The organism is Ralstonia mojiangensis (genome assembly GCF_023955645.1).
Classification (GTDB): Bacteria; Pseudomonadota; Gammaproteobacteria; order Burkholderiales; family Burkholderiaceae; genus Ralstonia; species Ralstonia mojiangensis.
On the sequence record NZ_JAMXHU010000001.1, the window covers coordinates 962,518 to 1,076,633 of the forward strand.

Consider the following 114,116-nt stretch of genomic DNA (forward strand, 5'->3'; position numbering starts at 1 on the left):
TGCGCGGTCGACTGCGGCACGGTGGTCAACCCGGGCATCGTTGCGCAGCAGATGGAAAGCGCGGTCATCTTTGGTCTGACAGCGGCGCTATATGGTCGGATCGACATCAAGGCCGGCCAGGTCGTGCAGTCGAACTTCCCAGACTATCCGGCGCTCAAGATGGCTGAGGCGCCCGTCATTGAAACGCACATCGTGCCGAGCACGGCAGAACCCAGCGGCATGGGCGAGGTGGGTGTGCCGCCCATCGCGCCAGCCGTGGCCCACGCCGTGGCGCAGTTGACGGGCAAACCGGTGAGGCAGTTGCCCATCGTCTGATGGTCTGCTGCAGCGGCGTCGAATTCACAACAGCGCATGGCGGATGGCAAACGCTGCCGCCTCCGCGCGATTGGCGCTGTGCGTCTTGCTCAGGATGCTGCTCACGTGGTTTGCCACGGTGTTGGGGCTGACGAACAGCTCACGGGCAATCTGGCGGTTGCCCTTGCCCTGCGCAACCAGGCGGAGCACCTGGGCTTCGCGTCGGCTCAACCCCGCAGGATAGTGCTCCACCGGAGCTGCCTTGATCGACGCTCTGGCGGCCTCGATGCGCGCCAGCAAACTGGCCATCCCGAGCGTTGCCGCCTCGTCTTCTGCAGCGCTCAACAAGGCATCGGCGCGATCGAGATCGCTCGGCTCGCCGCGACGTAAGAGCATCTGCGCAAAGTCCAGCCGCGTGCGCGCGAGCGCCGGCCTTGCACCTTGGCGTTCATTCATCGCCAGGGCGGCCTGAAAATGTTGTTGCGCTTGCGGCCAGTTGCCCATCGTTGTGGCCAATGCGCCCAGGATCGCATCGGCTGCGCCGAATGAGGCGATCGCGGTGCCGAACACCAGGTTGCGCCTACTGAACGGGGCAAGTAGTTGGTACAGTGCCGCCGCCCTGGCGGCATCGCCAAGCGCATGACACACGATGGCCAGATACGTGAGATTGGCTACCCAGACACCATCGCGCGCAATCGTGAGGAAGTCGGCGTTGGCCAGCGTGTCAAACGTCTTGCGTGCTGCTTCCAACTGCCCAAGCTCAGCGCGCATCAAGGCGATGCCCGGCTGCCAGATGCCCATCGCGCTGGTGTGCTCAACGAAATGTTCGACCAGAGGTGCCACTTCGTGCAGCCGGCCCTGTTCGCGGCGCAGCATGAACATCTGTACGCCGTAGACGCCGGCGGCATCCATGCCGGGCATGCGCCGCGCGATCTCGTAAGCGTTGGGGATCAAGCGCTCCGCATCGGCAAAGCGCCCTTCGAACAGCGCATGCATGGCACGCGACATGCTGGCGGTGTAATGGATGAAGGGCTGGCGCAGCGTCTCTCCGCTGCGCTCGTATTCCTCAAGATTCGCTCGCCAGGCAGCCATGTCGCCGAGTTCAAAGTCATCGAAGAAGCGCCACGCGCGTGTTGCGCACATCAGCGTGCGGTCGCCGGCCTGCCGGGCCAGTTCGTAGGCTTCATCCGAGGCGGCGATGCGCTCGGCAATGTGCTCCTGCTGCCAGCGCAGCGACACGGTCGCAACCAGGGTGTCGGCCAGTGTTGCGGGGTCCCCGGCCCGGCGCGCCACTGCGATGGCCTGCTCATGTACCCGGCTTGCTTGTGCCTCCTCGCCGCTGAAGATGAGGGCGCGCGCAAGGGCGCTCAGCAGGCGGGCGCTCATCACGGGCTCGTCGCTGCCCTGGGCTGCGAGGGCCTCGCGCAGGAGTTCGGCCGCGGGGCCCCCGGGCAGTCCCGGCGCCCAACTCGCGGTTTCGAAACCAAGTGCGGCGCAAGCGAGTTCACTTGCGTTGCCATACTCCGCGCTCAGGCGAGCCGCCTCCTTGAACGTCTGCATGGCCTGGAGCCAATCACCGGCATGGCTGTGCGCGGCACCTAGCGCATTCAGCAAGCTGCAGCGTGTCTCGCGCGCCAGGCCGCTGCCAGCATCCATGGCCTGCAGTGCCATCTGGCAGTAGCGTGCCGATTCTTCGTGCGCGAGCTGGCGGTCGGCTCGCCGCGCTGCACGTTGCGCGTAATCCACCGCGAGTGCGGCGTCCCCTCCGGGCAGGGCGGCCCAGTGGTGATAGGCCAGCGCTGGCAGATGCGGCTCGGGGTCGTCGCCGTGAATCATCTCGATGGCACGCGCCAGCTTCAGATGGAGCCGGCTGCGTCGAGGGATGGGAATCTCGTCGTAGAGGGTCTCGCGGAACAAGGCATGGGCAAAGTGATAGTGGCCGGGGTCGCGCAAGGCCTCGACCACACGCGCCTGCAGGGCTTCGTCGATGGCTGCGCTGCAGGTCTCTTCGTCGACGTCGCCGGCCAGCGCGGTTAGCAGACGGAATTCGAATGCGCGGCCGATGACCGCTGCGGCGGTAAGCACCTTATTCGCATTCGCGGACAGACGACTCAAGCGGCGCCCGATGACTTCCTTGATGCCCTCCGGAATGCGCAGTACATGGCCCGTGCTGGCGGACGAATTTTCCTGTGCCAGCAGGCGGGTCATTTCACCCACGAACAAGGGGTTGCCTTCCGTTTGCGCGTGGACCGCATCGACCAGCGAGGGGGCGACGGTCGTGTCATCAGCCAGTTCCATCATGTGCGCTGTTTCCGCATGGGTCAGCCCCCTCAGGCGCAATCGTTCGAAGCGTGGTTGGCGCGCCAGTTCGCCTAGCGTGGCCGACAGCGGGTGCTGTCTCGATAGCTCGACATCACGGTACGTCACGAGGAGAAGAATGCGATTGCTGCACACGTCGGGTGCAAGAAACTCGAGCAGGCGCAGGGACGACGCGTCGGCCCAGTGCAGGTTGTCGAGGATGAGCAGCAGCGGATGCTGTTGTGCTGCGCGCTGCCAGAAAGTGTTTACGGCATCGAAGAGTCGGAAGCGCGCCTGCGCGACTTCGGTACTTGGCGTGGCAACTGCGCGATCACGCACCGGATCGGGCAGCCGATCGGCAAGGTCGGGAACGATTTCCGCGAGCGGCGCTACCCCACAGGCCAATGCCTGGTGGATGCTGTCTTCGTCGTGTGAGGCAATCCAACTTCGTACCAGTTGTTGCCAAGGCCAGTAGGGCGGTGCGCCGGGCTCTTCGTTGCAGCGGCCCCAGAGCACTTGCATGCCGCGTTGCTCGGCCTGTTGGGCAACAATTTCGGCGGTGCGCGTTTTGCCGATGCCGGGTTCCCCCGCCAACGCCGCAATGCCGCCAGTGCCGTCTTGCGCTCGCGCCAGCAGGCGGCCCAGTACCTCGAGCTCACGCTCGCGGCCAACGAAGCGCGCCGTCGCTGGCGCATTGTCGGTGTCGCATGCGCTGTCGCTTCGCGCTGCCGAGTCAGTCGGTAGCGGTATGCCGCAGCCGTCGCAAAACCTCGCGTCGGGCCGGCACAATCGGTGGCAGCGAGCGCAATGCATGGTTGCAGAGCGTCACACGAAGCTCTCCGGACGCACTTGGGTCACCTCGATCACGACGTCAGCAGGCAGGCTTGCCAAGTGTGCCGCCTGTCGGATGGCATCCGCGCTTGGAGCTTCGTAAAGACAATAGGTTTTCTTGCGGTCGGCAGAGAGGAAAGAGAAGACCCAGTTCACACCAACATCTGCATTGATGTGCTGGATGTTCGCAACGCTTGCGGCGCCGATCTCCAATTGTTCCGCAAACTGGCGTTCGATGAGAAACAGCGGCATTTTTCTTCCCTCCTGACGCTTCGACGGGCCGTGCCGCCATTGCGTTTTATTGAAGGCCGAAGATGGGGCAAAACAAATAGTCAGTATTGACTATCCCGGGGCAGACCGGCCGCCACACAAAAATGATCAAGGCAGCGGATAGAACGGACGATGTCCCGCTTCTAGACTTCCATCACTATTCCTCGCGCCTGATTTTCCGCTCTGCAGACACAGCCAGATCGGTCCGGCCACGCTTGCCTAGGAGATCAACATGCTCGAAGACACCACGGTGCAGGCTTTCCGTGCGCAATTGCGGGGGGCGCTCGTCGAACCGGACGATCCGAACTACGACGCGGCACGCCGTGTCTACAACGCGATGATCGACAAGCGGCCGCGCTTCATCGCGCAGTGCTCGGACGTAGCCGACGTGATTGCGTCAGTCAATTTCGCGCGCGACAACGGCTTGCTGCTGGCCGTGCGCGGTGGCGCTCACAATGGCGGCGGTCTGGGCGTGTGTGACGACGGTTTGGTGATTGATCTGGCCCGTCTGCGCGGCATTCGTGTCGATCCTGTTGCCCACACGGTGCGTGCCGAAGGCGGCTGCACATGGGGAGACGTCGATCATGCGACGCACGCATTCGGTCTCGCAACGCCGGCGGGCATCATCAGCACCACCGGGGTTGGCGGGCTAACCCTGGGAGGAGGGATCGGTCATCTGGCACGGCGATTTGGCCTGACGATCGACAATCTGCTGTCGGTCGATATCGTGCTGGCCGACGGCAGCTTCGTCACTGCCAATGCGCATGTCAATGACGACCTGTTTTGGGCGGTGCGCGGTGGCGGTGGCAACTTCGGGGTCGTAACCTCATTCGAGTTCCGCCTGCATGCGGTGAGCAATGTGGTGGCGGGTCCCACGCTGTGGCCGCTTGATAAAGCCGCCGACGTTCTGCGCTGGTATCGCGACTTCCTGCCGAAGGCACCGCCCGAACTCAACGGCTTCTTCGCTTTTCTTACGGTGCCGCCAGCACCACCGTTCCCGCCCGCGCTGCATCTGCAGAAGATGTGCGGCGTTGTATGGTGCTACACGGGCGACCCTGCAGCGGCAGAAGAGGCATTCGCGCCTGTTCGAGCGCAACAGCCCGCGCTGTACGGCGTAGGGGCCATGCCCTATCCGATGTTGCAAACCGCCTTCGATGCTCTCTATCCGCCCGGCCTGCAGTGGTATTGGCGCGCCGACTTCGTCAACGAGCTCCCGGAAGATGCCATTGCACTGCATGTGGAACATGGTTCGAAACTGCCGACCATGCATTCCACGATGCACCTGTATCCCATCGACGCTGCCGTGCATCGCATGGGGCGCAAGGAAACGCCGTTCGCCTACCGTGATTCGAAATGGGCGGCCGTCATCGTGGGCGTTGACCCCGACCCTGGCCAGCGCGAGCGCATCACGAATTGGTGCAAAGGGTACTGGGACGCACTGCATCCCTATTCGGCGGGTGGGGCCTATGTGAATTTCATGATGGACGAGGGCCAGGAGCGGGTGCAGGCCACCTACCGCGACAACTACGCCAGGTTGGCCGCGATTAAGGCCAGATACGATCCGGGCAACCTGTTCCGCGTCAACCAGAACGTGAGACCCGCGTCGTGAGCATGCGCATTTTGATCGGTTGGTTGCAGGAAGCCCATCCTGCAGGAAAGGAGGTGTGAAATGGACAGGAGACTGTGGATCGTCGTCACTGCAATCGTTGCAGCATCAGGTGCAACCGTGACGCATGCGAGCGCCACACGGGATGTGTACACGGATGGCAGCGCCGCCATGGAGGTGCGCACTCCTTACACCGATGGCGGACTGGCCACGAGGTTCGACGTGTATGCGGACGGCGCAAGGGCGGGAAAATTCGATTCCTATACCGAAGGAACGCGTGCACCCACGACGGACGGCGCGCGCTAGGCTATCCACAACACAAAAGCCGCAGGTGTGTGCCTGCGGCTTCTTCTTTGGTGCGATACCGCCCGGCTCAGGCCGCGTCCGGAAACACGGGTTCGCCCAGATTCAGCATCAGCCGATTCGCCCACGCAAAAATGGCCACCGCGTGTATCAGATCGAGAATCTCCGCATCGGTCAGGCCAGCGTCCTTGAGCGGTTTCAGGTCTTCGCTGCGCACTTCGCCCGGGCGCAGTGTCAGGTCGATCGAGAACAGCACGATGGCACGCTCTCGCGCATTCGTGCCTGCAATGTGCGGGTCTTCAAAGACCTGCTTGATCACGTCGTTGCGCTTGGCAAGCTGCTCGAAGCGTTGCGCGTGGACAGACGCGCAATACACGCAGCCGTTCACGCGCGACACGACTGCGCTGGCGAGTTCGCGTTCAGCACGCGACAGGCCGCCCGGCGCATACATGATCGCGTTGAACGCCGCCGAGCGCTGCCGCAGGATCGCGGGCTGGTGAACGAGAAAGCGGTAGTAATCCGATGTTTTCGCCTTCGGGTGGCTTTCTTCCAGCACGGCGATCTGCTCGGGCGTGGCGCGGTCGAGGTCGACCACATCGAGCCACGCTTGCCACTCCAGCGATTCATTGGTGAAGCCGTGGGTGCGGATGATCTCGGTCATGCTGCGGTCTCCGTGGAGGCGGCGGCGCTGCCGGTGCCGGTGGCTTCGCGAAGCGCACGCAAGCCGGCGACGAGCCGCGTCTGATACGACAGAAAAGCGATGAGCTGCGCGAGCGTCACCACGTCGGCCGTGGCGAGGCCCGCTGCGGGCAGGCGCAACAGCGCATCGCGGTCGCCTTCGATGGGGCGCTCGACGAGCGTGCGCGTGAAGGTGAGGATGGCGCGCAGGCGTGCGTCGGTCAGCGTGTCGATATCGCCATGGTCCACCGCTTGCAGTGCAGTTGCGTCGACCGGCGTGTTCGCGAGGTGCGCGTGATAGTGCTCGGCCAGTTCCGGCGCGGGCGTCAGGCGGCAGGCGTACAGCGCCACGAGCAGGCGTTCGCCCAGCGTGAGGCCGGGCAGGGCGGCGTCGAACAGCGCTTCGTAGCTGCCTTGCGTGGCCGTTGCGACTTTTTCGCGGGCGTGGCGCAGCGCATGCGTGGGGCTGCCGTCGCCGAGGTCAGCAATCTGGTCGACCACGTCTTGTGCGGGCGTGAAATCCATGGATGAAAGGCTCCGAGAATCGGGTACGGAGGCGCCGCGCGCAGCCACTGCGCTGGCGAGGAAGCGCCGCACCGCTGCCCACGATTGGGCATCGGCGCGGGCGTTGGCGCGTGGCTCGCCACCGCCGGTGCTGATGCGGCCAGACACCGGGTGCGCATAGACGAGCTGCGTCGTCGGCACGTAAGGGAAGACGATGGCGTGACCCGCGCCTTCGTAATCGAAATGTTGGACGGGGTAGGGGTGGCGTACCTCGGCCAGCTTGCCGGTGACCATGCGCGAGTAATCGCTCGAGGGCCAGGAGCCGTCATCGGTGGCGGAGAGCAGCAACACCGGCCCGCGTGCGCGTTCGATGCGGATACGCGCGCGTGCCACCGCGTCTGCATCTTGCAGTGCCGTGCGGATGGCGCGTTCATGCCGATGCGGCGCGGGACCTTCGTCAAACGGTGCCCAGGTCGCGATGCGGTTGCCTTCCCACAGATGCGGCAGCGGCTGACCGCGATACAACCACGTTGGGCCCTCGCGTCCGATAGCGGGGTCGGCGGCGTTCTGCCCGCTGTGCACGACGGCGCCCGGCACGTAGCCGATCACCGCAGACACCGCTTCAGGAAACGTCGCGCCCAGCAGCAATGCCAATTCCCCGCCGCGCGACTGGCCGCTCACAGCAACGAAGTCGTGCAGCGGGGCCACGCGCGTGCGCAGCCAGGCGAGCGCGCGCTCGAAGTATTCCAGCGGCGTGTTCGAGATGTAGTCCGACAGCCCCGGCGCTTTGAAGTACGCAAGCGCAAAGGCGGCATAACCGTGCGAGGCAAACAGTGCCGCGCGTGGCTCGTTGATGCCGCCGCCCGAGCCGTTGAGGATGAGCACGGCAGGGCGCGGGCCCGGGTGCGCATACGGATCGGGCAGGTAAAGCGTGCCAACAAGACCTTCGTCGCGCACATCGTGGCGCGTCACGCCCGGTGCGGCCAGCCGTTGCACGAAGCTCGCATGGACCGACTCGCCGCTGGCCGTGGCCGTCAGCGTGGTCGTCAACGGCTCCGTGGCTGGCTGCGGAAACACCTCGCGTGCCTTGCCGTCTTCCGGCCGCTGGCTCCACACGATGCCCATCGCGCTGACGCCGGTGTAATCACCGGAGACGGGCGCGTCGCGCGTCAGGTCCACGGTGCCGTGCGCATCGGCAACAAACGCGGCGCGGCTGTGCCACAGCACGCCATTGCCACGACGCGTTTGCGCCACGATGCCCACCTGTGCTCCAGGCGCAAGCCCCGTCACGACGACACTGCGCGATACGTCGATCAGGTCATCCGCCGGCGTCACGCCGATCGCGAACGTTCCCATGGCGCTTACTTGCCGTCCTTGGTGACCATTTGCGCTGCCGTGCGATCGCTCGTCATCGGCGTCACCTTCAGGCCCTTCTTGGCGGCCCATACGTTCTGGTAGTGGTACAGCGGCATCACGCCCACGTCATCCGACACCAGCTTGATCGAGTGGCGCAGGATGGCCGCGCGCTTTTCCACGTTGAATTCTTCCGTGGACGCGTTCAGCGCGTTGTCGACGGCCGCGTTGCTGTAATGGCCCCAGTTGGACGCGCCCAGGCCTTTCTTGGTGTCGACCGTGGCCAGCACGTTGACGAGCGCGTAGCTCGCCTCGCCCGTGCCGTTGCCCCACGCCAGCATGCTCATCGCATATTCATTCTTGTTGGCCCGGCCCGAGTAGACCGACCAGGGCACCACTTCCACGCGTGCCTTTACGCCGATGCGGGTCCAGAACTGTGCCACCGCCTGCGCCGTCTCGGGGCCTTGCGGGTAGCGATCATTCGGCACGTGCATCACCAGGTTGAAGCCTTGCGGAAAGCCTGCATCGGCCAGCAGCTTCTTGGCTTGCGCTGGGTCGTAGGCGATGTCCTTCACATCGGGGTTGTAGCCGTATGTGTCTGACGGCATCCACTGGTTGGCGACGGTGGCGGCGCCTTGCAGGATGCGGTCGACGATTGCCTTGCGGTCGATCGCCAGCGACAGCGCGCGGCGCACGCGCACATCCAGCAGCGGGTTGTTCGGCAGCGGTTTGCCGTCGTTGCCGGTGATGTACTGGTTTTCGCCCTTGCGGAAGCTCGGCTGCAGCAGCATCACGCGCAGGCCGGGGTAGGCAAAGACCTTCACGTTGGGCGACTGGCGCAGGCGCGCAAGGTCCGACACCGACACCTTGTCGATGACATCGACCTCGCCTGAGAGCAGGTTGGCCGTGCGTGCAGCAGCATTGTTGATATAGCGGTAGTTGACCTTCTCCCAGAGCTGCTTGCCGCCCCAGTAGTTGTCGTTGCGCGCCATCACCACGCGATCGCCCGGCACATACGAGACGAACTTGTAGGGGCCCGTGCCCACCACGGCGCGGCCGGCGTTGTAGTCCTCAGTCGACGATTTTTCGCCCACATGCTTGCTGACGATGTGCACGGACGCGAGGTTCAGCGGCAGGTCCGGGTTCGGGATGTTCGTCTTGATGATAAGCGTCAGAGGGTCTTTGGCCGTGACCGATTCCACCGTGCGCAGATAGCCGGCGAACGTTGCCACGCTGCCCGGAACGCTGCGCGCGCGCTGGTACGAGAAGATGACGTCATCCGCCGTGAACGGCTGGCCATCGTGCCATTTCACGTTCGGGCGCAGCTTGAATTCCCACGTCTTCGGGTCCAGCGTCTTCCACGAAAGCGCCAGGCCGGGCTGCAGCTTGTTCCACTTGTTCTCGACCAGCAGATCCCAGAAGTGCACGTCGACGGAGCGGTCGCCTGCGTGATTGTTCAACTGCGGGTCGAGCGACGACAGCGGATCGGCAAAGGCGATGTTCAGCGTCTGCGCGCCGACAGCGCCGGCAGCGGTAAACAGCGCAACAGCAAGCGACGAGGCTAGGAGGCGTTTCACGTGGGTTCCCTTTTCCTGTTTTTGGAATCGTTGGCTTATTGAATGTCGTTCAGGTCGCGTCGTTCAGGTGGCACGCGCTGATGTGGTTGACCGCAATGCCGCGCAGCGTCGGTGTTTCGGTCTTGCAGCGGGGCATGGCGTGCGGGCAGCGCGGGTGGAAATGGCAGCCCGTGGGCGGATGCAGCGGGCTCGGCATCTCGCCCTGAATGGCGGTGAACGTCTTGTGACGGGCTGACAGACGCGGGATCTCCGCGAGCAAGGTTTGCGTGTAAGGATGGTTCGGGCGGCGGAAGACTTCCTCCGCCGTTGCGGATTCCACCACGCGCCCGAGATACATGATCACCACCCGGTCTGAGAGGTGCTCCACCACGCCCAGGTCGTGACTGATGAACAGGTAGGTCAGGTTGAGCTGCTCGCGCAGGTCCATGAACAGGTTCAGAATCTGTGCCTGGATCGACACGTCCAGCGCTGCCACCGCCTCGTCGCAGACGAGCATCGACGGCTGCACCGCCAGGGCACGCGCAATGCCGATGCGCTGCCGCTGGCCGCCGCTGAACTGATGCGGGTAGCGGTCGCGCAGGGCGGGGTCCAGGCCCGCGCGCTGCATCTGCGCAGCCACGTAATCGGCAAAGTGGGCGCGGTCGGTCAGGCCGTGCACGCGGGCCGCTTCGCCAACGATCTCTTCCACGCGCAGGCGCGGGTTGAGGCTCGCATACGGGTCCTGGAAGATCATCTGGATCTTCAGGCGCGCGGCGCGGGCTTCGTCTGCGGAGAGCGCATCGACACCTTTGCCGTCAACGCGTACCTCGCCGTCCGATGGCGGCATCAAGCCGGCGGCAATCCGGCCGAGCGTGGATTTGCCGCAGCCCGATTCGCCGACAAGGCCGACGACTTCACCGGGCTGGATCGCAAGGTCGACACCGTCGACCGCACGAACGATTGCCGGCGGATGTGCCAGGCCGAAGCGTTGCAAGACGCGATCACCCGCGCCGACTTTGCGATCGCCAAAGCGTTTGCTGACCTGCTTGAGTTCGACAAGCGACGTGCTCATGCGACCTCCCGCGAGGAAGCGTGCTGCGCGCCCGGATGGAAACAGCGCACGAGGCGACCAACGATCGGTTGCGTGATCTCCGGGTGGACGCTGCAGACATCGGTGGCACGCGGGCAGCGTGCCGCAAACGCGCAGCCTGCCGGCAGCGACAGCAGGTTCGGTGTCATCCCGGGAATCTGGCGCAGGCGTTGGCCGCGCCGGTTCTCGCTCGGCAGGCTGTCGATCAGGCCCATGGTGTAGGGGTGCAGCGGGGCATCGAGCACCGCATCAACCGGGCCGTGTTCGACGATTCGCCCGGCGTACATCACGGCCACCTCGTCGGCCAGCCCGGCAACGACAGACAGGTCATGCGTGATCCAGATCAGCGCCGTGCCGTGCATGCGCGCGAGCTTCTGCACTTCAGACAAGATCTGCGCCTGGATGGTCACGTCCAGCGCCGTGGTCGGTTCGTCGGCAATGATCAGGTCGGGCCGATGCAGCATCGCAATGGCAATCGCCACGCGCTGGCGCATGCCGCCGGAAAGCTGATGCGGATACGCCCGCAGCCGCTCTTCGGGGCTCGGAATGCCCATCAGGCCGAGCGTGTCGCGCGCATGTTCACGGGCTTGCTTGTGGCTCATGCTGCTGTGCGCGCGCACGGCCTCGATCATCTGGGCATCGATGCGCAGCACGGGGTTGAGCGTCATCATCGGGTCTTGGAAGACCATGGCGATGCGGTTGCCCTGCAGCTTGCGCAGCTCGCGCGGGGCGAGCTTGGTGAGGTCGCGGCCCTGATAGAGGATCTCGCCGCCGACCACGCGGCCGGGCGGGTCCACCAAGCCCATGATCGAGAAGCCGGTAACGGACTTGCCTGAGCCCGATTCGCCCACCAGCCCCAGGATGCGTCCGCGCGCGAGCGAGAACGACACATCGTCCACGGCCGGCAGCACGCCTTCGCGCGTGAAGAAATGCGTGCGCAGGTTGCGGACTTCGAGTGTGGTCGCGTTGCTGGACGCCGTCATCGCTGCGCCCTCGGGTTCAGCACTTCACGCAGGCGGTCGCCCACTAGGTTGATGGCCACCAGCGCCAGCAGCAGCGCGATGCCCGGATAGAAACTGATCCAGTACTGGCCAGACAGCATGTATTGGTATCCGTTGGAAATCAGCAGGCCGAGAGACGGCTCGGTAATCGGCACGCCCAGGCCCAGGAACGACAGCGTGGCTTCCAGCGTGATCGCGCGCGCCACCTGCAGCGTGCCCACGACGATCAGCGGCGGCAGGCAGTTCGGCAGGATGTGCTTGAGCGCGATGCGCCAGCTGGGCAGGGCGAGCGAACGCGCGGCTTCAACGTATTCGCGGCGACGCTCGACGAGGGCCTGGCCGCGCACCGTCCGCGCGTAATACGCCCACTCCAGCAGCACCAGCGTCAGCACGACATTGGTGATGCTCTTGCCGAGATAGGCGAGGATCATCATCGCCACCAGCACCGAGGGGAACGACAGCAGCAGGTCGACCGTGCGCATGATGATGCTGTCGACGCGGCCACCGGCATACGCCGCAATGAGGCCGAGCAGCGTGCCGATCACCGCCGCTACGGCCGCTGAACCGATCCCCACGCCCAGGCTGATGCGCAAGCCATAGAGGATGCCGGAGTAGAGGTCACGCCCCTGGCCATCCGTCCCGAGCCAATACGTGAACGTCCCCAAGCCATTCGGCGAACCTGGCGGCAGACGCGAGTCGAGCACGTCGAGCTGCATCAGGTCGTACGGATTCTGCGGCGTGATCCAGGGTGCGGCCAGCGCAGCCAGAATCAGCACCACGACAACCACCAGGCCGAAGATGGCCGCCTTGGAGGCGAGGAAATCCGACGCCACGCGCCGCCACGGCGATTGCTTGCGCGGGGCGGACACCGCTGTCGCGGTCGTGGATTGCGAAGTCGTATTCATCATGCAGCCTCCGCGCTGTCCGCCGCACGCACGCGCGGGTCCAGCATCCGATACAGGATGTCGACGATCAGGTTGAGCGACACGAACAGGCACACCACGACGATGAGGTAAGACACGATGACCGGCCGGTCCAGTGAGTTGATGCTATCGAGAATGAGCTTGCCCGCGCCGGGCCACGCGAAGATGCTTTCCGTCACCACCGCAAAGGCGATGGTCGAGCCCAACTCCAGGCCCAGCACCGTCACCAGCGGGATCAGCGTATTGCGCAGCACGTGCGCCAGCACCACGCGCAGCGGCGACAGGCCCTTGGCACGCGCGAACTTCACGAAGTCCAGCGGCAGCACCTCGCGCACGCCAGCAGACGTCAGCCGCAGCACCAGCGAGAGCTTGAACAGCGACAGGTTGACCGCCGGCAGCACAAGGTGCCGCAGCCCATCCAGCGTCAGCCACGACCATTCGATGCCGAACAGGCGTGCCGTTTCGCCGCGTCCGCTTGCGGGCAGCCAGCCGAGGCTCACGCTGAACGCCATGATCAGCATCAGCCCCACCCAGAACGTCGGCAGCGAAAAGCCCACCACGCTGCCCGTCATGAGCAGGCGCGACACCGGATGGCGCGGATACAGTCCCGCGAACAGTCCCAGCGGCACGCCGATCACCACCGCGATGATCAGTGCCGAAAACGCCAGCTCCAGCGTGGCCGGCAGGCGCTGCAGGATCAGTTGGATGGCTGGTTCGTTGTAGACGAAGCTCTTGCCCAGATTGCCGTGCAGCGCGCCGTTCAGGAAGGCGAGATATTGCTCCCACAGCGGTTTGTCCAGACCCAGCTCGGCAATGATGCGCGCGCGGTCGATCTGGTCCACGTCCTGGCCGATCAGGATGTCGACCGGGTTGCCGATGGCGTGCAGGCCGATGAAGACGATCACCGTCATCACCAGCACGACCAGCAGCGCCTGGCCGATGCGGCGGATGAGCCAACCTGTCATCGGGCAGCCTCCTGGCCGGAAGTGGCATTCGCTTCCACGCCGGGGGGCGGGGCGGGCGTCCATTCATCGCCGAAGATTTCCGGCTCGGCGTAGGCCTGGATGGCGGCGTAGTGCGCGTCGATGTCTTCCTGGTACAGCAAGCCGGCTATGCCCTGCGCCAAACGCTTCGCGCCTTCGCTGATGGCCGGGATGTCGCCCGAAACGCTGCCGTGCGTGACCGACGCCGGATAGCAGAAGCAATGCACGCGCGACAGGCCGGGCAGCGTGCCGGGCGTTTTCTCGCGAAATTCGAACGCGTGGCCGAGATCGGGCGAATCGGCGAGTTCCGCGTCTTCCTCGCCGGGGCGCGGCGTATAGCGGTCGCGCCATTGGCGGATATGCGGTGCCAGTGCGCTGAACTCGGGGCGCGAGGCCCAATCGGTGCGAAAGCCCGTCGAGAAGATCAGGAAGTCCAGTTGGAATACGCCCTTGGTGGTGGCCACGTGCAGCACGCCGTCGTGCTCGTCGACGCCCAGGATGCCGCAACCCAGGTTGAAGCGCGCATTCGGATGCCGCGACACACGCAGCGTGCTGCCGCGCGGCGGGGGCACCTGCTCGACATTGATGTAATGGCGGATGCGCCATTTCCATGCGTCGGGCAGATGCAGGTGACCATGCACGAGGCCTGGGCTGCCGGCGCCCTTGCCCTTGTTCACGCGCGGCAGGTCGGGGCGGCGGATCAGCATGTCGACGCTGGCGGCACCGGCTTCCAGCGCCGTCGCGGCCGAATCCATCGCGGATGCGCCTGCGCCGATCACGCCCACGCGCTTGCCGGCCAGCGTGCCGTAATCCATCTCGTCGGACGAATGCGCCCACCAGCGGCGCGGCAGCCGGTGCGCAAAGTCCGGCACGGATGCACCGCCGAGCCCGTCACGCCCGGTGGCCAACACCGCGCGGCGCGCAAACACGCGCTGCGTCGGTTGGCCCGGCGCGTCGATCAGCAGTTCAACGGCGCCATCCACGCGCGGGTGGATCGCCTTCACGTGGTGGTCGTTGCGCACGTCGAGCTGGAGCACGCGGCGGTACCAGCGCAGGTAGTCCATCCATTGCAGGCGCGGAATCTTGTCGAGCACCTCCCACGCATCGGTGCCGAACTGCGCTTCAAACCATGCGCGAAACGTCAACGCCGGCAGGCCGAGCGCAGGGCCCGTCAGTTGCTTTGGCGAGCGCAGCGTTTCCATGCGCGCCGTCGTTGCCCACGGGCCTTCGAAGCCGGCGGGCGAGCGGTCGAATATCACCGCGCCGATGCCAAGATGCTTGAGCGCTGCCGCTGCCGCCAGGCCAGCCATGCCGCCGCCGATAACGGCCACATCCAGCACGGGTTGGCCCTCTAACGTGTGTGGCAGCGTCCAGTTTTTCGCGGGGAGTTCAAGCCAGGAGAGGTCCTGGTGCAAACGGGCTTCCAGCGCTGCGAGCCCGGTGACTTGCGGCGCGTTGTCGTGTTGTGCAGCGGTCATGCGGACGCGCCTTCGGTTTCGTTGATGGATTCGCCATACAGCACCTGCAGCATGCTGGCGTGGCGCGCCGGGTCGTGCAGCTTGCAGTCCGGCAGCAGGCGCCGCGCTGCCTGCGCGAGCGCGTCGGTCAGGGAAGTCACCGCCGCCGATGGCCGCTTGGCCTCGGGCGTGATCACGCCAAAGAAGAAGGGGATGTCGGCGTCGATGGGGCGCACGGTCACGCCGTCGATTGGCACGCCGTAGGCCGTCACGGGCTCCAGCAACGCGACGCCCAGGCCCGCACGCACGGCGGCCAGCGCATTCAGCGAGGCATTCGTCTCGATGAGCGAGGCTGGTTCCACGCCAGCCTTCGCTAGCGCTTGGTCCAGACGGCGGCGCAATCGATATGGGTTGTGCATCGTGATGATCCGCTGTCCCGCGCAATCGGCCAACGCCACGCGCTTCCCGGCGGCCAACGGGTCGTGTGTCTGCACGGCGGCCACGCAGGCGGCTTCCCCGATCCAATGCACGGTGACGCCACGATGCTCCAGCGGCAGGCTGCTGAGGCCAAGGTCGGCAGCGCCGGTCAGCACGGCGTGCACAACCTGCTCGGGCGAGGCGCTGCGAATCTGGATGTGCTGCGCGAGTCCGGGCTCATCAGCCAAGGCAGCGGGCAGCAAGCCGGCGGCCAATGCGGACGTCGCTGCCAGGCGCAGCGGGCGTGCCTCGCCGCGCGCGATTTCTTCGGCACGGGTGCGGATCTGCCGTAAGCTGATCAGCGTATGCTCAACGTCTTCGTACAGCAGGAAACCCTGCTCCGTCGGCGAGACGCGCGGCCCCGCGCGTGTGAACAGGGCATAGCCGATTTCCGCTTCCAGATCCTGGATGAGCCGGCTGATGGCGGGTTGCGAGCGTCCCAGCAGCTTGCCCGCTGCGGTGACGCTGCCGGTCGACATGACCGCGGCAAACGCTTCGAGTTGTCGGAGTTCCATCTGCCTGTTTGATCTCAGTCATGCATGTGGTTCATGCATTCTGGTAGAGGCAGTATGCGAATTCCAAATAGTATTTTCTTATGTACTCATGCGTTTTGCGCTGGCAACCGCTATTTCCCGCGGTGCAACCACTGCCGGGGCAGATTGTACGCGGCGCGCATCCGCCTTTATTTGACGAAGGTGCCGTTTGGCCCGATCACCGTCAGCTCGACATAATTCGATCCCTTGCGCAGGTTTGGGCCGTAGCGGACTTCCAAACCGCCCAGGTCGATCGTGCCGGCGGCTTCGAGCCCCGAGACAAAGCTGGCCCGCGTTGGCGACTTGCCCGCGCGCTTGAGCCCTTCGACCAGCACACGCGCGGCAGCATAGCCTTCCATCATGGCGTACGACGGCGCCACGCCGGCAGATTTCGCGCTGGATGCCAGCTCCCGGCCCAGCAACGAAGTTGAACGCACTGGCGACGGCATCACCTGCGAGACCACCACACCGCGCCCCAGCGCCCCGAGCGATTTCGCAAACGCCAGACCGGCGTTGTTGGACAGCGCCGCAATCTGCGTCACCGTGCCTTGCTTGTTGAGCGCCTCGATCATGGCGCGCGCCGTCGTGCCCGGGCAGGCCAGGATCACCGCTTGAGGCGCGAACTTGCCGACATCTGCCGTCGCCTTGGCGATGTCTGGTTTCAGGCGGTCGACGGTGTAGATGCTGTGCGCGTCGGGCGGCAGCTTTTTCGTGGCGTTGCTGAAACCGATCTCGGTGTCTTTGCCGAAGGTGTCGTTCACGTTGACGAGCGCCAGACGGCGCAAGCCCAGCGTGTCGAAGTAATGCACCAGCTCGGCAATCTCTGCCTGGTATTTCGCGCGCACGACGAAAAGCAGCGGGTCAGGCTGATCGAAGAACGTTGAAGCACCGGTGGACGGCGCCACAACTGGCGCGCCCACAGGTCGTGCCTCGGTCATGATCGCTTCGGTATTCGGCGTGCCGCGTGGCAGGAAGAGGGCGAAAACCTGCTTGTCTGCCAGCAGCGTGTGCGCGTGTTTCTTGGAAGCGGCCGCATCAAAGCCGTCGTCTTCCGAAATCAACTCGATCTTGCGTCCATTCACGCCGCCCGCGCGGTTCACGGCATCCAAGTAGAGCTTGGCGCCCTGCGTCATCTCCTTGACCTGCTCGCCGGCGGGGCCGGTGAAGCCCGCCGTTTGGCCGATGACGATCTTGGTGTCGGTGATGCCCGGTTCGGCCATCGTCTGACCAGACGCCAGCAACAACCCACACAGCCCCGCGCATGCAATGGCACCGCGCAAGGCAGCGTTGCGACCTGTCATGTCTCCCCCTTTTTTCTGGGTGATTGTTTTGTCGTATACCGATACGGCAGCGCGCACTGCAACATCGGCCGGACGATGCTAGCCGAGAAGCCCGGCGCCGCTCCCTCCGGATTTCCCTAGGGCTGCAACATTGCCGCAACGCTTCATGCTGGTTCCGTGCAAAAAAAAACCGCCGTACGAGACGGCGGTATGGCTGGAAAACGAAGCGCTGATCAATTGTTCTGCTTCGTGATCTTCGTGCCTTCGATCGACGCGCCGGCCATCAGGCCCGCGTTGGTCAGGTTGAAGCCGATGATCGGTTGCTGTGCGGTGTTGGTATCGACCGCGCCGTTCGCACCGATCTTTGCCAGTGCCACGGTGGCATCCACGCCGGCCGTCCAACCTTGGCTGTTCTGGAATTTCTGCAGCGCTTCGTCCGTCATGAACAGGATGATGAGCGCACGCGACTGCGCGCCAGCCTGGAAGCCCACGGACGCGGAGGCGATGTTGTAGTAGCCCAGCGGACGGCCACCGCCGGTGCGCAGCACGCCTTCGCCGTATTGGCCGCCCACCACAAAGCCGGCGTTCAGCACTGACGGGAACACGAGCACGCCTTTGGCGCGCCCAACCAGCTCACGCGAGCCGTTGGCGGTGGTGTACAGGCGCGACAGGACTGAATCAGCCTGCGAGTTGGTGGTGGCGTGCTTGTTGGTGGACGACATTACGTCCGAGCCCTGAGCATTGGGGCTGGTCGTGGTACAGGCCGCGATCTGGGTACCGAGCAGTGCGACAGCAGCAAGCGCGGCGGCGCGGGTGACGATGGTCTGGCGGCTGATGAGGTTCTTTTTCATGGCGATTGATCTCACTGTCTTTGTTGTTGACGAGGGACGCAGGCACACGCGCATCCCGGCTCTGACTCGGTCCCATGCACGGAGCAAGGGTGTCGACCAAGGTGGAGCAAGCGGCGTGCCCGCCATATCGCATAAGCGCCGGAGCGCTCAATTCCTGACATTAGGCGAGATTTGTGCCCCATGTGGCGCTTTTGCTTCACTGCTTTGTAAAAACGCAAGCCGACTGCAATGCAGGTAGCTTTTTCACGCGCAACAAAAAACCGGCGCGTCAGGCCGGTTCTTTGTGCAAAGGAAGAGGAGGGAAGGGCTGCGCTCAGATCCAGATGATCAACGCTGCCACGCCAATGATCAGGCCGAATTTCACCACGTAATAGACCTTGCGGTTCCACGCCTTGAAGCGGCGGCGGTACTGGCCCATTACCCACACATAGCGGAACAGCTTGTTGATGCCGCCGGTCTGGTCGCCGTCATCGTTGGGGGAGCTGGCGGCGGTCATGACCTTGCGGCCCAGCCATTTGTTGATGCGCTGCGCCCAGCCGAATTTCATCGGGCGTTCGATATCGCAGAAAAGAATCAGCCGATCCTTGTCAGAGGCGTTTTCTGCCCAGTGCAGATACGTTTCGTCAAAGACGACGCCCTGGCCGTCACGCCAGCTGTGGCGCTCGCCGTCGACTTCGATGAAGCAGCGGTCGTCGTTGGGAGTGGACAGGCCAAGGTGATAGCGCAGCGAGCCGGCAAACGGATCACGGTGCGGATTCAGCTTGCCGCCCGGCGGCAGCTCGGCAAACATCGCCGCCTTCACGCTGGGCAGGTCGCGCAGCAGCGCGACGGTCTGCGGGCAGAGCTGTTCGGCTGAGGGGTGATGTGCCTCATACCACTTGAGGTAGAAGCGTTTCCAGCCATTCTTGAAGAACGAGTTGAAACCGGCGTCGTCGTTCTTCTCGGCAGCCTTGATTTTGCGCAGGTTGATAAGCGCGAGACCTTCGTCGCGAATCTGCGGCCACGCGGCCTGCAGCTTTTCCAGATCCGGAAAACGCTCGACCGGCACATACGGCGTCTGCGGCACGCCCGAAAACGCGTACATGAAGCAGTTGACCGGCGCGACCACGGCCGAGTGATCAAACATCTGGCGCCAGAATTTCAGGCGCACCTTGCCGCGAAAGTGCACGTACAGAATGGAGCCCAAATAGAGGGCCACGATAATCCACTTGATCAAGGCGGTTTCCTTGCCGCACGGTGGCGGTCAGCAATTGAGTGCATGCGCTGGCAGCGCAAACCGGCATTTTACCCGTGGCGAGGCCGCGCCGCGTGGGTCGCTGCCAACAGTGCAACGTGGTTTTGTGATGCCACGTTACCGTTTGCGCTGCCTTGGCAATAAAGAACATCTGCGTTGATTTGTCGCGAAATGTGCGTCGCGTTCTACAATTCCGCTTCGCCTGCCAGGCACCATGGCCGAGGGCGATCACCGGAGGGAGCGATGGGCGTCAATAAACGCGACGAAGAATCGAGCGACATGCCGACCACCATTGGCATCGTGCCGAGCAGTGCGGAAGCGCTGGAAGCGTCCATCCGCCGTGCCCAGGAAGCGCTATCTGGGGTGTCTGCTCGACTGGCAAGCCGGCCTGCGCCACCGCGCCCGGACCCGGCGACAGATCGCTTCATTGAAACGGACGACACCATGTCCCCGGCAGAAGCGCGCGCCCTGGCCGAACGTTGCATTGCTGGCGGGGCAACGGAGCCGGCAAGCCTGGCGCGAGCGTTTTCCTCGTTGCTTGGGCAGATCGATGGATTGGAAGCCGACCATGCCGGCCGGCGCCGCGTGCTGCGGCAGTGGATGGTGAGTCAACTCACCTACAAGATGCTGTATCTGCACCACACCGGTCAGGATTCGACCGTGCCGCCGCGTGCGCTGCGCGCTCAGAAAGAGCGGGTGAAGGCGCAGGTTTCGGCCCTGCTGGATGCCGGGCGTTCCTACGCCGATGTGCGCCTGACCGACCTGCGCTTTGCCGAAGATGGCAGCGCCGCCGGTCAGGGCTAGGCGATCAGGCGATCAATCTTCGTCGTCGTCCGGTTCGGAGTCGAGGAATTCGCGGCGGGTGAGCCAGTCGGCGATGGCTTGGTCGCAGGCGTCCTTTAGCTTGGACTTGTTGTCTACCTTGTCGAACAGCGTGAAGTTCATCAACGCCAGGCCCAAGTCGGTGATGTAGAACATCCGCTTGGGGTTGTCGAAGTGGACGATGCGGCCGTCGATGTCGCCTTCGTCTTCCGGCTCGGCCGGTGCGTCTTCGAGTTCGACCACGCGGCAGGTGAAGCGCGGTGTGCGGGTGTGCGTCAGATATTCGAATTCATCGTGCGACACTTCGCCGGACGGTGTGACGGCAATGGCGAAGCCCCAGATAAAGCGCGGGGTCGGCAGATCCGACAGCTCGTCGATTTCATCCATCCTTGTTTCTCCAGTCTGATGACGGCTTGTATTAACGGCGCATTATCGCGCGACCCGTGCTGCACGGAAAGCACAATGCACGTCCGATGTGGTGGGGCGCTGATATGACCGACCAGCGTATGCAGCGCATTCGGGACGGCCTGGCCGCCCGGCTGGCGTTCGACGTTGATGCGCTGATCCCGTGGATTGTTGCCGGACAACGTGTCGGCTGGCTGAGCCGCGAGCGCGCGCCACTGCTTGCGCGCTGGCCGCAGTGGTTCGATGTATCGGCGCAGCGGGTCGATTTGCGGCAGACGCTCGCCAGCGAGGCCGAGCGCACCGCGGCGCTGGCCGAAGTCATCATGCGCCTGGCGGAAGACGGCCACGTGCGCGGCTGGCGCGACGAGCGTTTCGCCGTCAACACCGGCTGGGGCACGCCCGCGCTGGCGCTGATCGAGCGCGCCGCCGCGCGTTTCTTCGGCATCCGCACCTATGCCGCTCACATGAACGGCCTGATCGACGGCGGTGAGGGTGCCGAGCCGGCGCTCTGGCTGGCCCGTCGCGCCCAGACCAAGCCGATCGACCCCGGCATGTGGGACAACCTCGTCGCCGGCGGCATCGGCCATGGCTTCGATGCACGCGGCGCGCTGGAGAAGGAATGCTGGGAAGAGGCGGGCATCGGCGCCGATCTGGCAGCGCAACTGGTGCCGTGCGGCACGCTGGATGTGCTGCGCGAAGTGCCCGAGGGCATCCAGTGCGAAACGCTGTTCGCCTTCGACCTGACGCTGCCGGACAGCTTCATCCCCGCCAATCAGGACGGGGAGGTCGCCGGTCATTTGCGCGCCAGCCCCGACGCGGCGCTTGATATCATGGCGGACTTCGCGATGACGGTCGATGCCACGCTCGTTACCCTCGACGCCCTGGCGCGCCTGAGTTTGCCCCGGGCGCCGTAGCGGTTTGCGTCCGGCAACAATACATAAAACGCTTCATGAGTCACTCCGGTTTCATTCTTACCCTGTCGTGCCCGGACCAACCGGGCATCGTCCACGCCGTGTCGGGCCTGCTTTTCGAGCAGGGCTGCAACATTCTCGATTCGGACCAGTTTGGCGACGAATTCACGGGCCGTTTCTTCATGCGCGTGCATTTTGTTCCGCAGGGCCAGCCGCTGGACCTCGCCATGCTGCGTGACCGCTTCGCGCCTATCGGCGACCGTTTCTCCATGCAGTGGGGCATGTTCGACGCCGCAATCAAGCCGCGCGTGATGATTCTGGTTTCGAAGATCGGCCATTGCCTGAACGACCTGCTGTTCCGTGCCCGCGCCGGCCAACTGCCGATCGAGATTGCGGCCATCGTCTCGAATCACCGCGATTTCTACCAACTGGCTGCGTCGTACGACGTGCCGTTCATGCACCTGCCGTTGCTGCAGGCGACGGACGCGCAGAAGGCCCAGCAGGAAGCCCGCATCTGGGAGATCGCGCAGGAGCAGCAGATCGATCTGGTCGTGCTTGCGCGTTATATGCAGATTCTTTCCGACGGCCTGTGCCGCAAGCTGGAAGGCCGCGCCATCAACATCCACCACTCGTTCCTGCCAAGCTTCAAGGGCGCCAAGCCGTATTACCAGGCGCATGAGCGCGGTGTGAAGCTGATCGGCGCAACGGCCCACTACGTCACGGCCGACTTGGACGAAGGCCCGATCATCGAACAGGAAATCGAGCGCGTCGATCACAGCATGGACCCGGAGCAGCTCACCGCAGTCGGCCGCGACGTGGAATGCGTGGCGCTGGCCCGCGCGGTGAAATGGCATGCGGAACACCGCATTCTGCTCAACGGCCACAAGACCGTCGTCTTCAAGTAATCCAGTCAGAGTAGGGGAGCGCGCGATGCGACAGATCATTCTCGATACCGAAACCACCGGCCTGAATGCCGCCACCGGCGACCGCGTGATCGAAATCGGCTGCGTGGAAATGGTCAACCGCCGCCTGACCGGCCGCAACCTGCATTTCTACATCAACCCCGAGCGTGAGATCGACGCCGGCGCGATGGCCGTGCACGGCATCACCAACGAGTTCGTGGCCGACAAACCGAAGTTCGCCGAGATCGTCAACGAGATCCGCGACTACGTGCAGGGCGCCGAGGCGATCATCCACAACGCCGCGTTCGACTTGGGCTTTCTGGACATGGAATTCCAGCGCCTGGGCTTGCCGGCCTTCCGTGAGCATCTGTCGGGCCATATCGACACGCTGCGCGAAGCGCGCCAGATGTTCCCGGGCAAGCGCAACTCCCTGGACGCGCTATGCGACCGTCTGGGCGTGAGCAACGCGCACCGTACGCTGCACGGTGCATTGCTGGATGCGGAACTGCTGGCTGAGGTCTACCTGGCCATGACGCGCGGCCAGAACACGCTGGTGATCGACATGCTGGAGTCTGGCGAAGGCGCGTCGGCCGAAGCCGTCGCTGTCGATCTGAGCGCGCTGCAACTGCCGGTGCTGCTGGCAACCGAAGCCGAGGCCGAAGCGCATGCCGGCGTGCTCAAGGAAATCGACAAGGCCAGCGGCGACAAGACCGTCTGGACGCGCGAAGCTGTGGAATCTGCGCCGCCGGCTGCCTGATCAAAAAAATGTGCGGCCAGGGTATTTACACGGCTGCGCCTTTTCGCCATAATCTCGTTTTCACCGCATTCGGGTGGTTAGCTCAGCGGTAGAGCACTGCCTTCACACGGCAGGGGTCACAGGTTCAATCCCTGTACCACCCACCAATTTAGCAGCAAGCATTGCCCAGCAATGCCAAGAAACCCGCGATAGCAAAGGCTTCGCGGGTTTTTTGTTGCCCAACGTTGCCAATGCTTCACCATTGACAGCCGGGGGCAAGTGGGGGCAACTTTGGGGGCAACTCAAAGATCGGTGGGGGCAACAGCAGTCGCCCCCGTTTCCGGAGGGTGCCCACATGCCGCTAACCGATACCGTAATCCGAAATGCCAAGCCAGCAGACAAGCCCATACGGCTGTTTGATGGCGGCGGCCTGTACATCGAGGTCTCGCCAGCCGGAGGCAAGTGGTGGCGGTTGAAATACCGCTTCGCCGGTAAGGAAAAGCGGCTCTCCCTTGGCGTCTACCCAGAAGTGGGTTTGAAGGAGGCGCGGGACAGGCGCGAGGAGGCCAAGCAGATGCTGGCCGACGGCATCGATCCATCGGTGGAGCGCCGGGTCCAGAAGGTCGCAGCAGTCGAGCGAGCGGCAAACAGCTTCGAGGCTGTTGCACGCGAATGGCACGCAAGTACGCGCCAGGCTGGGCCAACGCCAAGAAGGTGCTGGCCCGCCTGGAGAACGACGTGTTTCCCTGGCTCGGCGGCCGACCGATCGCCGAAGTGAAAGCTCCTGAGTTGTTGGGCGTAGCCCGCCGCGTCGAATCTCGCGGTGCTCTCGATACCGCGCACCGCGTGCTGCAAACCTGCGGGCAAATCTTCCGGTATGCCGTCGCCACTGGGCGAGCAGAGCGCGACCCCTCGGGCGACCTGCGTGGCGCTTTAGCACGCTGACGTGCTGGCTGGTGTCTGCGAAAAACACCTGCGGTCCTTCGCTGTGAACATCAGAGAGCACCGTCAGACTTCCGTGATGCGGGCTGCGAAAGTCGCAGGATCTCCATCAAGCTGGCACACATGGATGTCTGATCTGAAGGCGCTGGACAACGTGGCGACCATCGCCGGCGAACTGAAGCGGCGCATCCCTATGAGGATTGCTTTTTCTTCGTAACCACTTCCTGCCGTCTAGCTAGGCAGCGGTGCTTCCGGCCGGCGGGCGCAGTCTTTTCTGTAGATGCAAAACCAACCCCATAAGCGGTCAATCGCCCGAGCCATCGTCGATCCGCTTGGGGATGCGTGAAGATCAGCTTTGATAAATGGGGCGCAAGAAATTGAGCTGGATAAGATAACCCGCAAGGGGTGAGCCGATTCGGTGGCGCGGAAGATCGATGTACGGCTATGGAGGCTGCATGACGCACTCTGCTAAAGAAATAAATTCTCTTTGTGATAAATTCGTTGGGTCTATCTTGCGGCAGGATGGTTCAATAGAATTTAATGAGGACAGCGAAAAATATAGACTTATGAGTAACGGGGTAAATTACCCGGATCTATCTTTCGGGGCCATCTGCGCTGCTCTTTCTGGAACCACTCGAACACTACTGCTTCCACGGCTAAACATAGCAGTGAGCAATGATCACAAGTATTTGTGGGCTTGGTGCGGGCAGGTGATATTTAATTACAATATCAACCCTATAATCCCGGCGCATAAAGATCTGAATTTATTTGAACTGTATCTCACCGCATTGCATGCAATGTTGTCAGGTCGGCATGTCATGCATCCTCTGGAGTCTAGTCTAAATATTCACCAGCGGCAGTTGTTGGGGCAATCCACAGAGATCTTGTGCCACCTATCCTTTCCACTCTTGGAGGCTCTTTTGAAGAGGGCTTGTCACCAATATGTTGAGATGGATGGGGGGGTAAAGTGTAAATTTCGTGTTAACGGATGTGCATATTCTCCGGGGGTGGATGGTAATGGATTTCCAAGGGAGTGCAGTAGCATATTCGATTTGCTGACTTTGTATCTTAATAAAGTTAAAAAGCCGGAGGAAACAAAAAAATGGGCTCTTGATAATTAAGAGTCATATTGAAAAAGTATCTGGAAGGCAAAATGGCTTCCGAGTGCTATCTGAGTGGCGTAATGACTCGCTTCACGGTACTCAAACAGCTACAACGACTGGCGCAACAGTTCTAAATATTGCACTACTAACAACTCTTGCGGAAACCAAAGATACTTACCAGCAAAGAGTTGAGGAGACTCTCAGGTCTGTCGAAGCCATGGATCGTCCAGGGACGATCAAGTGTGAGTGCACGTTGTACCCACCTACACCCTGAGTTTGAGTCTCGCCACCCTAGCTATTATCGGGCTCATCTCAATGCCGTTTGGCCCTGATGGCCAGCGTCAGCGGCGTCGACGCGATCTTGCCGCCCAGCACCTTACTGGGCAGCGAGTGGATCTCGGGGAGGCTTACTCCAATGGGGTGTTCGCTTCGGTACCGCGGAGCGGAGCAAATTTTCCCGAGCGGCGTCGTCTGACCTGAAGCAACCATTCCTTGGTCTTAACTTCGATCAACGAGTGACTGATCTTCGATGCCACCGCGATAAGCACCAGCGCCAGGGGAAGAATGACGCGGAGACGGACATGCCAATGGGTATGAGCATATAAGCCGACACCGAGAATGAGAATATGGCACAGATATGTCGAGTACGACCAGTCTCCGAGCGTAGACAGCAGCGAAAGTTTGTCGAACCAATGGTTGTAGCGCAGGAATACAATGGCGACGGCGCCGCAACCTAGTCCAGCGGTGAGGGGATCGTGATCGCCATGGGATGCCTTGAGCAGCCAGAGTGAACATGCGATAAGCACCGCGGCCATTGTGTGGGGTAGGCGTTGGGGCCATCGTTGCTCGAACGCGAGCCCAACCATGACGCCGATGACAAAGTCGAACAGGAACGGGTTCGAGTAAAAAACGAGGATAGTCTGCGACCTCTGTGCGCTCATTTGGGCAAGCCACAGCGCCGTCAGAAGCGCTGGCAGCCTAGCTTTTCCAGGTAGGAAAAGCGAGATGGCGAAAAGGCAGTAGAAAAACATCTCGCAATTCAGGGTCCACCCCACGGTGAGCAGAGGAAACGGGCCGCTTCCAGAGGGGTTCTGCATCGGCAGGAACAGTAGGCTCTTTACGAGCAACTCAGGAGTGAATTGCGTCGCCGGAAGAAACGCTGGATCAATCAGCAGCAAGATCGCTGCGATGGCGGTGAAAAGCCAGTAAGCCGGCACCACCCGAATGGCTCGACGGTACGCGAACTGCAGGGGGGAGACGTCGCGTGCGGAGCTCGACATGTAGATGACAAGCCCACTGACGACGAAAAATAGGTCAACGCCCAGTGCGCCGTACTGGGCGAAGAATTTTCCGATCGGGTTGCTTACTTCATCAGGAGCGAAATACAGCGCCATGACATGGTGTCCCACGACTAGCCAGGCGGCAACGGCACGAAGAACTTGGATCGATCTGAGCATATTCGTATAGGTAACCGCTGGTGCCAATTTCAACAGATGGTGCTCGATGTTTGCGCTGTCGCGATGAACATCACCGCGACGACGAGCAGTACGTATGTGACCAGCCAGCGGCTCAATTCTCCCTCCCCTTATTGGCGGCGCATCCTAGCATGGCCCACCTTGCCGCACCGAACCTTGCAGGCGTAGCTGGCATCACATCTAATCCGGTCGGCATGGATCGATTTACCCGGGCCTTGAGCGTCGCAGCTCGTTCGCCCCAAGTCCGCCGTTGCTAATCTGAGGGGGCGACGCTCGAGATGAGCGATCTACCGGTCGACCTGATCTAGCACATGGCGCGTGCGCGGGATTAGCAGATGCTCACCAGCGCGGGCAGCCGACGAGGTCTCAAAGTCTTGGGTGGTCACGTTGGTCGCCACTGTGCCTTGAGCGCTTTGCCAGAATCTCGTCTATCGGGGTCGGTAGGCAACTGGGGTAGCAGGCTCAGTCTGGGGGCAACTTTGGGGGCAACGTTCCGATAAAAAAATTAGAGATGGCTGTGTATTGTGGTTTTGCGGCAACTGTTTGGTAGCTGTACCACCAAACGAGCGAGAAATCGCTTAAAAGGCCCTCAGGCAAATGCCGAGGGCCTTTTTCTTTTGTCCGCGTTCTCCGTGCGGGCTTTTCCGGCGCGATTCACCGTCGCGCCCGGCACAAACCTCCCTTGGCGCAAAAAAGAGACACCTTTGGTCGATCCGTTTCGGTCTTTCGGCCACGGGCAGTGGGCGCGCGTCGGGGCGACAAAGTTCGTTTTGCCCCATGCTTTGCACAATGCTGTGTTGCGCGCCAAAAAGAAAAGCTGCCGCTACAAGCGTAGGTCTGCTGGTAAGCGCCACGTGCGTTACCACAGTTGGCGAGACACGAAAACGCAGGGATATCCCCCTCCTGGATTCAGCGTGCGCGCGGGAACTCGCACAGATCGGTTACGTACCAACCTGCGAGCGCGGGCAGGTGGCATGGGTACGCTTTCTGCTGTGCTCGGGGTAGCCGATCGTCGTGGTGCATGCGTGTTGATGCATCGTGCAAGGTCCGTTTAGCACTTGATGCTGTCGAGCGCTAACGCAATTGCGACGGTTGTGCACCGTTCCAGGCTCTCAACCGTTCTTGTGATCATCGGTGATTCGTCTACAGTGGAATCAGCAACGCACGCAAGAACTAGCCTGGCTCTCGCTTGTTGGTGTGGAGTAGGGAAGAAATCTACGGGGGAGATATGGATATTTTCCGCCACTACGCAACGCGTTTTGAAGCTCGCAAAGAGGACGAGTACAGCATCCAGGAGTATCTGGATATCTGCAAAAAAGACTCGACCGCCTACGCGACTGCCGCGGAGCGCATGCTCACCGCGATTGGTCAGCCTGAGCTGGTGGACACTCACCACGATCCTCGGCTGTCACGATTGTTCTTCAACAAGGTCATCAAGATCTACCCGGCTTTCCGGGAGTTCTATGGCATGGAAGACACGATCGAACAGATCGTTTCCTTCTTCAAACATGCCGCGCAGGGCCTTGAGGAACGCAAACAGATTCTTTACCTGCTCGGGCCTCCGGGCGGCGGCAAATCCTCGCTTGCCGAGAAGTTGAAGGCGCTGATGGAGCAGATTCCCATCTACGCGCTCAAGGGCTCGCCCATTCACGAGTCCCCGCTCGGGCTGTTCTCGCCCGACGAAGACGGCAAGATTCTGGAGGAAGACTACGGCATCCCGAGGCGCTATCTGAACACGATTGCCTCGCCTTGGGCGGTCAAGCGGCTGCATGAGTTCAATGGCGACATCACGCGTTTCCGCGTGGTGAAGCTGCATCCGTCGGTGCTGTCGCAGATTGCGATTTCCAAGACGGAGCCGGGCGACGAAAACAATCAGGACATTTCGTCTCTGGTGGGCAAGGTCGACATCCGCAAGCTGGAGGACTATCCGCAAGACGATCCCGATGCGTATTCGTATTCGGGCGGGCTGTGCCTGGCCAATCGGGGCTTGCTCGAGTTCGTCGAGATGTTCAAGGCGCCGATCAAGGTGTTGCACCCGCTGTTGACGGCCACGCAGGAAGGCAATTACAAGGGCACGGAGGGCTTTGGCGCGATCCCGTTTGATGGCGTCATCCTGGCGCACTCGAACGAGGCGGAGTGGCAGAGCTTCAAGTCCGATCGCAACAACGAGGCGTTCCTTGATCGCATTTACATCGTCAAGGTGCCGTATTGCCTGCGCGTGTCGGACGAGGTGAAGATCTACGACAAGCTGCTGCGCAACAGCTCGCTGGCGGCGGCGCCGTGCGCGCCGAACACGCTGAAAATGATGGCGCAGTTCGCGGTGCTCACACGCATCAAGGAGCCCGAGAATTCCAACATCTTCTCGAAGATGCGCGTGTACGACGGCGAGAGCCTGAAGGATGTCGACCCGAAGGCAAAGTCGTATCAGGAGTACCGCGACTTTGCCGGCATCGACGAGGGCATGACCGGCTTGTCGACGCGCTTTGCCTTCAAGGTGCTCTCGAAGGTGTTCAACTTCGACGGGACGGAGGTGGCGGCCAATCCGGTGCACTTACTGTATGTGCTCGAGCAGCAGATCGAGCGCGAGCAGTTCCCGCCGGAGACGGAATCCAAGCTGATGTCCTATATCAAGGAATACCTCACGTCGCCGTACGTGGAGTTCATCGGCAAGGAGATTCAGACGTCGTATCTGGAGTCCTATTCGGAGTACGGGCAGAACATCTTCGACCGCTACGTGGTGTTTGCCGACCTCTGGATTCAGGATCAGGAATATCGCGATCCGAACACAGGCGAGATTCTCGATCGCAGCGCATTGAACGATGAGTTGGAGAAGGTGGAAAAACCGGCGGGCATTTCCAACCCGAAGGATTTCCGCAACGAGATCGTCAATTTCGTGCTGCGGGCGCGGGCCAAGAACGGAGGCAAGAACCCCGTCTGGACCAGCTACGAGAAGCTGCGCGCGGTGATCGAGAAGCGGATGTTCTCGACCACAGAGGATCTGCTGCCTGTGATCTCGTTCAATGCCAAGTCGTCGCATGACGACAAGGAGAAGCACGAGAACTTCGTCAACCGCATGGTGGAGAAGGGCTATACCCAGAAGCAGGTGCGCTTGCTGGTGGAGTGGTATCTGCGCGTCAGAAAGTCATCTTAAGGAGGTAAGGAGAGGGCTAGGACACCCAGCGAACTTCCAATCGAGGGCAGTCACATGGGCACGATCATTGATCGGCGGGAGAACGGTGGCGGCAAAAGCACCGTCAACAAGCAACGCTTCATCAAGCGTTACCGAGACCAGATCCGCCGTGCGGTGGCCAAGGCGGTGACCGGTCGCAAGATCATGGACATCGAGCAGAGCGGGCAGGTGTCCATTCCCGTCAAGGACATCTCCGAGCCCATGTTCCACCACGGCTCGGGCGGGCGCCGGGAAGGCGTTCACCCGGGCAACAAAGAGTTCATTCGCGGCGACAGCTTCGACCGGCCGCAGCAGGGCAGCGGCGGCTCCGGTTCGCAAGCCAGCGACTCAGGCGAGGGCGAAGACGATTTCATCTTTACGCTCTCGCGCGAGGACTTCCTCAACTTCTTTTTCGAAGACATGGCGTTGCCCGATCTTGCCAAGCGCAGCCTGGCCAAGATCGCGGAGGTGCGCAAGGTGCGCGCGGGCTTCTCGCTTGACGGCACGCCCTCCAACTTGTCGATTCTGCGGACGATGCGCAGCTCGCTCGGCCGCCGCATTGCATTGTCCAGCCCGTATCAGCGCCGTCTGCATGAGCTGGAAGGCGAGTACAACGAGGAGCTGGAAAACGACGGCCCTTACAGCGTGCGCGCGCAAGAGTTGCTAAAGGAGATGCGGCATCTGCGCTCTTGCCTGGATCGGGTGCCGTTCATCGAAAAGCTCGACCTGCGCTACAACAACCGCGTGCTGCGCAAGCGCCCGCAGGCGCAGGCGGTGATGTTCTGCGTGATGGACGTATCCGGCTCGATGGACGAATCGCGCAAGGACTTGGCCAAGCGTTTCTTCATGCTGCTTTATCTGTTCCTGAAGCGGAACTACGAACGCATCGACGTCGTCTTCATTCGCCACCACACCGTGGCCAAGGAAGTCGATGAGGAGGATTTTTTTCACTCACGTGAATCTGGCGGCACAGTGGTGTCGAGCGCACTCAAATTGATGGCGGAAGTGATTCAGGAGCGCTATTCGCCAAGCCAATGGAACATCTATTGCGCGCAGGCTTCGGATGGCGACAACTGGGCTGGGGACTCGGAGCTGTGCGCCAAGATCCTGCGCGAGTCGATCCTGCCGCTGACGCAGTATTACGCCTATGTTGAGGTGGTCTCCACGGAGCCGCAGAACCTGTGGGAGGAGTATCTTACGTTGAAGGCTGGGCACGAGAACTTCGCGATGCAGCGCATTCTCAAAGCGGACGAAATCTATCCGGTGTTGCACGAGCTGTTTCAGAAGCGCGCCGCCTGATCGCTGATCGGGCAGCAGGAGTTGCGGCCAGCTGGGCACTGCCGCCGCGCAGTGGCAGCGTGTGCCATGGCGAGCACGCCACCTGTGACCCTGTGTGATGGACCAACGGGAACGAGCATGGCCTACCTATCTACGGGCTCGGAATGGACCTTCGAGCTGATCAGGCGCTACGACCAAAGCATCGCCCAGATTGCCGCAGATTTCGGCCTGGACACCTATCCGAACCAGATCGAGATCATCACCGCCGAGCAGATGCTGGATGCCTATGCGTCGTCCGGCCTGCCACTGGGCTACAACCATTGGTCATACGGCAAGCACTTCCTCGCATCAGAGCGCGGCTACCAGCGCGGCCTCATGGGGTTGGCGTACGAGATCGTCATCAACTCGAACCCCTGCATCGCTTATCTGATGGAGGAGAACACGATGCCGATGCAGGCGCTGACCATCGCGCATGCCTGCTACGGCCACAACTCCTTCTTCAAGGGAAACTACCTCTTCCGCACGTGGACGAACGCGGACGCCATCGTCGACTACCTGCTCTTCGCCAAGAACTACGTGGCCGAATGCGAGCAGCGCTACGGCGAGCAGGAGGTGGAACTGCTGCTCGACTCCTGCCACGCGTTGCAGAACTACGGCGTCGATCGATATCGACGGCCGAAGAAGCTGTCGATCAACGAAGAGCAGGCTCGCCAGGCTGAGCGCGAGAAATACCTTGAAGCACAGGTGAACGACCTGTGGCGTACGCTGCCCACGCACCGGGCACGTGCGCTGGCAACCGCAGACGACGTGCCGGAACCTGATCCGCAGTTTCCGCCCGAGCCGGAAGAGAACCTGCTGTACTTCATCGAGAAGAACGCCCCCAAGTTGCAGCCGTGGCAACGAGAAATCGTGCGCATCGTGCGTAAGATCGCGCAGTACTTTTATCCGCAACGCCAGACCAAGGTGATGAACGAAGGCTGGGCAACCTTCTGGCACTACACCATCCTGCACAAGCTGTACGACGAGAAACTCGTCAACGACGCCTTCATGCTCGAGCTGCTCCAGGCGCATACCAACGTGATCTATCAGCCGCCATTCAATAGCCCGTACTACAGCGGCCTGAACCCCTACACGCTCGGCTTTCTGATGTTCCAGGACATCCGGCGCATTTGCGAATCGCCAGAAGAAGAGGATTACCGCTGGGCGCCCGAGATTGCCGGCAGCGATTGGCAGAAGACACTCGATTTCGCCATGCGCAACTTCAAGGACGAGAGCTTCCTGTTGCAATTCCTCTCGCCGCGCGTGATCCGTGAGTTGAAGCTGTTCTCTGTGCTCGATGACGATCGCGACGCCAAGTTGCGCGTCACCGCCATCCACGACGACGATGGCTATCGCAAGATCCGCGAGTTGTTGGCAGGGCAGTACGACCTCTCCAACATTGAGCCCAACATCCAGGTGACCAACGTTGATGTGGGTGGGGACCGCTCATTGACGCTGCGACATTTACAGAGCAGCCGACGCCCGCTTGGGCCGAACTACGAAGAGATGCTGCGGCACGTCGTACGCCTATGGGGCTTTACGTGCCGGCTGGAGGTGGTCTATGAAGACGGGCGACGCGAGATGAAGCACGAGTGCAAGCCTGACTAGCCCACATTCGTTTCCACAAGGCCAGCTTCGCGCTGGCCTTCTTTTTGCCCACTGCTGGTGCGGATGTCGGCCATGCTGCCCGTTGCTTCGCTACATGCCGAAGCGGAAATGACCGCTACGCAGCACGATGTTGTGCGAATCCGTCAGCTTGAACAGCGAACGCGCCATATCTTCAATGGTGCCGCGGTGGCTTTCCATGGCTTGCAGCAGGTCCTCCTGCCGCCATGAGCGGGCGCCGAAATGTTCTTCGAGCGCTTCTGCCGTCACCGCATAACGGGCCGGGACGCCGTCGACGCTTGCCGTGCAGGTGAGCGTGAGGTCCGCAGCGCAATAGCGTGGCGGGCTGGCGTGGAATTCAATGGTTTCCATGGGCGGCCTCCATGAAAAAACGGCGATGCACCGTGCGCCGCCTTCCAATCAGTGTATGGCGCGATTGCGTGAATGCAATGTGGTCGGCTCAGTGTTTTCACCCAGCGGTGAACCCTGGGGCCCGTGACGTCCGAAAAAGGCAGGGGAGGCCACGGGCAGGTGCGTGTCGCGGCGCTACATCGCACACATCTGCAGGCGGACGAGGCTGGCCTTGCAGCGCGAGAGCCAGAGCGCGGCCTCGGTCCGGTTGTTGACGCCAATTTGCCGGAACAGCGCGTACAGATGGTTTTTGATAGTGCCTTCAGCTACGTTGAGCACGCGGCAAATCTGCTTGTTGGATTTGCCCTCTGCAAGCAGTTGCAGCACCTCATGTTGCCGCGGCGTGAGTCGGCGCCAGAGTTCGGCTGGGCTTTCTCCTGAGCTTTGGCGCGGATCGTCCGGAAACAGATTACTGATGGGCGGCAAGTAGACCGCGCCTGAGGTAATGCGCAGCAGGGCTTCGAGCAGAACGTCGGCCGTGGCTTGCCGGTCGACCACGCCGGCCGCGCCAAAGCGCAGCGCATCGCCCACCACGTGCCGGCCGACCGCTTGCACCGTCAGCAGCACGGGCACTTCCGGCAACACCGCTTTCAACTCCGACAGGCGCTGCCGTGCGTCGTCGTCCTGTGCGCTCCATTCCATCACAACGGCGCTGGGTTCGGCTTGCCTGCAAGCCGGTCCGATTTGCTCAACGTAATGTGTATCGATAAACACACCCTGCGCGTCGAGTGCATTCAATACATTGGACACACCTGCCGCAAAAAGCGGCAAGCTATCGATTACCAGAATATTCATCGACCCCTCGTACTTCAGTTAATTATTTTCGGCGAAACCGATTATTTTGTAGGGCGGGATCGATCCGGGTGCATTGAAACGGAAGTTCAGTGCCGAAAGTCACGGGCCGCCTGTCGATACGTTCTGGGCCGCTGTTCCGTGGCCTTGGCTGGGACTTTCGAGGCATCGAACCCCGTAGGAAAAACTCTTACTTTGGATTCGGGCACACAAACCTGTGCGTCCAAATAATTCAATGTGAGGAGTTTTAAATGGACAACGGACTTATCGGGTCGGTTATCAATGCGCTGCCGATCGACAAGATGATCTCTGCGCCGCTGCAGGCCATGATCGCAGCGCAAACCTCAGCGGCAAAATCCTATGCGGATTTTCTGCTGCAGGTGTGTATTCAGAACGGCAAAGCCGTTGCGGTGCAATTTGACTACGACGAAACCATCGTCGACGAGAAGGGCGTGTCGCAAGGCACGATCCAGAAGACGATGCGCATTCCTCTGCTGTGCGCGGTCGTGCATCCGGTGATCGCCATCGAGGAAGGCACGATCGACTTCGAGCTGGAGATTTCGCAGTCGGAGAAATCGTCGTCCAGCACTGAGGCGGAAGGGTCGTTCCAGGCCAAGCTCGGCTGGGGCCCGTTCAGCGTGTCGGTGTCGGGCCGCGCGTCGCATAAGTCGGAGCAGACCCGCAGTACCGACACGCGTGCCAAGTACTCCTTCCACACCCAGGTCAAGCGTCAGAACCCGCCAGAAGCGCTGATGCGCGTGATGGAGTTCTTGACTGACGCGGCAACCAAGCCGGTGGTCGTCAAGGGCAAGGAGAACGACGTCAAGCCGCTGCCGGCCACGCCGACCGACGGCACGATGGTCGGCGAAAAGGTGCCGGCTGGCGGCAACGCGCCGGCCCCGGCCCCGGCAAATCCGTAAGTCGCCACGGCGACGGACGCCGGCCGGCCTCCCCACGGCCGGTGTCCTGATCGGTGCGCGCCTGCCGCGCGCCGCCTATTGATCTGATCGATCCGACCGACCCGACACCATGTTCAATCTCTTCAGCCGCCGCGGGCGTGATGATGACCGTGCGTCGTCAGCGCCCGCCACACCACCTGCGCCGCCCGCCAGCGCGCCACCAGCGCCACCTGTGTCAGCGCAGTCCGCTGGGCCTTCCGATACCGCGCCGTTTCCAGAGACTGCGTCCGATGCGCCTGCGCCGCCGCCAAGTTCGCCGCCGCCGAGCGGTGGGACCGGTGGTGGCAGCAACAGCCACGGTCACCCGGGCTTGAATGGCCTGACGCTCGACGACATCACGCGCGGCATGCAGCACGCCGCAGCCTCCGCCAATCAGATGCTTGCGCAGCAATACACCGCGCTGCTCGATCAGTTTTTCGATGCCGACGACAGCGGCACGCTGGTCGCCCGCGAGGTTGAACTTGCACTCGACAGTCAGCACCGGCTGGCACTGCCGCTGGTCTCGTTGGCGATGCCGCGCGGCATCGCGCTCGATGAAATGACGGTGAACATGACCGTGCGCAGCGACATCGCCGAGGCCCTGCCTTTACACGGTGCGGCCGCCGGCGGCGTTGGCCGGTTCTACGTCTCGCTTGCGCCGCATTCCAAACGGGATACGGGCCGCGACAGCGAGCACATCGACATCGAGATGAAGTTCGCGGCGCTGCAGCCGCCAGAAGCGGTGATGCGGCTGATTGACGAATACACGAATCGGCTAGTGCCAAGGCCCGTGCAGCCGAATGCCGGCGGCTCCGATGGCCGCGACACCACCAGGACGCCCCAGGAGAAGAGTGATGAGCACTGAGCACAACCCGCGCACCACCGGCGAGCGAGGCCTCGCGCTGATCAAGGAGTCGGAAGGACTGCGTCTGTCGACGTATCTGGATGCGGTTGGCAAGCCGACGATCGGCTATGGCCACCTGATTCGTCCCGGCGAGACCTTCAAGGGGCCGATCTCGCAGCAGCAGGCCGAAGCGCTGCTGCGCAAAGACCTTGCCGACACCGAACAAGGCATTGCGAAGGCCGTGCGCGTGTCGATCACGCAGGGTCAGTTCGACGCGCTGGCGTCGTTCGTCTTCAACCTGGGGGCAGGGCGGCTGCGCTCGTCAACGCTGCTGCGCAAGCTCAACGCCGGTGATTACGCCGGCGCGGCCAACCAGTTCCTGCTGTGGGACAAGGCCGGCGGCAAGCCGCTCAAGGGGCTGACGAAGCGTCGTCAGGCCGAACGCAAGTTGTTCCTGTCCTGATTCACCACCACGTTACTTCACCGGAGAAGCTCGCATGCATACCGAACCGATGTCCGTGATTCCCACCACCCGTCCGCGCCGCCTGTATCGCGTGCTGACCTGGCTTGCCGCCGCAGCCGTGGCGATCGGCATGTCCTACGCCCGCGCGGCCGACAACGCCGCGCCAACGTGCGTGGCGGAGGCGCAGCGCATCCGCAGCGAACTCGGAAACCAGGATCTACCGACGTTCAACGATCAAGCCGAGCGCTACTTGGCTGACACGCTGAATCAGCTTTACGCCTACGGCACGCTGCCCAATCGCTACGTGCCCGAGCGCCAGGCCAACTGGGAGCAGGGTGCCAATCGCCCCGTCATGATGCAGAAGCGCAGCATCGGCGGTGATTTATGGGCGCAGACCGGTCTGTTGCAGGCCGATATCGACGATGGTCTTTCCAAGCGCGGCCCGCTGCGGCTGGTTTATGCGCAGGACGGCAAGCCGCAATACGTCACGTCCACCGCCGCAAATGCGCCGCAGATCCCCACGCAGCGTTGCGCGGGCAAGTGAGCGTGCGCCCGGCCGCGTCAGGCTTTCGCCTGGCGCGCCATCTCGACGCCCTTGTTGGCCAGCGCATCGGCGCGCTCGTTGCCGGGGTGGCCGGCATGGCCCTTGACCCAATGCCAGCTCACCTCGTGGCCGGTGACGAGTTCGTCGAGCGTGCGCCAGAGGTCGTCGTTCTTGACGGGTTTCTTGTCGGCCGTCTTCCAGCCGCGGGCTTTCCAGCCGGCCAACCATTCGCTGATGCCCTTCTGCACGTATTGCGAATCGGTGTACACCTGCACCCGGCATGGCCGCTTCAGCGCGCGAAACGCCTCGATCACGGCCATCAGCTCCATGCGGTTATTGGTGGTCAGCGTTTCGCCGCCAAAGAGTTCTTTTTCGTGGCTGCCCGAGACGAGCACGGTGCCCCAGCCGCCGAGGCCGGGGTTACCCTTGCACGCGCCATCGGAATAAACGGTGACTTCCTGCATTGAGAAACGTGGGTGACGTGTGAGTGGAACGGCAGCGCTCAGGCGCCCGATTTGCCGTCTCGCGCCGTGACCGATGGCGCCTTGGTCGAATGCGAGCCCGAAGGTGTTGCGACCGGCGTACCGGCCGGCACCAGCGCCGGCGATTTGCGTGTCTTCCATGCCGGGCCGACCAGACGCATGGTGCGCACGCGCTTGACGGCCTGCAGCATATAGACCGCGCCGAAGATCGGCCACCAGCGGTCGCCGGCCTTTTCCATGAAGGCCGTGCGCTGCAGCCATTTGTCTGAACGATTGGGCGGGCAGTAGCAGCCGAAACGGCCGCGCACGATATCAAATCCAAGCAGCTTGAGCCAGTCTTTCAGGCGGGTGAACGCAATCATCTGGCTCTGGGCCGGCAGAAACGATTCCGTGCCCAGCCGCCGCATACCCTGTCGCATGCCCCACAGGCTCAGCGGGTTGAAGCCGGTGATGACGAGGCGCCCCTCGGGCATCAGCACGCGCGCCACTTCGCGCAGCACCTCGTGCGGGTCATCCGTGAATTCCAGCACGTGGGGCAGCGCGACGAGGTCGATGCTCTGCGAAGCGAAGGGCAGTTCGTCATAGCGGCAGATGACGCGCGGTGTGGCCTGGCGCTGGGGTGTGCTGGCGTCGGGCTCTGCCTCGGCCGCATCGGCGGATTCGGCGGGGTCGCCATCCATCGGGTCGAGCGTTTCAGTGGGGGCTGTCGGGTCAATGTCATCCACCACACGCGCGATCAGCGGGATGCGGTTCTCGCGCAGTGCCCCAAAACCAGGGTGGCCGAGCTGCAGCGCGTGATAGCCGAACATGTCGGCCACCGTGCGATCGAACTGCGCCTGTTCCCAGCGCAGGACATATTGCCCGGGCGGCGAAGCGAGCCAGTGGTGCCAATCTATAATGCGACGATCGTTAGAGGAGTCGGACATGGTCCAGGGTGGTGTGCCGCGTGGTGTAGCGCTTGAGGTGGAGGCGATCGCTGCGTTTACCGACAATTATATTTGGGCACTACACGATGGCCGTGTGGCTGCTGTCGTCGACCCGGGCGACGCGCAACCGGTGCTGCGCTTCCTGAAGGAACGCGGGCTCGCGCTCGGTGCCATTGTAATCACACATCATCATGGCGATCACGTCGGCGGGGTGCGCGAACTGCTGGCTGCGTATCCGGAGAATCCCGAAGGTGCGCCACTGCAGGTCATCGGCCCAGCAGGTGAAGCGATCCCGTGCCGCACGCAGGCGGTGCGTGAAGACGATGTCGTCACGCTTTTGCAGCCGGCCGCCACATTTCGGGTGATCGATGTGCCGGGTCATACCAGCGGCCACGTCGCCTATGTGGGGCACCTTCAGGGTAATGCCGCATCGGCGAGCCTGTTTTGTGGCGATACACTCTTCGCCACCGGTTGCGGCCGGCTTTTTGAGGGCACGCCTGCGCAGATGCGCGCGTCGCTGGCCAAGCTGGCGGCGCTGGCTCCCGATACGCGTGTTTACTGCGCGCATGAATACACTGCATCGAATGTGCGCTTTGCGCGTGCAGTCGAACCTGGCAACGCCGACTTGGCCGCCTGGGAGGACGAGGTAACGGCGTTGCGGGCCGAGGGCCGCTCGACTGTACCCACTACCGTTGGCCATGAGCGCGCGACCAATCCCTTCATGCGATCGGATGACGTCAATGTGACGCAGGCCGTGGCACGCCACGCCGGTATCGACGCCGAAGATCCGGTGGCAGTCTTCGCCGCGTTGCGTCAGTGGAAAAACGATTTCCGTTGAGAATGCTGGGCGCGCGGCGATGCCGCGGCCACATGTGATGCATCCAGCAGGCGCGACGCCGGGTGAACGCGGGTTGACGCGGTCGGATGCGTTTCTTACTATCTGGGGCAATTTTTAGCCCTAACCTCACAGAACTTGATGCGATCCGTGCGACTTCTTGCGGCAACTGTGCTCAGTCTGCTCCTTGCGGCCTGTGCAACGGCCCCCGGGCCGAACGCCGACACAGCCAGCACCAGCGCTTCCACCGCCACCGGCCAAGCCCCTGCGCCGGTCGTCAACGTCGATCAGCAGCCCGTGGCATCCCTGAAAGGGCCGGCCAAGGATCTCTGGGCGCGCATTCGCCAAGGTTTCTCCATGCCCGACCTGCAAAGCTCGGCTGTGGACGATCGTACCGACTGGTATGCGCAGCGCCCAGACGCTTTCCGCCGCATGGTGGATCGCTCCAACCGCTACCTGTATCACATTGTCGAAGAGCTGGAGCGGCGCAATATGCCCACCGAGCTGGCCCTGCTGCCGTTCGTGGAAAGCGCGTTCAACCCGCAGGCTGTGTCTAGCGCCAAGGCCGCCGGAATGTGGCAGTTCATCCCGAGCACCGGCAGAACGTACAACCTCAAGCAGAACGTCTTCCAGGACGAGCGCCGCGATGTGCTTGCCTCGACCGATGCTGCGCTTGACTATCTTTCCAAGCTGCACGACCAGTTTGGCGACTGGCAACTCGCGCTGGCTGCCTATAACTGGGGCGAGGGTGCGGTTGCGCGGGCGATTGCGCGTAATCAGGCAGCCGGCCTGTCGACGGATTACGTCAACCTGAACATGCCCGCCGAGACGCGCATGTACGTGCCCAAGCTCCAGGCGGTGAAGAACATCATTGCTAACCCGGAGCGCTACGGCGTCACGCTGCCAGAGATTCCCAACCATCCGTACTTCGTCACCGTCACAACGTCACGTGATATTGATGTGACGCTGGCCGCCAAGCTGGCCAATCTGCCGATGGATGAGTTCAAGGCGCTGAACCCATCGTTTAACCGGCCGGTGATCCTGGGCGCATCGAACCCACAGATTCTGCTGCCGTACGACAACGCGGAAACGTTCCAATACAACCTCAACACCTATCGTGGCGGCCTTTCCAGCTGGACTGCCGTGACGGTCGGCAATCGCGAGCGCGTGGAAGCGTTGGCGGCGCGGCTGAAGGTGGATCCCGACACCATTCGCGAGATCAATCGCATTCCGAAGGGCATGCGTTTGAAGGCCGGTTCCACCGTGGTGGTGCCGCGCGCCGACGGCGCCCAGGAAAACGCACCCGACATCAGCCCCGAGTTGGCCGAGAACGCCACCATGGCAGTCGAACCCGACATGCCGGATCTCAGAAAGGTGGTGGTGCGCGCAGGCAAGCGTGACACGGTTGCGGGTCTGTCGCGGCGCTACGGCGTGTCCGTTGCCCAGATTCGTGCGTGGAACCAGCTCCCCGGCGACGCCATCCCCAAGGGGCACAGTGTCGTGCTGATGCTGCCGCAAGCGCGCGGTGGCAGCCGTGGTGGGCATGTGCGCGTGATGCGCGTGTCGGCCACGACGGCGCGCGCCACAGCGGCAACCACCCGCGTGCCGACCGCGAAGGTGGCCGGCAAGCCGGTGGTCAAGGCTAAACCGGTGGCAACCTCATCGAGTTCGGCCAAGCGCAAGAAGCGCTGAGGCTGGCAAGAGAAACGGCGTCCTACGGGGCGCCGTTTTGTTTTGGGGCGGCGGTAAGACCTGCGTAAGTTGGCGACCGCAAAGTAGGTGTATCCAAGCACAATCAAGATCGAGCCATCGCACACGATGGCCAGGAGACAACGTCATGCCCATGTCCGCCGCGTATCGCGCGCTGTATCAGCGCTCCATTGACGATCCCACAGGCTTTTGGGGCGAGCAGGCCCAGCGTATCGAGTGGCAAACGCCGTATTCGGCAGTCCTCGACGATTCGCGCCTGCCGTTCGCAAAGTGGTTCGTGGGCGGACGCACCAACCTCTGCCACAACGCCGTCGACAGGCATCTCGCCACGCGTGGTGAGCAAGCGGCGCTGGTGTACGTCTCCACCGAAACCGGCCTGGAGACCACGTACACATATCGCCAACTCCATCGCGAGGTCAACCGCATGGCGGCGAGTCTGCAGGCGCTGGGTGTCAGACGCGGCGATCGCGTGCTGATTTACCTGCCGATGATTCCCGAGGCCGCGTTTGCCATGCTGGCCTGTGCACGCATCGGCGCAATCCACTCGGTGGTGTTCGGTGGTTTCGCATCCAACAGCCTCGCCACGCGCATCGACGACGCTACGCCGCGTGTGATCGTGAGTGCGGATGCTGGCTCGCGAGCGGGCAAGGTGGTCGAATACAAGCCGTTGCTTGACGCGGCGATCGACCTGGCGGCGCACAAGCCTGAACGCGTGCTGCTCATCAATCGCAAACTCGCGCCCATGCAGTACAACCCGCGCGATGTTGATTACGCAACGCTCGCGGCAGAGCACGCGAATGCCGATGTGCCGTGCGAATGGATGGAGTCGAGCGAGCCCTCGTACATCCTCTACACCTCGGGTACGACTGGCAAACCGAAAGGCGTCCAGCGCGACACCGGCGGCTACGCGGTGGCACTGGCGGCTTCGATGCCGCTCATTTTTGGCACGCAGCCTGGCGACACGATGTTCACTGCATCGGATGTCGGCTGGGTGGTCGGGCACAGCTACATCGTTTATGCGCCGCTGCTGGCGGGCCTGACGACGGTCATGTACGAAGGCACGCCAATCCGCCCCGACGGCGCCGTCTGGTGGCGCATCGTTGAGCAATACCGCGTGAACGTGATGTTCACCGCGCCGACCGCCATTCGCGTGCTCAAGAAGCAGGATCCTGCGCTGCTACAGCGGCATGACCTGTCGAGCCTGCGCCGCCTGTTCCTTGCCGGCGAGCCGCTGGACGAGCCCACCGCCAGTTGGATTGGCGAGGCCCTGCACAAGCCCATCGTCGACAACTACTGGCAGACCGAGACCGGCTGGCCGATGTTGGCCATTCCGCAAGGGGTCGAGCCTTCCGAGCAAAAGCTCGGCTCGCCGGGCTTCCCGGTCTACGGCTACAAGCTCGACATCCTGGATGAGGCTACGGGGCAACCATGCGCCCCGGGCGAAAAAGGGCTCCTCGCCGTCGCCGCGCCGCTGCCACCGGGCTGCATGACCACCGTCTGGGGCGACGATGCCCGCTTTCTGAAGACCTACTGGTCGGCGTTTCCTGGGCGGCACATCTATTCGAGCTTCGACTGGGGCGTGCGCGACGAGGAGGGCTACGTCACCATCCTCGGCCGCACCGACGATGTGATCAACGTTGCAGGCCACCGCCTCGGCACGCGCGAGATCGAAGAGAGCCTGTCGTCGCATCCGGCCATCGCCGAGGTGGCGGTGGTGGGCGTAGCAGATCAACTCAAAGGGCAGGTGGCGATGGGATTTGCCATCGTGCGTGACGCCTCGCGCATTTCTGAGGCGGCGGGGCGTTTGGCCCTGGAAGGCGAACTGATGCGCACGGTCGAGGCGCAACTCGGCGCAGTGGCGCGGCCCTCGCGCGTATTCTTTGTCGGGGCCTTGCCCAAGACGCGCTCGGGAAAGCTGCTGCGCCGCGCAATGCAGGCGGTAGCGGAGGGCCGTGATCCGGGTGATCTGACCACCATCGAAGACCCCACGGCACTGGCCCAGGTGCAGGCTGCCATGCGAGGTGAGTAGGGCACTGTAAACGTGACATTCTCGCCCGCTTGGAGCTGGGCGTAAGGGCATGACGGGAGGGCGCCATGCGGGTGGCGCTCGCCGTTAAGTCCTTCCTTTTATTGAGTTTTTTGCGGTGTCCGGGTATACTCGTTGGGTTTGAGTTCAGAAACCCATCACCCTAGCGCCAACCGCTTCCTACCTCCCGCCTACCGCCCCGTCTGCCTCGTTTCTCGGTGATTTCTGGTGAGTTCTGTCCCAGCCCGACTCGCGACGCGCGAACGGCCCGGATTCCGCACAGCCGGAATTCCGCTTCGGCGACAAGGTGATCAGGTCGGCACAGGGTGAATCCAGCAGGAGCTACCCGTGTTGCCGTCTTTCCCGCCCGCCATCCTCGCGCTTGCAGACGGCACGGTCTTTCGTGGCTATTCCATCGGTGCGGCCGGTCATACGATCGGCGAAGTGGTGTTCAACACTGCCATCACCGGCTATCAGGAAATCCTTACCGATCCGAGCTACTCGCGCCAGATCGTCACGCTCACGTATCCGCATATCGGTAACGTTGGCGTGAACCGTGAGGACGTCGAAGCTACGAAAGTCCATGCCGCCGGCCTCATCATCAAGGATCTGCCGATCCTCGCGTCCAATTTCCGCAAGGAACACTCGCTCTCGCATTACCTGAAGGGTGAGAAGGTGGTCGCCATTGCCGGAATCGATACCCGCAAGCTGACTCGGATTCTGCGTGAGAAGGGCGCCCAGAATGGTTGCATTCTCGCCGGCGAAGACAACGTGCAGAAGGCCATCGACCTCGCGCGTTCGTTCCCGGGCCTGTCGGGCATGGATCTGGCCAAGGTCGTATCTGTGACCGAGCCGTATGAGTGGACCCAGACCGAATGGGAGCTGGGTCGCGGCTACGGCAAGCAGGAAGCCCCGAAGTACCACGTGGTCGCGTACGACTTCGGCGTCAAGTTCAACATCCTGCGCATGCTGGCCGAGCGTGGCTGCCGCGTAACGGTGGTGCCGGCGCAAACCAGCGCAGCCGATGTCCTGGCGCATAACCCGGATGGCGTCTTCCTTTCCAACGGCCCCGGCGATCCGGAGCCGTGCGACTACGCGATCGCCGCTGCCAAGGAATTCCTCGAACGCCGCCTGCCGACTTTCGGCATCTGCCTGGGTCATCAGATCATGGGCCTGGCTGTGGGCGCCAAGACGCTCAAGATGAAGACCGGCCACCACGGCGCCAACCACCCGGTCAAGGATCTGCAGGATGGCCGCGTGGTCATCACTTCGCAGAACCACGGCTTTGCAGTGGACCCCGAATCGCTGCCGGCCAATGCGCGCGTGACGCACGTTTCGCTGTTTGACGGCACGCTGCAGGGCTTCGAGCTGACCGACCGCCCGGCGTTCTGTTTCCAGGGTCACCCGGAGGCGTCGCCCGGTCCGCACGACATCGCGTATCTGTTCGACCGCTTCACCGCGGCGATGGACGCAGCCAAGCAGTAAAGCCTACGAGATCGCATCGTCATGAACGCCTTCATGCTCGCCCACTTCGGCATCACCGAGTTCTGGACCTTCCTGCTCGGCACGATCTTCATCGTGCTGCTGCCGGGGCCGAACTCGATGTACGTGCTGTCGGTGGCGGCCCGACGCGGAGTGCGTGCGGGCTACCAGGGCGCGTGCGGCGTGTTTCTGGGCGATGCCATTCTGATGGTGTTGTCGGCAGCGGGCGTGGCTTCGCTGTTGAAGGCGAGTCCGGCGCTGTTCTACGTCGTGAAGTACATCGGGGCGGCGTACCTTGCGTGGATCGGTCTTCAGATGCTGTGTGGCGCGGTGCGCAATTGGCGCGCGCGCAAGGCCGGTGGGTCCGTCGAACAAAACGCGGTCCCGGCCGATGAATCTCATCCCTTCAAGAAGGCGCTGATCATCAGCCTGCTGAACCCGAAGGCGATCCTGTTCTTCATCTCGTTCTTCATCCAGTTCGTCGACCCGCACTACGCGCTGCCGGTGGTGTCGTTCGTCGTGCTGGGGCTGGTCTGCCAGATCTGCAGCTTCCTGTACCTGACCACCATCATCTTCGTGGGCGCGCGGCTGGCCGCGGCGTTCCGCGCGCGACGACGTTTGTCTGCTGGTATGAGCAGCGGCGTCGGCGTCATGTTTATCGGCTTTTCCGCCAAGCTGGCGACGGCCACACTGAATTAATCGAATCGAGCGGGTTATGCCAAAACGTACAGATATCAAAACCATCCTGATCATCGGCGCGGGTCCGATCATCATCGGCCAGGCGTGTGAATTCGATTACTCCGGCGCGCAGGCTTGCAAGGCGCTCCGTGAAGAAGGCTTCAAGGTGGTCCTGGTCAACAGCAACCCGGCCACGATCATGACCGACCCCAACACGGCCGACGTGACCTACATCGAGCCGATCACCTGGGAAGTCGTCGAGCGCATCATCGCCAAGGAACGCCCCGACGCGATCCTACCGACCATGGGCGGCCAGACCGCGCTGAACTGCGCGCTGGACCTGCACCGCCACGGCGTGCTGAAGAAGTACAACGTCGAGCTGATCGGCGCATCGCCCGAGGCCATCGACAAGGCCGAAGACCGCCAGAAGTTCAAGGATGCGATGACCAAGATCGGCCTGGGTTCGGCCAAGTCCGGCATTGCGCATTCGATGGACGAAGCCGTGGCCGTGCAGTCGCAGATCGCCAAGGAAACCGGCACGAGCGGCTACCCGATCGTGATCCGTCCGTCGTTCACGCTGGGTGGCACGGGCGGCGGCATTGCCTACAACCGCGAAGAATTCGAAGAGATCTGCAAGCGCGGTCTCGACCTCTCGCCGACCAACGAGCTGCTGATCGAAGAGTCGTTGCTCGGCTGGAAGGAATACGAGATGGAAGTCGTGCGCGACAAGGCCGACAACTGCATCATCGTCTGCTCGATCGAAAACCTGGACCCGATGGGCATCCACACCGGTGACTCCATCACCGTGGCCCCGGCACAGACGCTGACCGACAAGGAATATCAGATCCTGCGTAACGCCTCGCTGGCCGTGCTGCGCGAGATCGGCGTGGATACCGGCGGCTCGAACGTGCAGTTCTCGATCAATCCGAAGGATGGCCGGATGATCGTGATCGAGATGAACCCGCGTGTGTCGCGCTCCTCCGCGCTGGCTTCCAAGGCCACCGGTTTCCCGATCGCCAAGGTTGCTGCCAAGCTGGCCGTGGGTTACACGCTGGACGAGTTGAAGAACGAGATCACCGGTGGTGCGACCCCGGCGTCGTTCGAGCCGTCGATCGACTACGTGGTCACCAAGGTGCCGCGTTTCGCGTTCGAAAAATTCCCGCAAGCCGACAGCCACTTGACCACGCAGATGAAGTCCGTGGGCGAGGTGATGGCCATGGGCCGGACCTTCCAGGAGTCGTTCCAGAAGGCGCTGCGCGGCTTGGAAGTCGGTGTGGATGGCCTGGACGAAAAGTCCACCGACCGCGACGAGATCATCGAAGAGATCGGCGAAGCCGGTCCGGACCGCATCTGGTACCTGGGTGACGCATTCCGCCTGGGCCTGTCGATCGACGAGGTCTACGCGGAGACGTCCATCGACCCGTGGTTCCTTGCGCAGATCGAAGACATCGTCAAGACCGAAGCGCTGGTCAAGGCCCGCACGCTGGACAGTCTGTCGGCTGCCGAGCTGCGCTTGCTCAAGCAGAAGGGCTTCTCCGACCGCCGCTTGGCCAAGCTGATGAAGACGACCTCCAAGGCCGTGCGCGAGAAGCGTATCGCCGAGAAGGTCCGCCCGGTCTACAAGCGCGTGGACACTTGCGCGGCCGAGTTCGCCACCAACACGGCGTACCTGTACTCGACGTACGAAGCCGAGCACGGCGAGTGCGAAGCCGAGCCGACCAGCAACAAGAAGATCATGGTGCTGGGCGGTGGCCCGAACCGGATCGGCCAAGGCATCGAGTTCGACTATTGCTGCGTGCACGCCGCGCTGGCACTGCGCGAAGACGGGTACGAGACCATCATGGTCAACTGCAACCCGGAAACCGTTTCTACTGACTACGACACGTCCGACCGCCTGTACTTCGAGCCGGTGACGCTGGAAGACGTGCTCGAGATCGTCGACAAGGAAAAGCCGGTCGGCGTGATCGTGCAATACGGTGGCCAGACGCCGTTGAAGCTCGCGCTCGACCTGGAAGCCAACGGCGTGCCCATCATCGGCACGTCGCCGGACATGATCGACGCGGCCGAAGATCGTGAGCGCTTCCAGAAGCTGCTGCACGAGCTGGGCCTGCGCCAGCCGCCCAACCGCACCGCGCGTGCCGAAGACGAGGCGCTGAAGCTGGCCGAAGAAATCGGCTACCCGCTGGTGGTGCGTCCGTCGTACGTGCTGGGTGGCCGCGCGATGGAAATCGTGCATGAGCCGCGTGACCTCGAGCGCTACATGCGCGAGGCCGTGAAGGTCTCGAACGACAGCCCCGTGCTGCTCGACCGCTTCCTGAACGACGCCATCGAGTGCGACGTGGATTGCCTGTCTGACGGCAAGCGCGTGTTCATCGGTGGCGTGATGGAGCACATCGAGCAGGCCGGCGTGCACTCGGGCGACTCGGCTTGCTCGCTGCCGCCGTATTCGCTGTCGCAAGCCACCGTTGATGAACTCAAGCGCCAGACCGCTGCGATGGCCAAGGCGCTGAACGTGGTTGGTCTGATGAACGTGCAGTTCGCGATCCAGCAGAAGGGCGGTGAGGACATCGTCTACGTGCTGGAAGTGAACCCGCGCGCGTCGCGTACCGTGCCGTACGTTTCGAAGGCGACCGGTGTCTCGTTGGCCAAGGTCGCGGCTCGCTGCATGGCCGGTCAGTCGCTGGATTCGCAAGGTATCGAAAAGGAAGTCGTGCCAGCGTACTACAGCGTGAAGGAAGCGGTGTTCCCGTTCAACAAGTTCCCGGGTGTCGACCCGGTGCTTGGACCGGAAATGCGCTCCACCGGCGAGGTGATGGGTGTGGGCAAGACCTTCGGCGAGGCGCTCTTCAAGAGCCAACTCGCCGCCGGTTCGCGCCTGCCCGAGAAGGGCACCGTGCTCATGACGGTCAAGGACAGCGACAAGCCGCAAGCCGTGGAAGTGGCCCGCGCGCTGCATACGCTGGGCTACCCGATCGTGGCGACGCGCGGTACGGCTTCAGCCATTGAAGCCGCCGGCATTCCGGTGCGCGTGGTCAACAAGGTGAAGGACGGCCGTCCGCACATTGTCGACATGATCAAGAACAGCGAGATCGCGCTCGTCTTCACGACTGTCGACGAGACGCGTGCCGCGATTGCCGACTCGCGTTCCATCCGCCAGGCAGCATTGGCCCAGCGCGTGACGTACTACACGACCATCGCCGGCGCTCGCGCCGCGGTGGAAGGTCTGAAACACATGCAACACCTCGACGTGTACGACCTGCAGGGTCTGCACGCCACCCTGTAAGCCCATCCTCAGCAGGGCCCGCGACGCGGCATAGCGTCGCGGCGAGCCCGCCGGAGAGGAGCAGTTGCCGCCTCCGGACGGTTCGCCTAAACTAGAGCCTCCGTGTCAAAACAACGACAGCCGCCGTCGGGCGGGTGTGCGCTACGCGCCCTCCCGCTTCGCAGCGGCTGATTTTTTTGTGATTCCGAATTACTTACGATGAGCACCATTCCGATTACCAAGCGCGGTGCCGAGATGCTGAAAGAGGAGCTTCAACGTCTGAAGACCAAGGAGCGTCCGGCCGTCGTCAACGCCATCGCCGAGGCACGCGCCCAGGGCGATCTGTCCGAAAACGCCGACTATGATGCCGCCAAGGAGCGCCAGGGCTTCATCGAAGGCCGTATCCAGGAAATCGAAGGCAAGCTGTCCGCTGCGCAGATCATCGATCCTGCTTCGCTGGATGCCGATGGCCGCGTGGTTTTTGGCGCCACCATCGACCTCGAAGACTTGGATTCGGGTAAGCCTGTCACGTACCAGATCGTCGGCGATGACGAGGCCGATCTGGAAACCGGCAAGATTTCGATCAGCTCGCCGATCGCCCGTGCGTTGATCGGCAAGTTCGAAGGCGACGTCGCCACCGTGGTCGCCCCCGGCGGCGAACGCGAGTACGAAGTCCTGGCCGTCAAGTACCTCTAACCCGATCCGAGACAACCGCCATGCCGCAGCGCTTCTTCCAGTTGCTTGCCACGGTATGGTGCGGTTCGCTCTGGACCATTGGTTACATCGTCGCTCCGACGCTGTTTGCGATGCTGAATGATCGCCAGTTGGCCGGCTCAATTGCCGGCCGGTTGTTTCATGCGCAAGCGTGGATCGGTCTGGCGACAGGGTGCTTGCTGCTGCTGGCCGCCACGGCGCTGGTGCGTCGCGGTCAGGCCGGCTACCGGCGGCTGCGCTGGCTTGTGCTGGCGATGCTGCTTTGCGTGCTGGTGGGCTATTTCGGCCTGCAGCCCTTCATGGCGTCGCTGCGCGAACAGGCCGATGCGCTCGGCGTGGCGGTGGGGGATTCGCCTTACCGCGCACAATTTGCCATGCTGCACGGCGTATCGAGTGTGTTCTATCTGATGCAGAGCCTGTTGGGGTTGGCGCTGATCTGGAAGGCGGCCGGTATTCGGTAAGCCGCCTGAGGCCAAAAAAAGACCGGCTGGAAAGCCGGTCGTTTTCTGTACAGTGCCGAATTGAATCAGGACAGCGCTTTCTTTTTCTGGCTGGTTTGACGCGGTTTCGCGCGCTTGACGTTGCCGCCGGCCGTGACGCGCTCGTTGCCGAGCACGCTCAGGCGGACCGGCTTCGGACGGCGCGCGCTGTTCGGGTTCGGCTTGCGCACGGTGACCGAGCGCGGACCGGCACCAACGGTCGTCTTGCGCGGCGGCTTGAGGTCTCGCGGCTGGTTTTCCTTCAGGTACGCCGGGCCCTCGCGCCAGATCACCAGCAGCTTGCCGATGTGCTGTACCGGGGCCGCTTGCAGCCGGGCGCAGATGGTGTCATAGAGTTCGATCCGAGCTTCGCGGTCATCGCCGAAGACGCGGATCTTGATCAGCCCGTGGGCTGCCAGCGAGCGGTCGATTTCGGCCAGAACGGCCTTGGTCAGGCCCTCCGCACCGATGATGACGACCGGGTTCAACGCGTGCGCTTCGGAGCGCAGTTCCGATCGTTGGGCAGGGGTGAGGATAAGGGCGGGCATAAATAAGGGCGGGATCGCGCAAAGAGACAAACGGCGCGTATTATCCGCCAAAACCAGTCCTGGCTGCCATGTTTGGCGCGACATCCGGGCGAAATTGCAACCAATTCGATGGCAAAGAACAAGTTCAACCAGTCGTGGCTGCACGACCATATCAACGATCCGTACGTAAAGCTCGCGCAGCGCGAAGGCTATCGCGCGCGAGCCGCCTACAAGCTCAAAGAGATCGACGAGCAGGACAAGCTGATCAAGCCGGGCCAGGTCATCGTTGATCTGGGCGCCGCGCCGGGCAGTTGGAGCCAATACGTGCGCAACAAATTGGCCGCATCGCCGCGCGCCAAGGACGGCCGTATCGATGGGGCAATCGTCGCCATCGACATCCTGCCAATGGAAGCCATCGCCGACGTCACCTTCATCCAGGGCGACTTCCGCGAGGACGACGTTTTCCGTCAACTCGAAGAAATCGTGTTGGAAGCCACCGGCGGGGGCAAAGTGGACCTTGTTTTGTCCGATATGGCCCCCAATCTCTCAGGCGTGGCGTCGGCGGACGCCGCGCGCATGGAGCACATCGCCGAGCTGGCTGTGGAATTTGCCATGGCGCACCTGAAACCTGAGGGCGCGCTGCTGATCAAATGTTTTCACGGCAGCGGCTATAGTCAGATCGTCGAGTTGTTCAAGCGCCATTTCAAGATCGTGGCGCCACGCAAGCCTAAAGCCTCCCGCGACAAATCGTCCGAAACATTCTTGTTGGGCCGCCAACTCAAGCATCCTGGCTGACGGACGATACACAGGAAGGGGCCCCCGGCTGGCGCGGCGGTCCGTCGGTCTTGCGGGCAATCAACCCGCGGCGGTGTCCGTGCATTACAATGCCAAGCATCCCGTCAAGGCATTTCTAAAGGAGTCTCGCCTTGAATAACAACTGGTTTCAGAAGGCGGCCATCTGGCTGGTGATTGCCTTGGTGCTGTTCACCGTCTTCAAGCAGTTCGACAAGCCGCGCGCCCAAGAGGGTGTGACGTACTCGCAATTCATGGACGACGCGAAGGCCGGCAAGGTCAAGCGCGTAGAAGTCCAGGGTCGTACTTTGTTGGTCACGCCCAACGAGGGCAACAAGTATTCCATCATCTCGCCCGGCGACATCTGGATGGTGGGCGACCTGATGAAGTACGGCGTACAGGTGACTGGCAAGGCGGAAGAAGAGCAAGGTGTGCTTCTCACCGCGCTTTACTACCTCGGCCCGACGTTGCTGATCATCGTGTTCTGGTTCTACATGATGCGGCAGATGCAGGGCGGCGGGAAAGGCGGCGCCTTCTCGTTCGGCAAGTCCCGGGCGCGGTTGATTGACGAGAACAACAACAGCGTCACGTTTGCTGACGTGGCAGGCTGTGACGAGTCGAAGGAGGAAGTCGTTGAGCTGGTCGACTTCCTGAAAGACCCACAGAAGTTCCAAAAGCTGGGCGGCCGCATCCCGCGCGGCGTACTGCTGGTGGGCCCTCCTGGTACTGGTAAGACGCTGCTGGCTCGCGCCATTGCTGGCGAAGCCAAGGTGCCGTTCTTCAGCATCTCCGGTTCGGACTTCGTTGAAATGTTCGTTGGCGTGGGCGCGGCCCGCGTGCGCGACATGTTCGAAAACGCCAAGAAGCAGGCACCCTGCATCGTGTTCATCGATGAAATCGATGCGGTCGGTCGCCATCGCGGCGCCGGCATGGGCGGCGGCAACGACGAGCGCGAGCAGACGCTGAACCAAATGCTGGTCGAGATGGACGGTTTCGAGGCCAACTCGGGCGTCATCGTGATCGCCGCAACCAACCGTGCCGACGTGCTCGACAAGGCGCTGTTGCGCCCGGGCCGTTTCGATCGTCAGGTTTACGTTGGGCTGCCCGACATCCGCGGCCGTGAGCAGATTCTCAAGGTGCACATGCGTAAGGTGCCGATCGGCAACGACGTTGATGCATCGGTGCTGGCACGTGGCACGCCGGGCTTCTCCGGCGCTGATCTGGCCAACCTGGTTAACGAAGCTGCGCTGTTTGCTGCGCGCCGTAACAAGCGCGTGGTCGACATGCAGGACTTCGAAGACGCTAAGGACAAGATCTACATGGGTCCGGAGCGCAAGTCGGCCGTGATCCGCGAAGAGGAACGCCGCGCTACGGCGTACCACGAGTCGGGTCATGCGGTGGTGGCCAAGCTGCTGCCGAAGGCTGATCCGGTGCACAAGGTCACGATCATGCCGCGCGGTTGGGCGGGCGGTCTGACCTGGCAGCTGCCTGAGCACGACAAGCACTACGCCTACAAGGACACGATGCTCGAAGAGGTCGCGATTCTGTTCGGTGGCCGTGCGGCAGAAGAGGTGTTCCTGGGCGCGATGAGTACTGGTGCCTCCAACGACTTCGAGCGCGCCACCAAGATGGCCCGCGATATGGTGACGCGCTATGGCATGAGCGACGCGCTCGGCACCATGGTCTACGTTGATACGGAACAGGATGGTTTCTTCGGCCGTATGGCATCGAAGACGGTGTCCGAGGCGACGCAGCAGAAGGTGGATTCGGAAATTCGCCGTATCGTGGATGAACAGTACGCCCTGGCCAAGGGGCTGCTGGAAGCGAATCGCGAGAAGGTTGAAGCCATGACCGCCGCGCTGCTCGAGTGGGAAACCATCGACGCCGATCAGGTCAACGACATCATGGACGGCAAGCCGCCGCGCCCGCCGCGCTACGGCTCGACCGGTGGTGGCAGCACCCCGCCGGGTGGTGGCACTCCGGCTGGCGTGACCCCGGGCAACGTGCCTGCCACGGCCTGATGATGACGCGTTGATTTGTCGCTCTGGCAGCGACGCAGAAGAGCCGGTGCAAGCGCACCGGCTTTTTTGTTGGCGCTTTCTGGTATGCCTGGCGTAGCATTCCGGTCCTGCGCAGCATTTCCATCAATCTATCTTGTCCGCTTCCATTTCCACCACAACGCACTTCCAGTGTGGACGTTTCCGTTACGTGCGCGATCGGCGTCCCCTGGTCATGGGCATTCTCAACGTCACGCCCGATTCGTTCTCCGACGGGGGGCAACATGCCACGCGCGATACAGCCTTGCGCCACGCTGAGAGACTGATCGCCGAAGGCGTGGACATGATCGACATCGGTGGCGAATCGAGTCGTCCGGGTGCCGAGCCGCTGAGCCTGCAGGCCGAGTTGGACCGCGTGATGCCCCTCGTCGAGGCGCTGCGCGAATGCGGCAAACCGCTGTCCATTGATACTTACAAGCCCGAAGTGATGAGGGCCACGCTGGATGCCGGCGCCGATCTGATCAACGACATATGGGGCTTCCGCCGGCCGGGCGCGATCGAGGCAGTAGCCAAGGGCAACGCGGGCCTGTGCGTCATGCACATGCAGCGCGATCCGGAAACGATGCAGGAAGCGCCCAGCTATGCGGACCTGATGGGCGAGGTGGAGACCTTCCTGCGCTCGCAGACAGAGGCGTTGATGGCCGCAGGTGTGGCCGCTGACCGTATCTCGCTCGATCCGGGATTTGGCTTTGGCAAAACGCCGGATCACAATCTCACCATGCTCAATCGCTTGGCGGAGTTCAATCGGATCGGTTTGCCGTTGCTCGTCGGTTTATCGCGCAAATCGACGCTTGGCGCTGTGCTGGGTGGCAAACCGCCGGCCGAGCGCGTGACGGCCAGCGTGGCGGCGGCGCTGCTGGCTGCAGAGCGGGGGGCGTTCATCGTGCGTGTGCACGACGTACAACCGACGGTGGAAGCGATTCAACTCTGGTGGGCCATGCGCCACGAACGGGTGAATCCGCCAGTGGCCTGAGAGCCGTCCCGGCCTCACGCGGCTGGGGGTCAAGCGAATAGAGGATTGCCCGGCGATGGCTGGCGCCTTACAAACAAATAAAGAAACATTCTCCAGGAGAGATTCCCAATGTCCAGGAAGTATTTCGGCACCGACGGCATCCGTGGGCGTGTCGGTGAAAGCCCGATCACGCCGGATTTCGTGTTGCGCCTTGGTTATGCAGCAGGCCGCGTGCTGGCCCACGGCGGAGAGGCGCATGGCCATGGCCGTCCCACCGTGCTGATCGGCAAGGACACGCGCCTATCAGGCTACATGCTGGAGGCTGCGTTGGAAGCGGGCTTTACCGCAGCCGGTGTCGACGTTCTGATGAGCGGGCCACTGCCCACGCCCGGTGTGGCGTATCTCACGCGTGCGCTGCGGCTGTCGGCGGGTGTGGTGATTTCTGCATCACATAACCCGTATTACGACAACGGCATCAAGTTCTTCTCGGCCACCGGCGACAAGCTGCCGGACGAAACCGAGTTGCAGATCGAGGCCGAGTTGGAAAAACCGATGGTGTACGCGGCCTCAGACGCGCTGGGCCGAGCCCGTCGTATCGAGGATGCTGCTGGTCGTTACATCGAGTTCTGCAAGAGCACGTTCCCCAGCGATTTGAACCTGTTCGGTATGAAGGTCGTGCTGGACAGCGCGCATGGCGCGGCCTATCACATCGCGCCGCACGTCTTCCATGAGTTGGGTGCGGACGTCGTCTCGATCGGTAACCAGCCGAATGGCCGCAATATCAACGACGGCTATGGCGCGACAGCGCCGGGCAAGTTGGTCGAGGCCACGCGCGAGCATGGTGCCGACATTGGCCTGGCCTTCGACGGCGATGCCGACCGCCTGCAGGTGGTGGACCGCAATGGCCGCCTCTACAACGGGGACGAACTGCTTTACGTGATGGTGCAGGCGCGCCGTGCGGCTGGTCAGGCGGTGCCGGGTGCGGTCGGCACGCTCATGACCAATCTTGCTGTGGAGCTGGCGCTCAAGGCGCAGGGCGTTGAATTCGTGCGTGCCAAGGTGGGTGACCGCTACGTGCTGGAAGAGCTGAAGAAGAATGGTTGGCTGCTGGGCGGCGAAGGGTCAGGCCACTTGCTCTGCCTGGACAAGCACAGCACCGGCGACGGCATCATTTCGGCACTGCAGGTGCTTGCGGCATTGCGTCGCAGTGGCCAGACGCTGGACCAGATGCTGGACGGCGTGCGCCTATTCCCGCAAAAGCTCATCAACGTGCGGGTCGAAAAGGGCTTCGACTGGAAGTCGCACGCTGGCTTGCAAGCGGCGCTGAAGACCAGCGAAGCTGAGCTTGACGGCAAGGGGCGCGTGTTGATTCGCCCGTCGGGTACGGAGCCGGTCGTTCGCGTGATGGTGGAAGCGCAGGATGCTGAACTGGCCAACCAACACGCGGAGCGTCTTGCAGCGACGTTGCAGTAAGTTCTTGCTCGATCAAATATGTAAGTAAAAAAGCGGCCTGCGGGCCGCTTTTTTTATGCGCAGAGGTCGACTTTCATGCCTTGCAGGTCAGTTATGAGAAGTTTTCGTGTTGTCACAGAACTGTCATTCAAGCCGCCTAAAGTTCGGATGTCAAAAATCTGTCATCGCTCAACCGCTCCTCTGGAGAACTCATGAAACTGGTCAAATCCGCAATCGCTGGCGTGGCCGCGCTGGCTTTCGCTGGTGCCGCATTTGCTGTTGACATCACTGGCGCAGGCGCAACATTCCCGGCACCCGTCTACAACAAGTGGGCGGCCGACTACAACAAGGCGACCCAAACCAAGGTGAACTACCAAGGTATCGGCTCGTCGGGTGGCATCAAGCAGATCACTGCCAAGACCGTCGACTTCGGTGCATCGGACATGCCGCTGAAGGACGAAGAGCTGGCCAAGGATGGCCTGATCCAGTTCCCGACCGTGATCGGCGGCGTGGTGCCTGTGATCAACCTGCCGGGCGTGAAGCCGGGCGAACTGACGCTGAACGGCCAATTGCTGGGTGACATCTACCTGGGCAAGATCAAGAAGTGGAATGATCCGGCCATCGCCAAGCTGAATCCGAAGGCCAAGCTGCCGGACCAGGACATCCTGGTGGTGCGCCGCGCTGACGGTTCGGGCACCTCGTTCATCTTCACGAATTACCTGTCGAAGGTGAACACCGAGTGGAAGAGCAAGGTTGGCGAAGGCACGACCGTGAACTGGCCGACCGGTACGGGTGGCAAGGGCAACGAAGGCGTGGCCGCTTTCGTGCAGCGTCTGGGTGGTGCAGTGGGCTACGTTGAGTACGCCTACGCCAAGCAGAACAAGATGACGTACGTGAACCTGCAGAACAAGTCGGGTGCCACCGTGCAACCGACCGCTGAAGCGTTCAAGGCCGCAGCTGCCGGCGCCGAGTGGAGCAAGTCGTACTACCAGATCCTGACGGACGAGCCGGGCAAGGATGCATGGCCGATCGCCGGTGCGACGTTCATCCTGCTGCACAAGACGCAAGCCAAGCCGGAGCAGGGCGCTGAAGTCATGAAGTTCTTTGACTGGGCCTATAAGGGTGGCGACGACGCTGCCAAGGGCCTGGACTACGTGCCGCTGCCGGACGCTGTGAAGAACCAGATCCGTGCGACGTGGAAGTCGAGCGTGAAGGATGCATCGGGCAAGGTTGTCTACAACCACTGATCGTTGCCTGCTGCATAAAGGCTCGTAAGTAGGTGCAGCACAAGGTGCGGGCGGACGGTAAGAATTGGCCGTCCGCACCATTTCAAATGCTTCTTTCACGGCTGACCGGTTTCCCTCATGGCCACGCTCTCTGATTCCTCTGGCGCTTCCCGTATGCGAGCACCCAGCCGCCTCGGCGACCTGGTGTTCGGCGGTCTGACCCGCCTTGCCGCAATCGTTACGCTGTTACTGCTGGGCGGCATCATCATCTCGCTCATCATCAGCTCCTGGCCCACGATTCAGAAGTTCGGCCTGTCGTTCCTGTGGAATTCGGAGTGGGATCCGCCCTCTGACATCTATGGCGCGCTGGTGCCCGTCTACGGCACTTTGGTCACGTCGCTGATCGCGCTCATCATTGCCGTGCCTGTGAGCTTCGGCATTGCCCTGTTCTTGACCGAGCTGTCGCCGGCGTGGCTGCGTCGACCGCTAGGTACCGCCATCGAGCTGCTCGCTGCAGTGCCGTCCATCGTGTACGGCATGTGGGGTCTGCTCGTGTTTGCGCCGATCTTCGGTGAATACTTTCAAAAGCCGCTGGCCGCGACCGTCGGCAAGATCCCGGTCATCGGCGCGCTGTTCCAGGGTGCGCCGATTGGTATCGGCCTGCTGTGCGCCGGGGTGATCCTGGCGATCATGATCATCCCGTACATCTCGGCGGTGATGCGCGATGTGTTCGAAATCACGCCGACGCTGCTTAAGGAATCCGCCTACGGCGTGGGCTGCACGACGTGGGAGGTCATGTGGAACGTCGTGCTGCCGTACACCAAGGCGGGTGTGATCGGCGGTGTGATGCTTGGCTTGGGGCGCGCCCTGGGCGAGACCATGGCCGTGACGTTCGTGATCGGCAACACCAACCTGCTGTCCGATCCGTCGTTGTTCTCGCCGGGTAACAGCATCACGTCGGCGCTGGCCAATGAATTTGCGGAAGCAGGCCAGGGTCTGCACACCGCGGCGCTCATGGAGCTTGGCTTGATCCTGTTCGTCATCACGTTCATCGTGCTGGCGGCGTCCAAGTTGCTGCTTCTGCGCCTGCAGAAGGGCGAGGGTCAAAAGTGAACCAACGCGATCTGCCTGACGCTATGAGACCCAACACCATGCGTACGTCTTCCATTCCTGCCGTCCGCGCCGACTCTGAAAAGATCAAGGCACGCCTGCAGGCCCGCCGCCGCAACATCAACGGGATTGCGCTGGCGCTGTCGCTGGCTGCCATGGCCTTCGGCCTGGTGTGGCTGGCATGGATTCTGTGGACCACGCTCTCGCTGGGTGTGGGCGGCTTGTCGATGTCGCTCTTCACGGAGATGACGCCGGCGCCCAATACGCCGGGAGGCGGCCTCGCCAACGCCATCGCAGGGTCGCTCCTGCTGGTGGGCATGGCTACGCTGGTCGGCACACCCCTGGGCATCATGGCCGGCATCTATCTGGCCGAGTACGGCAAGACTTCGCCGCTGGCGAGCGCCACGCGTTTCATCAATGACATCCTGCTGTCGGCACCGTCCATCGTGATCGGCCTGTTCGTGTATGCCGTCGTGGTGGCCCGCGTGCAGCACTTCTCGGGGATTGCCGGCGTGCTTGCGCTGGCGCTGCTGCAGATTCCGATCGTGGTGCGCACCACCGAGAACATGCTGAACCTGGTGCCCAACGCGATGCGTGAAGCTGCCATGGCGCTTGGCACGCCCAAGTGGAAGATGATCCTGTCGATTACGTTGAAGGCGTCGTATGCCGGCGTGATTACTGGTGTGTTGCTGGCCGTGGCCCGCATTGCCGGCGAAACCGCGCCGCTGCTCTTCACCGCGCTGAACAACCAGTTCTGGAGCTTGGATCTGAATCAGCCGGTTGCCACGCTGCCGACCGTGATCTTCAAGTTTGCGATGAGCCCGTTCCCCGAGTGGCAGCAATTGGCCTGGGCCGGGGTATTCCTGATTACGTTGGGTGTGCTGGGGCTGAATGTCCTCGCGCGTGCCTTGTTCACCAAGAAATGACCATGACTGCTACGTCCCTCGAAGTGCGCACGCAAAGCCCGAAGATCGATGTTCGCGACCTGAACTTCTACTACGGCAAGTTCCACGCGCTGAAGAACATCTCCCTGCAGATTCCGGAAAAGCAGGTGACTGCGTTCATCGGCCCGTCGGGCTGCGGCAAGTCGACGCTGCTGCGTACGTTCAACAAGATGTACGCGCTGTATCCGGAGCAGCGGGCCGAAGGCCAGATCAACATGGACGGCGAGAACCTGCTGACCTCGCGCATGGACATCGCGCTGCTGCGTGCCAAGGTCGGCATGGTGTTTCAGAAGCCGACGCCGTTCCCGATGTCGATCTACGACAACATCGCTTTCGGTGTGAAGTTGTTCGAGCGTCTGTCGCGCTCTGAGATGGACGATCGCGTGGAATGGGCGCTGACCAAGGCCGCTCTGTGGAACGAAGTGAAGGACAAGCTCAACCAGTCGGGTTACGGCCTGTCGGGCGGTCAGCAGCAGCGTCTGTGTATCGCACGTGGCATTGCCATCCGCCCCGAAGTGCTGCTGCTGGATGAACCGTGCTCGGCGCTCGACCCGATTTCCACGGGCAAGATCGAAGAGCTGATCGCTGAACTGAAGGACGACTACACGGTCGTCATCGTCACGCATAACATGCAGCAGGCGGCGCGTTGCTCTGACTACACGGCGTACATGTATCTGGGCGAGCTGATCGAATTCGGCGATACCGAAAAGATCTTCATCAAGCCGCAGCGCAAAGAAACCGAAGACTACATTACCGGCCGCTTCGGCTGACCTGCAACAACGCTGAAGCTGAAGCGACAAGGAGAAACCGATGTCTGAGAAGCATCTGTCATCGCAGTTTGATACCGACCTGACCTCGATCAGCACCAAGGTGCTGCAGATGGGCGGGCTGGTGGAGGCGCAAATTGCACGCGCCATGCGCGCACTGGCCAACTTCGACACCGCCATGTGCGATCAAGTCATGGCCGTGGAGCTGGAAATCAATGCGCTCGAGATCGAGATCGACAGCGATTGCAACAACATCATCGCGCGCCGCCAGCCGACCGCACGTGACTTGCGTTTGGTGATGGCAATCTCGAAAACCATCACCAACCTTGAGCGTGCCGGCGACGAAGCCGAGAAGATCGCCAAGCGCACCAAGCGCATCATGCAGGACCCGTCGGCACATGCGTTGAACTACGCTGGTGTGGAGCGCTCGGGCGAGATGGCCGCCACCATCCTGCGTCACGCGCTGGACGCGTTCGCGCGCCTGGATACCGCTGCCGCCGTGTCGATCCTGCAGGAAGACAAGGCCATCGATGAGGAATTCCGCGGCTTCATGCGCGAACTCATCACGTACATGATGGAGAACCCGCGCACGATTTCGGTGGCGCTGGATCTGCTGTTCATTGCCAAGGCTATTGAGCGTATTGGCGATCACGCCAAGAACATCGCCGAGTTTATTATCTACATCGTCAAGGGCACCGACGTCCGGCACGCTTCACGCGAGACGCTGGAACGCGAGATCCTTGGCGAAGGCGAATAAAAGGCAGGACTGGAGACGTGAGCATGCCGAGCAGTATTCTCGTCGTAGAAGACGAACCGGCGATCGCTGAACTGATCGCCGTCAACCTGCAGCACGCAGGGCATTACCCGATCCGCGCGTACAACGCCGAGCAGGCGTTGTCGTTGATGAGCGATGTGTTGCCCGACCTCGTTCTGCTCGATTGGATGCTGCCGGGCAAGTCGGGCGTGATGTTCGCCAAGGAACTGCGCGCCAACGAGCGCACGCGCCAGATCCCGATCATCATGCTGACGGCCCGCAGCGAAGAGCAGGACAAGATCATGGGCCTGGACAGTGGCGCGGACGATTACGTCACGAAGCCGTTCTCGCCCAAGGAATTGCTGGCCCGCATCAAGGCCGTGCTGCGCCGCCGCGCGCCGCAGCTGACCGATGACGTGGTGGCAATCAACGGCCTGAAGCTGGACCCGGCCACGCACCGCGTAACGGCTACGAACCTCGAGGCAGAAAACCCGATCAAGCTGGACCTTGGTCCGACGGAGTTCCGACTGCTGCATTTCCTGATGACGCATCCGGAGCGCGTGCACAGCCGCTCGCAGCTGCTTGATCAGGTGTGGGGCGACCATGTGTTCGTGGAAGAGCGCACGGTGGACGTGCACATCAAGCGTCTGCGTGCAGCGCTCGCTCCGGGTGGCTATAGCAACATGATCGAAACCGTGCGCGGCAGCGGCTATCGCCTGGCGCGCAATCCGGGGCAATAACGCATCCCTCAGACGAACGCGCGCGTGGTTTTTTCCCTCGCGCGTTCACGCGCCCGTCGCGGTCCAGCGCTTAGAATGCCTTCATGAACGTCTTCTGGACCCGCTTTGCCGTCTTTGCCGCCCTCATGGGCATCGTCGCGGCATGCTTGTATCTCTTCGTCGACCATGTCGTTGCACTGGCCGTTCTCAGTGCAATGTTGTTGGCGATGCTCCTGTATTACGTCTATCAGATCCAACGCCTGTGGCGCGTGCTGGACTCGCCGGCCTATGGCGAGATCCCCAGCGCGTTGGGCCTGTGGGGCGAGGTCTACTACCGCCTGCACCGGTTGATGAAGGGCTGGCGCACGCAGGTGCTGCAGGTCGAGCAACAGCACAGCCGCTTCATCCAGGCCATTCAGGCTTCGCCCAACGGCGTGCTCATGCTTGACGGCGAAGACCAGATCGAATGGTGCAACGCGGTGGCTGAAGAGCACTTTGGCCTCTCTGCCAGGCGCGATCTGCGCCAACGTATTACCCACCTGATCCGCCGGCCGGAGTTCGTGCGCTACCTTGCGCGCGGCGAGTTCGAGGAGCCGCTCACCATGCATGACGTGGGCCCGCACAAGCAAAGCATCATCTCCGCCCAGATCTTGCCGTATGGCGAAGACCGCAAGCTGCTGGTGTCGCAGGACATCACCAAGCTGGAGAACACCGAAGCGATGCGCCGCGATTTCGTGGCCAACGTCTCGCACGAGTTGAAGACGCCGCTGACCGTGCTCTCGGGTTTTCTGGAGACGGTGCGCGACCTTCCTCTGCCGGAAGAAGACAAGAAGCGCTACCTGGACATGATGCATACGCAAGCCATGCGCATGCAGCACCTGGTGGAAGACTTGTTGGCGCTCGCCACGCTGGAGGGGAATTCCGAGCCGCCGTCATTGGCGCCGGTGCCGATGCAGCGCATGATGCTGCAGCTCCAGCACGATATCGAAGCGCTCTCTGCGGGCCGGCACACCGTCAGCATGACGTGCGACCCCGCCGTGAGCGTGTGTGGCGCCGAGCTTGAATTGCTTTCCGCATTCAGCAACCTGGCGTCCAACGCAGTGCGCTATACGCCGGATGGCGGCACGATCCGCCTGGATTGGGGCGTGCGGGACGGCCACGCGGTGTACTCAGTCACTGACACGGGGATCGGCATCGCGCCCGAGCATATTCCGCGTCTGACCGAGCGCTTCTATCGGGTGGACCGCAGCCGTTCACGCGACACCGGCGGCACCGGGCTGGGCTTGGCCATTGTCAAGCACGTGCTGTCACGCCACGGTGGAGAACTGCAGGTGACCAGCGAGCACGGCAAGGGCAGCACCTTCCGCGCCGTGTTCCCGCCGGAGCGCACGGTGGTGCGCAGCGCCAGCGTTACCGATGAGCGTGTCGCCTGATCACCGGTCTTCTCCATCCCTTGATCCAATGAAAAACGCACGCTGTTGAGCGTGCGTTTTCGTTTGCTGGCAGGCGGCCGGATCAGCCTGCGGAGATATCCACCGGAGCGCGCTCCGTCGGTTCCGCGGCCGTTGCCGCCGCCACTGCGGCAGCCGTCTCCGCCGCTGCAGCGGCCTGCGGCGAGAAGTGGTTCAGCAGTTCCAATTGGCTGATGCGCACGTGCTTGCCACGCGTCTGACGCTGCACGTAGCGGCCATCCTGCTGCATGACCCACGCCGACGCGTTATCGCGCAGATGCACCTGCAGACTTTCCCTGATGACGCGCGCCTTGAGCTTGCGGTCGAGCACGGGGAAGGCCACTTCGACACGGCGGAACAGGTTGCGGTCCATCCAGTCGGCGCTGGAAAGATAGACGACTTCCTCGCCGCCAGCATGGAAGTAATAGACGCGGTGGTGCTCCAGGAAACGCCCAACGACGGAGCGCACGCTGATGTTTTCCGACAGCCCAGGTACGCCCGGCTTGAGGGCACACACGCCGCGCACGATCAAGTCGACTTTCACGCCCGCGCGCGATGCCTTGTATAGCTCGTCGATGATGGCCGGTTCCAGTAGCGCATTCATCTTGCCGATGATGCGCGCACGTTTGCCTGCACGAGCGGCACGTGCTTCGGCCCGGATGTGCTCGATCAGGTTGTCGTGCATCGTGAACGGCGAGTGCCATAAATGATGCAGCTTGACCTGCGCGCCTGTGCCTGTCAGCAACTGGAACACGTGATGCACGTCTTCGCAGATCTGCTCGTTGGCGGTCATGAGGCCGAAGTCGGTGTAGAGGCGGGCGGTCTTGGGATGGTAGTTGCCCGTGCCAAGGTGCGCGTAGCGGCGCAGCTTAACCGTCTTGCCCTTGCCGGACACCTCACGGCGCACCACCAGCAGCATCTTTGCGTGGCACTTGTGGCCAACCACGCCATACACGACATGGGCGCCGGCCGATTCAAGCTGGTCCGCCCAGTTGATGTTCGTCTCTTCGTCAAAGCGCGCGAGCAGTTCGACGACGACAGTCACTTCCTTGCCGTTGTGCGCTGCTTTGATGAGCGCTTCCATCACCGTGGATTCGTTGCCGGTGCGGTAGACAGTCTGCTTGATGGCGACCACGTCGGGGTCGCGCGCAGCTTGCTGCAGCAATTCCAGCACCGGCGTGAAGCTTTCGTACGGATGGTGCAGCAGGATGTCGCCCTGGCGGATGGCGTCGAACACGTTCGAGCTGTTAGCCACCTGCCTGACCGTCGCTGGCACATGCGGCGGGTACTTCAGCACCGGCTTGTCGACCATGTCAGGCACCTGCAGCAGGCGCACGAGGTTCACCGGGCCTTTGACGCGGTAGCAGTCCGTTTCGGCTAGACCGAACTCCTGCAGCAGGCGTAGTGCCAATGCCGGCGATGTGTCATGAGCGATTTCCAGGCGTACCGCGTCGCCAAAGTGACGGGTTGAAAGTTCGCCCTGCAGCGCTTCGCGCAAGTCCGTGATTTCATCTTCCGACACGAACAGGTCGGAGTTGCGTGTTACGCGAAATTGGTAGCAGCCGTGTACGTCGATCTGCGGAAACAGTTCGTGCACAAAGCCTTGCATGAAAGACGAGAGCAGCACGAACCCATACGGATAGCCTGACAGCTCCGGCGGCATCTGCACAAGCCGGGGCAGGGCGCGCGGCGCCTGCACGATGGCCAGTTCAGCCTCGCGGCCGAAGGCATCCTTGCCCGACAGCTCGATGATGAAGTTCAGGCTTTTGTTGAGCACGCGCGGGAAGGGGTGTGCCGGGTCCAGCGCCATCGGCGTCAGGATGGGCACCAGTTCGCGCTGGAAGAAATTGCGGCACCAGGCGCGCTGGGCTTCATTCCAGTTGGTAGTCATGTGGAAGAAGACGCGTTCCTTCTCCAGCAGGGGCAGGATCTCGTCCTGCAACATGGCATACTGTTGCGCGACCAGCTGCCGCACCCGCTCCGAAACCACGCCAAATGCCTGCTGCACCGACAGCCCGTCGGGTGTGACCGACGAAGGGTTGTCGCGCATCTGCTCCTTCAATCCGGCAATGCGGATTTCAAAGAACTCATCGAGGTTGCTCGACACGATGCAGATGAATTTCAGCCGCTCCATCAGCGGCACACCCGGGTCAGCAGCCTGGGCGAGCACACGGGCGTTGAATTCCAGGATGCCCAGTTCGCGATTGAGCAGATCGCCCGCGGGCAATGTCGACATGTTGTGTTCAGACGGATGACGATCCGGCCACTTTTTCATAGTTCGGTGTCAAATTTGTGACACATTGGATTTGTCACGTTCGGGACACAATAAAGACATATTTTGTTGCGCATTGTTTCGAACGACAATACTCCGCGCCCCTGATTCTGCTCCTCAACCGTTTTCATTCATGAGTCCCACCCCCCGTCTGCTGGCTGCTGTCGACATGGGCTCCAACAGCTTTCGGCTGATGATCGGCCGCGTCGACGAAACCCCTGGTGGCACCCAGATATTCCAGGTTGATGCGCTGCGCGAGCCGGTCCGTTTGGCCGCTGGGCTTACGCAAGATAAATACCTGGATCAGCCTGCCCGTCGGCGCGGCGTCGATGCCTTGCGCCGCTTTGGCGATCGCTTGCGCGATTTTGCCCCCGAGCATGTGCGCGCCGTGGCCACCAACACGTTGCGCGTGGCCAAGAACGCGCAGGAATTCTTGATCGAGGCGGAAGCCGCTCTGGGGTTCCCCATCGAGGTGATTGCGGGCCGCGAAGAAGCTCGGCTGATCTATCTCGGTGCATCGCATGACGCACCGGCGTGCCAGGGCAACCGGCTCGTCGTCGATATCGGCGGTGGCTCCACGGAGTTCATCATCGGCAATGGCTACAAGCCCAAGCTGATGGAGTCGCTGTATATCGGTTGTGTTTCGCATAGCCGGCATTTCTTCCCGAACGGCAACGTAGACGAATATGCGATGAAGCAGGCCGAGTTGGCCGCACGTCGCGAAATCCAGGTGCTCGTGCAGCAGTACCGCACGGCTGGCTGGAACCAGGCCGTCGGGTCTTCGGGTACGGCACGTGCGCTGGCTGAGCTGATCGAGCTGAACGGTTTCAATGACAAGAGCAACGAGCACGGCATCACGCGCGAAGGGCTCGAGCGCCTGAAGCGCGCGCTCGTCAAGTCGGAGAACACCAATCGTCTGAAGCTCAACGGCCTGAAGTCGGACCGGATTCCGGTGCTGCCGGGCGGCCTGTCGATCATGCTCGGCGTGTTTGCCGAGCTCGATGTGGATCGTATGGATGTGACCGACGGCGCCTTGCGCCTGGGCGTGCTGTATGACCTGCTCGGCCGTACCCATCATGAAGACATGCGCACGGTGACGATTGAGCAGTTCATGCGCCGCTACAGCGTCGACCGCGCGCAGGCGAGCCGTGTCCGCGATGCGGCGACGGCGCTTTTATCGCAGTTTCCCGATCCGCCCGATGAGCGCCGCGAAGACAATCTCGCGCTGCTGGGTTGGGCGGCAAACCTGCACGAGATCGGCATGAGCATCTCGCACAGCGGGTACCACAAGCACTCGGCGTACATCGCCAGCCATGCCGATATGCCGGGCTTCTCCAAGACCGATCAGGCGCGCCTCGCGACGCTGCTGCTGGGTCATGCCGGCAAGCTCGGCAAACTGTCGGGCGGCGGAAAGTTCCTGGATTGGCGGATGCTGTTCAGCCTGCGTCTGGCGTTCGTGCTGTGCCGTCGTCGGGGAGCGATGCAGTTGCCCGGCCTGCGCGTGCGCCACAGCGAAGGCGAACTGAATGAAGGCGGTTTCGAGGTCGAGCTGCCCAAGAGCTGGATCGAGCAGAATCCGCTGGTGGAATACAGCCTGGCGAAAGAAGCCGATGAGTGGCAGCGCATCGGTCGCCGCTACAAGGTGGTGTACGTGTAAGGCGTCTCGCTGCATCCCAAGCAAAACGGCCCGGAGTGACCCGGGCCGTTTTATTTTGCGTGAAACCGTTCCGAGCGATCTCAGCCGCGCAGGAAGTGGCGTGCGTAGCGCGGGTTGATGTCCGACAGACGCAGCAGCGTGAGGAAATCGGCGACGTTGAAGTCAGGGTCCCACGCCGGTGCGCCGCAGATGCGTGCGCCCAGGCGCAGATAGCCCTTCACGAGCGCAGGCGGCTCGACTTCCAGATGCTGGTTCAGTTCGTCCACCGGCAGCGCCACGCGCGGGAAGGCGTGGTACTCGATCGGTGCGAGCGAGCCATCGTCGACGAAGCTGCGATACAGGCTTGCAGCAAAGTGACCGCCATCGCCCATCGACACGCTTGCGCAGCCCAGCATCGATTCGAAGCCGTAGCGCTGCATGTATTCGCCCAGACCGGCCCACAGCGCCATGATGACGCTGCCCGAGCGGTAGTCGCGGTGCACGCACGAGCGGCCAAGCTCCACCATCTTCGGGCGCAGGTGCGTCAGGCGCACGAGGTCGAATTCGGATTCGGAATACAGGCAACCGATCTGCTTGGCGGCGTCCGGGCGCAGCACGCGATAGGTGCCCACCACGCGCAGCGTCTTCTGGTCGCGCACGATCAGGTGGTCGCACACGGCGTCGAACATGTCGACGTCCAGTTCGGTATGGGCCGAGGGCAGGCGAGCGCCCATTTCTTCGGCAAACACCTTGTAGCGCAGGCGCTGTGCTTCGGTCACTTCATCCTGATGGCGCGCCCACGAAACGGCCAGAACAGGCTTGTCACGCGCCGGAACAGCGTCGGGTGAGCGAGGAAGGCCCCTCCGTGCGTTGCCCAGATTTAGGCTCGGCAGTGCGTCGATCAATGGCTGGGTGGGCGTCGGCAGGTCTCGCATTCGTGGATCCCCAAGGGTGGATTTCGAGGCGATTCTAGAGACGCTGCGTGACAGATCCGCGACAAAAGCGTGTCAATCGTGACCGTTGCGTGAATTTTGCGTAGCGATGCTATGACGAGGGCGATGTGTCACACCAGATCGGGATTGACCACCGCGCGCAGAACGGTCTGCGCTTCGTCTTCGCGCATGCGGCGGCAGAGCCACCACACGCCGGCTTTCTTCACGCTCCAGTCCATTTCCACGCCCGCGATGAGCAAGCTGGCAAGGCGGCCCAGCCACGGCTGATGGCCGACCAGCAGCAGATTCTTATTGGACGGCCAGTCCAATGCATCGAGGATCGCGCTGACATCGGCTCCGGGCGCCAGCGCGGTGAGCGTGTGGAAATGTTCGGTGAGGGCGCGCGCAGTCTGCTGCGTACGTACAGCGGGGCTGGCGAGTATGAGCGTGTCTTCCGGCAGGCGAGGGCGCAACCAATGGGCCATCTTCTCGGCCTGCTTGTGACCGCGCTTGGTGAGTTCTCGCTGGAGATCGGTGTTGCGCTGGATGCGCAAGGATGCGGCCACGTCTTCGGCTTCAGCGTGGCGCCACAGGATGAGGTTCATGGGGAAAGTCGGTGGCATTGCGTGATGCGGACGCTGTCTTTATAGCATCGCCAGATGACACCACGAGCCGCAACGCGTGCTCCAAAGCAAAACGGCTTACGTAATGAACGTAAGCCGTTTTGTTTGCTGCTCAATTCTGGTCGGGGCGGCAGGATTTGAACCCGCGGTCTTCCGGTCCCAAACCGGACGCGTTACCAGACTACGCTACGCCCCGAAGACCGCGATTGTACCGCTTCCGCAACACGCTGGTCAAATTAGTGTTCGAGCGATCATGCCGAGCGCCACGACGCCCGCAAAAGCAGCAAATCCTTGCTGCAGCGCCGGCCCCGCCAAATGCCGCGCAAAGCGCCGGCCCGCCAGCATGCCGGTCAAGGCGCCGGCGGCAAACGGTAGCGCGATATGCCAATCGACATGCCCGCCAATGGCCGAGGCGACCACACCGCCCATGGACACCAGCGCGATCACCGCTAACGAGGTGGCGACGATGGTTTGCATCGGCAGATCGGTCGCGCGGCGCAATGCAGGCACGATGACAAAGCCGCCGCCCACGCCAAGCAATCCGGACAGGAAGCCCGCGCCCACGCCCGACGCGGCCAATGCGCGTGCGCATGGCAGCGTCCAGACCAGCTTGGCCGTGGTCGTGTCGAGGTGGCAGGGCGGGGCGGTTCGCCTCGGCTGGACCTCGGTTGACGGCGCCGCGCGCGCTTGCCGGAACATCCGTAGCGCCACATAGGCGAGTACCACTGCAAACAGCAGCGTGAGCGGCGTGTTCGGCACGCGGTGCGCAGCCCAGATGCCGAACGGCGAGATCACCACGCCGCACAGCGCCATCAGCCCAGCGGCCTTGTAGCGGACCTTGCCTTCCCGCAAGCCGAGCATCGCGCCCAGTCCGGCGGACAGCCCCACCGCCAGCAGCGCAATCGGCGCAGCTTGTGGCACCGACAGATGCAATCCGAAAATCAGCAGCGGCACCGCGACGATAGCCCCGCCCGCACCTGTGAGCGCCAGAATGAGCCCCACCACAGAGCCCAGCCCCGCGCTGACGATCCAACCCGCTTCGATTGGCGACATGGTCAATGTCCCGCCATCTTTTTCAAGACCTTGCCGCAGTACAGCTCGGAGAGTGTCTGCATGATCTGGATGACCTCGAAGCTGGCGAGCCGATAGTAGATGTATTTGCCCTCGCGCCGCGTGGTGACAAGGCCCTCGTCGCGCAGCACGCCCAGCTGCTGCGACAGGCTGGGCTGATGCAGGCCCACCAGCGCCTCCAGCTCGCCGACATTGCGCTCGCCCTGCGTAAGTTGGCAGAGCAGCAGCAGACGGTCTTCGTGGGCCATGGCCTTGAGCACGGCACACGCCTGCGACGCCGAGGCGCGCAGCATCGAAATGGCCGCCTCGGGCAGCGGCACAACGTCGGGACTGGCAGTGGAATGGCTCATGGGGCGTGGCGCTGGACTCTATTCGCGCTGTTTGCGCTATTGGCAGACAGAATGTCAGGCGATATTCTATAAAAATATAGATTGTTCGGGAACATCCACCATGCATGCCCAGATCGAATCCTTCTTCGACCCCGATACCTGCACCATGACCTACGTGGTGCATGCAGGCCCCGGCACGCCATGTGCCGTGATCGACTCGGTGCTTGACTACGACCCGAAATCGGGCCGCACCACGACACGCTCGGCCGACCGCGTTGCCGCCTTCATCGAAGCGCAGGACTTGCGCCTCGAATGGCTGTTGGAGACGCACGCGCATGCCGATCACCTGTCGGCCGCGCCATATCTGCGTGGGCGTTTCGGTGGGCGCATCGCAATCGGCGAGCGCATTCGTGTCGTGCAGGGCGTGTTCAAGCCGATCTTCAATCTCGAGCCGTCGTTCCTGCTCGATGGTTCGCAGTTCGACCACCTGTTCGCGCCGGACGAAGTGTTCCATATCGGCAATCTGGAAGCCAAGGCGCTGGCCGTGCCGGGTCACACGCCGGCGGACATGGCGTATCAGGTGGGCGATGCGGTGTTTGTGGGTGACACGCTGTTCATGCCGGACGTGGGCACTGCGCGCTGCGATTTTCCGGGTGGGAATGCAGGCACGCTGTACCAGTCGATCCGCCGCCTGCTGGATCTGCCGCCGGACACCCGGCTCTACATGTGCCACGACTATCCGCCCGCCGGCCGCGAAGCCATCTGCCACACAACAGTGGCCGAGCAGCGCCGCGCCAACATCCATGTGCGCGATGGCGTGACCGAGGCCGAGTTCGTGCAGATGCGCACGAAGCGCGACGCCACGCTCAGCATGCCCACGCTGATCCTGCCGGCGATTCAGGTGAACATTCGCGCGGGCATGTTGCCCCCAGCGGAGCCGAATGGTGTGCAGTACCTCAAGATTCCGCTGAACGCGCTGTAACCGGTCAGGGCGCAAGCAGCGCGGCACGCGCGGCAGTCAGCACCTCGCGGCTGAGTTCGTCCAGCAGCGCCGATGCCGCCCGCGCGTGCTGCCAATGCAGCGGCACGTCCAACGGCGTGTCAGGCACCAGCTCGACCAGCGAACCGTCTTCAAGATGCTGCGCAATCAGCGCATGCGGATGCAGCCCCCAGCCCATGCCGGCCACGGCCGCAGTCACAAACGCCTGTGACGAAGGCAGCAGATGGCGCGGCAGTTCCACATGGCGATGGCACAGGCGCCTTGCCCAGGTGGCCTGCAACGCATCCTTGGTGTTGAACACGAGGCAAGGCGCTTTCGACAGTTCACCTGCGCCGACGCCGTCAGCGAAATGTTCGCGCACGAATGCCGGGCTGGCCGCAGCCAGATAGCGCATGGCACCAAGCGGACGGCTGTTGCATCCGGTGGCCGGCCGCGCGGTGGCGGTAACGGCAGCCAGCACGGCGCCGCTGCGCAGCCATTCGCTGGTGTGATCCTGGTCATCCACGGCCACTTCCATCAACACCGGGTGTGCCGCGGCAAATGTGGCGATTGCCGGTGCGAGCCACGTCGCCAGGCTGTCGGCATTCACGGCAATGGGCAGCGCAACGCGCGCGACGCCTTCCGGCGCCAGCGTCGGCAGCGCGCCTTGCAATTCCTGTTCGAGCAGGCGAACGCGATCTACGTGCTGGCAAAGCCGTCGGCCGGTTTCAGTCGGGCGGCACGGCTGGTCACGCACCACCAGCGCGCAGCCAACGCGTTCTTCCAGCAACCGGATCCGCTGCGAAATGGCCGACGGCGTGACATTGAGTGCGCGGGCTGCCCGCTCGAAGCTGCCTTCTCGGATGACGGCGGCCAACGCTGCCAGGGCGGAATAATCCAGCACGTAAATTAGAGAAACTGAATTGAATGAAGAAAAGATAGTTTGTCTTCATTCAATCGGGCCGGCAAGCTGCGCGCATGACGACCTCGATTGCAACTTCCTCTTCCGTCTTCCTGCAGGGCTTGGCCTTGAGCTTTGGCCTGATCGTGGCCATCGGCGCGCAGAACGCGTTCGTGCTGCGTCAGGGCCTGCGCCGCGAGCATGTGGGCAGCGTCGTGCTGTTCTGTGCGATGGCCGATGCGGTGCTGATCCTGGCGGGCGTGCTGGGCATGGCGCAGGCGTTGGGCGAACGACCCAGCCTCGCGCGATTTCTTGCGTTGGCAGGCGCCGCGTTCCTGTTGCTGTATGGCGTGCAGGCGCTGCGGCGGGCGCGGCATTCCAACCAGTTACGGGCCGCCGCAGGTGGGGATGGCCTCAGCCGGGGCGCGGCGTTGGCGCAGGCGGCGGCCTTTACGCTGCTCAATCCCCACGTCTATCTGGATACGGTGCTGCTCGTGGGCAGCATTGGCGCGCAGCAAGCCTCGGCATTGCGCGGCTGGTTTGTGGCGGGGGCAGGATCGGCCAGCCTGTTGTGGTTTGTGTCGCTGGGGTTTGGCGCGCGCTGGCTGGCACCATGGTTTGCCCGGCCGATGGCGTGGCAGGTGCTGGACGGCTTGATCGGCGTGACGATGCTGGTGCTGTCTGCGGTGCTGCTGCGTCACGCGCTGGGCGGGCTTTGATTCGATTCCGTCTACCGTAAAGCCGCCGCTGTCTGCATGCCCTTGCGCACGCGGAGTACGCCCAGCGATTTCAATAACGCATGCCCCTGCAGCGTCACGCGCGGTTCGCTCACGCCGGGGCTTGGACGTTCCAATGTTAGGAGTTGCAGCGCCAGCAGCGTTTCAACATCCACCGTGTCCAGATCGCGCGGTTGCGAGTTGCCGCATAGCAAAACCAGCGTCGCAATTTCATGGGGACTCAGCATCGTTGTCTCCAGCTTGATTTTGTAAGGGGGAGGGCCTTCTGTCGCGCAGATGGCCTTTATACAAAACCGTGCGTAAGCGTTACCACATAGCCTGCGTCGGAAGTGCCAACAGCCGTTCTGCAAGGCGCTGCCAGACGATCTGAAGTGCGTTTTTCTTTGGCTCCGGCGCCGGCATTTTCGGCATCGGGCGCGGGGGAGGACGCAATTGCCATTCCCGAGTCAGCGCTGGGGTGCTGGCAGAGAGGTATGTGTCCTGCTGATCGGTCATACGTTCAGAACGAGAAGGATGGGAGGAGGCGAAATGGCAACCTGGACGGGAAGCTGGCGGAACCAATACGGTTCCGTTGTGACATTGGAGGAAGACGGCGAGCGGCTGTCGGGCACATTCCGCACGGCGCTGGATGACAGCGGCTTCTTCGGCCGGGACTACGACGTGGTCGGAACCTGCCACGGCGATTGCATTGCATTCGCCTTTGCCGGTGGGACGCCCAAGGGCGACATGGTGTGTGCGTTCACCGGTGTGCTGCGAGCGGGCAGGCTGGAGACCGTGTGGCACGTGGTGTCGGACCGGGCCACAGAGGGCGACGGCAAACGGGCCTGGCCGCATGCGGTGATGACCAACGCCGACACGTTCGAGCGCGTCTCGGAATAGCCGCGCGCCTCAGCCACGCTTTCTTGCCGGGCGCGCCGGAGGTTCTGCCGCGGGCTGCTTGAGTGGTCGCAGGTTCATCTTGTCGAACACGCGGCGGGCGCGTTCGGCGCAGCCTTCACCGTCGGCCTCGTGGTCGACCTCGCGAATGAGCGCCAGCAAGTCGCGCTTGTTTTGCGCCAGGTGCTGCTCAAGCACATCGATTTCCGCAACCTTGCTTTGCAGCGCCTGCAGAAGGTCTTCGCGTGACCACGCGCCTTGGTGTCCGGGCAAAAAAGCGCGAATCTCTTCCAGCGAGAATCCCGCACTTTGCGCGCGCAGGATGATCTGCAGCCGCGTGACCGATTCCGGCGCGTATTCCCGATACCCATTGGATTGCCGCTCAGCGGGCTGCAACAGGCCGCTCGCTTCATAAAACCGGATTCGGGAGGCGGCCACGCCGCTCAGGCGGGCCAGTTCACCAATCTTCATGTGCGTGCTCCGCAGGCTTGACATTCAAGTTGACTTTAAGCTTAGGGTTCAGGTGTCGTCAAACGTCAAATCCCGAAAGCGGATGCCACCCATGAAGCTCTTCACGCCCCTCGTCTTGCCCAACGGCGCGGTGATTCCCAATCGCCTTGCCAAAGCCGCCATGGAAGAGAACATGGCCGATGCCGATCACGCGCCTTCCGACGCGCTGCTGCGCCTGTACGAGGCATGGGCAGCAGGCGGCGCAGGCCTGATCCTGACCGGCAATGTGATGGTCGACCACCGCGCCATGACCGGCCCGAACGGCGTCGTGCTGGAAGACGGCGCGCATCTGGAACGCTTCCGCCACTGGGCCCAGGTGGCGCGTGCGCATGGCGCGCATGCGTGGGTGCAGATCAACCATCCGGGGCGCCAGATGCCGGCATCGCTGGGGCAGCCGACGGTGGCGCCGTCAGCCGTTCCACTGGCGCTTGGCGCACTGTCCAAGCAGTTTCCGGTGCCGCGCGAGATGACCGAGGCGGACATCCGTGAAGTCCAGCAGCGCTTTACCCGCAGCGCGCAATTGGCTGAGCAGAGCGGCTTCACCGGTGTGCAGATCCACGCCGCCCATGGCTATCTGCTAAGCCAGTTTCTCTCCCCTATTTCGAACCGGCGGCAGGACCAGTGGGGCGGCCCGATCGAGAACCGCGCGCGCCTGCTGCTCGATATCGTGCGCAGCGTGCGCGCCGCCGTGTCGCCGGAGTTTGTGGTGGCGGTCAAGCTGAACTCGGCCGATTTCCAGCGCGGCGGTTTCAGCCCTGACGATGCCAAGCAGGTGGTTGAGTTGCTCAATCCGCTGGGTGTCGACCTCGTTGAACTGTCCGGCGGCAGCTACGAAGTTCCGGCCATGCAAGGGCACGCGCGCGACGGCCGCACGCTCGCCCGCGAAGCCTATTTCCTGGAATTCGCCCGCGACATTGCCGCCATTGCCCGCATGCCGCTGATGGTCACGGGCGGCATCCGGCGCCGGGCCGTGGCGGAGCAGGTGGTCGACAGCGGTGTCGACATGGTCGGCATTGCGACGGCGCTGTCCATCGATCCGAACCTGCCGCGCGACTGGGCGGGCGGCAAGAACAGCGCGCCGGTGCTGCAGCCCATCACGTGGAAGAACAAGGCGCTCGGCGCACTCGCCAACATGGCTGTCGTCAAGTTTCAGCTCGGCCGGTTGAGCAAGGGGCGCACGACGGCCCCTGGCGTGTCGCCCCTGCGGGCACTGATCGAACAGCAACTGGCCGCAGCGTGCCAGTCGAGGCGCTATCGCCGGTGGGCGGCGCAACGTCAGGCGCGCTAGGTCGTATTTTCTGACGGGACCGGCGCCGCCTTACCAGTGCGCCGCGTCTCTTGTAGATTCATGTTTTGCCTTACCGATCGGAAAGCACGACATGAAACACGTCACTCTGCCCAACGGCGAACGCGTCCCTGCACTCGGCATGGGCACCTGGAACATCGGCGACGACCGCGCCACGCGCGCCGAAGAAATCGCCACGCTGCGCCTGGGCCTCGACCTGGGTTTGCGGCTGATCGACACCGCCGAGATGTACGGCGAAGGCCTCTCCGAATCGTTAATCGGTGAGGCCATTGCCGGGCGGCGCGATGACGTCTTTCTCGTCAGCAAGGTCTATCCGCACAACGCCAGCCGGCGCGGTATTGCTGCCGCGTGCGAGCGCAGCCTGCGCCGCCTCGGCACTGATCGCCTCGATCTGTACCTGCTGCACTGGCGCGGCGATGTGCCGTTCGAAGAAACATTGGAAGGCCTGCAGGCCCTGCAGCGCGACGGCAAGATCCGCCAATACGGCGTGAGCAATCTCGACCTGTCCGACATGGAGGAATGGTGGGACGCGCCCGGCGGCGATCAGATTGCCGTCAACCAGCTGCTCTACAACCTCAGCCGGCGCGGTATCGAATGGGATTTGTTGCCCTGGCTGCGCGAGCGCCGTGTGCCGGTGATGGCCTATTCGCCCATCGAGCAGGCGCGGCTCGTTCGGCATCCGAAGCTGGTGCACTTCGCGCAGGCGTGCGGCATGACGCCGGCACAGGTGGCGCTCGCGTGGCTGCTGGCACGCGACGGCATCATCGCGATTCCCAAGACCGGCCACCGTGACCGGTTGCGCGAGAACATCGGCGCGCTGTCGCACACGCTCACGGCTGAGCAGCTTGCAACACTGGACAGCATCTTCCCGCCGCCCAAAGGGCCGCGCGCGTTGGAGATGCTCTAAGCGTCCTAAGCGCGCTAAGTGCTCAGCGCGACTTCGCCAGGTAGCGCTCGTGGTCGACGTAGCCCATCAGGTAGACGCGGGCTTTCTCGCGGGTGTCTTTGGTGACGCGGTCGGCTGCCTTGCGCGCGCCGGATGAAGACATCGACGCGCTCAGGTGGTCGCGGAAACCGTCGTGCATGGTGCGCAGATCGCCCTCGCAGGCATCGAGCGCGGAGGCGACCACGGACTTCGTCTGCGTGGTGCCCGGCACGCCGCTATCGGCCTGGCGCTGCACGCACGCCATGTAGTTGGCGCGCAGCACCTGCCAGCCGTTGTCTGCGCTGGCGTCGGTGGTTGCCGCAGCGGCGGTGGGCGAATCAACGGGCTGCTGTTGCGGGTGCGATGCGCACGCACCGAGCAAGGCCAGCAGGACGAGAGACGGGCAGGTGAGGGCTTTTTTCATGGCATGGACTGTACTGCACGGCCTCGCTGCTTGCGCTACGCGAAGTCGACCTGAATGCACGTCGTAACATTTGGAAACGAAAAAGGGCCCTGACGCGACACCCTTGGCTGAAACCGCCGCACGACCGATTTCGGAAGACCGTGCCCTTGCCCATTTCGTTACGCCGATGCATCGACCGCACGCAGGGCCGAGATTCAGTGCGCCACACCCCAACGACAAACCTCGGCGTGCGAGGCAAAAAGCTCGGGCAGTCGAGCAAAATGCCTCGTGGGCCGAGTTCTGAGCGTCAACCGCCGAGCAAATAGCTCGACACGCGGAGCAAAAAGCTCGACACGCGGAGTAAAAAGCTCGGCACGCGGAGCAAATAGCTCGACACGCGGAGCAAAAAGCTCGGCACGCGGAGCAAAAAGCTCGACACGCCGAGCAAAAAGCCTCACACGTCGAGCTTCGATCTCGGCGAGCCGAGCTGAATGCCTCGCGAGTGCAGGTTGTTCAGCGCATCCAGGGCGCGTCGGTCATGGTCGCGTGTTTGCCGTAGCGTGCAACCGCCTCACGCACCACGGCGCGCTCCAGTTCACCGTCGTCAGCCAACGCCTTCAGTGCGGCGATGGCGATGGACGCGCGGTCCACTTCGAAGAACTCGCGCAACGCCCGGCGCGAGTCGCTGCGGCCGAAGCCGTCGGTGCCGAGCGTGACGTAGCGGCGCGGCACGTGCGCACGGATCAGCTCGGGCACGGCGCGCACATAGTCGGTGGCCGCGACCACAGGGCCGCGCGATGCGCGCAAGACGGCTTCCACGTACGAAGGCGCGGCTTCACCGCCCAGGCGGGCAACGCGTTCCGCAGCGATCGCCTCGCGGTGCAGCTCGGAAAAGCTCGTCACGCTCCAGGTGGCAGCGTCGATGTTCCAGTCGTCCTTGAGCATCTGCGCGGCGGCCATGACTTCGCCCAGGATGGCGCCGGAGCCGAGCAACTGCACGCGCGCGGTCGGCAGGCTTTGCGGGGCCAGCGGATACATCCCTTTGAGAATGCCCTCGCGCAGATCGCGATCCGGCATCGACGGCTGCGCGTAGTTCTCGTTCGTCACCGTGAGGTAGTAGAACGTGTCTTCCTGGCGCTCCAGCATCGCGCGCATGCCTTCGTCGAGGATGACGGCAATCTCGTAGGCAAAGGCCGGGTCCCACGCGCGGCAGTTGGGCACCGTGGATGCGGCAAGGTGGCTCGTGCCGTCCTGGTGCTGGAGGCCCTCACCGCCCAGGGTTGTCTTGCCCGCCGTGGCGCCGATCAGGAAGCCGCGCGCACGCTGGTCGGCCGCTGCCCAGATGAGATCGCCAATGCGCTGGAAGCCGAACATCGAGTAGTAGATGTAGAACGGCAGCATCGGCAGATCGTGCGTGCTGTAGGCGGTGGCGGCGGCAATCCACGACGAGATGGCGCCGGCCTCCGAGATGCCTTCCTCCAGGATCTGCCCGCCCGTGTCTTCGCGGTAATACAGCATCGAACCCAGATCTTCCGGCTCGTATTGCTGGCCCAGCGGCGAGTAGATGCCGACTTGCCGGAACATGCTCGCCATGCCAAACGTGCGCGCTTCGTCCGCCACCACCGGCACCACGCGCGGGCCCAGCGTGTCGTCTTTCAGCAGGTTGCCGAACATCCGCACGATCGCCATCGTGGTCGACATCTCGCGGCCTTCGGCTTGCAGCGCGAATTGTCCCCAGGATGGCAACGCAGGCACGGTCAGCGCCTGTGTTGCCGCCTTCCGCCGTCTGGGCAGATAGCCTCCGAGGGCAGCCCGGCGCGCATGCAGGTATTGCATCTCTGGGCTGTTTGGCGCTGGTTTGTAGAACTTCAATTGCTCGACATCGGTGTCCGACAGCGGCAGGCGGAAGCGGTCGCGAAACGCCTTGAGCTGATCGACATCGAGCTTCTTCTGCTGGTGCGTCGTCATCCGACCTTGCCCAACGCTGCCCATGCCGAAGCCCTTCATCGTCTTGGCGAGGATCACCGTGGGCTGGCCGGTGTGCTGCAGCGCCTTTGCATAGGCGGCGTGGAGCTTGCGCACGTCGTGGCCGCCGCGGCGCAGGCGGTCGATGTCTTCGTTGCTGAAATGCGAGACGAGCGCGGCAAGCTCGGGGTTCTGGCCGAAGAAGCGCTCACGGTTGTAGGCGCCGTCGTTGGCGGAGAAGGTCTGGAACTGGCCGTCGACGGTCTGCGCGAATGCACGCAGCAAGGCCCCCGAATGGTCGCGGGCGAAGAGGGCGTCCCAGTCCGAGCCCCACAGCACCTTGATGACGTTCCAGCCGGCTCCGGTGAACTGCGCTTCGAGTTCGTCCACGATGCGGCCGTTGCCGCGCACGGGGCCGTCGAGCCGCTGCAGGTTGCAGTTGATGACGAACACGATGTTGTCGAGCCGCTCGCGCGCCGCCAGCGACAGCGCGCCGATCGATTCCGGCTCGTCCATTTCGCCGTCGCCAAAAAAACCCCACACCTTGCGTTCGGATGTTTGCAGCAGGCCGCGGTTGTGCAGGTAGCGCATGAAGCGCGCCTGGTAGATCGCGTTGATCGGCCCGATGCCCATCGATCCGGTCGGGAACTGCCAGAACTCGGGCATCAACCATGGATGCGGATACGAGCACAGCCCCGGACCGGTGATTTCGCGCCGATAGTGTTCGAGATGCGCTTCATCCAGGAAGCCTTCGAGATACGCACGCGCGTAGACGCCGGGCGAAGAGTGCGGCTGGAAATAGACGAGATCGCCGCCGTGCTCCGCGTTGTCAGCCCGGAAGAAATGATTGAAGCCGACTTCGAACAGATCGGCGGCCGATGCATAGCTGGCGATGTGGCCGCCCAGCTCGCCGTAGGCTTGGTTGGCGCGCACCACCATGGCGAGCGCGTTCCAACGCAGCGCGGCGGCCAGTCGCTCTTCGGTGTCGATGTCGCCGGGGTACGGCGGCTGCGCCTCAACGGGGATCGTGTTGGCGTAGGGCGTGATGCGGGCGAGGGCGGTGCCGACGCCCAGCTTGGAGGCGCGCTCCGCCAGGCGGTCGAACAGGAACTGCGCGCGCGCGGTGCCGGCATGCTGTACGACGGCATCCAGCGCGTCGAGCCATTCCGCGGTTTCCACTGGGTCGCTGTCTTCGGTGCGATGCACGAGGGAGCGCATCGACGCGGCTCCTGTCGATAAATCCGTCATGACGGGTCCTGCCTGAAGGAAGGATGGGAAGGCGGGCCGTGATCACGCGATGCACGCCCGCGCCCGGATGCGCCGCTGCAGCGGCGCCGTATCAACCGTTGCGGAAGATGAAGCTGTATGCGTTGAGTGCCGGCACGCCGCCCAGGTGGGCGTAGAGCACGCGCGAGCCCTCCGGAAATTCACCGTTGCGCACCATGTCGATCATGCCGTGCATGGATTTCCCTTCGTACACCGGGTCGGTCAGCATGGCTTCCTGGCGTGCGCACAGGCGAATGGCTTCCAGCGTGCCTTCATTGGGCAGGCCGTATTCGGGGCCGCCGTAGCGCGTGTCGAGCACCACGTCTTTTTCCGTAATGTCGCGGCCGAGGTCAACCAGCTCAGCGGTGTGTTGCGCAATGCGGAGGATCTGCGCGCGCGTCTGTTCCGGCTTGGCCGAGGCATCGATGCCGATCACCTTGTCGGCCCGGCCATCCGCCGCAAAGCCAACGACCATGCCGGCCTGCGTGCTGCCCGTGACCGAGCACACGACGATGTAGTCGAACTTGAAGCCCAGCTCCGCTTCCTGCTGGCGCACTTCTTCAGCAAAGCCGACAAAGCCCAGGCCGCCGAGCGGGTGTTCGGAGCAGCCGGCCGGAATCGGGAACGGCTTGCCGCCGCGCTTGCGCACATCTTCCATGGCCTGTTCCCAACTGGGCCGGATGCCGATGTCGAAGCCTGCGGCATCGAGGCGCACGTCGGCGCCCATGATGCGCGACATCTCGATATTGCCGACGCGGTCGTACACGGCATCGGAGTAGTTCACCCAGTTTTCCTGCACCAGCACGCACTTGAGGCCGAGGTGCGCCGCCACGGCAGCCACCTGGCGCGTCTGGTTCGACTGAATGCCGCCAATGGACACCAGCGTGTCGTACCCGCCTTCCAGCGCTTCCGGGATCAGGTATTCCAGCTTGCGCGTCTTGTTGCCGCCGAAGGCCAGGCCGCTGTTGCAGTCTTCGCGCTTGGCAAACAGCTCCACCTTGCCGCCCAGGTGCGCGCTCAATCGTTTGAGCGGCTGGATGGGCGTCGGGCCGAACGTCAGGGGATAACGGGGAAATCGCTGCAGGTTCATGAGGTGGCTCCTTCAGTGCCGCAAATGGCGGGATGTCGGAAACCAATGGTACGCAGAACGCCGCGAAATGAGGTTGCAAAGATCGTCTACTATCCAGAACGCAGCGGGTCTTAGATCGATTGATGAATCTCGTTATTTCTTAGAAATGAAAAAGAGCGAAACAAAATTGCAGGAAGGCTCTGACGTGTCGGCAGCTTCCACGCGCCACGCCTTGGATCGCACCGATCGCGCGATTCTCAGGGCGCTCCAGCGCGATGCGTCCATCTCCAACGTGGCCCTGGCGGCCAAGGTGAACCTCAGCCCGCCGGCCTGCCTGCGCCGTGTGGAACGGCTCAAGGAGCTGGGGCTGATCAAGGGGATTGTTGCGCTGCTCGATCCGCGTGCGCTGGATCTGGGGTCGCTGGTGATGATCGGCGTCGTGCTGGATCGCTCGACGCCGGAATCATTCACGGCATTTGAAAAGGCGGTGCAGAAGGTGCCCGGCTGCCTGGAATGCCACGTCGTGACGGGCGAATTCGATTACTTCATGCTCGTGCGCACGAAAGACAACGAAGGCTACAACCGGCTCCACGCCGAACAGCTGCTGTATCTGCCGGGCGTGCGGCAGATCCGGACGTTCATGGTGCTCAAGCAGGTGCTGTCGACGACAGAGCTGCCGGTGGCGTAGCCGGGCTGGCGGAGGCCTAGCCCTTGCGCTGCTCCATCAGGCGGTTCCACAGCATGCCGGCCCGGTTGCCGCTTCTGCAATACGCGAGGATGGGCTTGGGCAGCGTGTCGACCAAGGCGCCAAACGCGGCAACGTCTGCATCGCCAATGCCATTCGGCTCGACGGGCAGGTAGCGCGCTTCCAGGCCCAGTTCGCGGGCGGCGGCGGCAATGTCCTCGAAGGCGGGCTGGTCGCTGCTTTCGCCATCGGGGCGGTTGCAGATAACCGAGCGGAAACCTGCATTGCGGATGGTCTTCAGATCGGCCGGCATGATTTGCCGCGATGCGGTCAATCCGCTCGATGCCGTGGCGCGGCATTGCTCGATCGCGCGCTGGAAGCATGCAGCGGCAAAGTCGACATCTTGCTCTGTCGCAAAGCGGCCCAGGCTGATGCGGACGGTGCGGCCTGCGGCATCGGCATCCAGGCCGATGGCCGTCAGCACGTGCGATGGTGTGCCTGCTGCAGAGTTGCACGCCGATGTGGACGACACGGCAAGGTCGTCGCCCAGCATCATCGGCATGAAGCCGGGAGTGTTGACCGTCAGGCTGAGGGTGTGCGGAATGCGTCGGGCCACATCGGCGTTCTGCACCACGTCGCCCAGGGCGAGCACCGCTGTCTTCAGCCGCTGGCTCAGCGCAGCAATGCGGGCGGTTTCGTGCTCCAGTTCTTCCGCAGCCAACTCACACGCCACGCCCATCCCGACAATCTGATGCGTCGCCAGCGTGCCCGAGCGCAGACCACGCTCGTGGCCGCCGCCGTGGATTTGCGGCGCAATGCGCGAGGCGATGTCGCGGCGGACATACAGCGCGCCGATCCCCTTGGGCCCATAGACCTTGTGGGCGGACATCGAGAGCATGTCGATGCCGAGCGCCCGCACATCGATCGGTGTCTTGCCGAGTGCCTGCGCGGCGTCGACGTGGAACAGCGCGCCAGCGGCATGCACGATCTGCGCGATCGCGCCAACGTCGGTCAGCGTGCCCAGCTCGTTGTTCACCAGCATGAGCGAGACGAGCCCGGTGTCGGGCGTCATCGCAGCGGCCACGGCGTCAGGCGTAATTTCGCCGTCGCGTGTCGGCGAGAGATACGTCACCGAACAGCCGCGCGCCGACAGGTTCGCCATCGTGTCGAGAATGGCCTTGTGTTCGATGCGACTCGTGATGAGGTGGCGCTTGCTGGTGGCGGCGTCTGCGTAGCCCTTCAGCGCGAGGTTGTTGGATTCGGTGGCGCCTGACGTCCAGATGATCTCGTCGGCATCGGCGCCAATGAGCGTAGCAACTTGCTCGCGTGCTTGCTCGACCTTGTTCCGCGCGACGCGGCCGGTCGCATGCGAACTCGACGCCGGGTTGCCGAAGGCGCCTTCCATGCCAAGGCAGGCGGTCATGGCTGCAATCACGCGCGGGTCGGCCGGCGTGGTGGCTGCGTAGTCAAGGTAGTGGAGGGTATTGCTGTCGCTCATTTCGTTTCTGTGCTGCGGTGGAGGCAGGGAAAATGATACGGCGGACAGCCCAGAAAAATAATTCAAAGTTTCCTGGGAAATCCTCGATGTGGCAGAAAACATTCCCTAAAATTCAGTCTCTATAGAATAAATTTTCTCTGCCGAAATGGACGCCATTGACCGCGAACTACTGAGGCTGTTGCAGGCCGATGCGACGCTGCCCATCGCAGAGCTGGCGCAGCGCGTGAACCTCTCGCAAACGCCGTGCTGGAAGCGGGTGCAGCGGCTCAAGGACACGGGCGTCATCCGCGCCCAGGTGGCGCTGTGCGACGCACGCAAGCTGGGCGTCGGCACCACGGTGTTCGTGGCCGTACGCACCGATCAACATACCGAGAAATGGGCGCAGCGTTTCACGCAAGTGGTGCGCGATATGCCCGAGGTGGTGGAGGTCTACCGGATGAGCGGCGAGATGGACTATCTGCTGCGTGTTGCGGTGGCGGGCATCGAAGACTACGACCGCGTGTACAAACACCTCATCAAGTCCGTGCCGTTGTCGGATGTGAGTTCATCGTTTTCGATGGAGCAGATCAAGTATTCGACCGCGCTGCCGGTGCGGGATGTGGGGCAGGGGGATTGAAGGCTTGGGTGGCGCGCCAGTCGGGTGGTTGTATCGCGGCTGAACGTGGGGCTCGTCAGTGCTCCCGCATCCAGCGTTCTACAAGCTCCGCCGGAATGGCCTGAAACACTTCATCAAAGCGCTTGCCGGTGAGCCGTTCGGCTTGCTTGAGCAGAAGCGCCACAGGGCTGCTCGGCTCGTGCACCTCAAACCAGATCCGGGCGGCTTGAATGGAGGCAAGGGCGGTATTACGGTCCATGACGGGCTCAGTTGAGGTGCTATCAAGCGGCGTTACTACCGGGCCCTCGATGGTGGTGCCCATCAAGCCTTGTGAGACGGCCGGCGATCGTTCCGAGGCCGGAAGCGTAATCACAGTAGGTGCTGCCGGTGGCGCCGCACCCGTCACCGCATCCAGTAGTCGCAACAAGGTGCCCAGGTCAGGATAGTCGTCCGGAAGGTGGCGTCGCGCCCAAGAGTCGATCGACGACGCAAAGGCTTGGGCCTCGTCCAGGGCGGACAGTACCGCGTCGTTTTGTTTGCGCAGTTCGTGGAGCTGGTGCTGCACTGCCTCGGGTGCCAACGCATCTGCTGCGCGTGGAGTGCCCAATGATCGCTCGACGTCGCGCACTCGCAGGCGCAACACGCCGTTGGTTGAGATCACTAGATCGCGCACGTCCTGCATCAGCCCCTGCGGGTCGGCCAAGGCGGCCAGCGCGTTAGCACGCACGGCCGGGTCCGGCTCACCGTCCACCACCACTTGCGGGTAGATGGTCTCCGGCCATGTCTCTAGCAATCGAGACAGAATGCACAGCCCGTCCCGCAACCCAATTGCCTGGTCCAACCGGACCCGGCAGCGCACCAGCAAGACGAGGATACGAATATCCCGCGTGCGCTGCAGCAGGCGACGGCAGTCTCGCTCCACTTCCGTCCAGTTGATTGCGTCGGGAGGGCTGACAAAATCACCATACTGCGCATCTTGCTTAGGCGTGACCTTGCTTTGCAGAAGAACGAAATCGGGGTCGTATTCCAAATCGCTCCCGCACGGATGCGCTTCGGAGATGGGCTCAAACAGCTCGGGAAAGATCAGGGCAGGGGGCGCGAGCTGCGCATCTTTGGTTTTCTTACTGAAGAACATGTGATGGGTAAGCGGCGGCCATTGCGCCACCGCCATGTGGTCATTTCGATGGACGGGGAGTTGTTGATGGAGCAACTCAGTGCTTCGCGTACTGCTCCGGCTCGAACACCATGCCGGTAATGGCGCGGCTACGGTCGGGCTCGCCCAGCCACGTCGACCATCCCAAGCGTTCCGATGAGCCGAGCACGGCTGGCGGAGCGGCGTCAGGAATCACCTGCAACTCAACTTCCCACACGAACTCGTAGCCAACGAACGAACGCACCCACTCGATCAGCGCGGGCAGGTCCCGTCCATTGGGCGTGAAATTCAGATACTGCTGCAGGTTCAACGGCCCGATGACGAGCCGAAACTTGTGCTGTCGATCTGGCACCATCTCGCCCAGCATGGCGCCTTGTCCCATCACGCTGGGCGGGCCCGGGTGCCCCAGCTGAGAAAGCTCATCCGGGTCAACCGCGATCCAATGCAGCACGAACTCATCAAGGCGCACCGGTACGCCAAAGAAATGGGCCAGCGTGGCAGCAATGCCATCCGGGCTGCGCGATTCACGCACGTGGTGCGCGCTGGCGGCCAACCGCGCATGCGGTGGCAACGGGCTTCCTGCGATCTCGGCTGTGTCGCACCCGGCCAGCCACCCGATATAGCGCGAGAACACTTCGGCGTCTGGGCGATCCAGCCCGGCCGTTGATTGTGAATGCGCCCATGCCTGATAGAACTGCGTCAGTGCCCGGTGATGGAACAGGTCGAGGAAATCCGCCGTGGTGCTGTCGCGATGTGCCTCCGTGCGCTCCCGCACGATTTCTGTGAAGTGAAGCGGCAAAGCGCCATTTGGCCCCAACATGCCCAGCCCGAATAGCTGGATCTTGAGCTTGCCCTGCACTTGCCGCAGCTGTGCGATTTCGCGCGGTGCAAACGTCAGTGATGCCAGTTGTCCAATCCGGAAATGCTCGTCCTGCGGTCGGCTTGCTTGACCGATCGGTGGCAAATCGGGGCGATGCGCTGCGAGTTGACGTAACAGGCCCAAAAAGCTCAACCGCCAGGGCTCGCTTTGCGCTGCAGGGATCGCTTGCGTGGTCGGTGAGCCAGTTGTCGGTGGCGTGCTGTCGCCAAAGCCTCGATACATAGCTACACCGTGCTCCGTGTGCCCATGCGTACTGGCCACCGATGCACGCGCCCACGCTGAATGGAGTGCAACTCTGTCTCTGTGAACGAGTTGACCGACACATGCCGGGTCAGGAACTGCTCGAGCACCATCCCAAAGAGATACGGGCTGATACCCGAGAACCCAGTCTCGTCCACTGTCAACTGGCACTGCACACCACGGCCGTAGATGATGGGGCCGCTGCCCGGTAGCCGTCGGGTGACCGGTTTGACCTTCGAGCCAATCAGGCTGTCGATCTGGCGTAACTGGGCTGCGTCATCACTGGCCACGAACAAGCGCAGCATGTCGCGCAGGCCCTGTCCGCCTTCGCGGTGATCCAGGTCGGTCAGCGAGAGATAGTTGAATCCCAACTGGCGGATCAACCGCCAAGCCATTTCGCCTTCAGCAAATGGCGCGCGCGGCGCAGACGGTGGCCGAATCAACCCCACAGCTGTCACCGGAATCGAATCCGGCGAGCGCAAATCGTTGAAGCCATTGCGCGGCACCAGATTCGATAAGTCCCGATTGGTGGCCATCGCGGCGACCGAGAGGTATCGCAAATCGTTCCGGTAGGGCGCTTCGCTTTGATCCACGAGAGAAACGAAGACCTCTGTGCCGGTATACGCCGTCCGGGTTCCGTACTTGCGAGCATGGTTAGAGGCCAGCCGCCGCTCGCGCCGCACCGAAAAATATCGCCCGTGGTTGCCTTCATCGCGATTGAGGGTCGCAAAGAGCGGCCGGAATTCGATCGCTGCGGCATGTTCGTGCGCCTGCCCGGACAAGGTCTGGACCGAAAAGATCTCGTAGTCCAGCGGGCGACGGCGGCTTGCTACCAAGTGAAATTCCGTGCGCCCGGGCTGAATCTCCATCCGGTCGGTACGCATCGGAAAGAGATTGACGACGGCGGTGCAGAAGAGCGCAAACTGCCCTGCATCCACTTGGTTGACCAGTGCTTGTGGAGATTTCGAGAGCAGCACAACAAGCTCGGCTTCTCGGCTGTTGATGCTGCGCAAGCCTGGCGCGAGGCCATTGAGCCCGAAGAAATAGAAGCGCTGCGGGCACGCAAAGTACTCGTGCACTAGGTTGTGGCCGTGAAACTTGTTCCAGTCCAGCGGCAGTGCACTTTCTTCGGAAGCCATGCCGACACGGCTCACGGCGTTGGTTGTTACGGCATGCAAGCGCTCGCCCATGGCTCCCGGCTTGCCAATCAGTACGGCACAGCCCGCGCTGTGCAGCAGCTCGAACAGGTGGGATGCAATTTGATCATTGCCGCACAGGTGGATTGGCAACGTATCCAAACCATCCAACTGAGAAAAGGTGCCTTCGCCATGAAGTCGCAGCCGAAGGCGTAGCGCACCTTGAAGGGTCACATGGGACGGCACATAGCGCTCCAGCCCCTGGATGTCGGGCGGAATGCCCGTAAGGCGTGCCTCGGCAATCTCAATGGGCCACAGCGACAGTGATTGTGTCGTTCGGAATTCGCATTCCGTGGCTTCCCCGGCGGGCGCCCGCGCATGCAGCATCGTGCCGCGCGGCACCGCCATGCCGCGCATCAATCCCCCTTCCTGATAGCTGGGGTGGAACTGCGCCACAGCAATGGCGGGGGTCGGCGCCACGTAGTTGGGATAGATGACTTCCAGCAGACGTTGAGTAAAGCGCGGAAACTCCGCATCCAGCTTAATCTGCGTGCGTGCGGTCTGAAAGCAGAACGCCTCGATCAACCGTTCTACATACGGATCGGCCACCTCGATGCCGTGCATCCCCAAACGCCGTGCCACCTTGGGGTGCTGCTTGGCGAATTCGCCCGCCAGCTCGCGCATGTAGACGAGCTCGCGGTTGTAGTAATCCAGCAGTTGCGGGTCCATGGCGTCAGTTGGCGTGAATAGAGCGGACGTTCATCCGGCCGGTTTCCAGGTCCAGCGAACTCTGTGCGGTAAATGCCATCGGATATGGGTCCATGTGGACCAGCCCACTGATCTCGAACACCAGCATGTTGTAGCGCATCGGGGCGTCTTCCTTGCGCAGCGGATTGACCTCCAGCGAGCCCGGAATGAGTCGCGGCTCAAAGTCCAGAATCGCCCGCCGCACAATCTTCACGATGTCGGCCCACTTGTGTCCCGACATATACGAGCCGGCAACCGGTGGCACCCCGTAATTGACGCCCGACGCAGCTGCCTCCGGGTACTGAACACGGTCGATTTCGTCTTCGCGGTTGGTGGTGTTCAGCAGGTAAGTCAGATCGCGTTGAATGATCTCGCGCATCTGCGTGCGCGTCATGGTGTATTCCGCCGGGGCTTCGGTCTGACGCAGCGGCGCATCATCGCGCAGCCGATCAAACAGCGTCGGCAGCAGTTGTGCATTGGGGCGCCGGGGCACGCGGTATTCACTCATCGGCGTCGTCCAAGATCAGCGTCGACACGTCCAGCAGCCCAACGTCACCCGCGCTGGTCATCCACGTTTTCTGGCCTCGCGCGACGATGCCAGTCTGGCCAACCTCCGACCAATGAGTCTCACGCGCCAATTGGAGCGCATCGCTACCGCGCTCGGAGCCCGGATAGCGCACCGGCGTAAAGCCACGGCTCACCGTGTCGTCCACCAACGTCACCGTGAGGGGGCGCCAAACCAGATCCAGCAAACCAGTCACCCGCTCCATCTCGAGCTTGCGCATCTGCGCAAATGACAGCCAGGTATACCGGCCACCGGAAACGATTTCGCAGGTTGGGCCGAAGCGCGTGTCACTGTCCGTAATCCAGTCAAACCGCGAACCATCGAACGCGCCACTGCTGTTCGGTACCTCGGACAGCGCTTGCTGCCGGTAGTGATCTGAGCCGTCAGTGTCCCCCGCCTCTGCGAGCGCCAGCGCATTGCAAAGCGGCGTCATCCAGTCTGGAGATGGCAACAGCGCTCCCGGCTCAACCGCGCCTTTGATGACATCAGCCCGGAACACCTCGGCCCGGATCAAGTTTCGGTAAACGTGTGCCGTCTGCGCAAAGTCCGGTGTCAACTGTGTCGCCACCTGCAATTGCGTGAGCGCGCGCGGCCAATCTCCCATCACGCACAACCACTGGAACAACTGCCAACGCTCGGCAAACGCGCCAGGCTGCTGGCGCACGCGCACCTCAGCATTCTGCAGCGCTTGGGCAACCGAACCACTGTGCCGTAAAGCTGCTGCCAGACCAGATGTAGAGGCAGGCTGCAAGAGCGAGGTATCAGTCGTCATGGGAGTACGGGTCCTATGGTTGTGCCGGGGCAGGGTGATAAGCGCTATCCATCGACACCAGGTGATGCTCACGCTTGGTCAGCGGTGCCGTGATGCCACGCCGCTCGGGTATGGGAATGTCACCCGCAAAGAGGTGCAGCACGTCCGGCATGGCGGGCGCCGCAAACAATGCGCTGTCGAGAGAATCGGGTCCGGCGATCAGACTTTCGATCCGTGCTGGGCCTACCAGTAGATCCAACAGACTCGCGTCTTGGGCGGAGGCGCCTGCTGCCATTGGGTCATCAGTGTGGCCAGCAGGTTGCACAAGCTTGTTTTTGGGCGATGCCAGATGCCAGTTGGCCATTGCGCGCTCGGGGTTGCGCAGTACGGCGGCGGCCTCACGGCTGAGCAACGCCAGCACATCAATGGATTCAATCGCTGCATTCGGCAGAGTGGGGAGGGGCGTCGCGCTATTGGCACGCAGGGTCGAGAACGGGTCATCCACACAAGCCTTCCAAGGGGAAGCTTCACTTGTTGGCACCAAGTCGTCGAGGATTCCACCCGTTGAAGAATGGCATTGCTGGTTGCTCATGATGTCCGCGCCCACTTTTTCTCAGCAAAACGGCGCCGATCATAGACGCAAACCATCGAATAGAGGAATACACCACAAAGAAGATGATCTTATGATTTTGAAAGTCAGAATTAAATGTAATTGGTGATTTGGTTTGTTTTTGTTCTCATATTAAATTGGTTGTCATGGGTATTTCTGATTTAGTCAATGGCTTCGGCATTTGTATCTGTAAAAGCTTGTGCTATTGGTGTCGGAGGGGGTGGGATTGGTTAAGCTTTTACGAGCGTTATGGGTTGGTGAGACTCCTGGTTACAGTGGGTATGTAGCGAATCATTGAATGTAAATAGTTGTGCCTATTTTTAGAGAATTCATTCGGTTGATTTGTTTTGTTTTCATCCAATAGCATAAATAAAGGGAGTGATTTTATCGGCTGCATTGCATTGCATTGCGATGCGGGCTAGACCTATAAATAAGAACGTATGGACATTTCACGTCAGGCACTGTTTGGTCGGCTGAATCCGACGCTTTTCAAGGCGATTGAGAGCGCTACTGCTTTCTGCAAGCTGCGCGGGAACCCGTACGTCGAACTCGTGCACTGGCTGCATCAACTACTGCAGGCTGCAGACGGAGACATGCAGCGCTTGCTGCGCCATGCCGGCGCAGACCTCCAGGTTCTGGAGTCCGATCTTGCTCGCGCACTGTCAGCGTTGCCCGCCGGCGCCACGTCCATCAGCGACTTCTCGTTCCAGATCGAATCCGCCGTTGAGCGCGCCTGGGTCTACGCCACTTTGGCGTTTGCAGACGACCGCGTGCGCGGTGCCTATCTGCTGACCGCACTGCTTAAGACCCCAGAACTTCGCCGGACGGTGCTGGGCATCTCGCCCCAGTTTGCGAAAGTGCGTGCGGACGATCTGGTAGAGACCATTCCCGCCCTGGTTGCGCAGTCCGCCGAAAGCACCGAAGCCGCTTACGACCGCAGCGACCTCGCACCGGCGGTCCCGGGTGAGGCCAACAAAGCCATGTCTCCCGGCGCTTCGGGCAAAAGCGCCCTGGCCCAGTACTGCCGAGACCTGACCGAAGACGCCCGCGCCGGCCGTCTCGACCCCGTCATCGGCCGCGAGCACGAAGTCCGTACCATGACGGACATTCTGCTGCGCCGCCGTCAGAACAATCCGCTGATTACCGGGGAGGCTGCGCGACGCCCTTGCTGGCGAGGTATTCGGAGACGTGCACGGCACGCTCTTCCGACAGCACTTGGTTCGAGGGGAATCGGTCGGTGCGGATGGGTTGGTTGTCACTGTGGCCAGTGACGGTCACCTTGCCCGGTACCTTGGCGATCTCGGCAGCCACCTTGTCCAGCAGCGGCTGCACCTTGGCGTTGACGTCGGCGTGGCCAGCGGCAAACATGTCGTCGCCACGGAAAATGACGGCACTGTGCTTGGCGTCCTCGTTCACCGTCACCACGCCACGGGCGATTTCGTCTTTGAGCAGCTCGGCCAGAAGCAACGAGGGGGCCTTGGGCGGCGGTGGAGGCGTGATCTGGCCGATGGCGTGGATCTGTTGCTCCAAGTCATGCGCGCGTAGCGACAGCTGGTACTTGTACCAAGCGAAGAGGCCAAATGCGGCCAGCCCCAGAATGGTGGCGCTCAACCAGATGGGGATGGTGCGGATGATGGTGAACCGCCCCGCAGGCGCGACGTTCAGGTTCGATGCGAGTTCTCGCGGGACGGCGCCGCGATGCTTGCGGATCAGATCGTAGAGGCGCTGGCGGATAACCAGATGCTGCCGGTCGCCATCGGTCATGTTGCCGTAGCGGCCCTCGAAGCCCAACGCGAGCAGGTAGTAGATCACCTCGATGACATCGATATGTTCTTCGGGGCTGTCCACCAGTCGGCCCAACACGTGGAAGACTTTTTCGCCGCCTTCGTGCTCACCATGCAACTTGATCAGCAAGCTCTCACTCGCCCAGTTGCTTCGACTGCCCCACGATGCGCTCAGGGCGGCCTCGTCCAGCGCCGTGCACAGGCTGTAGCGTGCCGCGAGAGTATGTTCTGCACGGATGCCAGCACGTTCGCAAACGGCCTGGAAGTCGTGCAGTTCTTGCACCAGGACTTTCTTAAGGAGATCGGCCTGATCGATGCGCAAATCGGCAGGCATGTCCGCCAGTGCGCGCAATAAGGGCCTTGCTGCGGAAAGCAATGGATTGACCTGCTGCAGCGCTTTCTCGACGCGTTGCTCGATTGGTTTGCGTTTGATCTGGCGCGGCTCGTTGGCGGCCTGCGTTGAATGCGTAGGCACGGTCTCGGTGGCCTGCTCCTGGGCTTCCTGTGCCGGTTCGGCCGTTTTGAGTGCACCGGCTGTCGTTGGCGCGCTCATTGACGTACCCCCCACAGTTCAAGCCGCAATTCCGGGAATTGGCCGGCCACGTGCAGCGCCAAGCCGCCGTAACGCTGTACCTGCGCCCAGAGCGGGTGGTCCTGATCCAACTCGAAATACACCTGACCGGCGTTGAATGGAATCTGGCGCGGTGGCACGGGCATAGCTTGCAGCGGGAGCCCAGGCAGGTGCGAGCGAATAAGTTCGGCCAAGCGCTCGGCTGGGCCGACCTTGGCTTGCGCGGGGAACTGCTGCTGCAGCGTGTCTGATGGCAACTGGGCGCCCACGGCCAGCACAAAGGTGCTAAAGCGGCTGAACTCGGACGGCTCCAACACGGCCAGCTGCACGCCGTTGCCTTGGTTGCGTAGCTCGATCCGCTGCGCGCTGCGCTCCAGCACGACGTTGAGCAGGACACGCAAGTCGTCCACGACGGGCTTGATGCAGGTGTGTGGTTCGTCGTGCCGGTACGCTTCGTATTCCACGGGTCGGCGGGTTGCGGTGCGCACGAAGGTGGAGAGTTCTCCTGCAAACGCAGTCAGTTCAACATAGAGCGCTTCGGGCGAGGCGCTCTTGGCGTTGAGCATATGGGCGAGCCCCGGCTCAACGCGGTTGAACAGTTGCAGGATGAGGTATTCGGAGATTTCTGCGGCATCTCCGCCGCGCGTGCTGGAGGCGGTCAGGCGCTCTGCCATGGCGCCGGCGCGCAGGCGCAGCAGGCCATGCACCTCTGCAAGCCACGTGTGGAGCAAGGCGCTGGCGGTGTAGACGTTGACGGGCGGGATGAGCGCAGGGTCCAAGCGGGCGCTGCCGTCGGCACGGATTTCCGTGACCTTGGCAAGTGGCATGCCGAGCCAGGACTCGGTCAATTCCTTCTCGGGCAACAGACGTAGGCGCAGATCGCCCAGTTGGACAAGCTTGGGGCCTTGGCCGATGGAGTTAGCGTCCAGCAGGTCCTGCTCGAAGCTGCGATAGCGGGCCAGCGAATCCTGGGCATCCTCGTCGAAGGTGATTTCTTCGGTATTCGGCGTGCGAATGGGGACGGCCAGGTAGATGGTCTGGTTCAGGTGTTCGTGACGCAATGCCAGCGGCGCGGGAAGCTTGGCGTGGGCTGGCGCTTCGAACGGCGTGCCGTCCTGAAAAATGCCGGCGGCACCCGAGACGACTAGTTTGCCGAGCGCGAGCGATTCGGTGTCGATCGCGAAATGATGAAAGCCCCAAAAGAATGGGCTCAAGGCAGCGGCGCGCTTGGCGCTGTACTTCTGCCTGGTGTTCGGGCTCCCTGAAACATCCGACCGGGCACGTTGGCCCCGCATTGGTCGGCCTGATCACCGATGCCGCGACAGGGCAGGCGTTGAGCCTGCATCGCACGTGGATTCAGGCTGACGGCAGCAAAGCCGACATTGACCCGCCGCGTTTGCTGTTGGGCGGCCATCGCAAGCAAGGCGGCGTGATTCGCCTGTGGCCCGACGAAGCTGTAACGACCGGCCTGGGTGTCGCTGAAGGTATTGAGACGGCACTGAGCTTGGCATGGGCCTACGCGCCTGTGTGGGCCTGCATCGATGCCGGCAATTTGGCTGTCTTTCCCGTACTGCCCGGTATCGAATGTCTCGTTATTGCCAAGGACAACGACCCTGCGGGCATTGCTGGCGCAGATGCGTGCGCACAGCGCTGGGCCGGTACCGGCGCGGAAGTGTTCGTGACGCGGCAAAAGCAAAACGACCTCAATGACGTGATTGCGGGGGTGGCGGCATGACCACCGAACACACGCGTATCCGCGAGGTAGTTGAGAACGCCCAACGCATCGTTGTGCCGCCGACGAGCAACACCAATTTCCTCGCTAAAGCGACCACGGAGGAACCGTGCCTGGACGTGGTGTTTGCTCACGAGTTGTCCGGCACCTTCACGCCTGCCGACGAGATTCTGCAAGGTGTCCTGACGACTGGCGGTAGCAGCATGCTCTTCGGTGACTCCAATGCAGGCAAGACATTCATGGTGGTTGATATGGCTGCCGCAGTGGCTCGCGGTACGTCATGGATGGGCCGCAAGACAGAGCCAGGCCTTGTCGTGTACTTGGCCGCTGAATCGCCCGCCTCGGTTCGCAGTCGCCTTCAGGCTTATCAGAAACATTACGGCATCAAGGTGCCGAACCTCGCCATCGTTCAGAGCCCCATTGATCTGTTCAACGGCGAAGCAGACACCGACGCAGTCATCCAAACGGTGCGTTGCCTGGAGGCGCGGATCGGGCAACGCGTTCAACTCGTCATTGGCGACACGCTGGCCCGCCTTAGCGCTGGCGCGAACGAGAACGTTGGGCAAGACATGAGCGTTGTCGTTCGTCACGTTGACCGCATCCGTTCTGAATGCAATGCGCATGTCATGCTGGTTCATCACTGCGGGAAAGACACCGCCGCAGGTGCGCGTGGTTGGAGCGGGATGCGCGCTGCCGTAGATACCGAAATCGAGGTCACAGAAGTAGCTGCCGGCCGCTGTGCGGAAATCACCAAACAACGCGATTTGGCTACGAAGGGCGAACGCATCGGGTTCAAGCTCCAATCGGTTGCACTCGGCTTTACGAAGTGGGGTGACCCCGCAACGTCCTGCGTTGTAGTGCCTGCCGATGCCCCGGAAAAGCCTGTCGGCAAGCGCTTGGGTGCTGTCGAAGCAGCGGTATTCGAGTATTTGGCAGCCCAAACGGGCGGTGTCAAGAAAGGGACCGTGGTTAAACACTTTGCGGGCCGTTATGAGAAAGGCCCCGTATATCGAGCCATTCAGTCGCTTGTTGCGGCGCGTGCGGTTAACGAAGCCGCCGGCATGGTGTGCATCGCTACCGCAGCCAAATGAACGAGGTACACAAAGGTACGTTTGGGTACGTGTACCTCTGGTGTACCCAGCGATGGAGGGTACGTTTAGGTACACCACCCTTTAGGGGTGTACCCAAACGTACCCGCTGAACAGGAAACGAGAACCGGAGGGCGACCAATGAACTGAGAGACGCGAATAAGGAACTGCAACGAAACCCCGCGCCCAGCGCGCATCTATTGGAGATAGACATGTTTGAAATCAGGAAATTCTTCGACCGGGCCGACTTCACCAAACAGGATGAAGCGTCTATCCGCACGTTCATGGAGTCGCCGGAAGCGGCTAAGATTTTCGAGCGTGCTGAGAGCGAACGCATCGATCAACGCAAGGCACTGCGTGTCCGCCTGGACGCCATCGATGCGAAGCATGACAAGGGCATCCAGAACGCAGGCGTGACGCACCAAGCAGCCGTTCGCGCAGTAGACGTGGCCGAAGCCAATCTGCGGTCGATGCGTGAGGCAGAACGGGACGCAAGCGCTGCGCTTTATGCTACCGAAATGGCGAAAGCCGCCGAAGCCGCAGAGTTGCGGGAAGCATTGCGCGATTCTCGCGACACGCGTTTGGACGACTTCTATTGCTATCTGGATGATGCCCAAGACAAGCTGAGGCATCTCGGGAAAATCACCACCATCGCGCAGAGCAGTTGGGCAGGTGAGCGTGATGTTCGGTACGAAAGCAACCTCGGCGAGGTGACTGCACTCAGGGATGCTTTGCAGGCCGCTCTCTCGGACATCGATGCCATGACGCTGCTCCCGTTGAGCCGCGCCGAAGTGTCCGAACGCTTGACGGCATGGACGCACAAGTTGCAGCCGATGTTGGAACGCTTCTCCCTGCCGACGCCGTGTCTCGATGAGAACGGTGCGGTGACGTTGAGCCGCGAACGCCTCAAGTTTTTCGAAGTCTTGCAGGACAACGGCTTGTGCGAGGCGGGCGACAAACCGCAATCCGAGCAGCAACAGGCCGTTCAAGCGCCCCCCGTGAAAGCTGCCGCTGTGAAGCGCTCCTTTGTCACTCAGAAGCCGCCGGCGGCGCGTGTCTCGAAACCCGAGTCCAATGGCGCAGGTACCAAGCGCAGCGTCATTACGAAAGGCGGGTCGCTCTGCATTGAAGAAGATGTACTGCTGTCCGACGGGGTGCGGGTGCCGCTGCTCTGGCCCCGGCGGTAGTCCATTGCCATCTTGAATCCCCCCGGGTATGGGGCCGCGTGGTTATATGCGCGGCCCAGTTGTGATGACCGATCCATAGTTGCAAGGGCTTTCCACCAAGGTGCGCAGCGCATCGGCGTAGCATTCCTTCTTGACCATCCTCTATGCGCAGCCTGGATGTGTGTTCGGCAAGACCGCACGCCTCTGTGTCGACTGTTGATGACGTGGGGCGGCATGGCGGCTGCAAGGCCCAGTGCGGGAACCTGCGCAACTGGCAATCGATGTACAAGGCGCACAACGATCGCAAGACGGGCCGCGAAGAAGGCGGCTTCGGACGCGTGCAATTGGCACAACCCGATAGGACGCGCTAGAACGCGTGTTGAGCGTATCGTGTTCGAGTGGGTGGGGCTGTTGCGGCGCGCTTCTGATCGTTCGATGGCGGCCCGCATCCGGCCGCACAGCCGGGCAGGATGACAGGGGGAGGGGGAGCTTAATCCCTCGGGGGCAAGGGCCGAGGACCGCTGCCGAGCGTCAATTTTCACCACCGCGTTTCTGGATGAGGGGGTAAGCACATCATGAAAGGTCGAAAACCGACACCTACAGCGCTGAAAATCGTGCGTGGCAACCCCGGCAAGCGCGCGTTGCCGAAAGATGAACCGACACCGCAGGCCGGCGCAGATGCACCTGACTGGCTCTCACCCTTGGCGGCTGAGCACTGGCCCCTGATCGCAAAGCAGCTTGAGGATGCGCAAGTGCTGACCGTCATGGACGCGCCTGCCCTGGCGCTCTACTGCGAGGCGTTTGTTCGCTGGAAACATGCCAACGAACAGCTTGCGAAGCTTGGTTTGGTTGTGAAAGCACCCAGCGGCTACCCGATTCAATCGCCGTATCTGTCCATTGCCAACAAAGCGTTCGACCAGATGACGAAGATGCTGATTGAATTCGGCATGACGCCTAGCAGCCGTTCGCGCGTGACGAAAGCCAAACCCGGCGCAAACAAGAACCCGTTTGCGGACTTAGTAAAGGGCAAGCAGTAGCGGGTATGGCTGGTTGCCTGCAAAGGGCGGTTTTTGACGGAGTATGGTGACAAGTGAGGCGGTCGGCGTGTCTCGACGCTATCTAGCGAACCACTCCACGGGCCGTCAGATGCGCCGCCACGTGGTCAACCATGTTGATCCCACCAACCTTCTCTGTGCCGAGTTCTTCAGGAGTCACCGCCAGCGAGGGCCAAAGACAATCTGTGACAAACCTCTCGATACCGACTGCGCCAAGGGTCGGTGCTAAATCGTCATGCGTGCCGCTTGCCCGGTGCGCGCCGAAAGCCATAACGGCACCGGCGATCAAGTCTGCTACCTGAAGTTGCACTGAGTTATGCGAGTCGGCAAATTGCAGTTCCCGCGCCCGAAGAGGGAAGGTGAATGTTCGTCTGTCGTAACCGATAGTCTCCGGCTCAACGCTGGCGTCCATAAACGCAGCCAAGATGTCCCGCGATGCGAAGAGCGGCTTGGACCGATCATGAACGACCCGGAAGTCGGACTTGAACCGATTGTCGCCCCACGTGATGCAGTGGTTAACGAAGCTGTGGACCGCAGGATCAATTGAGCCGCGCGTATTTGATTTCAGTATTTCATCGATGTATCGCCGCGACACGAGGATAGGTGCGAGCATGTTGCGACTGTCGCGCTTGGTGCCATTGAACGCCCGCTCGACCCAATAGTAAAAACGGTCGATGTTCTCCCGTGTCGGTTCGCGGATCATCTTCACGAAACCTTGCGTGATCCCACCAAACGCCTTTTCACCAAAGAGCACCGGCATCGCGTGGTACATGACGTTTGCGTGCGCAATATTGGCGCCGCGCGCGTACAAATCCAGGCCATCGCGATAAGCAACGTACTCGATCAGCACATCAACAATCTTGGCGACAATGACGTATCTCTTGTGGTCAAGGGTGCAGACGATACGATCCGGTGACAACGCCGGTTGTTCAAAGAACGCTACGAGGCGCCTTCTGCCGCTGTCGCTTTTCCGGAGTGTCGAGAACTTGGGCTCACCACCTTGGCTGGACCTGACGTTTGCCAGAAGCTGGTCGCACTCCTCCTCGGAATAGTTGTGCGACGCCAAGACGAACACGGGTTGATTGGGGTCCAACAATGCAGGGCCGCTGTTTCCCGCCTCATCGCAGAACACAACAGGCAGCTCGCTTTGTGCCATTACAGTTCCCCCGGTGTGATAGGCAAAGTTGTTGTCGCGTAACCCGCATACCAAGCAGACCTACTGTTGTTCTGCGCTCGCGCTCTGTGCCGCAGCGCTCAATGCTTGTTCGCCGCTGGCTCCTCCACAAGCTTCACAACAGCAAACTCCACATCCCAGTCTTTGAACTCGGCATATGCGGCGTATTGGTTGTCTAACAGGCGCATGGGGCGAGTATGGTCCACGAGCGGATACTTCTCCGCGTACCCGAAATCCAACCTATAGGCCAGCAACCTTATAAGCCGCTCGGAGTAGAGGCCGTTGCTATATGCAGCCACCGCCCCCGCGACCAGCATTGCGGCCACCAAACCGCCAAAACCATGGTTGGCCAAGCGATCAATCCATCCAGGTCCACCCGTTTGCCTCCTCCACGGTAAGACAAGAGAGATCATGGTCCTAAAAAAATGAACCGATGTGGACAGCGTCATTGCAACAACAATGCTGACGAATGCCCCCACAGCGATAAACAAAAAGAAGAATATTCCCCAAACAACGGGGTAGGAAAGAATCGCCAGGAGGCCGACGGTAAGGTCTAGCGCCTGTGCCGGCAAGCCGGTCGCTTTGCTCGCAACAATCCTGCCCAGGGCACCGCATAGCGGCAGAAGTGTTCCATTTAGTAAGACGAGCGGGACACGCCCAATATTGGACTGCCATACGCGCATGAACTTCGGGGTCCACCACGTCAGGTAGCCCGCAACGAAACAAAGGAGCGTGGGCATTGCCGCAAGGTCTATGAGCAGCAGGCCTCGGGCCGGACACAGCATTGCCATCAAAGGAAGAGCCAAGAGAATGCCACCGCATGCATAGAACTTCTCTGGCAGTTCCATTGTCGGCCATCGCTGCTTCAAGCTTGATATCGGATTCCTCATTTCTTGGTATCTAAATGCTTTGCGGCAGCGTCCGCGACACTACGGCCGCTAGCTGAACTGCCGCATTGGAGAGACGTTGGGTTTTGCTGGTTTGGTGTCCTATGCGGCAACGCTCAACCAGTTTGATCTTCGCGCGATCACCAAATCCATGGTGCGACTACAAATCCGTCAAGCGAGGCAACAAATCTTGGTCCACTAGCCGTACCTCGATCCTGTTTGCAATTCGCACGTGCTCTGCATCGGCATCCGAGAACGGGGCGTCGGTGACGCTCACGACAATGGTGCCAACTTGCTTTTTTCCGTCGATGACGGGAATCAATGCGCCGGCTTCGGGCACCTGCTGTACCGTCAGCGCCTTTGGCAGATAGATCATCCAGCCGACGCCGGGGCGATCCTTGAACACCTTGAGTGGAAAGTACCCACCGGATGCCAACGTGATCGCGCTTGCTTGCCATTGGAGCGCTGCAGCGTGCACCACTGCCGCCGCGCTCTCATAGGCCTGAGGAAATGCCCCCGGCTTGACTCGCAAGATGACTGTCGATGTTTCGGGACGCGGTCGACCGATGAGCTGAAGGGACGCGCCGTTGGAGTCTGTCTTGCCATTCCAGATGCCGACGATGCGGGGATCAACGTCTTTCCGAAGTTCTTCCGTCACTACCGCAGTTGCTGCTGTCGTCGGTCCATTGCTGTCGAAAACCTCGTACCGGGTGGCCTCTTCCTTGGATTCGCCTTTCAGGTACCACGTTGACAGCTCGGGCGATTGTTCGCCCAGCACACGGCAAAATGCAGCCAGGTCCTGCAGTAAGGCGGGGGCTTCCAGGGAACGCTCTTGGCGAAAGACAGCGGTGAGCTCGTAAGGTCGCTTCATGGTGTGTAGTGCGTTTCGATCGTGAGCCGCATGGCGGCAAAAATCCTGCTGAAGTAGGCGTAGCTGTTTGGCTGCATAAAGTGCCAATGTAGCTGAACAGGGGGCATCGGTTTCGCTACCAGAGCCTGTTTGGCCGCTTCCGCCATTAGGGGCTGATCGCCCTTCCACCATTCAAACGGGGTGCCGAAGTCATCAAAGAATTGGTCGTACTTTGCCTTGGCCTCCTGCAGGATGCACGGGGCGGAGCGGAAGCCGTCGAAATCAACGCCCGCAAAGTTCCATTCTGTGAAGGGTGCAAAGCCCGTGATGCGTGCCTGATACGCGCGCGACACCTCCGACATGTTCCAATTGCGCGTTACCAAAGTCCCTTTGTCAGGGGTGCAGTCTTTGCATTTTTCTTTTGCTTTCGTCTGCGCTTCGGTCTTCGCAATGGGCGCGGTGCGTGCGTTGTCGGCTTCCTCTTTCCGTTTGAGAACTTCCTTGGTTGCTCCATCTGCGACGACACCTATGCCAAGCGCGACCAGAAGGCGCGCGATAGCTCCCTCAATGAGTGGTGCGGCTGCGGCTGCCATCAAAGGCCCCCTTCAAGTTTCTTTTGCAATACGGCCTCCAGATCGTCTAGCCGCTGCTCTGGCGTGGCGCCAGGCTTGCGCAGATAGGTCTCGATGAGGGGATCAGACACAAGCGTAGGCGCATCCGCAGCCATGTACATAAGCCAAACAATGTGAGGCGTGGAGGTGAAGCCAACGCGCTCCGCATAGTCGTGCGCGGCCTGCATCCGCCCGAGGATGACCTCACGGCCGGGTGCTGCTACCAGCTCGGGACGATTGGCGAGGAACTGCTCGCAGACCGTTGCAACAAACTGGCGTGCATCGCAGTTCTGCAGTGCTTGCCATTGGTTTTCGTCAAGCGTCAGCATGCGTCCTCCCGATGTGGACGCGCTCGCCATTGCGCAGTAGATGCCATTCGTGAATGTGGGCAAAGAAGGTTTCGCGTTGCGGGGCGGTCAACACATTGACCAGCTCAGCGAGTACGCGCGGGTCCCAGAAGCGCACCAGGGCGATGCGTCCATCAGGCAGGCGTGCGTCGAGTTGTAGCTGTAGCAGTTGTGCCAGGCCATGCAGGTCCATCCCGGAGATGAGCCAGGTCACTGAGGGCGCCTCACGTTCCAGGCGTGCCATATCCGCAGTGACGCCATCGCCGGCCGCCTCGACATCAAACAGCCACGGCCCCGCGTGTGCGAGTGGGCTGTCGGGTGTGCCATGGAAGAGGGAAGCGAAACCGTGTCGGTAGTCCAGGCGTTCACCACGATGTGTCTCGTATTGGAAGCCGTCGACCAAGCCATACAGGCGCAAGGCGGGGTTGCGCGTGCGTAGTTGGGCCAGGCGCTCAACAACATCTGATGCCATCGTCAGCCCCGCATGACGGTGGAGCTGCCGCTGGCGGCAGCCTTCATCAGGCATTCCAGGCAGACGCCGGAGTTGGTCCGTGATGCGATGCTGGCGGCTTGTGCTGCCAATTCGGCTGCGTTGCTGGCACGTTCACTGCCCGACACCATATCGCTCGCCGTTCCACGGGATTGGCTGGCGAGCAAGCTTGCCCCGCACGCGGTCTTGTCCATGTGGCGGGCGTAGGTGTTGCCCGCACCGTCGACCACGATGCTGCTGCTCTTAAGGATAGGGAAGTTGCCTTTGCACTTGGGGCAAACCGTCATGTCGCCTGAGCGCGCCATGGGCTTGCCGTACATGGAAGACGTGCCATCGCCAGTGATGACGGTCCCGCCGTGGGTGGTCTTGTCTCCCACGACGATAAAGGACTGACCTGCGGACATGAGATTCCTTCAGTTGTGCGGTTCGCACCTGCCGCTATCGCGGTTGGGCGCGACATGCTAGCGGGGGCTGGCCCTGCTGGCTGCTGAAAGAAATTGAAATCTGATCTGAGCGGGTGCCCGGCTGGCGTCGGGTTCATATCGCGTCGCCGCGTGCTTATGGGGAGCGCTCATTCAAGGGGTGCCGCACGCTCAATCGTACGCGTACGGGCGGCTGGTGCGGCCTGAGGCGCCTTTCTGTGGGTGCCGTAGCGGTACCTGGGGATGCTTTAACGCCGCAGCGGGCGCGGTAAGGACCCTGCTCACCTGTCCACTTCATCGAGGGGTTTTTATGCAGGTGCCCAGGTGCCTTCGAGCCGCTCTCATAAGAGGGGCGTGGCGAGAGGCAGTGGACATATGCGGATTCATGCACCTACAGTAAGCAGGGGTGCGCGCAAACATTCATTTGTCAAATTGGGGGGGGCGTCATGTGGGGGCTTGAGGGAAAGCGGTTCTGGTTGGTGCTTGCTGTTTTTGTTATCGGGCTGGCGGCAATCATTTGCTATCGAGGACTACCGGACACTGTATACGGTGCTCTTGTGGCCTTGGGTGGTGTGATACTTACAACTCTGCACAGCGGTGCGATGCGCCAGGCCGATCTCAATAGCACCGTCCTTCTGAAGAAAATCGAGCGCGAGATGGGGCTACGACGAGAAGTGTTTCTCCCAGCCTTCGAGGGGGCGACCAGTGCACTGAACGCGATCGCCGCACTCTTAGAAAGCAGCAAGGCGCGAGACGAAATCTCGGGTGAATTTGCGGCCGGAATAACAAGCTTTTCTAAAGCAATGCTTGTGGCGGCCCCTCCAACGGTTGCAGGTATCCAGCGGTTAGCTGGAGCGCTAAATCTCACGTGGAATGAATGCAATGCGCATCGGGTTGTGCTGGATCAGATTCGCGACCATTACAAGGCGATTGAACGGGAGAGGGAGCTCGAAATCGAACTGCGTCAGACGGCGATCAAGCAGCGGCAGATTGTCCAGATGCAACGGAATGCAGATATCCAATCAGACATGCGGGCATTTGTCTCGATTCGGGCCCACGAGGAGCGGATTGCAGCCCTGAACGCTCAACTGGTTGCTGTTACGCTGGAGCGAGATACCAGATACGTCAGTGCACTAAAGCCCCTCATCAAGCGGCTTGCAGAGATTCGGCCTTTGTTTCCGCCAGTGCTGGCGGAGCTGCGGAGGGAGATGGAGCTGCCATTCGATGAGTCGGCTTTCGCCAAGGCACAGGAAGCATTGACCTCCGAAGTATTAGAGATCGTTGGAAGGCGGGTCGCGGAGGCAGAGCAACGTCTCGCGGCTCAGCGCGAGCAAGTTACCGGCCCTGCGCAGGTAGCCAATGAAGCAACGCCGAAAACACAATGACAGTGCAGAACAAGCCGGATCTTCCTTGGCGTCGTCGCCAAGCGGCCCTTGAAAAGAAAAGGGCGTCCCAAAAATGGGCTGCCCGGCTATTGAAGTCGCGATCCCTTTGGTTTGCCTTTGGTGGTGTTCTCGCGTTCGTCCTGACGCACGGCGTCGAGAGCATCATCACGTTGCGAAAGTTGCCATTGGAAGCCGCTCAACTCTACCGAGAATCACAGAGCTGGTTCTATGGCGACTCGAATTGGACCGGAACCTGGTCTAGCCGCGAAGAGGGTGACGTCCAGGACTATCACCAATCTGACGCTCCGATCAAACTCAGTCTCACTACCGAACAGGGAGCTGTCGTAGGCGAGATATTTACGCAGTCAGTCTGTGAGCTGAATCCCATGTTGCTGCCGGTGTTGGTGGAGGGGGAAATCCATCACGGTAGGCTTCGCGCCTTCGCTTACGCGTACGTGGGTGGACAGAAGCAGCGCTTATACAGCTTCCAAGCGACGCGAGCGAACGAGGAACCTGTAATCACCTTAACGCCGATTGATGATCCCGTGGGTCTTTTGCCAGCTTCTGCTCGGATTGCCCGGCGCATGGGCGGGGACGAGAGTTCTGGCGCCGAAGAACACTCCGATCTCCAGTGTTCAGAGAATGCGCTCCAGTATTTGCAGCGTCTTCGCAAAGAGAAGACCCCTGATCGTGTTCAGCACCCCATTGACCATTTTGTCCGTTGAGCAGCCGAGTGTTGTGTTGGGCCCGTGCCTGAGCGACGGGTTCAATTGCAACTGCCGCAGGCGTGATCGCCATGGCATTGTTGGGAGAAACGGAGAGGGCTAGCGATCGCAGTCAACAAAAGGCGAGATCTGTCCGCTGGAATAGCCGGCTAGCTATTGGCTTACGGCTTGAATATGCATAGAAAGTTCTCGATCTCATGCGGTGGCAGAACCTGCAATGCGGAGGGAAGGCTGGACACCCTGACCATGCGTGATGCGGTCACCCCCAAAGCGCGAGCACCAACCTTGGTTCCAGCATGCAGGTAGACGGACGTGGGCTCCAATCCGAGAAAGAACCCGAGGCGGAGGGCTGTGTCATAGGTATACAGGGCGCCGAGTCCGGGAATATCGGTGAACGTAGCCGCCAAGAAGGTGTGGAGGTCGTCGAATGTTGTATTTGCTTCGAGTTGTTTTCGCGCTCGCAGTAAAAGCTCTTTTGCCTTTCGCATAGGTGCGAGGCGAATGCGGCACTGGTGCGAGTAGCGTTTTGGTGGGATGCGATCATCGAGGGCAAGGGCCGCATGGTGAATGGCAAGTTCGAGCGAGGGCATGCTCGCAAAGAAGTCCCTTTCGCGCAGGGCTCGTGGCCGATGCTCAGCAATGTACTGCGCGACGAGGGATCGAAGGGCTGCGCCACGAGTGGCGCGAGTCATTCTGACAGAGGAGCAATGCATCGCTCTTTTCCTTGAGAGCTAACCAAAAATAGACGATTCAGGGTGCCGACTTGCTGCAAGTGGCCCTCAGGCAGGGGACCTTACAGGCGAATAAGGAACTTGATGCAATAGGCGAATCGTTGGCAACTGTGTGCGCCAGAATCGTGTCTTTTCGCTAACGTCCAACGCATGAGTGAGGGAGTACACGGCAACATCAGCAAGCTGAAGTAGAGGATGCGCGGCTTCGGTGCTGACGTGTGGCACAAACTGATGGAATTGCCCTTGCGGTGCCCCTATTGAAGAAAACCCGCCGCTCATCAGATTGTGGACCTGACGCTTGCCGTTGCCGATTGACTTTATCTTCGTCGCATCTTGCGAGATAACGAGCTCCCACTCCTCCGCACGTGCGAACTTCCGGTCGGATGCGGGCACCATCAAAGCAATCTGCGCAAGCAGACTAAGTAGCGCTTTAGGGCTCGTATGTACGGGCAAAACGACTTCAATGTCGCCGGCTTGGTTCCGCATCTCGATGGAGTCACCCATCGCTGCTGCATACGCGCCTAGGCTACCGTTTGCAAAGCGCACGTGCGCACAGACGTTGTTCAGCAAGAGAAGGCATTTGATTACGATTGATCGCGCTTGCGTATCATCAAGATGATCGAGCTTGGCGCTGCGGCGTTGATCAGCACTGAACAGCACCCGGCAGTGCAGAGGGGTGGTGCGCGGGATGCCGAATTCGTCCTTGATTCTGTTGAGCTCCCGCAATGTCCATGAGATACGAGAGCGCTTGACCACGACATACGCATATCCGCAAATGTCGTTGAAGTGGCAATCGTCGCCGAACGCAACGTATTTCGTTTCAGGATTACGTCCAACTGTGATGATGTTGTCGGTCATGCAGGTCCAATGGGGCGCCGGTTCCTCATTGATCGACAGCTTAGCAAACACCGGGCGCCGTCCAGTACAGTACTTACATCGATGGGGGCGCTGCAGGACTCAGACTCCAGGCACACGAAAGAGGAGCGAGTATGGAAAACGCGATCATTGCTGCTGTTGCTACTGGGGTGTTTGGCCTGTTGGTTGCGGTGGTGACGTATGTACTGACGAAGAAGCGCGAGCATGAGGCGGATTGGCGAAAGGCGAAGTTGGAGCACTATCGAGAATACGTCGCTGCGTTGTCCGCAGTGGTGCAAGGGCGGGAGATCACTCCTAGCGCGCAAGCGCGCTACGCGGACGCCGTGAACGCACTGACGCTTGTTGCATCGCCCTCCGTTTTGACGGCGCTGTACGCTTTTCAAGATGAGATTTCATACCGCAACACCCAACGCAGCGATGAGCGCCACGACCAGTTAGTAAACGTCCTGTTGCGGGAAATGCGTCGCGATGTCCGTCCACCGCTGCGAGAGAGCGGTGTTTCCGAACCGTCCGTCCGGCTGTTGTCGGTGCCGCCGATGCGGGCGTCGGTAGACGGCAATAGCTCAGTGAGCGTCGCCCAACCGCATTGATGAAATCTGCTTACAACGGGGTTACATGGCGAAAGAATTGCGCGGAGTTGTTTGCGCGTCCTAACCCATGCGATGGCTATGGTATTGGCCTGCCCAGAGGGATTCGAACCCCCGACCGTCGGCTTAGAAGCGATCATGCTTTGGTCCCTGTTTCCTTATCTGACAAGGGTTTGCGGGACACGGAGTGAATCCGAGCACACTTTGAGCACACTGCGACTACCGTGAGGTAGACGCAATGGCAGCAATTTCGAAGTACCGTGACAAGTGGAAATGCCAAGTTCGTAAACGTGGGTTTCCACCACGGACAAAGACTTTTGAAACCCGTGCTGATGCCGCTGCATGGGGCCGCATGATCGAATCTGAGATCGAACGCGGCGTGTTCGTCAATCGTGACGAAGCCGAACGAACCACGGTGGCTGACCTGCTTGCACGCTACCTGCGAGACGTGTCGCCAACGAAGCGCAGCGGCAAAAGCGACAAGGGCCGGGTGAGGACACTGACGAAGCGAATCGGTGCGTACAAGCTGTCCGTTCTCGTTTCGCCGCATCTTGTCGCGTATCGCGACGCACGGCTTCGGTCGGTATCCGCCCAGACGGTCATCCATGAACTGAACCTGTTGAACCGGGTATTGACGCTTGCCACGAGAGAGTGGGGCATTGTGCTGCCGGGCGGTGTACCGAAGGTAATCAAGCCACGTGCGCCGCAAGGCAGGGATCGCCGAGTGCACCCAGACGAAATGCAGTCGATCATGGATGCGACCGAATCCACGGAATTGCGGGATTTCATCCGTCTTGCTGTCGCCACCGGTATGCGTCGAAGTGAAATTGCCTCCTTGAGGTGGGAGAACATCAATCTCGAACGGCGTACTGCACATCTGCCCGTAACCAAGACGGACACACCGCGCACCGTTCCATTGTCCAGCGTGGCCGTTGCTGTTCTACACGCCCGCAAGGCCACAGGAAGTGCGGTTCCTTTCACCATCACGCCTGATGCCTTCACGCGGGCTTTCAGCCGGTCTGTGCACAGGGCACGCAAGCGGTACGAATCGAAGTGCCAGAGGCTGAATCAGCACGTGGACCCGCGCTGGCTTGTTGGCATTCGTCTGCACGACCTGCGTCACGAAGCGACAAGCCGCTTCTTTGAACATGGGCTGGGTCTCATGGAGGTCGCCAGCATCACCGGTCATAAGACCCTAGCTATGCTTCAGCGATATACGCATCTTCGGGCAGAGGATTTGGCAAAGAAACTCGATTGAAGCGGGCGGTCGGGCGTTGCAGCGCATCTGTGCAGGCTGCCATCCCATTTTGTATGACACCGGCGAGACACCCCACCTTCGTGGGGATTTTCATTGCCGACGCGTGGCGCAACATGTTTCCAACGTCAACGTATATGACGAAACGGGGAAGCATATGGAAAAGAACATTGTTCGCGCAAAGGCGTTCACGGTCCGTTCCAACAACGGCTGGACAGAACGCTTCAAGGGTGTCGTTACCTTGCTGACGGTCACTGACCACAACAAGGAGCACATCGAAACGTACCAGTGCGATCAAGCACGGTCAGATCGCGATATGGCCCAAGCGGATGCGGACCAGTTGCTGTCACTGAAGACAAACGAATTCGTGTCAACACAGAGTTGATCGTGGGACGGATGGATTGGAAAAATACACGGCTGTTTGTGCGACGCTGGCTTTGGTACACGACGCATGATGCATTCGCGCAGACATTTGGATGGCTCTCGTTGATCGGCAGCACGTTCGGCGGCTTTATTCTCGCCAACTTGGGAATCCACGCGGCTAGCAATCAGTTCACGAGCAACGTTGTCGGGGCGTTCGGCGGTTTCGTCATTGGTCTGGGCATCTACGCGATAGTCGCCGTCTTCAAAACCCGGCGATACATGCACCCGCTTGCTTTGATGGTGACAGATGACGTGCGGTCGCCTGAGTTAACATTCAACGACCAAGTACGTGGTTATAGCGTTGCGGCTGTCGTCCGAAATCGGTCAGACGTGTATCTGAAGGACTGCATCGCCTACATCATGAACGTGGCGCAAGCCAATGGAGCGACGGGGCCACGCTTTGTCGATCAATTCGATCTGCCGCCGAAGTCAAAGAAGCATGTATTCGTTGCGTATTGGTTCTCGCGAGAATCACCAAACATCGATGACAAAGACATTGGCTTGAACGGTCCTGCTGGTAACGGCTTCTGGGGCAACATGTGCCGGATTCCGAAAATTGAGACTGATCTTCAAATTCGAATCCAGCCGCAAGACGCCGATGCCACGGACATACACTGTCGGGTATGGATCGATACTGCTGGCCGCTGCCTGCGGGCGACGCAGTTGCCGGACTGATGGAAGTTCGTCGTTCCTTGTGTCATGGCCAATTGGGATATTGTTCAGCCGCATGACACTGGTCCAATGGTGTCCGGGAGGCACCAAATGCGCGATTGGTGTCAGCGATCATCCTGCCCGACTGGCTGCATTGGTGTCCCACTGGTAACGGTCACTGTGGTCGGTGAGGTCTGACAGTGGACCATACGGTCGGCACTGCCACAGCGGTGCCCATATGGTCCGGGACAATGGTGTCCGACTGTCACTGCTTAGACCAATGCGACCACTGACCATCACAATCACTGTACCGAACATCAGTCTGGCAGGACGGTGCGCCATTCGTCCAGCCGTTCACCGTCGTCTGCAAGGGCCTGTTTCAGCTTTGTCATGTCGAAGACCAGATAGGTCCTCGGCCCGGTGTTGCCTTTGCGGTATTGAACAACTGCGTCGATCCTGCTGGCGCCATTGGCGACCAGTTCACACGCGATCTGTTCCTTCTTCTTCGATGCGCTCACCTGATAATCAGTCAGACCCAATTGTTCGATCAGGTCGTTGCGCTTCAACTGTACATAACCTCTGTCTCGGACACGTTCAAGAGCCTCTGGCGTGACAAGTATCGCAGCCTGGCGTGGTGCAGCCGATGGTCGTTCGAAGTACCGCTCGAACGGAAAGAATTCAGCCACTTCGGTGTCGATAGACAGGTTCTCGTTCGAGAACACGTAGATGTCCTTCTTCGGACCATGCACTGGTCGGCCCCGACCAATGGCTTGCAGGGTTTCAGCCCGCGATGTCTGGTCATAGATGATTTGATGCCACGGGTCCTTCGCGATCAAGGTGTTCAGGCGGCACGTGCTGCCATCCTTCATCCGCACCGGCTGGTCCGTATAGATTGTTTCCCAAGTAGCACCAGTACCGAAGATGGCCTGTGTGTAGACCTGCATCGTGTCCATCCGAAGCGAGTGCCGCCCGACCACCAACAAGCAGTCCATGTCCTGCATCGTGTTGACGCCGCGCAAGTTACCGAAATGCGTCCACGTCTCTGCACCGATAGCCGTCGCCAGTGTCGTGGCGAACTGGTCATCTTTGCCAACCGTCTTGTAGGTAATCAGGCCGACTTTCTTATATTGCGCCGCGACTTTGCGAAGACCAGCGATGAGCACTGGGATGTTGCTTCCCCGTTCTTCTTCCAGCCACCCCTTCGTGATTGTCGCGTTCGATAATTGGAACAGATGCACATCCTCATGCTGGCGCACCGCGATACGGTGGAACTGGACGCCCGGCAGCAAGCGTCGAACGATGGCGGGGTGCGCAGTGGCGTCCAAGTACAGCGTCGGGATGCCTTCGTATCGTTTTGCCGATGCCGGTAGAGGCAACCAATAGATCGTATCGTCTTCGACCCACATGCCATCGAGGAATGCGGGATCGTCGGACCGGCAGTAGTTTGCAAATTGGGCAATGATCTTCGAGTATCGGCTTTTGGCAGTGCTGCGCCGATTCGCTTCAAGATACTCTGCTGGTGACAGGCTGGGCGATGGCCTTTCCGGCTTCCGATTGGTTATGGCATCACGCATGACCTGTTCGCTGTGCTCCCACACGGCATCGTGCAAGGTGCTTCCAGCGTTGACGCTGGCAATGATCCGCTCCACCGAAGGGAAGCGCGCCGATGCGACTTCTGCTTGCACCTCGCCGAATTTGAGGATGTCCTCGTCAATGATGATGTAGTCCGGCACCCACGGTGCACGGTTACGATTCGGTTCGATGGTGTAGTTGTCTGCCAACCTGCTGCCGTTGAACCACGCCGACTGTTCATTGAACCACTCGTTATGGGTCATCACGCGGATGTTCGCCATCGTGTTGAACTGGTCCGTGTACCGGCATTGGCCTCGGAACATGCACTGCGACAGACAGTATTGGACCGGGATGCCGACACCATTGTCTTCAAGGGTTGTTCTAGCTTCTTCGTTTTCGCATAAAGCCTTGCGCGAATGAAACTTGACGACCGTCGAACGCTGCACCTTTCCACGCAGTGTGTTGGCATTGGAGACATCGGTAGCGCGGATTTCGTCATAGGAACCAATGATGTCGTCGGCCAGCTTGTGGGTCGGGACCAGCACGAGGACCTTGGTGTTGTGGCTGACTTCACGTGACAGCGCTTCCAGTACGGTGCGAGTCTTTCCTGCACCTGTCGTGACATTGACGAAGTGGGAGTCCTTGCCATTTACGAATTCGCGGATGATGGCCTGCAACTCGGCAGTGGCATCGGCTGGTGTCGCCAGTGGGTCAAGGGGATAGTCACAGGGTTGTGGCTGCACTTTCCGGCGATCCCATCCGCCTTGTGATGGCTGGTAGCCGCCGAAGTCTCTTGCATATGCCTGCAACAGGTAAAGGCTTCCATACCTCGCACCGCGCAGACAATCTTCCAATTGTCGTGCCAGCTTCGCCTTGTTTTCCTTTTGCCAGTGATTCATCAACACGGGGATGCCTGATCGGCCAAGCATGAACAGCACGCACAGGTTCACACTGGTTCGGGCTTTGTAGCGTAGTCTCCGTGGGATGTGTTCCAAGAGAAGCTGGACCGACACGATGTCAGCCATCGTCTCAGTTTCCAGTGCGGGCAGCGGTGCAGGGCACTGATCGTTCAGCATCAAGGGCGTACAGTCCGCCCGGAAGAATGCATCGGGATCGTGCGATAGGAAGCAAGACTGGCGAAGCTTATTCACCGCAGGGTCGTCATTGAACCGAAGACGCCCGCAGTGTTGCCGGATGGCCTGAGCACACAGCCGGTACGCGATCTTGAACCGCTGGTTCGTGATGTCGATGGCTTCGTCCGATGGACGGGCGAAATCGGTCAAGATGCCGAACTTCAAGCCGCCCGATGGTGACACGAACGCATACATGCACGCCGGGTGCTGTATCACCTTGGCCCGCAAGGCGGAAACGTCCATGCCGGGATTGTCTTTCTTATCGATGTCGAATTGGACAATGCCGGTTGGCTGGCTGCTTTCATCAAGGCGGTATTTCGGACCAAGGCGGACCGTTGGGTAGAAGACCGGCAGGGTGTCCAGTTTCAGTTGCCTGCGTTTCTCGTCTTCGTCGGTGTCACGGATGCGGTTGATGACATCCTCGTAACTGCCAGCCCGGACGGATGCGATGATTTCTTCGATGGATTCCAGTGCCGGTGCCGTTGCCGAATACACGGACGGCGCAATGGTCGTATAAATAGTTGAACTCATGAGGTCGGTAGCTTTATGGGTACGTGACCCTGCTGGATGCATGTCCAGTGGGGTCTTTTTTTGTGCTGCCGTTTACTTATGCATTGTCCGGGCGGTCGAGGCGGCGCACCTCTGGACTTAGGAAGGGGATGTGGACGATTGGGTCTTTGTTTATATCTATATAGGAGATGACTGCCTGTTTTTGGGCGAAGGGGCAGGACCAAGGACAATTTGTGTTCGCGAAGCGCACGACCGAAGGGCGTGGAGACGCATGACCAACCGATTTCTGAATCACGTCAGGTTATGCAGTGCTGTATCTGAGAGAATTTCAGGCTTAGGGGAGTTCGATCAACAACAAATCAAAGAACATGGAATACGGGACGATCAAGCTGACTGATGTGGACATGCTTCACAAGGTCTTTCGCGGATTCAGAAGCCACGACGGGGTGGGGTGGCTGTTCAGAGGGCACGCTCAAGCAAGTTGGGATTTGTTGCCGAAAGCAGGGCGACCTGAGTTCTATTTGCCGGATAACAGGGACCTTGGTCGATTCCTCAACTGGACCGAAAAGGCAGTTGCATACACGTCGTTGTCGTCAAGCTATCTTGAACAACTGGCGCTGGCACAGCATCATGGCCTTGCAACACGTCTTCTCGATTGGTCAATGAATCCATTGGTTGCGTGCTACTTCGCGTGTTCGGATCATGCGGACAAGGACGGCGCGGTCTGGATGTACGAGATGTGCAATGTGATCTTGACCGACGAGAGTACCCGTGAGTCCCTGAAGGAGAAGAAGGGTGTGTTCGGCTACCTTCCGAAGGCGATATTCTCCCGCGTCATTAACCAGCGCGGTGTCTTTACCGTTCACTGTGACGCCGCGCACCCGATTGATGTCATGGAGTCACGTGTAACGAAAGGATGGCCCAATCTGTTCCGGTTGGACATTCCAGCCGCGTTGAAGGCGGACATCGTGACTCATTTGGGAGACTACGGGATCGACCGGTCGCATCTGTTTCCCGACCTTGATGGCCTTTCCGCGCATGTCAATGCCGCCACGTCCCGGATGCGGAAACCTGATGCAGACAAGTAGTGAGCTTGTTTCACTGCGCCTGTACCTGCGCGGGCCGCTTGTGAGGTTCTTGCTGGTGATTCAATTGGCAACGAAGATTCAGCAGTTGAGGATGTAGCCGTCTGCGATAGTCCATGCCGTCGTCAACAGCTTGACCGCGTCTACTTCGGGGACGGCTTCCGGTTCTCCGTGACGTGTTGCCTGTGCCGCCTTTTCCAGCAGCCTTGTGGCAGATTCGTCGCACCCTGCGATCTGACGCAGGGTGTTCCACTGCGCAGCCTTGTCTTTGGGGTCTAGTGAGTGCGTGGCGATGCAATGGTGTCGCAGTGATTCAATGGCGCGATAGCAGTGGAATGCAACGTCGTCAGGCTCCTTCATTGCGGTTATAAGGTCCCGCAGGCAGCGGTGGAGGAAGAGGCCGGATTCGCCAAGAAGCTTCGGACGCATGGCAGCGATACGAGCGTCGAGATCGACTTCGCGATGTAGTTCGCTGATACAAGGAACGTTGATGCCGAAGACGACATCAACGCCGATCTCGGGGCAAATTGCACGCCGGATTTCGACATCGTAGGTGAGGCCCAGAACGTACCCCATCATGTCCATCTCCAACTGGACCAGATTTTTGACTACGTTTCTCAGGTCCAGCGCGTTCCATTCGGCTTCGGTTTCTACCCAGACGGCGATCTGATTGAGAAGAATCCGAATATCGGCTTTCGCATCGACGCCGGACGCGACATGGCCGAACTTGGCAGTGATGCGGTGATCTTGTATCTGTGCGCGTTCGGGATGGACTATTCCATCAAGGAAGTACCGATACATGTTGTGTGACTCTTGGTTTCACTTTCATTTGGCCGCCACATAGTCTGGTGGGGTGATCCGCCTGTCAGGACAGGTCACGCGACTGCATCAGGCGTTCAAGCCCGTCCCATGTCGATTGAATCGGATGGCGGGTTCTCGGATCAGTCAGGCCCACCTCTGCAAACGTATAGTTCATTCGACCGTAGTTGCATGGCGCACACGTGATCAGCATGTTGTCGGCGTCGTTGGTGCCGCCGCGTGCATGAGGTATGACGTGATCGTATTGAACCCACATGGCCTGAAAAGCGGCATGCTGTTCTGCATTCCGGCCTTCCCATTGGACCGCCGAAGGGTATGCATCGCGCAGCCGCTGGCGCACCTCTTGCCGGATCACGGGGATGCTACAGACCCGGCAGTGGTAGCCATCACGCACGTGAAGCTGACGCTTTTCAGCCAAGGTTGGCATCCTCAGCTTGGTGCGTTGGTCGGCTGGTAGATGGGGTGGTGCATCGATCTGCGGGCGTAATTGCACATGCGGACTCTGCGCGCCCCAGATTGATTCCGTCCATTCACGGATCGGCGGCATATCTGCCAGACGGATCAACTGATCAGCCAGATCGCGATGTCCAGCCAAGTGAGCAGACACGGCTGCATCCAAGTAGCGCGCTGCGTCGAATATCTCGGGGATCGGTTCACGCAAACACTGCCGATGTAGTGACACGTCTCCATCCATGATCAAACGGCCAACACTCGTCGTATCAGGTCGAGAAGCGGTTCAAAATGCGGAAGCAAGTCTGCCTGCACCGAGACACGTTGCGCAAAGGCTACCTTCTCCCCACGAAACTTGCTGATTTCTACGTCTCCGGGGAATGTTTCGGTTTCAACATTCTGGCTGGCTGTTAGTGTTTCGTCCGGCAGGTACAGTTCGATTGTAAAGTTGGATTTCGCGGCGAAACGTTCTCCTGCCTGTGCTGCCCGCATCGGTGGCACCGGAAGCAGGCCAGCATATATCTGTTTCGTGGCATGCCTCCGTAGTAACCCGGTGCCGTCGTCTCCTTCTCGATGGGGGTAATCTCGCTGGCACCCCTTCCAGTCATCGAAGGCTTCGTCGAAGTCAAACAGACCGAGAACGCGTTGGTTCTCGCCAACCTCTTCTATGAATTGTTCGTCTTCAAGCAAGTAACGCAAGGCACGGCGACCTTTCGCCGTCATAAGCTTGAATGGCGGTGCGGCACCAGTGGACATACGCCACAATCCTTCGATCAAGATCGCATCACTTCTTCCCTCGACAATCAGAATCGGCTGCGCATTCTCCTGCGC

The 114,116-nt window shown here is 61.6% G+C and carries 106 protein-coding genes, 2 tRNA genes and 2 pseudogenes (2 of these 110 only partly in view); 55 read left to right on the plus strand and 55 right to left on the minus strand.

All coding sequences use genetic code 11. From position 1 onward, the window contains the following. A protein-coding gene (locus tag NG898_RS04595; RefSeq protein WP_252691261.1) for a xanthine dehydrogenase family protein molybdopterin-binding subunit crosses the window boundary here: on the plus strand, positions 1–315 show its end. Its footprint begins 1,983 nt before the window's first position; 315 of the gene's 2,298 nt are visible here — the last part of the coding sequence; its start codon lies off the left edge, out of view; the stop codon is at positions 313–315. A gap of 24 nt (positions 316–339) precedes the next feature. On the opposite strand, the gene NG898_RS04600 is transcribed toward NG898_RS04595, so the two are convergent. Both NG898_RS04600 and NG898_RS04605 read right to left on the minus strand, forming a co-directional pair. After that, complete coding sequence (locus NG898_RS04600) at positions 340–3,405, minus strand: AAA family ATPase (RefSeq protein WP_252691262.1); 3,066 nt, start codon at positions 3,403–3,405, stop codon at positions 340–342. Positions 3,406–3,417: 12 nt separating this feature from the next. Further along, positions 3,418–3,675, minus strand: a complete 258-nt coding sequence (locus NG898_RS04605) for a DUF4242 domain-containing protein (RefSeq protein WP_024975397.1) — start codon at positions 3,673–3,675, stop codon at positions 3,418–3,420. Positions 3,676–3,925: 250 nt separating this feature from the next. On the opposite strand from NG898_RS04605, the gene NG898_RS04610 reads away from it, so the two are divergent. Next, on the plus strand, positions 3,926–5,302 hold the full coding sequence (locus NG898_RS04610; protein ID WP_252691263.1) for an FAD-binding oxidoreductase: 1,377 nt from the start codon (positions 3,926–3,928) through the stop codon (positions 5,300–5,302). A gap of 370 nt (positions 5,303–5,672) precedes the next feature. On the opposite strand, the gene NG898_RS04615 is transcribed toward NG898_RS04610, so the two are convergent. The 12 genes from NG898_RS04615 to lpxO all read right to left on the minus strand — a co-directional run bounded on the left by NG898_RS04615 (position 5,673) and on the right by lpxO (position 19,504). Then, complete coding sequence (locus NG898_RS04615; protein WP_252691264.1) at positions 5,673–6,263, minus strand: peroxidase-related enzyme; 591 nt, start codon at positions 6,261–6,263, stop codon at positions 5,673–5,675. Then, the gene (locus tag NG898_RS04620) at positions 6,260–8,140 is read right to left on the minus strand and encodes a CMD domain protein (protein WP_252691265.1); all 1,881 of its coding nucleotides are present in this window, start codon (positions 8,138–8,140) and stop codon (positions 6,260–6,262) included. Before NG898_RS04620 ends, NG898_RS04615 begins: the two co-directional genes overlap by 4 nt. A gap of 5 nt (positions 8,141–8,145) precedes the next feature. Beyond that, complete coding sequence (locus NG898_RS04625) at positions 8,146–9,714, minus strand: ABC transporter substrate-binding protein (protein ID WP_252691266.1); 1,569 nt, start codon at positions 9,712–9,714, stop codon at positions 8,146–8,148. A 49-nt stretch (positions 9,715–9,763) separates the two neighbouring features. Then, complete coding sequence (locus NG898_RS04630) at positions 9,764–10,765, minus strand: ABC transporter ATP-binding protein (protein WP_252691267.1); 1,002 nt, start codon at positions 10,763–10,765, stop codon at positions 9,764–9,766. Then, positions 10,762–11,766 (minus strand): ABC transporter ATP-binding protein, encoded by a 1,005-nt coding sequence (locus NG898_RS04635; protein ID WP_252691268.1) that lies wholly within the window; start codon positions 11,764–11,766, stop codon positions 10,762–10,764. Before NG898_RS04635 ends, NG898_RS04630 begins: the two co-directional genes overlap by 4 nt. After that, a complete protein-coding gene (locus NG898_RS04640; protein ID WP_252691269.1) occupies positions 11,763–12,692 on the minus strand; it encodes an ABC transporter permease in 930 nt (309 codons plus the stop codon). Before NG898_RS04640 ends, NG898_RS04635 begins: the two co-directional genes overlap by 4 nt. Then, on the minus strand, positions 12,689–13,672 hold the full coding sequence (locus NG898_RS04645; protein WP_252691270.1) for an ABC transporter permease: 984 nt from the start codon (positions 13,670–13,672) through the stop codon (positions 12,689–12,691). The genes NG898_RS04640 and NG898_RS04645 overlap by 4 nt, the downstream gene beginning before the upstream one ends. Beyond that, positions 13,669–15,168: a flavin-containing monooxygenase gene (locus tag NG898_RS04650; RefSeq protein WP_252691271.1), complete on the minus strand. Its 1,500-nt coding sequence runs from the start codon at positions 15,166–15,168 to the stop codon at positions 13,669–13,671. The genes NG898_RS04645 and NG898_RS04650 overlap by 4 nt, the downstream gene beginning before the upstream one ends. Beyond that, positions 15,165–16,139: a LysR family transcriptional regulator gene (locus NG898_RS04655; protein WP_252691272.1), complete on the minus strand. Its 975-nt coding sequence runs from the start codon at positions 16,137–16,139 to the stop codon at positions 15,165–15,167. Before NG898_RS04655 ends, NG898_RS04650 begins: the two co-directional genes overlap by 4 nt. A gap of 167 nt (positions 16,140–16,306) precedes the next feature. Next, complete coding sequence (locus tag NG898_RS04660) at positions 16,307–17,458, minus strand: ABC transporter substrate-binding protein (protein WP_252691273.1); 1,152 nt, start codon at positions 17,456–17,458, stop codon at positions 16,307–16,309. Between the two features lie 212 nt (positions 17,459–17,670). After that, positions 17,671–18,288 (minus strand): BPSL1445 family SYLF domain-containing lipoprotein, encoded by a 618-nt coding sequence (locus tag NG898_RS04665; protein WP_252691274.1) that lies wholly within the window; start codon positions 18,286–18,288, stop codon positions 17,671–17,673. 313 nt (positions 18,289–18,601) lie between these two features. Next, complete coding sequence (gene lpxO, locus NG898_RS04670) at positions 18,602–19,504, minus strand: lipid A hydroxylase LpxO (protein ID WP_232040357.1); 903 nt, start codon at positions 19,502–19,504, stop codon at positions 18,602–18,604. Positions 19,505–19,765: 261 nt separating this feature from the next. Between lpxO and NG898_RS04675 the strand changes: the two genes are divergently transcribed. After that, the gene (locus NG898_RS04675; RefSeq protein ID WP_252691275.1) at positions 19,766–20,326 is read left to right on the plus strand and encodes a hypothetical protein; all 561 of its coding nucleotides are present in this window, start codon (positions 19,766–19,768) and stop codon (positions 20,324–20,326) included. 12 nt (positions 20,327–20,338) lie between these two features. Here the strand turns inward: NG898_RS04675 and NG898_RS04680 are convergent, their stop codons facing one another. Beyond that, complete coding sequence (locus tag NG898_RS04680) at positions 20,339–20,731, minus strand: hypothetical protein (RefSeq protein ID WP_024975412.1); 393 nt, start codon at positions 20,729–20,731, stop codon at positions 20,339–20,341. Positions 20,732–20,835: 104 nt separating this feature from the next. Between NG898_RS04680 and NG898_RS04685 the strand changes: the two genes are divergently transcribed. From NG898_RS04685 to NG898_RS04710, 6 genes and pseudogenes are all read left to right on the plus strand, one after another. Beyond that, positions 20,836–21,663: an NUDIX hydrolase gene (locus NG898_RS04685; protein ID WP_252691276.1), complete on the plus strand. Its 828-nt coding sequence runs from the start codon at positions 20,836–20,838 to the stop codon at positions 21,661–21,663. A gap of 35 nt (positions 21,664–21,698) precedes the next feature. Further along, the gene (purU, locus tag NG898_RS04690) at positions 21,699–22,565 is read left to right on the plus strand and encodes a formyltetrahydrofolate deformylase (RefSeq protein ID WP_252691277.1); all 867 of its coding nucleotides are present in this window, start codon (positions 21,699–21,701) and stop codon (positions 22,563–22,565) included. A 25-nt stretch (positions 22,566–22,590) separates the two neighbouring features. Next, on the plus strand, positions 22,591–23,319 hold the full coding sequence (gene dnaQ, locus NG898_RS04695; RefSeq protein ID WP_252691278.1) for a DNA polymerase III subunit epsilon: 729 nt from the start codon (positions 22,591–22,593) through the stop codon (positions 23,317–23,319). 71 nt (positions 23,320–23,390) lie between these two features. Then, positions 23,391–23,465 (plus strand) — tRNA-Val (locus NG898_RS04700). Between the two features lie 188 nt (positions 23,466–23,653). Beyond that, positions 23,654–24,234 (plus strand): annotated as a pseudogene (locus NG898_RS04705) (tyrosine-type recombinase/integrase); the annotation flags it as partial. Between the two features lie 461 nt (positions 24,235–24,695). After that, on the plus strand, positions 24,696–25,361 hold the full coding sequence (locus NG898_RS04710; RefSeq protein WP_252691279.1) for a hypothetical protein: 666 nt from the start codon (positions 24,696–24,698) through the stop codon (positions 25,359–25,361). A gap of 389 nt (positions 25,362–25,750) precedes the next feature. Here the strand turns inward: NG898_RS04710 and NG898_RS04715 are convergent, their stop codons facing one another. Next, positions 25,751–26,800, minus strand: coding sequence for an acyltransferase family protein (locus NG898_RS04715; protein ID WP_289812977.1), 1,050 nt, complete (start codon positions 26,798–26,800; stop codon positions 25,751–25,753). A gap of 1,246 nt (positions 26,801–28,046) precedes the next feature. Between NG898_RS04715 and NG898_RS04720 the strand changes: the two genes are divergently transcribed. The 3 genes from NG898_RS04720 to NG898_RS04730 all read left to right on the plus strand — a co-directional run bounded on the left by NG898_RS04720 (position 28,047) and on the right by NG898_RS04730 (position 32,912). Beyond that, positions 28,047–29,969, plus strand: coding sequence for a PrkA family serine protein kinase (locus NG898_RS04720; RefSeq protein ID WP_252691281.1), 1,923 nt, complete (start codon positions 28,047–28,049; stop codon positions 29,967–29,969). A gap of 54 nt (positions 29,970–30,023) precedes the next feature. Next, a complete protein-coding gene (locus NG898_RS04725) occupies positions 30,024–31,286 on the plus strand; it encodes a YeaH/YhbH family protein (protein ID WP_252691282.1) in 1,263 nt (420 codons plus the stop codon). A 117-nt stretch (positions 31,287–31,403) separates the two neighbouring features. Next, positions 31,404–32,912, plus strand: coding sequence for a SpoVR family protein (locus tag NG898_RS04730; RefSeq protein ID WP_252691283.1), 1,509 nt, complete (start codon positions 31,404–31,406; stop codon positions 32,910–32,912). Between the two features lie 90 nt (positions 32,913–33,002). Here NG898_RS04730 and NG898_RS04735 read toward each other — a convergent pair whose 3' ends face one another. Next, on the minus strand, positions 33,003–33,281 hold the full coding sequence (locus NG898_RS04735; RefSeq protein ID WP_092969861.1) for a DUF1488 family protein: 279 nt from the start codon (positions 33,279–33,281) through the stop codon (positions 33,003–33,005). Between the two features lie 174 nt (positions 33,282–33,455). Beyond that, a complete protein-coding gene (locus NG898_RS04740; protein WP_092969863.1) occupies positions 33,456–34,115 on the minus strand; it encodes a response regulator transcription factor in 660 nt (219 codons plus the stop codon). A gap of 248 nt (positions 34,116–34,363) precedes the next feature. On the opposite strand from NG898_RS04740, the gene NG898_RS04745 reads away from it, so the two are divergent. The 4 genes from NG898_RS04745 to NG898_RS04760 all read left to right on the plus strand — a co-directional run bounded on the left by NG898_RS04745 (position 34,364) and on the right by NG898_RS04760 (position 36,901). Further along, positions 34,364–35,032: a DUF2589 domain-containing protein gene (locus tag NG898_RS04745; protein ID WP_199027417.1), complete on the plus strand. Its 669-nt coding sequence runs from the start codon at positions 34,364–34,366 to the stop codon at positions 35,030–35,032. Between the two features lie 349 nt (positions 35,033–35,381). Beyond that, a complete protein-coding gene (locus NG898_RS04750; protein WP_289812978.1) occupies positions 35,382–35,915 on the plus strand; it encodes a DUF2589 domain-containing protein in 534 nt (177 codons plus the stop codon). After that, positions 35,905–36,357, plus strand: coding sequence for a lysozyme (locus NG898_RS04755; RefSeq protein WP_252691285.1), 453 nt, complete (start codon positions 35,905–35,907; stop codon positions 36,355–36,357). The genes NG898_RS04750 and NG898_RS04755 overlap by 11 nt, the downstream gene beginning before the upstream one ends. 34 nt (positions 36,358–36,391) lie before the next feature. Beyond that, entirely contained in the window at positions 36,392–36,901 is a 510-nt protein-coding gene (locus NG898_RS04760) for a hypothetical protein (protein WP_252691286.1), read from the plus strand. Positions 36,902–36,918: 17 nt separating this feature from the next. Here NG898_RS04760 and rnhA read toward each other — a convergent pair whose 3' ends face one another. Next, a complete protein-coding gene (gene rnhA / locus NG898_RS04765) occupies positions 36,919–37,365 on the minus strand; it encodes a ribonuclease HI (protein WP_092969873.1) in 447 nt (148 codons plus the stop codon). A gap of 38 nt (positions 37,366–37,403) precedes the next feature. Then, positions 37,404–38,309, minus strand: a complete 906-nt coding sequence (locus tag NG898_RS04770) for a class I SAM-dependent methyltransferase (RefSeq protein ID WP_252691287.1) — start codon at positions 38,307–38,309, stop codon at positions 37,404–37,406. Here NG898_RS04770 and gloB point away from each other — a divergent pair. From gloB to NG898_RS04810, 8 genes are all read left to right on the plus strand, one after another. Next, entirely contained in the window at positions 38,308–39,147 is an 840-nt protein-coding gene (gene gloB / locus NG898_RS04775; RefSeq protein WP_252691288.1) for a hydroxyacylglutathione hydrolase, read from the plus strand. The genes NG898_RS04770 and gloB overlap by 2 nt on opposite strands. Positions 39,148–39,285: 138 nt before the next feature. Continuing rightward, the gene (locus tag NG898_RS04780) at positions 39,286–40,836 is read left to right on the plus strand and encodes a transglycosylase SLT domain-containing protein (protein WP_092969877.1); all 1,551 of its coding nucleotides are present in this window, start codon (positions 39,286–39,288) and stop codon (positions 40,834–40,836) included. A 145-nt stretch (positions 40,837–40,981) separates the two neighbouring features. Then, complete coding sequence (prpE, locus tag NG898_RS04785) at positions 40,982–42,883, plus strand: propionate--CoA ligase (protein ID WP_252691289.1); 1,902 nt, start codon at positions 40,982–40,984, stop codon at positions 42,881–42,883. 345 nt (positions 42,884–43,228) lie between these two features. Further along, on the plus strand, positions 43,229–44,365 hold the full coding sequence (gene carA / locus NG898_RS04790; protein WP_252691290.1) for a glutamine-hydrolyzing carbamoyl-phosphate synthase small subunit: 1,137 nt from the start codon (positions 43,229–43,231) through the stop codon (positions 44,363–44,365). A 21-nt stretch (positions 44,366–44,386) separates the two neighbouring features. Then, positions 44,387–45,061, plus strand: a complete 675-nt coding sequence (leuE, locus tag NG898_RS04795) for a leucine efflux protein LeuE (RefSeq protein ID WP_252691291.1) — start codon at positions 44,387–44,389, stop codon at positions 45,059–45,061. 16 nt (positions 45,062–45,077) lie between these two features. Further along, positions 45,078–48,323, plus strand: coding sequence for a carbamoyl-phosphate synthase large subunit (carB, locus tag NG898_RS04800; RefSeq protein ID WP_232040337.1), 3,246 nt, complete (start codon positions 45,078–45,080; stop codon positions 48,321–48,323). 198 nt (positions 48,324–48,521) lie between these two features. Continuing rightward, on the plus strand, positions 48,522–48,998 hold the full coding sequence (gene greA, locus NG898_RS04805; RefSeq protein WP_027681156.1) for a transcription elongation factor GreA: 477 nt from the start codon (positions 48,522–48,524) through the stop codon (positions 48,996–48,998). Between the two features lie 20 nt (positions 48,999–49,018). After that, a complete protein-coding gene (locus NG898_RS04810; RefSeq protein WP_252691292.1) occupies positions 49,019–49,477 on the plus strand; it encodes a DUF4149 domain-containing protein in 459 nt (152 codons plus the stop codon). Between the two features lie 65 nt (positions 49,478–49,542). On the opposite strand, the gene NG898_RS04815 is transcribed toward NG898_RS04810, so the two are convergent. Then, the gene (locus NG898_RS04815; RefSeq protein WP_004634261.1) at positions 49,543–50,043 is read right to left on the minus strand and encodes a YhbY family RNA-binding protein; all 501 of its coding nucleotides are present in this window, start codon (positions 50,041–50,043) and stop codon (positions 49,543–49,545) included. 108 nt (positions 50,044–50,151) lie between these two features. Here NG898_RS04815 and NG898_RS04820 point away from each other — a divergent pair, with 108 nt between their 5' ends. From NG898_RS04820 to phoR, 11 genes are all read left to right on the plus strand, one after another. Beyond that, complete coding sequence (locus NG898_RS04820; protein WP_252691293.1) at positions 50,152–50,817, plus strand: RlmE family RNA methyltransferase; 666 nt, start codon at positions 50,152–50,154, stop codon at positions 50,815–50,817. A gap of 131 nt (positions 50,818–50,948) precedes the next feature. After that, positions 50,949–52,835, plus strand: a complete 1,887-nt coding sequence (gene ftsH, locus NG898_RS04825) for an ATP-dependent zinc metalloprotease FtsH (RefSeq protein ID WP_092969891.1) — start codon at positions 50,949–50,951, stop codon at positions 52,833–52,835. A 145-nt stretch (positions 52,836–52,980) separates the two neighbouring features. Continuing rightward, complete coding sequence (gene folP / locus NG898_RS04830; RefSeq protein WP_252691620.1) at positions 52,981–53,844, plus strand: dihydropteroate synthase; 864 nt, start codon at positions 52,981–52,983, stop codon at positions 53,842–53,844. 108 nt (positions 53,845–53,952) lie between these two features. Beyond that, complete coding sequence (gene glmM, locus NG898_RS04835) at positions 53,953–55,296, plus strand: phosphoglucosamine mutase (RefSeq protein ID WP_252691294.1); 1,344 nt, start codon at positions 53,953–53,955, stop codon at positions 55,294–55,296. Between the two features lie 191 nt (positions 55,297–55,487). Next, complete coding sequence (gene pstS / locus NG898_RS04840; RefSeq protein WP_252691295.1) at positions 55,488–56,522, plus strand: phosphate ABC transporter substrate-binding protein PstS; 1,035 nt, start codon at positions 55,488–55,490, stop codon at positions 56,520–56,522. A gap of 117 nt (positions 56,523–56,639) precedes the next feature. Continuing rightward, the gene (gene pstC / locus NG898_RS04845) at positions 56,640–57,614 is read left to right on the plus strand and encodes a phosphate ABC transporter permease PstC (protein WP_252691296.1); all 975 of its coding nucleotides are present in this window, start codon (positions 56,640–56,642) and stop codon (positions 57,612–57,614) included. Positions 57,615–57,652: 38 nt separating this feature from the next. After that, the gene (gene pstA / locus NG898_RS04850) at positions 57,653–58,537 is read left to right on the plus strand and encodes a phosphate ABC transporter permease PstA (protein ID WP_252691297.1); all 885 of its coding nucleotides are present in this window, start codon (positions 57,653–57,655) and stop codon (positions 58,535–58,537) included. Continuing rightward, entirely contained in the window at positions 58,534–59,325 is a 792-nt protein-coding gene (gene pstB / locus NG898_RS04855) for a phosphate ABC transporter ATP-binding protein PstB (RefSeq protein WP_004634243.1), read from the plus strand. Before pstA ends, pstB begins: the two co-directional genes overlap by 4 nt. 40 nt (positions 59,326–59,365) lie before the next feature. Then, positions 59,366–60,079 (plus strand): phosphate signaling complex protein PhoU, encoded by a 714-nt coding sequence (gene phoU / locus NG898_RS04860; protein WP_092969902.1) that lies wholly within the window; start codon positions 59,366–59,368, stop codon positions 60,077–60,079. Positions 60,080–60,102: 23 nt separating this feature from the next. Continuing rightward, positions 60,103–60,816, plus strand: a complete 714-nt coding sequence (gene phoB, locus NG898_RS04865) for a phosphate regulon transcriptional regulator PhoB (RefSeq protein ID WP_045203227.1) — start codon at positions 60,103–60,105, stop codon at positions 60,814–60,816. A gap of 83 nt (positions 60,817–60,899) precedes the next feature. Beyond that, entirely contained in the window at positions 60,900–62,228 is a 1,329-nt protein-coding gene (phoR, locus tag NG898_RS04870) for a phosphate regulon sensor histidine kinase PhoR (protein WP_252691298.1), read from the plus strand. Between the two features lie 82 nt (positions 62,229–62,310). Here the strand turns inward: phoR and ppk1 are convergent, their stop codons facing one another. After that, entirely contained in the window at positions 62,311–64,482 is a 2,172-nt protein-coding gene (ppk1, locus tag NG898_RS04875; RefSeq protein WP_252691299.1) for a polyphosphate kinase 1, read from the minus strand. Positions 64,483–64,651: 169 nt separating this feature from the next. On the opposite strand from ppk1, the gene ppx reads away from it, so the two are divergent. Then, the gene (gene ppx / locus NG898_RS04880; protein ID WP_252691300.1) at positions 64,652–66,175 is read left to right on the plus strand and encodes an exopolyphosphatase; all 1,524 of its coding nucleotides are present in this window, start codon (positions 64,652–64,654) and stop codon (positions 66,173–66,175) included. Between the two features lie 80 nt (positions 66,176–66,255). Here the strand turns inward: ppx and NG898_RS04885 are convergent, their stop codons facing one another. The 5 genes from NG898_RS04885 to NG898_RS04905 form a co-directional block, all read right to left on the minus strand. Continuing rightward, a complete protein-coding gene (locus NG898_RS04885; RefSeq protein ID WP_252691301.1) occupies positions 66,256–67,089 on the minus strand; it encodes a GNAT family N-acetyltransferase in 834 nt (277 codons plus the stop codon). A gap of 128 nt (positions 67,090–67,217) precedes the next feature. Then, complete coding sequence (sixA, locus tag NG898_RS04890) at positions 67,218–67,691, minus strand: phosphohistidine phosphatase SixA (RefSeq protein ID WP_252691302.1); 474 nt, start codon at positions 67,689–67,691, stop codon at positions 67,218–67,220. 137 nt (positions 67,692–67,828) lie between these two features. Continuing rightward, positions 67,829–67,905: transfer RNA gene (locus tag NG898_RS04895), tRNA-Pro, on the minus strand. A 35-nt stretch (positions 67,906–67,940) separates the two neighbouring features. Next, entirely contained in the window at positions 67,941–68,762 is an 822-nt protein-coding gene (locus tag NG898_RS04900; RefSeq protein WP_252691303.1) for a sulfite exporter TauE/SafE family protein, read from the minus strand. A 2-nt stretch (positions 68,763–68,764) separates the two neighbouring features. Further along, entirely contained in the window at positions 68,765–69,130 is a 366-nt protein-coding gene (locus NG898_RS04905) for an ArsR/SmtB family transcription factor (protein ID WP_037031548.1), read from the minus strand. A gap of 100 nt (positions 69,131–69,230) precedes the next feature. On the opposite strand from NG898_RS04905, the gene NG898_RS04910 reads away from it, so the two are divergent. Beyond that, entirely contained in the window at positions 69,231–70,091 is an 861-nt protein-coding gene (locus tag NG898_RS04910) for an MBL fold metallo-hydrolase (protein ID WP_252691304.1), read from the plus strand. 4 nt (positions 70,092–70,095) lie between these two features. Here NG898_RS04910 and NG898_RS04915 read toward each other — a convergent pair whose 3' ends face one another. Continuing rightward, positions 70,096–70,992, minus strand: coding sequence for a LysR family transcriptional regulator ArgP (locus NG898_RS04915; RefSeq protein WP_252691305.1), 897 nt, complete (start codon positions 70,990–70,992; stop codon positions 70,096–70,098). Positions 70,993–71,066: 74 nt separating this feature from the next. On the opposite strand from NG898_RS04915, the gene NG898_RS04920 reads away from it, so the two are divergent. Continuing rightward, a complete protein-coding gene (locus tag NG898_RS04920) occupies positions 71,067–71,708 on the plus strand; it encodes a LysE/ArgO family amino acid transporter (protein WP_252691306.1) in 642 nt (213 codons plus the stop codon). Between the two features lie 11 nt (positions 71,709–71,719). Here the strand turns inward: NG898_RS04920 and NG898_RS04925 are convergent, their stop codons facing one another. Beyond that, a complete protein-coding gene (locus tag NG898_RS04925; RefSeq protein WP_252691307.1) occupies positions 71,720–71,953 on the minus strand; it encodes a hypothetical protein in 234 nt (77 codons plus the stop codon). Between the two features lie 301 nt (positions 71,954–72,254). Between NG898_RS04925 and NG898_RS04930 the strand changes: the two genes are divergently transcribed. Further along, positions 72,255–72,605, plus strand: coding sequence for an avidin/streptavidin family protein (locus tag NG898_RS04930; protein WP_252691308.1), 351 nt, complete (start codon positions 72,255–72,257; stop codon positions 72,603–72,605). Positions 72,606–72,614: 9 nt separating this feature from the next. Here NG898_RS04930 and NG898_RS04935 read toward each other — a convergent pair whose 3' ends face one another. Then, complete coding sequence (locus NG898_RS04935; protein ID WP_252691309.1) at positions 72,615–73,073, minus strand: MerR family transcriptional regulator; 459 nt, start codon at positions 73,071–73,073, stop codon at positions 72,615–72,617. A gap of 91 nt (positions 73,074–73,164) precedes the next feature. On the opposite strand from NG898_RS04935, the gene NG898_RS04940 reads away from it, so the two are divergent. Both NG898_RS04940 and NG898_RS04945 read left to right on the plus strand, forming a co-directional pair. Beyond that, complete coding sequence (locus NG898_RS04940; protein ID WP_252691310.1) at positions 73,165–74,400, plus strand: NADH:flavin oxidoreductase/NADH oxidase family protein; 1,236 nt, start codon at positions 73,165–73,167, stop codon at positions 74,398–74,400. A 91-nt stretch (positions 74,401–74,491) separates the two neighbouring features. Continuing rightward, positions 74,492–75,325 carry an aldo/keto reductase gene (locus NG898_RS04945; RefSeq protein ID WP_252691311.1) on the plus strand — a complete coding sequence of 278 codons (834 nt, stop codon included), beginning with the start codon at positions 74,492–74,494 and terminating at the stop codon, positions 75,323–75,325. Between the two features lie 22 nt (positions 75,326–75,347). Here NG898_RS04945 and NG898_RS04950 read toward each other — a convergent pair whose 3' ends face one another. From NG898_RS04950 to NG898_RS04960, 3 genes are all read right to left on the minus strand, one after another. Beyond that, entirely contained in the window at positions 75,348–75,767 is a 420-nt protein-coding gene (locus NG898_RS04950; RefSeq protein WP_232040314.1) for a hypothetical protein, read from the minus strand. Positions 75,768–76,259: 492 nt separating this feature from the next. Further along, positions 76,260–78,959 (minus strand): alpha-ketoglutarate dehydrogenase, encoded by a 2,700-nt coding sequence (mdeB, locus tag NG898_RS04955; protein ID WP_252691312.1) that lies wholly within the window; start codon positions 78,957–78,959, stop codon positions 76,260–76,262. A gap of 91 nt (positions 78,960–79,050) precedes the next feature. Further along, the gene (locus tag NG898_RS04960; RefSeq protein ID WP_252691313.1) at positions 79,051–80,067 is read right to left on the minus strand and encodes a 1-aminocyclopropane-1-carboxylate deaminase; all 1,017 of its coding nucleotides are present in this window, start codon (positions 80,065–80,067) and stop codon (positions 79,051–79,053) included. A 145-nt stretch (positions 80,068–80,212) separates the two neighbouring features. Between NG898_RS04960 and NG898_RS04965 the strand changes: the two genes are divergently transcribed. Next, positions 80,213–80,734: an Lrp/AsnC family transcriptional regulator gene (locus NG898_RS04965; protein WP_252691314.1), complete on the plus strand. Its 522-nt coding sequence runs from the start codon at positions 80,213–80,215 to the stop codon at positions 80,732–80,734. A gap of 16 nt (positions 80,735–80,750) precedes the next feature. Here NG898_RS04965 and NG898_RS04970 read toward each other — a convergent pair whose 3' ends face one another. After that, positions 80,751–82,229, minus strand: coding sequence for an aminotransferase class V-fold PLP-dependent enzyme (locus NG898_RS04970; RefSeq protein ID WP_252691315.1), 1,479 nt, complete (start codon positions 82,227–82,229; stop codon positions 80,751–80,753). Positions 82,230–82,374: 145 nt separating this feature from the next. Between NG898_RS04970 and NG898_RS04975 the strand changes: the two genes are divergently transcribed. Continuing rightward, the gene (locus NG898_RS04975) at positions 82,375–82,845 is read left to right on the plus strand and encodes an Lrp/AsnC family transcriptional regulator (protein ID WP_024975461.1); all 471 of its coding nucleotides are present in this window, start codon (positions 82,375–82,377) and stop codon (positions 82,843–82,845) included. Positions 82,846–82,900: 55 nt separating this feature from the next. Here NG898_RS04975 and NG898_RS04980 read toward each other — a convergent pair whose 3' ends face one another. The 6 genes from NG898_RS04980 to NG898_RS05005 are packed head-to-tail and all read right to left on the minus strand — an operon-like array spanning position 82,901 to position 88,888. Then, complete coding sequence (locus NG898_RS04980) at positions 82,901–83,995, minus strand: type VI secretion system protein TssA (protein ID WP_252691316.1); 1,095 nt, start codon at positions 83,993–83,995, stop codon at positions 82,901–82,903. A gap of 40 nt (positions 83,996–84,035) precedes the next feature. Then, a complete protein-coding gene (tssG, locus tag NG898_RS04985) occupies positions 84,036–85,079 on the minus strand; it encodes a type VI secretion system baseplate subunit TssG (protein ID WP_252691317.1) in 1,044 nt (347 codons plus the stop codon). A 2-nt stretch (positions 85,080–85,081) separates the two neighbouring features. After that, positions 85,082–86,962 (minus strand): type VI secretion system baseplate subunit TssF, encoded by a 1,881-nt coding sequence (gene tssF, locus NG898_RS04990; RefSeq protein ID WP_252691318.1) that lies wholly within the window; start codon positions 86,960–86,962, stop codon positions 85,082–85,084. A gap of 4 nt (positions 86,963–86,966) precedes the next feature. Continuing rightward, positions 86,967–87,488 carry a type VI secretion system baseplate subunit TssE gene (tssE, locus tag NG898_RS04995; protein ID WP_252691319.1) on the minus strand — a complete coding sequence of 174 codons (522 nt, stop codon included), beginning with the start codon at positions 87,486–87,488 and terminating at the stop codon, positions 86,967–86,969. Next, complete coding sequence (locus NG898_RS05000) at positions 87,481–88,317, minus strand: type VI secretion system accessory protein TagJ (RefSeq protein WP_252691320.1); 837 nt, start codon at positions 88,315–88,317, stop codon at positions 87,481–87,483. The genes tssE and NG898_RS05000 overlap by 8 nt, the downstream gene beginning before the upstream one ends. A 13-nt stretch (positions 88,318–88,330) precedes the next feature. After that, entirely contained in the window at positions 88,331–88,888 is a 558-nt protein-coding gene (locus NG898_RS05005; RefSeq protein WP_252691321.1) for a TagK domain-containing protein, read from the minus strand. A gap of 458 nt (positions 88,889–89,346) precedes the next feature. Here NG898_RS05005 and NG898_RS05010 point away from each other — a divergent pair. Next, a pseudogene (locus NG898_RS05010) lies at positions 89,347–90,060 on the plus strand (Clp protease N-terminal domain-containing protein); the annotation flags it as partial. Here the strand turns inward: NG898_RS05010 and icmH are convergent. Further along, entirely contained in the window at positions 90,047–91,243 is a 1,197-nt protein-coding gene (icmH, locus tag NG898_RS05015) for a type IVB secretion system protein IcmH/DotU (protein ID WP_252691322.1), read from the minus strand. The pseudogene NG898_RS05010 and the gene icmH overlap by 14 nt on opposite strands. Further along, entirely contained in the window at positions 91,240–92,556 is a 1,317-nt protein-coding gene (tssK, locus tag NG898_RS05020) for a type VI secretion system baseplate subunit TssK (RefSeq protein ID WP_289812953.1), read from the minus strand. Before tssK ends, icmH begins: the two co-directional genes overlap by 4 nt. Here tssK and NG898_RS05025 point away from each other — a divergent pair. The 4 genes from NG898_RS05025 (at position 92,466) to NG898_RS05040 (ending at position 96,284) form a co-directional block, all read left to right on the plus strand. After that, the gene (locus tag NG898_RS05025; protein ID WP_420803685.1) at positions 92,466–92,996 is read left to right on the plus strand and encodes a toprim domain-containing protein; all 531 of its coding nucleotides are present in this window, start codon (positions 92,466–92,468) and stop codon (positions 92,994–92,996) included. The two genes, tssK and NG898_RS05025, sit on opposite strands and share 91 nt — an antisense overlap. Further along, positions 92,993–94,084 (plus strand): helicase RepA family protein, encoded by a 1,092-nt coding sequence (locus NG898_RS05030; RefSeq protein ID WP_252691325.1) that lies wholly within the window; start codon positions 92,993–92,995, stop codon positions 94,082–94,084. The genes NG898_RS05025 and NG898_RS05030 overlap by 4 nt, the downstream gene beginning before the upstream one ends. Positions 94,085–94,293: 209 nt before the next feature. After that, entirely contained in the window at positions 94,294–95,268 is a 975-nt protein-coding gene (locus NG898_RS05035) for a hypothetical protein (protein WP_252691326.1), read from the plus strand. A 554-nt stretch (positions 95,269–95,822) separates the two neighbouring features. Continuing rightward, positions 95,823–96,284 (plus strand): phage terminase small subunit P27 family, encoded by a 462-nt coding sequence (locus NG898_RS05040; protein ID WP_252691327.1) that lies wholly within the window; start codon positions 95,823–95,825, stop codon positions 96,282–96,284. Between the two features lie 82 nt (positions 96,285–96,366). Here the strand turns inward: NG898_RS05040 and NG898_RS05045 are convergent, their stop codons facing one another. From NG898_RS05045 to NG898_RS05075, 7 genes are all read right to left on the minus strand, one after another. Further along, positions 96,367–97,458, minus strand: coding sequence for a DUF3800 domain-containing protein (locus NG898_RS05045; protein ID WP_252691328.1), 1,092 nt, complete (start codon positions 97,456–97,458; stop codon positions 96,367–96,369). 98 nt (positions 97,459–97,556) lie between these two features. Continuing rightward, entirely contained in the window at positions 97,557–98,324 is a 768-nt protein-coding gene (locus tag NG898_RS05050; RefSeq protein WP_252691329.1) for a hypothetical protein, read from the minus strand. A gap of 199 nt (positions 98,325–98,523) precedes the next feature. After that, on the minus strand, positions 98,524–99,234 hold the full coding sequence (locus NG898_RS05055) for an Imm52 family immunity protein (RefSeq protein WP_252691330.1): 711 nt from the start codon (positions 99,232–99,234) through the stop codon (positions 98,524–98,526). After that, entirely contained in the window at positions 99,231–99,806 is a 576-nt protein-coding gene (locus NG898_RS05060; RefSeq protein WP_252691331.1) for a restriction endonuclease fold toxin 5 domain-containing protein, read from the minus strand. Before NG898_RS05060 ends, NG898_RS05055 begins: the two co-directional genes overlap by 4 nt. Beyond that, entirely contained in the window at positions 99,806–100,153 is a 348-nt protein-coding gene (locus NG898_RS05065; RefSeq protein WP_252691332.1) for a hypothetical protein, read from the minus strand. Before NG898_RS05065 ends, NG898_RS05060 begins: the two co-directional genes overlap by 1 nt. Next, complete coding sequence (locus tag NG898_RS05070) at positions 100,140–100,643, minus strand: DUF4123 domain-containing protein (RefSeq protein ID WP_252691333.1); 504 nt, start codon at positions 100,641–100,643, stop codon at positions 100,140–100,142. Before NG898_RS05070 ends, NG898_RS05065 begins: the two co-directional genes overlap by 14 nt. Positions 100,644–100,645: 2 nt before the next feature. Beyond that, positions 100,646–101,065, minus strand: a complete 420-nt coding sequence (locus tag NG898_RS05075) for a PAAR domain-containing protein (protein WP_252691334.1) — start codon at positions 101,063–101,065, stop codon at positions 100,646–100,648. 464 nt (positions 101,066–101,529) lie between these two features. Between NG898_RS05075 and NG898_RS05080 the strand changes: the two genes are divergently transcribed. Together NG898_RS05080 and NG898_RS05085 are read left to right on the plus strand one after the other, a co-directional pair. Next, the gene (locus tag NG898_RS05080; protein ID WP_252691335.1) at positions 101,530–102,468 is read left to right on the plus strand and encodes a hypothetical protein; all 939 of its coding nucleotides are present in this window, start codon (positions 101,530–101,532) and stop codon (positions 102,466–102,468) included. Continuing rightward, the gene (locus NG898_RS05085; RefSeq protein WP_252691336.1) at positions 102,465–103,193 is read left to right on the plus strand and encodes a hypothetical protein; all 729 of its coding nucleotides are present in this window, start codon (positions 102,465–102,467) and stop codon (positions 103,191–103,193) included. Before NG898_RS05080 ends, NG898_RS05085 begins: the two co-directional genes overlap by 4 nt. A gap of 161 nt (positions 103,194–103,354) precedes the next feature. Here NG898_RS05085 and NG898_RS05090 read toward each other — a convergent pair whose 3' ends face one another. Both NG898_RS05090 and NG898_RS05095 read right to left on the minus strand, forming a co-directional pair. Continuing rightward, the gene (locus NG898_RS05090; protein ID WP_252691337.1) at positions 103,355–103,783 is read right to left on the minus strand and encodes a hypothetical protein; all 429 of its coding nucleotides are present in this window, start codon (positions 103,781–103,783) and stop codon (positions 103,355–103,357) included. A 189-nt stretch (positions 103,784–103,972) separates the two neighbouring features. After that, a complete protein-coding gene (locus NG898_RS05095; protein ID WP_252691338.1) occupies positions 103,973–104,782 on the minus strand; it encodes a hypothetical protein in 810 nt (269 codons plus the stop codon). 131 nt (positions 104,783–104,913) lie between these two features. On the opposite strand from NG898_RS05095, the gene NG898_RS05100 reads away from it, so the two are divergent. The 4 genes from NG898_RS05100 (at position 104,914) to NG898_RS05115 (ending at position 107,740) form a co-directional block, all read left to right on the plus strand. Beyond that, entirely contained in the window at positions 104,914–105,390 is a 477-nt protein-coding gene (locus NG898_RS05100) for a hypothetical protein (RefSeq protein WP_252691339.1), read from the plus strand. 235 nt (positions 105,391–105,625) lie between these two features. Beyond that, positions 105,626–106,645: a site-specific integrase gene (locus NG898_RS05105; protein ID WP_252691340.1), complete on the plus strand. Its 1,020-nt coding sequence runs from the start codon at positions 105,626–105,628 to the stop codon at positions 106,643–106,645. A gap of 154 nt (positions 106,646–106,799) precedes the next feature. Beyond that, entirely contained in the window at positions 106,800–107,027 is a 228-nt protein-coding gene (locus NG898_RS05110; RefSeq protein WP_252691341.1) for a hypothetical protein, read from the plus strand. 2 nt (positions 107,028–107,029) lie between these two features. Further along, the gene (locus NG898_RS05115) at positions 107,030–107,740 is read left to right on the plus strand and encodes a hypothetical protein (protein WP_252691342.1); all 711 of its coding nucleotides are present in this window, start codon (positions 107,030–107,032) and stop codon (positions 107,738–107,740) included. A gap of 293 nt (positions 107,741–108,033) precedes the next feature. On the opposite strand, the gene NG898_RS05120 is transcribed toward NG898_RS05115, so the two are convergent. Then, the gene (locus NG898_RS05120; protein ID WP_252691343.1) at positions 108,034–110,952 is read right to left on the minus strand and encodes a BT4734/BF3469 family protein; all 2,919 of its coding nucleotides are present in this window, start codon (positions 110,950–110,952) and stop codon (positions 108,034–108,036) included. A 347-nt stretch (positions 110,953–111,299) separates the two neighbouring features. Here NG898_RS05120 and NG898_RS05125 point away from each other — a divergent pair, with 347 nt between their 5' ends. Further along, complete coding sequence (locus NG898_RS05125; protein WP_252691344.1) at positions 111,300–112,019, plus strand: FRG domain-containing protein; 720 nt, start codon at positions 111,300–111,302, stop codon at positions 112,017–112,019. 78 nt (positions 112,020–112,097) lie between these two features. Here NG898_RS05125 and NG898_RS05130 read toward each other — a convergent pair whose 3' ends face one another. The 3 genes from NG898_RS05130 to NG898_RS05140 form a co-directional block, all read right to left on the minus strand. Next, positions 112,098–112,817 carry a DUF8168 domain-containing protein gene (locus NG898_RS05130; RefSeq protein WP_252691345.1) on the minus strand — a complete coding sequence of 240 codons (720 nt, stop codon included), beginning with the start codon at positions 112,815–112,817 and terminating at the stop codon, positions 112,098–112,100. 64 nt (positions 112,818–112,881) lie between these two features. After that, positions 112,882–113,529, minus strand: a complete 648-nt coding sequence (locus NG898_RS05135; RefSeq protein WP_252691346.1) for an HNH endonuclease — start codon at positions 113,527–113,529, stop codon at positions 112,882–112,884. Between the two features lie 2 nt (positions 113,530–113,531). Beyond that, positions 113,532–114,116 carry the end of an AAA family ATPase gene (locus tag NG898_RS05140; RefSeq protein ID WP_252691347.1) on the minus strand. The gene runs 1,212 nt beyond the window's last position, so 585 of the gene's 1,797 nt are visible here — the last part of the coding sequence; its start codon lies beyond the right edge, outside the window — the gene reads right to left on this strand; it ends in the stop codon at positions 113,532–113,534.

Excerpts from the sequence above, each read along its gene's own strand:
- icmH (WP_252691322.1), bottom strand. The coding sequence starts at position 91,243 with ATGAGCGCGCCAACGACAGCCGGTGCACTCAAAACGGCCGAACCGGCA.
- NG898_RS05055 (WP_252691330.1), bottom strand. The coding sequence starts at position 99,234 with ATGAAGCGACCTTACGAGCTCACCGCTGTCTTTCGCCAAGAGCGTTCC.
- prpE (WP_252691289.1), top strand. The coding sequence starts at position 40,982 with ATGCCCATGTCCGCCGCGTATCGCGCGCTGTATCAGCGCTCCATTGAC.
- NG898_RS04820 (WP_252691293.1), top strand. The coding sequence starts at position 50,152 with ATGGCAAAGAACAAGTTCAACCAGTCGTGGCTGCACGACCATATCAAC.
- NG898_RS05060 (WP_252691331.1), bottom strand. The coding sequence starts at position 99,806 with ATGGCAGCCGCAGCCGCACCACTCATTGAGGGAGCTATCGCGCGCCTT.
- NG898_RS04760 (WP_252691286.1), top strand. The coding sequence starts at position 36,392 with ATGCATACCGAACCGATGTCCGTGATTCCCACCACCCGTCCGCGCCGC.
- NG898_RS04665 (WP_252691274.1), bottom strand. The coding sequence starts at position 18,288 with ATGAAAAAGAACCTCATCAGCCGCCAGACCATCGTCACCCGCGCCGCC.
- ppk1 (WP_252691299.1), bottom strand. The coding sequence starts at position 64,482 with ATGTCGACATTGCCCGCGGGCGATCTGCTCAATCGCGAACTGGGCATC.
- NG898_RS05000 (WP_252691320.1), bottom strand. The coding sequence starts at position 88,317 with ATGACGACTGATACCTCGCTCTTGCAGCCTGCCTCTACATCTGGTCTG.
- NG898_RS04950 (WP_232040314.1), bottom strand. The coding sequence starts at position 75,767 with ATGAAAAAAGCCCTCACCTGCCCGTCTCTCGTCCTGCTGGCCTTGCTC.
- NG898_RS05005 (WP_252691321.1), bottom strand. The coding sequence starts at position 88,888 with ATGAGCAACCAGCAATGCCATTCTTCAACGGGTGGAATCCTCGACGAC.
- dnaQ (WP_252691278.1), top strand. The coding sequence starts at position 22,591 with ATGCGACAGATCATTCTCGATACCGAAACCACCGGCCTGAATGCCGCC.
- phoR (WP_252691298.1), top strand. The coding sequence starts at position 60,900 with ATGAACGTCTTCTGGACCCGCTTTGCCGTCTTTGCCGCCCTCATGGGC.
- NG898_RS04650 (WP_252691271.1), bottom strand. The coding sequence starts at position 15,168 with ATGACCGCTGCACAACACGACAACGCGCCGCAAGTCACCGGGCTCGCA.
- NG898_RS04970 (WP_252691315.1), bottom strand. The coding sequence starts at position 82,229 with ATGAGCGACAGCAATACCCTCCACTACCTTGACTACGCAGCCACCACG.
- NG898_RS05095 (WP_252691338.1), bottom strand. The coding sequence starts at position 104,782 with ATGACCGACAACATCATCACAGTTGGACGTAATCCTGAAACGAAATAC.
- phoB (WP_045203227.1), top strand. The coding sequence starts at position 60,103 with ATGCCGAGCAGTATTCTCGTCGTAGAAGACGAACCGGCGATCGCTGAA.
- NG898_RS04655 (WP_252691272.1), bottom strand. The coding sequence starts at position 16,139 with ATGGAACTCCGACAACTCGAAGCGTTTGCCGCGGTCATGTCGACCGGC.
- NG898_RS05135 (WP_252691346.1), bottom strand. The coding sequence starts at position 113,529 with ATGGATGGAGACGTGTCACTACATCGGCAGTGTTTGCGTGAACCGATC.
- NG898_RS04815 (WP_004634261.1), bottom strand. The coding sequence starts at position 50,043 with ATGCCCGCCCTTATCCTCACCCCTGCCCAACGATCGGAACTGCGCTCC.
- NG898_RS04740 (WP_092969863.1), bottom strand. The coding sequence starts at position 34,115 with ATGAATATTCTGGTAATCGATAGCTTGCCGCTTTTTGCGGCAGGTGTG.
- NG898_RS05070 (WP_252691333.1), bottom strand. The coding sequence starts at position 100,643 with ATGGCATCAGATGTTGTTGAGCGCCTGGCCCAACTACGCACGCGCAAC.
- pstB (WP_004634243.1), top strand. The coding sequence starts at position 58,534 with ATGACCATGACTGCTACGTCCCTCGAAGTGCGCACGCAAAGCCCGAAG.
- phoU (WP_092969902.1), top strand. The coding sequence starts at position 59,366 with ATGTCTGAGAAGCATCTGTCATCGCAGTTTGATACCGACCTGACCTCG.
- gloB (WP_252691288.1), top strand. The coding sequence starts at position 38,308 with ATGGTCCAGGGTGGTGTGCCGCGTGGTGTAGCGCTTGAGGTGGAGGCG.
- NG898_RS05105 (WP_252691340.1), top strand. The coding sequence starts at position 105,626 with ATGGCAGCAATTTCGAAGTACCGTGACAAGTGGAAATGCCAAGTTCGT.
- NG898_RS04920 (WP_252691306.1), top strand. The coding sequence starts at position 71,067 with ATGACGACCTCGATTGCAACTTCCTCTTCCGTCTTCCTGCAGGGCTTG.
- NG898_RS04905 (WP_037031548.1), bottom strand. The coding sequence starts at position 69,130 with ATGAGCCATTCCACTGCCAGTCCCGACGTTGTGCCGCTGCCCGAGGCG.
- NG898_RS04615 (WP_252691264.1), bottom strand. The coding sequence starts at position 6,263 with ATGACCGAGATCATCCGCACCCACGGCTTCACCAATGAATCGCTGGAG.
- tssF (WP_252691318.1), bottom strand. The coding sequence starts at position 86,962 with ATGGACCCGCAACTGCTGGATTACTACAACCGCGAGCTCGTCTACATG.
- tssG (WP_252691317.1), bottom strand. The coding sequence starts at position 85,079 with ATGTATCGAGGCTTTGGCGACAGCACGCCACCGACAACTGGCTCACCG.
- pstC (WP_252691296.1), top strand. The coding sequence starts at position 56,640 with ATGGCCACGCTCTCTGATTCCTCTGGCGCTTCCCGTATGCGAGCACCC.
- NG898_RS04605 (WP_024975397.1), bottom strand. The coding sequence starts at position 3,675 with ATGCCGCTGTTTCTCATCGAACGCCAGTTTGCGGAACAATTGGAGATC.
- NG898_RS05100 (WP_252691339.1), top strand. The coding sequence starts at position 104,914 with ATGGAAAACGCGATCATTGCTGCTGTTGCTACTGGGGTGTTTGGCCTG.
- NG898_RS05130 (WP_252691345.1), bottom strand. The coding sequence starts at position 112,817 with ATGTATCGGTACTTCCTTGATGGAATAGTCCATCCCGAACGCGCACAG.
- NG898_RS04680 (WP_024975412.1), bottom strand. The coding sequence starts at position 20,731 with ATGGATGAAATCGACGAGCTGTCGGATCTGCCGACCCCGCGCTTTATC.
- NG898_RS04735 (WP_092969861.1), bottom strand. The coding sequence starts at position 33,281 with ATGGAAACCATTGAATTCCACGCCAGCCCGCCACGCTATTGCGCTGCG.
- NG898_RS05075 (WP_252691334.1), bottom strand. The coding sequence starts at position 101,065 with ATGTCCGCAGGTCAGTCCTTTATCGTCGTGGGAGACAAGACCACCCAC.
- NG898_RS04940 (WP_252691310.1), top strand. The coding sequence starts at position 73,165 with ATGAAGCTCTTCACGCCCCTCGTCTTGCCCAACGGCGCGGTGATTCCC.
- NG898_RS04780 (WP_092969877.1), top strand. The coding sequence starts at position 39,286 with ATGCGATCCGTGCGACTTCTTGCGGCAACTGTGCTCAGTCTGCTCCTT.
- greA (WP_027681156.1), top strand. The coding sequence starts at position 48,522 with ATGAGCACCATTCCGATTACCAAGCGCGGTGCCGAGATGCTGAAAGAG.
- NG898_RS05080 (WP_252691335.1), top strand. The coding sequence starts at position 101,530 with ATGTGGGGGCTTGAGGGAAAGCGGTTCTGGTTGGTGCTTGCTGTTTTT.
- NG898_RS04610 (WP_252691263.1), top strand. The coding sequence starts at position 3,926 with ATGCTCGAAGACACCACGGTGCAGGCTTTCCGTGCGCAATTGCGGGGG.
- NG898_RS04600 (WP_252691262.1), bottom strand. The coding sequence starts at position 3,405 with ATGCATTGCGCTCGCTGCCACCGATTGTGCCGGCCCGACGCGAGGTTT.
- NG898_RS04745 (WP_199027417.1), top strand. The coding sequence starts at position 34,364 with ATGGACAACGGACTTATCGGGTCGGTTATCAATGCGCTGCCGATCGAC.
- NG898_RS04620 (WP_252691265.1), bottom strand. The coding sequence starts at position 8,140 with ATGGGAACGTTCGCGATCGGCGTGACGCCGGCGGATGACCTGATCGAC.
- leuE (WP_252691291.1), top strand. The coding sequence starts at position 44,387 with ATGAACGCCTTCATGCTCGCCCACTTCGGCATCACCGAGTTCTGGACC.
- NG898_RS05125 (WP_252691344.1), top strand. The coding sequence starts at position 111,300 with ATGGAATACGGGACGATCAAGCTGACTGATGTGGACATGCTTCACAAG.
- NG898_RS04710 (WP_252691279.1), top strand. The coding sequence starts at position 24,696 with ATGACGCACTCTGCTAAAGAAATAAATTCTCTTTGTGATAAATTCGTT.
- NG898_RS05085 (WP_252691336.1), top strand. The coding sequence starts at position 102,465 with ATGACAGTGCAGAACAAGCCGGATCTTCCTTGGCGTCGTCGCCAAGCG.
- NG898_RS04900 (WP_252691303.1), bottom strand. The coding sequence starts at position 68,762 with ATGTCGCCAATCGAAGCGGGTTGGATCGTCAGCGCGGGGCTGGGCTCT.
- NG898_RS04885 (WP_252691301.1), bottom strand. The coding sequence starts at position 67,089 with ATGCGAGACCTGCCGACGCCCACCCAGCCATTGATCGACGCACTGCCG.
- NG898_RS04725 (WP_252691282.1), top strand. The coding sequence starts at position 30,024 with ATGGGCACGATCATTGATCGGCGGGAGAACGGTGGCGGCAAAAGCACC.
- NG898_RS05040 (WP_252691327.1), top strand. The coding sequence starts at position 95,823 with ATGAAAGGTCGAAAACCGACACCTACAGCGCTGAAAATCGTGCGTGGC.
- NG898_RS04715 (WP_289812977.1), bottom strand. The coding sequence starts at position 26,800 with ATGCTCAGATCGATCCAAGTTCTTCGTGCCGTTGCCGCCTGGCTAGTC.
- NG898_RS05035 (WP_252691326.1), top strand. The coding sequence starts at position 94,294 with ATGTTTGAAATCAGGAAATTCTTCGACCGGGCCGACTTCACCAAACAG.
- NG898_RS04980 (WP_252691316.1), bottom strand. The coding sequence starts at position 83,995 with ATGGCGGTGGCGCAATGGCCGCCGCTTACCCATCACATGTTCTTCAGT.
- sixA (WP_252691302.1), bottom strand. The coding sequence starts at position 67,691 with ATGAACCTCATCCTGTGGCGCCACGCTGAAGCCGAAGACGTGGCCGCA.
- tssE (WP_252691319.1), bottom strand. The coding sequence starts at position 87,488 with ATGAGTGAATACCGCGTGCCCCGGCGCCCCAATGCACAACTGCTGCCG.
- glmM (WP_252691294.1), top strand. The coding sequence starts at position 53,953 with ATGTCCAGGAAGTATTTCGGCACCGACGGCATCCGTGGGCGTGTCGGT.
- NG898_RS04810 (WP_252691292.1), top strand. The coding sequence starts at position 49,019 with ATGCCGCAGCGCTTCTTCCAGTTGCTTGCCACGGTATGGTGCGGTTCG.
- NG898_RS05045 (WP_252691328.1), bottom strand. The coding sequence starts at position 97,458 with ATGGCACAAAGCGAGCTGCCTGTTGTGTTCTGCGATGAGGCGGGAAAC.
- NG898_RS04975 (WP_024975461.1), top strand. The coding sequence starts at position 82,375 with ATGGACGCCATTGACCGCGAACTACTGAGGCTGTTGCAGGCCGATGCG.
- NG898_RS04645 (WP_252691270.1), bottom strand. The coding sequence starts at position 13,672 with ATGACAGGTTGGCTCATCCGCCGCATCGGCCAGGCGCTGCTGGTCGTG.
- NG898_RS04770 (WP_252691287.1), bottom strand. The coding sequence starts at position 38,309 with ATGTCCGACTCCTCTAACGATCGTCGCATTATAGATTGGCACCACTGG.
- NG898_RS04640 (WP_252691269.1), bottom strand. The coding sequence starts at position 12,692 with ATGATGAATACGACTTCGCAATCCACGACCGCGACAGCGGTGTCCGCC.
- NG898_RS04925 (WP_252691307.1), bottom strand. The coding sequence starts at position 71,953 with ATGCTGAGTCCCCATGAAATTGCGACGCTGGTTTTGCTATGCGGCAAC.
- NG898_RS04755 (WP_252691285.1), top strand. The coding sequence starts at position 35,905 with ATGAGCACTGAGCACAACCCGCGCACCACCGGCGAGCGAGGCCTCGCG.
- NG898_RS04660 (WP_252691273.1), bottom strand. The coding sequence starts at position 17,458 with ATGACAGGTCGCAACGCTGCCTTGCGCGGTGCCATTGCATGCGCGGGG.
- NG898_RS05050 (WP_252691329.1), bottom strand. The coding sequence starts at position 98,324 with ATGGAACTGCCAGAGAAGTTCTATGCATGCGGTGGCATTCTCTTGGCT.
- pstA (WP_252691297.1), top strand. The coding sequence starts at position 57,653 with ATGCGTACGTCTTCCATTCCTGCCGTCCGCGCCGACTCTGAAAAGATC.
- NG898_RS05030 (WP_252691325.1), top strand. The coding sequence starts at position 92,993 with ATGACCACCGAACACACGCGTATCCGCGAGGTAGTTGAGAACGCCCAA.
- tssK (WP_289812953.1), bottom strand. The coding sequence starts at position 92,556 with ATGCGGGGCCAACGTGCCCGGTCGGATGTTTCAGGGAGCCCGAACACC.
- NG898_RS05110 (WP_252691341.1), top strand. The coding sequence starts at position 106,800 with ATGGAAAAGAACATTGTTCGCGCAAAGGCGTTCACGGTCCGTTCCAAC.
- pstS (WP_252691295.1), top strand. The coding sequence starts at position 55,488 with ATGAAACTGGTCAAATCCGCAATCGCTGGCGTGGCCGCGCTGGCTTTC.
- rnhA (WP_092969873.1), bottom strand. The coding sequence starts at position 37,365 with ATGCAGGAAGTCACCGTTTATTCCGATGGCGCGTGCAAGGGTAACCCC.
- NG898_RS05025 (WP_420803685.1), top strand. The coding sequence starts at position 92,466 with ATGGGCTCAAGGCAGCGGCGCGCTTGGCGCTGTACTTCTGCCTGGTGT.
- NG898_RS04965 (WP_252691314.1), top strand. The coding sequence starts at position 80,213 with ATGAAAAAGAGCGAAACAAAATTGCAGGAAGGCTCTGACGTGTCGGCA.
- NG898_RS04730 (WP_252691283.1), top strand. The coding sequence starts at position 31,404 with ATGGCCTACCTATCTACGGGCTCGGAATGGACCTTCGAGCTGATCAGG.
- NG898_RS04945 (WP_252691311.1), top strand. The coding sequence starts at position 74,492 with ATGAAACACGTCACTCTGCCCAACGGCGAACGCGTCCCTGCACTCGGC.
- NG898_RS04935 (WP_252691309.1), bottom strand. The coding sequence starts at position 73,073 with ATGAAGATTGGTGAACTGGCCCGCCTGAGCGGCGTGGCCGCCTCCCGA.
- NG898_RS05120 (WP_252691343.1), bottom strand. The coding sequence starts at position 110,952 with ATGAGTTCAACTATTTATACGACCATTGCGCCGTCCGTGTATTCGGCA.
- NG898_RS04960 (WP_252691313.1), bottom strand. The coding sequence starts at position 80,067 with ATGAACCTGCAGCGATTTCCCCGTTATCCCCTGACGTTCGGCCCGACG.
- NG898_RS04635 (WP_252691268.1), bottom strand. The coding sequence starts at position 11,766 with ATGACGGCGTCCAGCAACGCGACCACACTCGAAGTCCGCAACCTGCGC.
- mdeB (WP_252691312.1), bottom strand. The coding sequence starts at position 78,959 with ATGACGGATTTATCGACAGGAGCCGCGTCGATGCGCTCCCTCGTGCAT.
- NG898_RS04685 (WP_252691276.1), top strand. The coding sequence starts at position 20,836 with ATGACCGACCAGCGTATGCAGCGCATTCGGGACGGCCTGGCCGCCCGG.
- NG898_RS04630 (WP_252691267.1), bottom strand. The coding sequence starts at position 10,765 with ATGAGCACGTCGCTTGTCGAACTCAAGCAGGTCAGCAAACGCTTTGGC.
- NG898_RS04675 (WP_252691275.1), top strand. The coding sequence starts at position 19,766 with ATGGGCGTCAATAAACGCGACGAAGAATCGAGCGACATGCCGACCACC.
- NG898_RS05065 (WP_252691332.1), bottom strand. The coding sequence starts at position 100,153 with ATGCTGACGCTTGACGAAAACCAATGGCAAGCACTGCAGAACTGCGAT.
- ppx (WP_252691300.1), top strand. The coding sequence starts at position 64,652 with ATGAGTCCCACCCCCCGTCTGCTGGCTGCTGTCGACATGGGCTCCAAC.
- NG898_RS05090 (WP_252691337.1), bottom strand. The coding sequence starts at position 103,783 with ATGCCCTCGCTCGAACTTGCCATTCACCATGCGGCCCTTGCCCTCGAT.
- NG898_RS04910 (WP_252691304.1), top strand. The coding sequence starts at position 69,231 with ATGCATGCCCAGATCGAATCCTTCTTCGACCCCGATACCTGCACCATG.
- NG898_RS04720 (WP_252691281.1), top strand. The coding sequence starts at position 28,047 with ATGGATATTTTCCGCCACTACGCAACGCGTTTTGAAGCTCGCAAAGAG.
- NG898_RS04930 (WP_252691308.1), top strand. The coding sequence starts at position 72,255 with ATGGCAACCTGGACGGGAAGCTGGCGGAACCAATACGGTTCCGTTGTG.
- carB (WP_232040337.1), top strand. The coding sequence starts at position 45,078 with ATGCCAAAACGTACAGATATCAAAACCATCCTGATCATCGGCGCGGGT.
- purU (WP_252691277.1), top strand. The coding sequence starts at position 21,699 with ATGAGTCACTCCGGTTTCATTCTTACCCTGTCGTGCCCGGACCAACCG.